We start from the raw sequence: 114,550 nt of genomic DNA, 5'->3' as shown, positions 1-114,550 counted from the left end.
ACAAGGAAGTTGTCCCGTACCTTTTGGATCTTGATTTTGGGGATGCTTGCCATTGGTGCGGAGACCTTGTTTGAGTATCCCTTTGCCAAGGGTGCTGATTCATCGAACATTTTCAGGGGATCCTCGATGCCCGCCAGCGGCGTGGTGGTCAAGGTGCTCGACGGAGATACGGTAATTCTGGAAGGCGGTCTTAAGGTGCGCTACATGGGTATTGACACCCCGGAAATGGATCATGAAACGGGACGTCATGATTGCTATGCTGTGGAGGCTCATCAACGCAACCAGACATTGGTTCTGGGGCGTTCGGTTCGATTATCGTATGACGTCGTGAAAAAAGACAATCATGGAAGAATCTTGGCCTACGTGACGACATCTGACGGCGTGTGCGTGAATGGTGAGCTGCTTCGTGGCGGTTTCGGGTATGTGTCACGAGGACCTGAAGGTTTTTCCAGGTTTGAGGAATTTCTCGGCTTGCAACGTCAAGCGGTCTTAGAACGCCGAGGTCTTCACGGAAATTGTTTGGTTCGCGAAGACTCTTCTTACTTAGGCAACACCCGGTCCTATATCTTTCACAGGCTCAGTTGCCTTTATGGCACAAAGACTCATCCTCAAAGCCGAATTTCCTTTTCTTCTCGATGGGAGGCCCTTCTTAAGGGGTATCGGCCGTGTCGGCAATGCCAGCCGTGAGGTTTCGGAGCTAGGTTTCATGAGCCATCGAAAATATCCGGATCGGCCCTTGGTGGGTGTGGGAGCGGTGATCTTTTTCGAGGGAAAAGTTTTGCTCGTTCGCCGCGGCCGAGAGCCGGCCTATGGGTTGTGGTCTCTGCCCGGAGGTTTGGTCAAATTGGGAGAAAGCCTTAAAGCGGCGGTGGAACGCGAGGTGTTGGAAGAAACGGGTCTTCGCGTTAAGGCTTTGGATGTGGTGGCCTGCCTGGATCGGGTCATCAAGGACACCTCCGGGCGCATCGCTTACCATTACGTTCTTGTGGATTTTTTGTGTGAAGTGCTCGGCGGCCGTCTTCGGCCGGCAAGCGATGTTTTGGATTGCGCCTATTTCGGCCCAGAAACGCTTCAAGACCTAAATCTCACTCAAGGTACCGCCGAAGTTATTAACAAAGCGACCCAGGCCCGTTCCTTTCACGGTTTCTGTATCTACGATCCGTCCCTTTAAAATTTCTGTGAGCCTTTCTTTCAGCTTGACACACATGATCTGGATCGTTAAGACGGACCGGTCCGTCACAAAATGCCGGGACAGGGGTCGAGAAGGGTATGACAAAGCCGCAGTCTACGTGGGCAACCCTTTTAAAAGACGTTGCCATCAGGAAAAACCCTCAGGAACTGGCTCGGGTTTTTTCCGGGTTTTTTCGAGGAAGCCAAGATGGACACACGAGCGATCAGCTGGTTCAGGCTTTTGAAGCGGTTCTTGTGGAATGGAGTCATCTTCCCGTCGCTTCCCGCCCTGCGGCCTCGGTTCTCGTGCGTGCGTTTCGTCATGCGGCAGCCGAATGGGGTTTATCGGAACCGGATCTTTTGGAAAAGCTTTTGGCCGTCCTGGTGGAACAGTCCAGTGGCGAAAGGGCTTCACGTCATGCCGAAGGGCGCAACACGCGGGAACGGATTCTTATCGCGGCACAGGAAGTCTTTTCTCATAAAGGTTTTCACCAGGCGACCATGGATGAAATCGCCGAAAGGGCCGAGGTGGGCAAGGGAACCATTTATCGACATTTTCCCAGTAAGGAAAACCTCTTTCACCAATTGGTTCAGATTCGCCTGAAGGAACTGGAAGCAGAAGCGGAGCGGGTTTTGGACAGTGAAGACGATGTGCTGTCCATGATTGAAAAGTACCTCTACATCTACTTTGCGTTCTTTGACAAAAACCAGGGGCTTTACAGGGTCATGGTCCACGAGCATCCGGATCTGGATGAGCGACTTCAAGATCTTTACGTAGAAAAAATCATGCGCCGGATACCTCGCCTCAAGCGCAAAATCCGTCAAGCCCGCCTCCAGAATGTACTCAAAGATGTCAATTTTTACACCGTGTTTCATGGCAGTATGGGTTTTATTCACGGCGTGATTCAACGCTGGCTGGCCCAAGACTGCTCCTATTCTTTGGTCAAAGAACTGCCGACGGTACGGGAAGTGCTTTTCTATGGATTCGTCAATAAGCCTAAAAAAAGAGAGGAGGACATGTCATGGACATCAACGCAATGAAGGCCAAAGTGGTGGACATCATCGCCAACCAGCTAGGTGTGGAAAAAGACGCCATCACACCCCAGGCTCATGTCATCGACGACCTTGGAGCTGATTCTCTGGATGTAGTGGAACTGATCATGGCCTTGGAAGAAGCTTTTGATGTGGAAATCCCCGACGAGGAAGCGGAAAAGATTCGAACAGTTCAAGACATATATGACTATATCGAAAAGTTACAGGCTGCTTGAATGTCTTAACGCTTTTTGTTCTTGACCTGCAGCCGCCGGCACACCGCTTTGAGGGGGAAGTCGGCGGTTTTTTTATCCCTGTGCAACATGTGAAGACGGTGCTCGGAACTTGTCTTGGAAGGCGGATTAGGTCTCTTCAGTGGTTTCCAGCAATGCGGTACCCAAAGCCGAAGCCCTTGAATCCACAAGTGTATTCTTGACAGCCCAAAAGACAGATCGAAAAGTGCCTTCAAAATTGGTGGGAGACACTCTGCCCAGTTCGATGAATTTGATGACAATTTCCTTGGCAATCTTGAGGATCATCTCGTCGTCGGCGTTCATACTTTACCCCCGTTTTGGTAATGTAGTTGTGTGAAAAAAAAAGCCTCTGCTGGTTGGAGGGAAGGCCGGACGGGCTTAGCAGAGGCTTTTTAGGTCTAAGGGACATACCCCGGAAGGCATTTCCCAGACCCGAAGTGTCATTAACATGATTGGTGGGGCGAAGGCAAGGGTGTAGCATACAGCAGGTCAAGAAGAGGGAAGCACTTTTATGGCAAAAGACATGGTGATCTTAGTCCTTCTTTTGGGTTTTTCGGCTTTTTTTTCAGGATCCGAGACGGCCTACATGGCCGTGGATCGCATGCGGCTGCGCCAGAGAGCCCGATTCGACAGGCGGGCGCGCTTGGCACGAGGAATCCTCAAGGACCCGGAAAAACTCATCTCCACTTTGCTCTTCTATAACAACCTGGTGAACGTAGCCGTTTCGGCCCTGGCAACGGCCTTGGCCATCCATTTTCTGGGCGACAAGGGAGTGTGGGTGGCCACCGCCACTATCACCGTGTGTCTTCTTGTCTTTGCCGAAATAACGCCCAAGACCATAGGCGTCTATTATGCCGAAAACATTGTCGTGACTGTGGCTCCGGTTCTTCTCTGGTGCATTCGCCTCTGCTATCCCGTGGTGCATCTCTTGTCCCTGGCAGCCAAAGGCTTGATTCGTCTCTTCGGCCTTCAAAAACCCATACGCCCTGTTCGATGGACCGAAGAAGAAATCGCTATGGTCATTAAAGCTGGGACCGAGGAAGGTATTCTGGATGAGGAAAAGAAAGAGATGCTTCTGGGAATTTTGGCCATGGAAAAGGTGCAGGTGGGGGACATCGCCGTCCCCCTTCGCGACGTGGTAAGTGTGCGTTTGGATGCGACCTACGAAGAAATTTACCGGACCATCGAAACACATAAATATGCGCGCTATCCCGTCTACAGAGAAGATCCCAGCAATATCGTTGGCTTTATTCACGAACGGGACTTTTTCCTGCAACCTCGAGGGGCTTCTTTTCATTTGAGAAGCATTGTGAGACCTCCAAACTTTGTTCCTGAACTTCGAAGCCTTCGGCAGCAGTTGCTCAATTTCAAAAAGGAACGAGCCCATCTCAGCATTGTCGTCGATGAATATGGAGAGGTTACGGGCATTGTGACCATGGAAGATGTGCTGGAAGAAATTGTCGGGGAGATTCAGGATGAACATGACCCGCAGCCACGTTGGGTGCGAAAAGTTGGAGAGGCGACTTACATGGTCGAAGGGCGGCTTCTGGTGCGGGATTTGAATCGATGGCTTCATTTGAATCTTCCTGAAGAAGGAGTCAAAACCCTTGGCGGACTGGTCCAAAAAGCCCTGGGACGCATTCCTCAACCGGGCGACCAAGTGGTTTTGGAGCCTTATCGACTTCAAGTCTTGGAAATGCGGGGGAAGAGTGTGAAAAAAATACGCTTGGAGGTGCTTGCACCGCCGAAAGTGTTCTAGGAGCTTGTTCGATCACTTAGAATGAACGATGTCAGGCCAAGACGTAGAGGCGAGGCGCCGCCTCGCCCCTACCTTGATATGCCATGAAACACCTCGGTATGGCGAGTTCTCGGACAGCCTCCTATGTGTCCGCCCCATGACCAGCGACTCTCGAGGACGAACCCAAGGGTCTGTGCCGTTTCAACCTTTCCGGGAAGACAGCGAAACGGCTTTCAGGTTTCAACGCTCTCGGGGGAAGGAATGGGATGTCCGCCCGCCCCCGCACGTCTTGTGACCGGTTAGGATTCTCAACCCTTTTCCAAAAGCTTCCAGCATCCAGTAACCTATCAAAGTCACTGAAAGTTTCATGCCTCTCTTTTTCTATAAAAATTTTTCCCTTTACCGCTTCGTCGCACCTCTTTGCGTTTGACATGGAAAACATGTGGTGCTAGATGTGCTCCAGGTGGGGAAAAGTGGTGAAAAAGGGGGAAAAAGTGGGGCTCCTCAAGACGCCGCGGTTTCGAGGTCAATTTGTGGTGCGCTTGGATGACAAGGGGCGCCTTCGGATTCCCACCAAGCTGCGAGAAACATTACAGCAAAACTACACGGACGGTCTCATTTTGGCCGCCGGTCCTCGATGGCTGGATGCCTATCCTCCCGAAGTCTGGGAAATCCTAGAAGAAAAAATCATGGCCAAGGCTGGCCTGCACGAGGACTATCGGGCTCTGATCCGTTATTACATTGCCAGCGGTGTGGAGTCTGAAATCGACAAACAGGGGCGCATTTTGATTCCATCCCTGCATCGGGAGCGGGCGAGTATTCAGCAAGAGGTTTTGGTGGTGGGTAGTTTGGACCACATTGAGATTTGGGATATGAGCCAGTGGCGCGAATATGACAAATGGGCTGCGGACAATTTTGAGCGTCTCAGTAAGGAGGCCTACTCCTGATGGGGACGTTTCTTTCTAGGCAGTGGACAGGCTGAATGACGTGAAGCCGACTTGTCCCTCGTCGAGCCGCCATGCTCCGGTTCTGCTGAAGGAAGTTATCGGTTTGCTCAAGTGTCGCTCCGGGGGTCGATACGTGGATGCCACCGTGGGGGGTGGAAGTTATGCCGAGGCAATACTGGAAGCTTCGGCCCCGGACGGCCTTCTTCTCGGTGTGGATTGGGATCGAGAGGCTGTGGATCGCGTACGGAGCCGTTTAGCCTCTTATGGATTGCGAGTGGTCCTGGAATGGTCTCCTTTCGACAAGTTGCTTGATGTTTTGACCTGGCATGGATGGCCTGCCGTGGACGGTTTGGTGGCCGATTTGGGAGTCTCGTCCGATCAGTTGGACGATCCTCGACGGGGCTTCAGTTTTTTTCAGGAGGGGCCGTTGGACATGAGGATGAATCGAGCGGAGGGAGTCACGGCGGCCCATTTGGTCAACACCCTGCCTGAAGAAGATCTGGCGCGTCTGATTCGGGATTTGGGGGAAGAGCGGTTCGCGCGTCGCATTGCCGCGGCCGTGTGCGCTCGTCGGCAGTTTCGACCCTTTGAAACCACGACGGACCTTGCCGAAATTATAACGGCGGTTGTTCCCAAGAGCGCCGATACACGGCGTCTTCATCCGGCGACACGGACCTTTCTTGCCCTTCGCATGGCTGTCAATCGGGAATTGGAGGTTCTGGAGCGATTCTTAAATTCTGCGTTGCACATGTTGAAGCCTGGAGGACGTTTTGTGGTGGTGAGCTTTCATTCCTTGGAGGATCGGCTGGTGAAGCGCTTTTTTCAAGAATGGGCCAAATCATGCCGGTGTCCTCGGGATGTTCCGGTATGTCGTTGTGAAGGCCGTCCTCTGGTGAAACTCGTGACTCGAAAACCGATTCGACCTCAAGCAGAAGAAGTGGCGAGGAATCCTCGCGCTCGAAGTGCCAGGTTGCGGGCTGTCGAAAAGCAGCCCTGATGGGCGAAGTAGCTCAAGGAAAAAGAAGCGATGCGTGTGTTGCTGATTCTTTTGGGGGTGATCGGAATCGGGCTGGCTGCATCCTATATGTGGCTTCAAACCCGGCAGGTGAGTGACAGTTATCGTCTTATGCAGCTACAGCAGGAATATGGCAAATGGTTTGAGGTGAAGCGCCGAGTGGAACTGGAATGGGGAAGGCTGCAGGCTCCCGATTCCATGCGGTCTTTGGCTCACAGTCAATTTCGGTTGCGGGAGCCTCGGGAGACGGAGCGGTGGTATGTTCCTGAGCCCTGACGGCCGGAGATGTGAAGGATTTTTGGGCCAAAGCACGATGTGAATTAAAGGGTGCGTTATGCAAGGGGAAGAGCAACGAACCGGAAAGAAGAGGCCGGGCTTTCGGTTTTGGTTTTCGTGTCGTTTGCTCCAAGGGTTTGGTTTTCTCATTTGCGCAGCTATCTTGGCCCGTTCCTTTTATCTTCAGGTTTTGGACCATGCGAAATGGAAGGAGATTCAAGTCGGACAGGCCCAGAGTGTGGTCGATGTTCCCGTTTACCGAGGAAAGATTCTGGACCGGCGAGGATTGGACCTTGCCCTGTCCCTGAAATCTCCATGCTTATTCGCTGATGGTGGGCTCATCCAGGACCCGAAGTCAACGGCCGTCCAATTGGCGCGCATCGTAGGAGAGCCGGCCGACAAGCTGGAACAGAAGTTGCGTCAAAACAAAAGGTTTATTCGGCTTCGGCGCGGGCTTTCCATGGAAGAAGCCATGCAGGTTGAAGCTTTGAAACTTCCTGGGATTGGGATTCTTCCTGAGTGGCGGCGGTATTATCCTTTCAAAAATGCGGGAGGTCATGTTGTAGGTTTTGTGGGCCTTGACGGGGTCGGTCTGGAAGGCATCGAGAAGGTTTACGACGGCCTTTTGCGGCAATCACCGCGGACAACGACGGCTTTTCGAGATGGAGGACGTCGCAAGATCTGGCTTCGGGAGACTCCGCCTCCGGTTCCCGAAGAACGTTACGGATTACAGCTGGCGCTGGATGGGTATCTGCAGTCGGTGAGCGAGCAGGCTTTGGCAAAGGCCGTTGAAAAGCATCAAGCTGCGGCTGGCCAAGTGATCCTCATGGATGCCCATACTTTTGAGATCATGGCTTTGGCGGTGTGGCCGGGTTTTGATCCCAATAATTACGGCAGCCACCAGCCTGCAGAATGGCGTAACAGAGCCATCACCGATACCTTTGAACCGGGAAGTTCTTTCAAAACTTTTCTTTTGGCCGCCGTGTTGGACGTAAAAGCGGCCAAACCGGAAGATCGCATCTTCTGTGAAAACGGAAGGATCCAAGTGGCGAGCCACATCATTCGCGATGTTCATCCCCACGGTTGGTTGACCGTTGCGGAAGTGCTGAAATTTTCCAGCAACATCGGAGCGCTCAAATTGGCGGACGCTCTTGGGGCTGAACGGTTTTACAGGTACTTGGATCAATTCGGCTTCGGCAAAAAGACCGGTGTGGACTTACACGGAGAGGTGTCCGGGACTCTTCGCCCTCTCGCGTCCTGGCGTCCCATTGACTTGGCGGTGACGGCTTTTGGCCAGGGCGTCACCGTGACAGGCTTGCAGCTGACCTGTGCCGTGGCGGCCATTGCCAATGGAGGTGTTTTAAAGACGCCGAGGGTGGCGAAAGCCGTCATCAATGCGCAGGGGCAACTTGTTAAGGTTCTTGGCCAGGATGAAGAACGTCGTGTGCTCGGTCCGGCAACGGCGGCAAAACTTCGAGAATTGATGCAGGGCGTGGTGGAACCGGGAGGAACGGGAACCAAGGCGGCTCTGGCTCAATACACCACCGCCGGTAAGACAGGCACGGCGCAGGTGGTGGAACCTGGAACACGTCGGTATTCTGCGGACAAGTATACTTCCGTTTTCGTGGGTTTTGCCCCGGCAACCCGTCCTCGTTTGGTCTTGACGGTGGTCATTCATGAACCCCAGCCGGAACACTATGGCGGTGTGGTTGCGGCGCCCGTGTTTCGGGAGGTAATGGAAAAGGCCTTGCCATACCTGGGAGTGTTGCCTGACAAAAAACCGGAAGAGGTGCCGCAAGTGGTGAAAATGGTTTCCACCACACGCAGTGAAGCCGTGGCGGAAGGCTCCTCTATGACTTCCCTGGAAGACGGCAAGGTCATGGTTCCCAATGTTCAAGGGTTGTCATTGAAAGCGGCGGTTATGGTGCTTAAAGAATCGGGTTTTAGTGTACGGCATGAAGGTCGAGGACGGGTAGTTCGACAGCGTCCTGAAGCCGGCGTCTGGGTGCCCAAAGGTGCCGCCGTGCAGATTCAGTTGGAAGAGGTGCCGTGAGTTCCCAAGGAAGCCGAGAGAACCCCGTCAAGCCATTGGAGGCTTTGTTTGAGCATGTGCCGAGCGCATGCATTCTGGGTCCGCGCCGTGTGCAGGTAAACGGTTTGTGTACGGACAGCCGTCGAGTTCTCCCGGGCGATCTTTTCGTGGCCATGAGCGGGTCGCGTGTGGATGGCCATGATTTTGTGGAGGATGCGGTGCGTCGCGGCGCCTGCGCCGTTCTGGTGGAAAAACTTCCCCATGTTCCGCTTTCAGTGCCTGTGGTGATGGTGGACGATACGCGCAAGGCCATGGCTGCGGTTGCCGCCGCCTTTTTTGATCATCCGGTGCGTTCATTGACCCTAGTGGGTATTACAGGGACAAACGGCAAGACCACCACATCCCTTCTGGTGGAAAGCATTTTGGTGCATGCCGGCTACCGAGTGGGGGTCATAGGCACTCTGGGGTATCGATGGGGAACGGTGACGGAAAAAGCGGACATGACCACACCGGATGCCGCTCATTTGCAGCGTCTTTTTTACCGAATGAAAAAGGACGGTGTGAGTCATGTGGTCATGGAAGTTTCCTCCCATGCCTTGGAGCTGAAACGAGTGGATGGGGTTTTTTACGATGTCGGTGTTTTCACGAATCTGTCCCAGGATCACCTGGATTTTCACCAATCCATGGACCGTTATTTTGCTGCCAAAAGACGTCTTTTTGCTGAACACATGAAATCTCATGACCCTCAGACCCTGGTCATAAACAGCGATGACTCCTACGGCAGAAGGCTCGCTCAGGATTTCCCTACAGCCGCCTGCACCTTTTCCGCGGAAAACAGGCGGGCTGCCGTACATCCCTTGTGGTACCGACTTGGGGGGCGGGGCATCGAAGCATCGGTCCAGAGCCCGGGAGGGTTGGTTTCCGTTTCGTCGCCTCTTATGGGTCGTCTTAACCTTTACAATATCTTGGCTGCCATTGGTGCCGTGCAATCCCTGAGCGTTCCTCCCCACTTGGTAGCTTCGGGAATTCAAGCGCTTGCCGCTGTGGACGGTCGACTCCAGCGTATCGATAATGACTGCGGCTTTGATGTGGTGGTGGATTTCGCTCACACACCTGACGCCATGGAGAAGGCTTTGGAATGCCTTCGAGAATTGGCCAGAGGGCGTCTGTGGGTGGTTTTTGGGTGTGGCGGGGACAGGGATCGAACCAAGCGGCCCCTTATGGGTGCCGTAGCCGGCCGCTTTGGAGATCTGGTGATCATCACCAGTGACAACCCTCGAACAGAAGACCCGAACGCCATCGTGAAAGAGATTGAACCCGGCGTACAATCCACGGGGAAATCCTGGTTTTCTTTGAATGATAAGTTTCTTCCCCCATGTGGTTACACCATCGAAGTGGATCGCCGCCAAGCGATTCAGAAGGCCATCATGAGAGCGGAACCTGAGGATCTTGTGTTTATCGGGGGCAAGGGGCACGAAACCTATCAAATTGTGGGCACCGAGGTTCGTCCTTTTGACGATCGTTCGGTGGCTAGAGAAGCTTTGGCCCAAAGGCGTGAAAGGATGTCCTTGAGTCTTGCTGCTGGAGGGGGTTCATGATGTGGACCCTTGAGCGCATGGCCGAAGCTGTCCATGGCCTCCTTATGGGGGAATCCCGGGAAGTTTCTCCGACTCGAGTGGTTACAGACACGAGAATCCTAAAAGCCAACGATATTTTCGTGGCCTTACGAGGCGAGCGATTTGACGGTCATGATTTTGTCGAGGAAGCCGTGCGCAGAGGTGCTGTGGCCGTCGTGGTCGAAGGACGGCAATCGGCGCAAAGGGTTTTGGACCGGGCGGCCGTCATCGTGGTTCAGGACACTCTGCAGGCTCTGGGCGATTTGGCGCGATCCGTTCGAGCGTGTTTCTCTTTACCCGTTATCGGTATCACGGGCAGCAACGGCAAGACCAGCACCAAAGAGATGACGGCCTGTATTCTTTCCAGGCGTCTCAACATCTTAAAAAACCCAGGAAATTTCAACAACCTTATCGGCGTTCCTTTGACGCTCCTTCAGCTGACGGCCGCTCATGAAGCGGCCGTTATTGAGATGGGCATCAATATGGTGGGCGAGATGGATCGCCTGGTTGCAATGGTCCAACCGACGGTTGGGATCATCACGAACATTCATCCCACCCATTTGGAAGGTTTGGAATCTCTAAACACGGTGCTTTCAGAAAAGGGAAAGCTTTGGGCGTTCTTGCCGGAAAACGCTACAGCGATTGTCAATGGGGATGATGCTTTACTTCAAGATTTCTCTGAGACCATCAAAGCTCAACGTGTTCTCTGTTCCCTGGAGAGAACTTCGGCAGATTTTTGTGTGGAAGGATCGGTTACCGTCCTTCCCGGAGAGAGCCGATTTCGGCTTGTGACCCCATCGGGAAAGGTACCGGTTCGCCTTGCGGCCATGGGAGAGCATCACGTTCGAAATGCCTTGATGGCGGCGGCCGCTGCTCAGGTTCTCGGATTTTCTCTTGATGACATTAAGGCGGGTTTGGAGAGCCATCAGCCGGTCAAGCAGCGGATGGCGATTGTAGAGCTGCAGGATGGAATGGTTCTTGTGGATGACACTTACAATGCCAATCCCATGTCCATGAAGGCCGCTTTTCGTGCGGTGAAAGCCGCCGCTCGGGGAAATCCGGTGGCTTTGGTGTTGGGAGAGATGAGGGAATTGGGGGAATCGGCCGCCCAATGGCACCGATGGGTAGGGGAACAAGCGGTGGAGTCGGCACCAACCCTGCTTATAGCCATGGGAATGCATGGGAAAGATATGCTTGACGGGGCTCAAAGCGCCGGGTATGCGCCGGAACGCTGTTACCTGGCTTCAAGCCATGAGGAAGCAGCCCAGATTCTTTTGGCACATGTGCAACCCAAACTCTGGATTTTGGTCAAGGGTTCTCGAGGTATGACCATGGAACGGGTCGTAGAAAAGGTAATCGAAAGTAAAGGCCTGAAGTAGCTTTCTCCTTCAGGGTGAAAAAAGCCACAAGATCCTCATGGTTTGAAAGCACGAGTCGTGCAAATTTTACAAGCGTCAAAATGAACGAATGGAACTCAGAAACCGATGACTTCCTGTCTTCCTGCTGAAAAATCTATTGAAAAACCCCTCCTTGTGGTGGTGGGACTTGGTGTTTCCGGGCAGGCCGCCTGTCGATGGGGTCTTCGGCAAGGGTATCGCGTGCTTGGCATGGATCTGTCCCAGGAACCGCATCTTCGTTCCGTAGCCTCAACTCTTGAAATGGAAGGGGTTCGAGTCCTTTTGGGGACTCATCGTTTGGAAGATTTTGAAGGTGCTGACCTGGTGGTGGTGAGTCCCGGAGTACCCCTGGAAGTGGAGCCTTTCAGAACGGTTCAAGATCAAGGGATTCCTGTGATCGGCGAACTGGAATGGGCCTGGAGGTTCGTGAAGGTTCCCACTATTGCCGTTACGGGTACAAACGGGAAGACCACGACTACGGAACTGGTAGGCACCCTTTTAAAGACGGCCGGCCTAAAGGTTTTTGTCGGCGGCAATATCGGCACTCCCCTTTCCGGCTGGCTTGCAGATCATTGCAAAGACCTTGGTACCGAAATCTCGGGAAGCCGGCTTCTGGACTGGTGCGTTCTAGAGGTGAGTAGCTTTCAGCTGGATACGGCTCCCACCTTTGCGGCTGACATCGGCATCGTTTTGAACGTGACCAAAGACCATCTGGATCGGTATCCAAGTTTTGACGCCTATGCGGCCTCCAAGTTTTCCCTTTTCAAAAAACGATCCGGACTTGTGCCTTCGGCCGTGATCAACAAAGACGATCCTGTATGCCGTCGTTGGGCTTCCGGAATAAACGCCGACATTCTGTTCTTTTCTCGCTTAGACCCATCCGCGGAGGCTTATACGGACGGACGACTCCTTTGGGCGATGGATCTTCACGGAGTTCGCCGTGAATTTCGTTTGAGCCGATGGGCTCTGAGGGGATGGCATAACCTGGAAAACCTCATGGCGGCTTCGCTGGCGGTGCTTCGTTGCGGAATCGATCCCGAAATCGTTCAGGAAGTGATCAACACCTTTCGACCTTCTCCCCATCGCATGGAATGGCTGGGAACCGTAAACGGTGTGGGTTTTATCAACGATTCCAAGGGGACCAACGTGGGCGCTGTGATGAAAGCTTTGGAAAGCTGCGAGCAGCCGGTGGTTCTCTTGTTGGGAGGGCGTTCCAAAAAGACCGATTTTCGAGAGCTGGCTCCTTTGTGCGCAAAAAAAGTGCGGGCGGTTGTGGGTTTTGGAGAAACGGGGCCTCAAGCGGCCGAGGAACTTTCAGGGAGCGTGCCCACAATGGCCGTCAAGGACTTGGAAGAGGCTTTTCACGAGGCCGTGCTACGGGCTCAGCCCGGAGATGTGGTCCTCTTGTCGCCCGCATGCGCTTCCTTTGATCAATACACCAATTACGCAGCTCGCGGAGACCATTTTCGTGCGCTGTTTGAGCGTTACAAGAACAAGACCGAAGGCGTTGTTCGGTAAAGGGCTGACGATGGCAAGAGGCATGGATGGCCCGGTGGCGACGACAAACATGATGGCCTATGGGGCTCCGGAGAGAGACGATGAGCCGGCAACGGCGGGGCTGTGGAGTCCCTCCGGACAGATTTGGGCCGTCGTGTTGATCCTTATCGCCTTTGGCATACTGATGATTTGGAGCGCCAGTGTTTCTTCCGGGTTGGGACAAAGCCGCTCCTTCGGCGGCCTGCCTTCTTATCCCGTAAAGCAGGCTGTTTTTGCCCTCGTCGGTATTGCCTTGATTGTGTTTTTTGAGCGTTTTCCGTACCGGATTTATCAGCCCTTATCAAAATTAATCCTTTTGGGATTGATCGTTTCTCTGGCTCTTGTGTTGATTCCTGGAATCGGGGTGGAAATCAATCGAGCGCGCCGATGGTTCGGTATCGGATCGTTCCTTTTGCAACCATCGGAGTTCGCGAAGGTGGGCTGGGTGGTCTACCTCAGCAGCTATCTCAGTCGAAAAAAAGATAACCTCAATCGATTTCTTTTCGGCATCGGCCCCTCCTTGGGCGTTCTTGGTGTGGTGTGCTTTCTCCTGCTCATGGAGCCGGATTTCGGATCCTGCGCTATTTTGATTGCGGTCAGTTTCGTTTTATGGACAGCCGGCGGCGTGCCTTGGAGACATTTGTTCCTTTTTATTCCCGTTGCAGGGTTTGGGCTGACTGCCCTGGTGATCCATTCTCCTTACCGACTTGCCCGTCTCATGGCTTTTCTGAATCCCTGGACCGATCCCCAAGACACCGGCTACAACCTGATTCAGTCCCTCATCGCTGTAGGATCGGGTGGGCTCTGGGGCAAAGGACTCGGCGCCGGCCACCAGAAGCTCTTTTACCTGCCTGAAACTTTTACGGATTTCATCGTAGCCGTGATGGCCGAAGAATTAGGATTTTTGGGGATCCTGTTTTTAACAGCCACGGTCATGTTTTTCTTTTGGAGAGGCCTCAGTGTGGCTCTCAAAGCCGCAGACGATTTTGGAGGTTTGCTCGCTTTGGGACTGACCTTTCTTATCGTTTTTCAGGCGTGGTTCAATATCGGAGTGGTTTTGGGACTGTTTCCCACCAAGGGGCTTACCTGTCCTTTCATCTCCTATGGGGGCAGCTCCTTGACCGCCAATTGTATCGCAGTGGGCATCATTTTGAGTGTGGCCCGGCGGGCCCGCATATGAGGCTGTAACGTGTACAAACGGTACCAGCACATTCACTTTGTAGGCATCGGCGGCATCGGCATGAGCGGCATTGCCGAACTGCTGCTTAACCTAGGATATCGTGTGAGTGGCTCAGATCTTCGAGAAACCGAGATCACTCGAAGGCTTCGTGAATTGGGAGCCGAGATTCATATTGGTCATCATGAAAGTCATGTGCAGGGTGTCGACGTGGTGGTGCTCTCCTCGGCTGTGACAGAAAACAATGCCGAGGTCATGGCCGCGAAAAAACTGGGCAAGGTCCCGGTCATTCGTCGAGCGGAAATGCTTGCCGAGTTGATGCGGCTCAAATACGCCGTTTTGGTCGCGGGCGCTCATGGAAAAACCACGACCACTTCCATGGTCGCCACCGTGCTCGCTCGAGGAGGTCTGGATCCCACGGTGGTCATCGGTGGCAAACTGAATGCGTGGGGCACCAACGCCAAATTGGGAGCCGGTGATTTCGTGGTGGCTGAGGCGGACGAAAGTGACGGAACCTTCCTCCTCCTTTCTCCCACCATCGCCGTTGTGACCAACATCGACTGGGAGCACGTGGATTTCTACAGGGATCTGGAACACATTCGAGAGACCTTTTTGCAATTCATCAACAAGGTTCCCTTTTATGGCCAAGCCGTCTTATGTCTGGAAGACGAGAACATTCAACAGATCTTGCCTCGAATTCAAAAACGTTTTGTCACCTATGGATTTTCCTCCCAAGCTGATTTTCAAGCTCGTGAAGTCACCGTGGACGGCCTGGGAACCAGGTGCCGCGTCTATCATAAAGACTGCGAATTGGGGGAGATGGTGCTTCCCCTACCAGGGCGACACAATGTTCTCAATTCCTTGGCTGCCGTTGCCGTGGGTGTGGAACTGGAATTGGACTGGGATGCCATTCGGCTGGGGATTCAGGACATGACCGGAGTCCAACGCCGATTTCAGATCAAGGGAGAGCGTTGTGGTGTTCTGGTTTTGGACGATTACGGTCATCATCCCACGGAAATTCGAGCCGTTTTAAAGGCCTTGACGGAAAGCTACCCGCATCGGCGAAAGATCGTGGTGTTTCAGCCGCATCGCTACACTCGAACACGCGGCCTTATGGACCAGTTTGCCACCTGTTTTTACCAATCGGACATGCTGCTCATCACGGAGATTTACGCCGCCAGTGAACCACCCATTGAAGGGGTAACGGGCCGACGCCTTGCGGACGAAGTCGCCAAGTACGGCCATCACGACATTACCTTTTGCCCGACCTTGGAGGATGCCGCGAAAGTCCTTCTGGAGCGAATCCAACCCGGTGATGTGGTGATGACGCTCGGAGCGGGAAACGTGTGGCAGGTCGGGGAATGGATCTTGGAGCGATTAGAAGGGGATTTTTCACCTGCGGTGCCTGGAGAACGCTGCTGATGGACTGGACGCATCAGCTGAAAAACCTGGGCGACGATGTGGAGATTCAATGGAATGTTCCGGCTTCCACACTTAACACGTTTCGTGTGGGCGGGACGGTTCAGTGTGTCGTGCGTCCGAGAACGGAGACATCCTTAAAAAGAGTGTTGCAAACGTTGCAGGCCAAAGGTGTGCCTTGGATCATTCTCGGAAAAGGCAGCAACGTTCTTTTTCCCGATGGCCTTTGGCATCGGGTGGTGGTTCTTCTCGACCTCTGTTGTGCTCAATTTCAATGGTTGCCTGGGGACGACCGCTTTGGGACCGTCAAGGCGGGTGCAGGAATGCTTCTCTCCCGGTTACTGAAACAATGTGTCCGTTATGGATGGAGCGGATTGGAATTCCTTGCAGGCATTCCGGCGACGGTCGGCGGTGCGGTGGTCATGAATGCGGGGACTCGAGCGGGTTCCATCGGAAACGTGCTGCAACAAGTGCGACTTCTTGACAGAGACCTTCAAGAACAGACGTTGCCCCGTACGGCTCTGACCATGGGATACCGAAACGGAGGACTGCCTGCTGGCGCCGTGGTCTTAGAAGCGGATTTTCAAGTGACGTCGGCGACGCCCCATGAGGTGGCCCAAAGAATAGCTGAAATGTTGCGACACCGACGTGCCAGTCAGCCGCGCCGATGGCCTTCCGCGGGTTGTGTTTTCAAGAATCCTGGGAACCAGTCGGCCGGAGCGCTTATCGATCAGGCGGGATTGAAGGGATTTCGTGTCGGGGATGCGGAAGTATCGACGGTGCATGCCAATTGGATCGTCAATCGAGGGCGAGCCACGCGCTCCGAGGTGCTTCAGGTCATTGAGGCTGTTCGCCGAGGCGTTCGAGAGCGTTTTGGTGTGGAGCTGGAACTGGAAGTGAAGGTTTTGGAATGATTCGTCCCAAAAGAAACAGATACCGAAAAGATCCGCGTCGAGTGGGAGGCCCGATCCATTGGCTTCTGGTCCTTTTGGCTTTGGGAGTCATGGTGGGGACCGCCATAGGCATGAGCTGCCTTTTTTCCCGAGCCTATGCAGCTCTTTTGGACGCGCCGCTTCTTTCGGTAGAAAGCATTGAAATACGTGGGGCGGTCAAACTGGATCAAAAAACCGTTCTCAATGCGCTCGGCGTGCCCAAGGGCATCAACCTGCTCAGGCTCCAACTGGATGTCTTGGCGCAGAGGCTGGAAAGACTTCCTTGGGTCAAATCGGCTCAAGTGGCCCTAGAGCCTAACGGCCGGCTGCTTGTCATTGTCGACGAGCGAAAACCTCTTGCGGTGGTCATGGGTGCGAGTCCCCTGCTCATGGACGAAGACGGCTTCCTTTTTCTCGAAGTTAACCCGGAATCTCACGTGGAACTGCCCTATGTCACCAAGGTGGGGGACAGAAGGCCGGTTCTGGGGGAGCGCGTTCCAAAAGACTTTCTTGAGGCCTTTCGGGAGCTCATGAAAGCTTTGGGAGGCGCTTCTGGCTTGGATCCGCGATTTGTGTCGGAAATCCTGTGGGATCCTTTGGAAGGTGTCTCGATCCTTGCCAATCCCAAAGGGACTCGAATCCATCTGGGGGACGGGGATTTTGCCCACAAGATCCAGCGCATGCGGTTGGTTTTTAAAGAAGTGGAACGCCGTATGGGCACCGACGGCCTTGGTGCCATACAGAGTGTGGATTTGTCTTATCCCGATCGAGCCTACGTTCGGGGGTTCTTTCAGAAACCGCAGGGAGTGTGAACGCATGTCCACCTTAGGCGCAATGTGAACCCTGGGGGTCAAGAGGGGATCATGGCGAAAAAAGATGACCTGATCGTCGGCTTGGATCTGGGCACCACGAAGGTGTGTGTCGTAGTCGGGGAAATGACACCCGAAGGGATCGATATTGTCGGCGTGGGAACAACCCCCTCGGTAGGCATGCGAGGCGGCGTGGTGGTGAATATCGACCAAACGGTCAACGCCATTCGCAAAGCTGTGAGCGAAGCGGAGAGAATGGCCGGATGCCAGATATCTTCAGTGTACGCCAGCGTCGGTGGCACGCATATTACAAGCCTCAACAGCCATGGCGTCATTGCTATTAAGAGCCGCGAGGTGACACCGACGGATGTGCAACGGGTTCTGGAAGCGGCCAGGGCCATTGCCATGCCCTTTGACCGTCGTGTTTTGCACGTGCTGCCTCAGCAGTTCATTGTGGACGATCAGGAAGGCATTCAAGACCCTTTGGGTATGTCCGGTGTGCGGCTGGAAGCCAAAGTGCATATCGTCACCGGGGTTTCCAGCGCCTTGCAAAACATTGTCAAGTGCTGTGAGAGGGCCGGATTGCATGTGCTCGACATCGTGATGGAATCCTTAGCCTCCAGCGAATCCGTTTTGGATCCCGATGAAAAACATCTGGGGGTGGCTCTTGTGGACATGGGAGGAGGTACCACCGACGTGGCGGTATTTCGAGAGCAGGCCATACGGTATTCCTCGGTGATCGGCCTGGGCGGTAACCATATCACATCGGATATTTCCGTGGGACTTCGAACGGCTATCGATGAAGCGGAAAAGATCAAGCGCCAATATGGCTGCGCTTTGATTGACCGCGTGGATCCTCAGGAGGTGATCGCCGTAGGGTCTGTCGGCGGCCAAAAACCTCGAGAACTGGCTCGATCCATCTTGGCGGAAATTATCGAAGCACGTGTGGAAGAAATCTTAAAGGTGACAGAGCTGGAACTCATTCGTTCCGGCTACATGGAATTTCTTCATGCAGGTGTGGTGCTCACGGGGGGAGTGTCCCTGTTGCCGGGGATTCGAGATTTAGCGGAGCGGGTTTTTGATCTTCCGGTGCGGATCGGCATTCCTTATCGGTTTGGCGGTTTAGGGGATGTGGTGAAAAACCCGGTCTATGCGACAGCGACAGGGCTATTGCTTTATGGACGACACCATGGCCCAAGGCCGCGTGTGAGGTCATCGGATGGTTCCATATGGCGCCGAGGCATTGAGTTTCTCAAAAAGATCTTTAAGGAATTTTAACCCTTAGGCTTCGAATGTCACGTTTTTGAGTAACAAAGGATCTGGGAACCGGTTGAAAGTGTTCCGCCTGAACAGGGTGGAACTGGACGGGGCAAGGTCAACAACACCATGAGGGGGAGTCGCTATGGAGAGCAAACAGGTGAATGGAGCAAAGATCAAGGTTCTGGGTATCGGGGGTGGGGGTGGCAATGCCGTCAACAACATGATCGATGCCGGCATGGAAGGTGTTGAGTTCATTGCGGCAAACACGGACTTTCAGGTTTTGGAAAGGAATAAGGCTCCAGTACGCATTCAGCTGGGCACCAACCTGACCAAAGGTTTGGGCGCGGGGGGAGACCCGGAAAAAGGAGCCAAGGCCACCGAAGAAGATTTGGACAAGGTTCGAGAAGCCCTTGAGGGCAGTGATATGGTGTTCATCACAGCGGGTCTCGGCGGAGGGACCGGAACCGGAGGTGCTCCTATCATTGCCAAGGTGTGCAAGGAATTAGGAGCCTTGACAGTGGCCGTCGTGACCAAACCCTTTAGTTTTGAAGGTAAAGTTCGACAACGAAATGCCGAACAAGGCCTGAAGGCTTTGGGAGAAGTGGTGGATACCCTGATCAGTATTCCCAACAACCGACTGAGCAGCCTGGCAGATCGCCGCGCCACGCTACTTGAAATGTTCCGAAAGGCCGATGATGTGTTGCTTCATGCCGTCAAGGGCATTTCAGACCTCATTATGAATCCCGGCTTGATCAATGTGGACTTTGCCGATGTCAAGACGGTCATGAGTGAGATGGGCCTGGCCATGATGGGCACCGGCGTGGCCAAAGGTGAAAACCGAGCTGCCCAGGCCGCTCAAATGGCCATTTCCAGCCCGCTTTTGGAAGACATTTCCATTCACGGAGCGCGAGCGGCTCTCATCAACATTTGTGCGGGTCCGGATCTGGCCATGTACGAGTTTGAAGAAGCTTCCACGATCATTTATAACGAAGTGGACAGTGAGGCTCAGATCATTCTGGGCACCACCATCGACGAAACCATGGGCGACGAGTTGCGGGTCACCGTGATCGCTACGGGGATTGGCCAACCCAAGCAACAGGCCAAGCGTGACGTGTCACGCATAAGCAAGTTAAGGCCGGAGCTGGCGACGGAGCCTATTGTGCGTCCAATGCCGGAGCCGACGATATTGCCTGTTGCCGCCTCGGCTCCTATTCGAGATGACTTGATCCTCGAGGAGCGTCCCAAGAAAAGAAGTTTCTTCAAGAGATTGACAGGAGGAGCGGTCGACGAGGAAGACTGGAACATTCCCACGTTCATTCGCAAACAAGCCGACTGAGTTTTTGCGTTTTTCCATGGTTCGACTCCCCGTCCTGCGGCTATGAGGGAGCGGGATCGGAATCTCCAAAAGGTTTCGTCCCGTTCCTCAAACACATGCCAAACGAGGCCAAGTCGTTCGGGATAGGGGAAACTGGTTTCCGGCTTACGTGCGCGAGCGAGGGGAGTGTTCCCTCTGGAGCCGTTGACCTCGCACGCTGATGAGTTGGAAACAAAGACATCGAGCTCAGCTTCGCTTATCCAAAGAGAAAACCATCATCTCCCGAAATCCGGGAGGCTTCCTTCATATCGCCCTTGCCTTTCCCAACACCTACCATGTGGGTATGTCCAACCTGGGTTTTCAGACCGTGTACCGTCTTTTTAACCAAATACCTCAGGTGACATGCGAAAGGGTTTTTTATCCGGACCCTGAAGTGGTTTCAGAGTTTCGCTCAGGCAGAGAACATCTGGTGTCCATGGAATCCGCTCGTCCCCTGACGGATTTTCACCTCATTGCCTTCTCCATCTCTTTTGAAAACGATTATCCAGCCGTGCTCGAGATGCTTCTCTGGGCAGGGCTTTCCGTTCGAAGTGCCGATCGACAGGAACGAGACCCTTTGGTTGCGGCGGGAGGGGTCGCCGTTCTTTTGAATCCTGAACCTCTGGCGAACTTCATGGATTTTTTCTTCATCGGTGAAGCCGAAGGCCTTGCGGAGACTTTCGTGCACACCTGGAGCGAAGCCGCTGGAATCAGGACGTCGCGCCAGGAGTTATTGGAGCATTTTTCGGAGCAATGTTCCGGTATTTATGTGCCTCGGCTTTACAAGCCCATTTATGCTGCAACCGGGGTTTTGCAGGACATAGAGCCACGAGGAAAGGCCCCTTTAAAAGTTTCAGCTGCCAAGGCAGATCCACGTTCCGGCAAGCCTGCCCATTCTGTTATCGTCACTCAAGAAACAGAATTTTCCGACACGGCGTTGATCGAGATCGGTCGCGGATGTGGGAGAGGGTGTCGTTTTTGTGCCGCTGGGTTTATCTATAGACCTCCCCGGTTTCACTCGCCCGAAGTCATCACTTCCATCGTGCAAGAGTGGATGCCTTACACATCCCGCATCGGTCTCGTCAGTCCGGCTGTATCCGATTATCCGGATATGAATCTTCTCTGCCGCCAGCTTGTGGCATGGGGACTTCAGGTACATTTTTCCTCACTTCGAGCGGACAGGGTATCTTCAGACCTGTTAATGGCTTTGGGAGAGAACACCTTAAAGGCAGTGGCCATCGCGCCCGAAGCGGGTTCCCAAAGGCTGCGCACCGTCATCGGCAAAAACCTCACGGACGAGGATGTGCTTATGGCGGCTGAGCGTCTTACGGACTGTGGTGTTCAACACCTGAAACTTTATTTTATGATCGGATTACCTTCGGAAACTCGGGACGATTTGGCGGCTGTGGTGGATTTGGTCAAAAAAGTCAAGCATCGCGTGCTCGAGCAGGGTCGAGGTCGAAAAAAGGTGGGGATTATCACTTTGAGTGTCCATTCCTTTGTGCCAAAACCTTTTACCCCGTTGCAGTGGGCCCCTTTTGAAGGTGTAGGGGGGTTAAGGGGAAAGGCGAAATGGCTCCAACAGGCTTTGGGGAAGGTGGCCAATGTACGTGTTCATTTTGATATGCCCAAATGGGCTTACGTCCAAGCGCTCCTGAGTCGAGGAGATCGAAGAGTGGGCGATCTATTGGAAAAGGTGGTGGTGAAAAACATCAGTTGGAGCCAGGTGGCAAGAGAGTCGGTGCTCAATCCTGATTTTTGGGTTATGCGGGAAAGGGAGCTGGATGAACGATTTCCGTGGGAGATTGTGGATCATGGAATCAGGCGATCCTTTTTACGTTCCCAATACGAAAAGGCTTTGCAGGCCCATCCCTCGGAACCGTGCGCTCAAGAGCCAAGCTGTCGAAGCTGCGGCGTATGCGGAAGCATCTCCGCCAAGGCGTGATTTTGACCATAAAGCTATCGGTGCGATTGAAGCGCGGGCCTTTGCATGCTCTAAATGGACGTAAACCTTGCGACGATTTCTCTCTCCCTTTTCGGCTCATGTGGTAATATTTAGAAGTTGCAAAAAATCTTCCAGAATCCTGGAAGGGTTCGGCTGCAGAGTTTCAGAAATTTTTTGTGGAAGGAAATCACTATGAATTCAAGCCATAACGACTATTACACCATCCTAGGGGTTTCATCGGACGCCTCGGCGGAGGAGATCAAGCGGGCCTTTCGAAAACTGGCTCTGGAAACCCATCCGGATCGTAATCCAGGAGATCCAAAGGCGGAAGAGCGGTTCAAGAAAATCAATGAAGCCTATGGGGTGTTATCGGATCCTCAAAAGAGGGCCGAATATGACCGGTACCGTGCCATGGGTTATCAGCCCGGTGGACCGTACGGAGTTGGGGGCGGCTTTGGTTACAGTCAGGAAGACATCTTTCGCGATTTCTTCACAAGCCGACAGGCTCAGGAAATATTTTCGGAAATGCGTCGAGAATTCGAGCGCATGGGGTTCCGTTTTGACGATAGCTTTTTGAACAACATTTTCTTTGGGGGTAGAACCTTTATTTTTCGAACCACCATGTGGGGAGGACCGGAAGGGGTTCGAATGTATCATTACTCGCGAGGGCCTGCTGCGGATTCCGCAACCCATCGCCATCAAAGTTTTTCTCAGCCGCCGTCCAAATCTTCGTTCATTCTTCCCGTATTGAAAATGGGAGCCTCACTTCTTTACCAGGCTGGAAAGAACTTGGGCAAGCGTATGGTGCGTAAGGCCTTGGAATGGGTAGGGCTCGCAGATAAAACACATGGGGAAGGGGGACATGGGGAAGGCGACGCCGATGTGGTGTATCGGCTGACCATTGATTTGGAGGAAGCCATGCATGGGACGGTGATGGAGGTGGCCTTACCCCATTTGGACAATAAGCGTGTGGCGGTGCGAATTCCTCCGGGGGTTTCCAACGGCACGAGGTTACGATTGAAAAACCTTGGAAAGAAAACCCGGCATCACGGCTTACAGGTGCAGGGGGACACCTATATTGAACTACGGGTAGAAGGTTTGTGATCTGTCGCGATTGGGCCTTTGATTCCCACGCATCGCTGAACCTTAAAATGAAAAGGAGCGGAAGCCATGTTGGAGCTCATCAGAAAAGGGCTTCTAGCGAGTCTGGGCGCTGTGGTGATGACCAAGGAGCGGGTGGAAAAAGCCACCAAAACCCTGGTTGAAGAGGGAAAGCTTTCTCGAGAGGAAGCCGACAATCTGGCAGAGGAGCTCATTCGCAGTGGGGAGCGACAATGGGAAGAGATTCAGCAATCGCTCAGTGAAAACATTAAAAAAGCTGTGGAGCGCGTGGATGTGGCACGACGCAGCGAGGTGGAAGGGATCAAAGATCGACTGGAAAACCTTGAAAAGCGGGTCTCCATGCTGGAAGAACGTTTGAGCAAGGGCTAAGGGCCAAGGGCCCGTCACATGCCTCTGGACATGAGGGGGCCGCGTGGATTTTAAAACAATCATGCACCTGGGGCGATTCAAAGACATCGCCGTGATCCTTTTTCGATATGGTTTTGACGATGTCTTGAACCGCTTGGGGTTTCCCACCCGCCGTCTTCCGGGTAGTCGCCATTCCCTGGACCCAGAAACGAGCACGTTTGAGAGAATCCGCCGGGCTTTGGAAGACTTGGGTCCGACCTTTGTCAAATTCGGCCAGATGATGAGTCTCCGGCCGGATCTTCTCCCGTACCCTCTTATTCAAGAATTGAGAAAGCTTCGAGAAGACGTCGCACCGGTGCCCTTTTCTCAAATCCGCACCGTCGTCGAAAAATCCCTGGGAAAGCCTCTGAAGGAAGTTTTCTCCCAGTTTGAGGAGGAACCTTTGGCCTCGGCGTCCATGGCTCAAGTCCATCGGGCCGTGCTGGCTCCATCGGGACACCCTGCAGCCGTTAAAGTGCAGCGTCCTGCCATCGCTCAAATCATCAAAAAAGATCTTTATATTTTGGAAATCGTTGCGCACGAAATTCACGAGAGACTGGAAGATTTTCGTGTCTATGAACTTCCTCATCTGGCAAGAGAACTTCGGCGCACTATGATGCGCGAGTTGGACTTCACGCTTGAAGCAAGAAATATACGAATTTTTCGAACCAATTTTCATGGCTTTGAGCACTGTTTTGCGCCTCGGGTTTTCGATTCCTACGTCAGCCGGCATGTGCTCACCATGGAACTCATCGAAGGTCGACGACTCTCGGAAGTCATGGTCGAGGCCGAATCAGAAGAGAAATTTCAATTGGCCCGGCTTGGCTTGAAGGCCATGGTCAAGCAAATTCTCGAAGACGGTTTTTTCCATGCCGATCCACATCCGGGAAACATTTTGGTCACGGAGACGGGAGCCATCTGCCTGCTGGATTGGGGTATGGTGGGTCGCCTAAGTCGTGAGATGCGCTATGAGATTATTGACCTCATTCATGCTATTGTGGAAAAGGACAGCGACAGAGTCTTGGAAATTGTTCTGGAATTTGCCCGCGGTGGACCCAGTGCTCAAGACCGTGTCCTCATTCACCGTGAAATTCTGGACCTCCTGGACGCCTACCACGGGATTCCTTTGGAACAAATCGATCTGGGATCCCTTCTTATGGAGATCGCAACGCTGCTTCGGGACTACAAGCTGCATTTGCCATCGGATCTCGCCATGATGATTCGAGCCCTTATCACCGCTGAAGGGACAGCGAGAGAATTGGCGCCGAATCTCAACGCGGTTGAGGAAGCCGAGGATTTGGTGAAGCGCTTGTCCATGGAGCGATGGAAAATTCAAGAACTGTTGCGAAATTTTCGGCGCAGTTTGCGCCACTTAGGTCAAATGCAAAAGGAGGTGCCGCCTCGAATCTTACAGATTCTGGACAAGATGCAACGAGGGGAATTCAATGTTCGATTTCAGCACGAAAACCTGGGCGATCTCAGACGCACTCTCGACAGCATGTCCAATCGGCTGACCTTGGGGCTCATTATCGCAGCCATGATCATTGGATCTTCCATGATCATTACAACCGGCGTTGAACCGTATCTGTTCGGATACCCGGCTTTGGGTATTGTAGGCTACATTGTCTCGGGGCTGTTGGGCCTCTGGCTGATTAGCACCATTATTCGTTCCCGCCGTTTTTAAATGGAGGTTGAGCCGAGGGTTTAGTCCTCGGGCATGGAAAGAGCACGAAAAAAGGGCTGCTGAAGCCCTTTTTTCGTCCACAATGCTTATGGAAGGCCGTTTTGGATTTTCAGCCGCACGAACCTCCACACGAAGTTCCGCAAGAACCGCCCCCGATGGAGACTTCAGGCAGGACACGGAACCCGGAAATCATGCCGTGATCCACAAAATCGATGGTAATTGACTTTGTGAGTTCCAGCAAATTACGGTTTACAACCAAAGTGAAACCATTGATCATGAAGACTGCGTCCGAGTTCGTAGGTTCATCCAGAACCATTGCCAGTGACGGACCGCTTCACCCGCCTTGCTGCAAAAATATTCGAATGGGATGAACTTCCTTGCCCTGGAAGTACTCCTTGAGGACCTCTTCCGCTTTTGGGGTCATGTGAACCATCGTATTCTCCTTCTCTCTTGAGTCTTTTCCTCTCTGTTAGGCATGGCCTTACACCGTGTCAACTTGAGCAGGGGCGCACCTTAGCAACAATTGATCGGTTTGAGAAGTGAGATGTGCAGTACGAGCTTTGAAGGGACAAAAGGAACTAGGTTGTTTCCGCGCAAGGATTCCGGCTAGGATAGGATGCATTTTACGGTTGATGTGGGTTGGTGAGATATCCTTTCGGAGGTCGGCGTGGAAGACGTCCACTGGCAGCGCACCTTGTGGATCATGTTCGTGGCTCAACTGATTTCGGCGGTTGGATTTTCCGTCATTTTTCCATTTCTTCCTTTGTATGTGCAGCAGCTTCCTTCTTCTTGGCACTTGGAAGCCAAGCTCTTAGCCGGCCTTGTTTTTTCCTCCCAGGCTCTCACCATGATGATTGCCTCACCCATCTGGGGTAGTTTGGGGGATCGTTTTGGACGAAAGCTCATGGTGAAGCGGTCCCTATTTGGAGGGGCCTTGGTTCTGGCGGCCATGGCTTATGTGCGTACTGCGGAAGAGTTGGTCGCGCTTCGTGCTTTCCAAGGTCTGGTAACCGGCGTCATTTCCTCGGCCAATGCGTTGGTGGCAGCTGCGGTTCCGAGGCATCGCATGGGCTATGCCATGGGCGTTATGCAACTGGGCCTTACAGCAGGGATCGCCGTAGGGCCTTTGCTTGGTGGCATTTTGGCCGACACGGTGGGCTATCGTGTCGCTTTTCTGATCACGGGAGCCCTGTTGGCCATGGCGGGCGTCCTGGTGACGGTGGGCGTGCGTGAAGTTTTTCAAGCTCCGGAAGGGGACAAGCCCCGTGGTTTTTCCTCAGGCTTGTGGAAATCTTGGCAAAGCGTGTTTCAGCATCCTGGGGTGGGCATGGCTTATGGACTACGCTTTTTCGCCTATCTTGGGCGCATGATGATTGTCCCCATTGCCCCTTTTTTCATTCAGACCCTTCTTGGACCCGAAGCTTCGGTCAACACCTTTACCGGGCTTGTCTTTGCCGTGGTGGCTTTTACGGGCGCCCTTTCCGCTGTGTTGTGGGGAAGACTTGGCGACAGGATCGGTCATGAGCGTGTTTTGGTCATGTGTGCTCTTCTGAGCGGGATAGCTTATGTGCCGCAAAGCTTCGTTCAGGAAGCCTGGCAACTGCTGGCCCTTCAAGCTGTGTGTGGGTTGGCCATGGGTGGCACACTGCCTTCCACCAGCGCTCTTCTTGCAGCCTATACGACCCCGGGAGAAGAGGGGGCCGTGTACGGCTTGGACAGTTCTGTGGTGTCTGGTTCCCGCGCGGTGGCCCCGTTGATTGGTGCGGCTGTTGCCCAGGGGTTCGGACTTCGAGCGACTTTTACCGCCACGGGGATTCTCTTTTTCCTAATGGCTCTGTTGGCCCTTCGAGCCCTTCCATCTTTACGTTACCGTTGTTCTTCCAAAGCTTCGCTTGGAAGTGACATGGGAGAGGCTGATTAAAAAATCTTTCAAAGAACCCCGACACATCATCCTTCATGCAATAATCCTGGAGCTTAAAAGCCTTTCTTCAGCCGGCCAGTCGGGTGAAGGCTTCCACGATGGTTTCTTCATCCCCGTCTCGAAGTGTTCGCAGATCCATAAGAAACCGTTCGGATTCAATCCGGCCGATAATAGGCGGGTTGTTGGCTCGAAGAAATTGTTCCAACTGGTTAGCGCTCCAGCGTTTTGAGGAGACGGCCACAACGTAGGTGGGCAGATTCCTTTCCGGCAAGGCACCTCCACCTACCTGGGAAAACCCTTCACTGACCTGGACGTTCCAGAGGGAACCATCGGTTCTTTCTTGAATTTTTTGGGCCAGACGAATGGCTGCGTCGCGGAGGATTTCCAAAGGCCGAGCGATCATTTCCAGCGTGGGGATACGGCGCCAAGCTGTAGGTTCATCGCGGTACAGGCGCAATGTGGCTTCCAGGGCGGCCAAGGTCATCTTGTCCACTCGAAGAGCGCGGGTCAGAGGATTTTTCTTGCACTGAGCGATGAGTTCTTTTCGTCCTAAGATGATCCCAGCCTGAGGGCCTCCCAGCAGTTTATCCCCGCTGAACGTGACGACATCCACACCGGCACGCAAGGCCTGCTGAGCTGTGGGTTCCTGAGGCAGCCCGACAGGGGAGACATCCACCAGGGAGCCGCTTCCAAGGTCTTCCACGACCAGAAGCTGATGACGATGGGCCAATTGAACGAGATCTTCCAGAGGAACTTCGGCGGTGAACCCCACCAGGCGATAATTGCTGCAGTGCACCTTCATCAAGAGCCGGGTTCGTTCTCCAATGGCGTTTTCATAATCATAGAGATGGGTTCGATTGGTGCATCCCACCTCGCGAAGAATGGCGCCACTTGCGGCCATGACATCAGGAATACGAAAAGAGCCCCCGATTTCCACCAATTGCCCTCGAGACACAATGACTTCCTGTCCTTTGGCAAGGGTATTGAGCACCAGTAGGACAGCAGCGGCGTTGTTGTTGACCACGAGCGCCGCTTCGGCTCCCGTAATTTCTCGAAGAATAGCTTCGGCATGCACGTAACGGGACCCACGGCGGCCGTGGACCAGATCATATTCCAGATTGGAATAAGAACGACAGACCACCTGCAGCCTCTCAAGAGCCTCTTCGGCCAGCAGGGAGCGTCCCAGATTGGTGTGAACCACGATGCCTGTGGCGTTGACGACGGGTTGAAGGGTGAAGGCATTTTTTTGCTCGCACAGAACCAAGGCCACTTGCACGAGTTCCGTGACGGACGGCACGGGGGGTAAGGGGTCTTCCCGGTGCGACAACAGATGCCGTCGAGCGGTTTCCAGAGCCTCTCGAAGACTTTCCACCACAAGTTTTCTGGGGACCCTGGCCAACAGCTCTTGAATGGTGGAATCCTTGAGAAGTTCGTCCACGCTGGGAAGTCTGCGCAGACAATCCTGAATCGTTCGCCTTTGGTCGTTCGACATCTTGGCTCTCCACGTGGACAGAGTCACAGGGGTATAAGCGTCCTGAACGTGACGGCGATTATACCGGATCCTTCACATCAAGAAAAATCCTCTCCACCGGCTTCTTGATAATCGAGAAATTTTTGATGACAAAATATTTGGAAGTGTGGAAAAGGCATCGTCTTTACGGCAAAACGGTTCAGGATTATGGTGCAATCAAAAAGTTGGGAGGTTTGGAAAAGCTTTGCACGCCCCATACGTTCAACCCATGGAAAAGCGACCTCTTAAAACTTTTGACGATGATGTTTCCCTTTCCGCCTCACACATGGCGGAACTGGTTCGAAAGGGCGTCAATCCCCTTTCTCTGTCCCACATGCCCTCCTCGGCTCTGGCCTTATGGGTGGCGCAACTTATCGACGTCGTGAAACGCCCTGTGGTGGTGATCACTTTTTCTGACCGAGAAGTGGGATACGTGGCCGACGAGATCCAGTTCTTTCTGGAATCCCATCGAAGCTCGGACCCGCTGGATCGAAAGCTCTTGAGGTTTCCTTCCCGATTCGGTCATCAGGCACAGGTTTTAGGCAAAATGGAATCCACAGCTCATCGGTTGAGAAGTCTGTGGAGCATGAAGAACCTGAACAGACCTTTTGTATTGGTTACATCCGCAGCCGCGATTCTTGAAAGAGTGATACCCCCTCAAGTGCTTACGGAAAGCACCGAATACCGCGTCGTGGGAGAAACGGTCGATGTGGAAGCCTTGGTGCGACGCTTGGTGGCTGGAGGTTACTACCCGACGACGCTCGTGGAGGAATACGGCGATTTCAGCCGCCGCGGTGGGATTTTGGATGTTTACGTTCCCTTGTACCCCTGGCCGGTTCGTATGGAATTTTCCGGGGATGTGCTGGAATCCATACGATTGTTTCACCCGGCGACCCAGCGTTCCCTGGCCGTATTGGAAGAAGTGGTGCTGATGCCGGCAAGTGAAGTGGTTCTTCATGACGAGGGGCGCCGGCGCGCACGGCGTCTTCTCATGGAAGACGTGCACACGGGACGGCTCAGCCCCTCCTTGGGCAATGTATGGCTCGAAAGGCTGGAAACAGAGCATCAGTCCTCGGCTTTTGAAGGGGTCCTCTCCGTCTTTTATGAAGAACTCGCTACCCTTTTTGATTACCTGCCTCAAGAGGTCGTGGTGCTGTGGTCCGATTATGCGGAATTGAAAAAAGAGTTGCATGAGATTTACGGCCGGCTTCTTTGGGAGTGGGGCCAGAAGGACGATCAGGAGGTGTGGCGCCGTCCCGCTCAAGAGCTTCTTCTTGCACCCGAGTCTGTAGAAGGCTTTTCCCGGCGTTTTCAAAACGTGTGGGTCAACGCCATGTCGGATCGAAAAGAAGCGGCCGTCCACTGTGATGTGGGCGTGCGCACACAGAGTGACTTGTGCTTGGCTTTGAAGTCTCATCCCAAGCGGGAAAGGCTCTTGGAGCCGGTCGTGCAGCAGGTTCGTTCGTGGCAAAAGCAAGGCTTCTGTGCCGTGATTGTCAGTGACCATCCAGAACAATCCAAGAGGCTCAGGGAACTGCTCACCCATTACGGCATGGAACCTGAGGGAACTCTTCGTGGTTCAGATCTCGTGCGTCCACGAAGGCCGGAGGAAAGGGCGCTGTATCTGGCGGTAGGGCCGATTCGAGCCGGTTTTATCTGGCCCGGTCATCACTTGGCTCTTGTGTCGGAAACAGAACTTTTTGGCAAACGGCGGGTGCGGCCTCAAAAAAAGAAAACCCTGGCCGGCTTGTTTCTCAGTTCCTTTGAGGATCTTCATGAAGGGGACCTGGTGGTGCACGTGGACCATGGCATCGGGGTCTACCGAGGACTAGTGCATCTGACAGTCGGCCAGATGGAGAGCGATTTTCTTCAGCTGGACTATCAGGACGGAGATCGACTCTATGTGCCGGTGGACAAGCTGCACAAGGTGCAAAAGTATCTGGGTATAGAAGGCGCCGATGTGCGCGTGGACAAGCTTGGAGGCAAGGCTTGGGAAACGGCCAAGAGGAAAGCCCGCGAATCGGCGGAAAGGGTGGCCCAGGAATTGCTCAAGATATACGCACTTCGTCAAATTCGCCAAGGCACAGCGTTTAGTCCGCCGGACAGTGTTTTTCGTGAGTTTGAGGCCACATTTGCCTTTGACGAAACGCCCGATCAGATTCGAGCCATCGAAGACGTTCTGCAGGATATGTGTTCACCCCGCCCCATGGATCGTCTTATCTGCGGCGACGTGGGCTACGGCAAGACGGAAGTGGCTTTGAGGGCGGCCTTTAAGGCGGCCATGGATGGCAAACAGGTGGCCATGCTGACCCCTACCACCGTGCTGGCTGAGCAGCACTTTGCAACATTTCAAGAACGCCTCAGGGATTTTCCTCTCACCGTGGATGTGCTCAGCCGATTTCGCACCCCTTCGGAACAGAAGCGGATTTTGGAACGGCTTCAGTCCGGCGCCTTGGATATTGTGATCGGCACCCACCGGCTTTTGCAAAAGGATGTGGTGTTCAGGGATTTGGGTTTGCTCATCATTGACGAGGAACAACGTTTCGGAGTGCGCCACAAAGAGCGTATCAAGGAACTTCGCGTTTCCGTGGATGTGTTGACCCTCACGGCAACCCCCATTCCAAGAACGTTGCATATGGCTTTGACAGGAATTCGGGATCTCAGCACCATCGAGACGGCTCCTCAGGATCGCAAGGCCGTGGAAACGGTGGTCTGTCCTTTTGATGAACTCACCATTCGAGAAGCCGTCACAAGAGAATTAAGGCGTGGTGGGCAGGTGTTCTTTGTGCACAATCATGTCCAGACCATACTGCGTATGGCCGACAAGATTCGATCCCTGGTGCCGGAAGCTCGAGTTGAAGTGGCTCACGGGCAAATGAAGGAGCGGGACCTCGAGAAAATCATGCTGGATTTCGTGCACAGAAAGGTGGATGTTTTGGTGTGCACGACCATCATTGAGTCAGGTTTGGACATTCCGGCGGCCAACACCATTCTTATCAACCGGGCGGACAAGATGGGATTGGCTCAAATTTACCAGCTTCGCGGCCGTGTGGGTCGTTCCGCCGAACAGGCCTATGCGTATTTGCTGATTCCCGGGGAACACCTGATCACCAGGGACGCTCAAAAGAGACTTCGTGCGCTCATGGATTTCAGTGAACTGGGGTCGGGATTTAAAATTGCTTTGAATGATCTTCAGATTCGCGGAGGTGGCACCATTTTGGGATCGGCCCAATCGGGACACATTGCCTCCGTCGGTTACGAACTCTATTTGGAACTCCTCGAAGAGACCATTCGAAAGATGAAAGGCGAAGAACTCGAAGAGGCTTTGCCCGATCCAGAAATCGCTTTGCCTGTAGCCGCTTATGTGCCGACCCCTTTCATGCCGTTTCCGGACCAGAGACTCGTGGCTTACAAACGCTTGTCCGGAGCGAAAACGCAGCAAGAAATCGATGATATTGCCAAGGAATGGCGAGACCGGTTCGGGCCCCTGCCCGATGAGGCCAAGTCCCTGCTGGTGCTCGCCCGATTACGTCTTTTGATGAAAACCCTCCGCATCACTCGCCTTGAAAGCACCGGCAGCGTCTTTACCTTCACCTTCATGGAACCGCCACATGTGGACTCTGTGTTAGAAAGCCTTGGTGATGCCAAATGCTCCATTACCATGCACGGGGAAAGGAAAATGAACGTGGATCTGGAAGCGCGCACGGCACTGGCGGCCCTGGTTCGACTCAAAAGAATCTTGCAAGCGCTTGTGGATCATGTTAGGGACCATAGTCAATTCAATAGGTTAGTTTCGACTCCTCCTTCCGGATAAAGCCTTTTTGGGCCTTGGAAAGGAGAGAGAGGGTTCCTTTTGACGAGAAAGGACGTGAGAGCCGATGATGTCCGTGGTTTTTCGAACAGTGGCGCTCGGTGTGTTGGTGGCGTGGAGTTTTGTTGGGACGCCGAAGGCGGGCCAGGCCAAGACGGTGGACTGGATTGTGGCTGTGGTTAACGACGACGTGATTCTCAACAGCGAACTGCAGCGCCGTGTGGAAGACGTCATCAAAGCGGCCGGTCAATTTCGAGACGCTCCGCCCATCGGATCTGTGGATTCTTTGCGTAAAGAAGTGTTGCACCAGATGATTCGGGATAGGCTGACCTGGCAGGAGGTTGCTCGACTCAAGATCACGGTGAGCGAGGCGGAAGTGGAGGAGGCCGTGGCATCCATCGAAAAGGCCAACAACATGACCCGGTGGCAATTGGAGGCCACGCTTCGCCAGGAAGGACGTACCTTTGAACAATTCAAGAAGATGATTCGTCAGGATATGGAAAAGGCCAGGCTTATTGAAAGGGTTTTGAAATCCAAAACGGTGATTACGGATGAACAGGTGCAGGCCGCATTACGCCGTGAAGTGCGAAGCCCGGAAGAAGAGCGGCACCTGGCGGTCATCTTTCTTTCAGCACCTTCAGCCCCTGAAGCCAGACAAACGGTGCGCCGAAAAGCTGAAGAAATTCTTCGTCGTATTCGACAAGGCGAGAATTTTGCCGACCTGGCCCGCGCCTACTCTCAGGGTCCCGAAGCTCAAAGCGGCGGGGACATCGGCACCATTAAAGCCAAAAACATGGCTCCTGCGTTGGAACAAGCCACTCGAAACCTGCAACCAGGCCAGGTAACCGATGTCCTGGAATCGGCCAATGGGTTTTATGTGGTTAAACTTCTGGACGTCAAAAGGCCTGGAGCCAGTGCCGTGGATGAGACTTTGAAGGAAAAGGTGCGTCAGGAACTGTTTCGCATGGAAGTCAACCGGAAGTACGATGAATGGATCCGTGAATTGGAGGCCAAGTCATTCATTAAGATTCATTTGGAGCCTCCTGCATCGGGATCCTAGAAGTCTGTTGGAGAACGAATGCCGCCCAGGAGACGCGGGCATCCCGCTCGCATCCATGGCGGGCCAGACCCACGCGGTCAGACAATAGCCCCGATTCAGGTTTGTAGGGGCGAGACGCCGCTTCGCCTCTACCTAAAACGGCATTCAGCGCAGCGGTTATTGTGTGTTCTTTGACAGGCTCCAAGAGGATGTTCAAGCTCGCAAAAGGCAGAAGCCATGAGACCAGAGGAACAAAGCGCGAGATGGCATGCTTCGCCAAATGTAGGGGCGGACACATGAGTCCCCTCTTGCACAGAGGATGCTGGCAGCTCTGAAAAATGGGGCCGCCCAGGCGGATCGATGCCGACGAGGTTGTGATGTCGGTCTCTCCTTATGGGTTGATGTTGGCAGTGCGGACATGCTACCGGTCGGCTTCTGGGGGTGCGGGAGACCAGTAGACGTGGAACCTCGCGACTTTTCGGCCGACTCTTTAAGGGATGGAATGAAACTGGCTGTTTGAGCTAGGGGAAGAGAATGTCCATGGACGCTCTCAAGGATATTGGAGCTTTTCTTGAAGGTGAGCGGAAAAGGCAAAAGATAAGCCTCGAGGAGCTATCCGAACATACTCGGATCAGTGTGCGGATGTTGCAGGCTTTGGAAGCCGGCGAATACGAGGTGATCGGAACCCCTCTGCTCATTCGAGGATTTCTCAAGGTGTACTGCCAAGCGTTGGGCGTGGATCCCCGACCTATTTTAGAAGAATATGGATCGGAGATTGGGCGTTACGATAACGAAGGTGAACGGCTGAGACGGTATCAAACATGGATGAGGGGAGTACGAAAGGAAAGTGGCACGTTTCTGGTGCTCTTTTTGGTCTTGGCCCTTGGGGTCACGGCGGCGGGTTTATGGGCCGTATGGTGGCCGAAATACCAAATGAAAAGGGCAGCTACATCCAAAGCCCCTTTTGAAGCCGTTTACCCACAGCAGGAACTGCCCGGGGATCTGGCACGAGTGCGGGGTGCTGAAGGTACCGGGGAAAGTTCCGGGACTGAGCGGGCAGGAGCCCATGGGGTTTTGCCGGAAGGAGAAAATCCTGTGCCGTTACCGGAATCGGGGCTCGGGGGTCCAGACGTCAGGGACTTCGAGGAGATTACCCAGCCCAAACAGGAAGGAGGCACCGGAGCAAATCTTGAACCGAAAACTTCTAGAACGCTCACGACTTCTTTACCGCATGAGACGGCCGCTTCGTCTGATGTGAAGACCTACAAAACGGCCATGGAGCCAGGCGAGATACCAGCAGCAACCCACACCTTACTCATTGTTGCCCTTGAAGAAGCGTGGATTCAGGTGCAGGTCGATGATGAAAAGCCACAGGGCCGCATCCTTAAGCCCGGAGAAAGCGCCCAGTGGATCCTTTCTCAATCCGCGCAGCTGTGGACGGGTAACGCCGGAGGTATTCACGTCTCGTGGGATGGAAAACCTCTCAAACCGCTTGGCAAAAAAGGTGAAGTGCTTCGGGTGAAGCTTCCTAACCCTCGTTACTTGGAAAATCCCTGAATCGCTTATGATTCCTGTTGAAACGGAAGCGGTGGTGTTGCACACGCAAGACTATGGCGAATCAGACCGTATCGTCGCTTTTTTCACTCTGACCTCTGGCCTTGTGCGAGCGATAGCCAAAGGGGCTCGACGCAGCCGGAAACGATTCGTTCATGCCTTTGAACCCAACAGTGTCGTCCATCTGACTTTTCGGCACCGAAAAGGGCTTGCATGGGTGGAGTCTTGTCGTTTGGTGGAGGTGAACCTGGCTTTGCGTGCCGACCCTGTGCGTTGGGCTTACGCCGGCCTGCTTGCGGAAACAACCCTGCGCCTTCACCCGGAAAATCTATCAAGTCCAGAATTCTACAAGCTTCTATGCCGCGGATTGGAACGCTTGGGGACGGAGCGTGATTCGGTCAATGTGGCGGCTTTGTTCCTGATGCGCGGCATTCATATTGTAGGGGCTTTGCCTTCCCTGGAATCCTGCAGTCGATGTGGGCGAAAGATGCGTGAGAGTTCGACCTGGTGTCTGTCTCTGAGTGCAGGGCTGTTTCTATGCGAAAGGCATAGCTTGGAAGATGTTCGGGCCTTAAAGTTGGACAAGGGAACGACGGCTCTGCTTCACGCCATGCTTCAAGTGCCTGTGGGAAAAATGTGGCGGTTTCGACTTCGCAAGGAGGTGGCTCACATGTTGGTGCAGGCGGCTGGAGCTTGGGTGGAAGAACAGAGCGGGCAACATCTTAAAAGCCGGCGGGTTCTGGACTCGGCAGCGAATTCCGCATGGGCCGAGCCATGCAGGCCATGACGGCAGCGGGGTAAGGTTCGGTGATGGAGAAAACATATCCGTGGACTGGATGCATGGTTTTGAAACCATAGCCGTAAATACGCCGTATTTGGGAGTGGCTTTGGCTTTTGTGGGCGGGGTGCTCGCCGGGTTCACACCCTGCACCTACCCCATGATTCCCATCACGATAGCCTTCATCGGAAGTCGTGCTCAAGGACGACGTCTCAAAGGTTTTTTCCTGTCCCTCATCTATGTCACCGGTATGGCTCTGGTCTATTCCGCCTTGGGACTGGTGGCAGCTCTTACTGGACGTCTGTTCGGTTCCCTCACCATGAACCCGTGGGTGTATGTGGCTATTGGCAACCTGTGTTTGGTCCTGGCGCTGATGATGCTGGAAGTCGTCCCCGTGCCTTCGTTCGGGTTTCTTCATCGGCTTCAAGTGAGGCCCATCGCGGGGCGGGACGGTTTGTCCAGTTTCCTTGTAGGTGGAGCTTCGGCCCTAGTGGTGGGCCCTTGCACAACCCCAATCCTGGGTGGCCTTTTGACTCTGGTCGCTACCGGACAAAAGCCCCTTTGGGGAGCCCTCATGCTTCTGGCCTTTGCCTACGGTATGGGGGTTTTGGTGATTTTGGTCGGAACCTTTACGGGCCTTTTGGCTTCCCTACCCCGTTCAGGGTTGTGGATGCGGCGCATTCAGCGGTTTTTTGCGATCCTTATGATCGGTGCAGCGGAATATTTCTTTATCAAGGCAGGAGAAATGTGGTTATGAAAAAGCGAATCCAGCAGCTCTTTTTATCTGTATCCATAGCGTTTTTTCTGTGTGGAGTGACACCTGTTTTTGCCGGTTCCATGATTGATAAGATTATGGGATTGGTAGGCAGTGCAACATTCGGAGGGGAAAAGGACTTTGATTTGCCGACCCTTAACGGTGAGCGCGTGCGTTTAAGCGAATACCGAGGCAAGAAGCCGGTTCTTCTGTATTTCTGGGCCATCTGGTGCCCTTCCTGCCAGGCCGCCAAACCGGAAGTGGCCAAATTAAGGCAAAAGACTCCGGAAGATCAGTTGGAAATTCTCGGCATCAACGTTGGATCCGGAGATTCCTTGGAGCGCGTGCAACGTTATCAGCAAGCACATCCCGTTCCTTTCAAGATTCTTTATGATGCCGACGGTTTAGCGACCAAGGCTTTCGATGTGCGAGGGATTCCGCTCTTCGTGGTGGTGGACAAGAACGGTGAGATTGTTTATCGTGACCATCAACTGCCTTCGAACATTCGGCGGTTTATCGAATGACCCGCATGGAAAGGTATTGTGCATGAAAGATGTTCTGACCATTATCATGGCGGGTGGACGCGGTGAAAGACTTATGCCCTTGACACGGGACCGCTGCAAGCCGGCTGTGCCTTTTGGGGGTATCTATAGGCTGATCGATATTCCTTTGAGCAATTGTGTGAATTCTCAACTCTATAAGATCCTGGTTTTCACCCAGTACAAGTCTCAATCTCTGGTGGATCATCTGGAAGACGGCTGGAACATCTTTTCGGGAGCTTTGGGGCATTATTTAAGAATTGTAGCGCCGCAACAAAGGCTTGGGGAAGATTGGTACCGAGGCACTGCGGATTCGGTGCGCCAAAATATGTATCTCATCGAAAAAGAACGTCCTCGTCATGTGCTCATTCTGTCCGGAGATCATGTCTATAAGATGGACTACACGTTATTTCGTCGGTTCCACGAGGAAAAAGATGCGGATGTGACGGTGAGCCTTTTGGAGGTGGAGCGGTCCATAGCGTCTTCTTTCGGCATCGCCGAGGTGGATGAGGATCTACGCATTTGCGGTTTTGAAGAAAAGCCCAAAGATCCCAAACCCATGCCCGATGATGCTTCCCGAAGTCTGGCTTCCATGGGCATTTACCTTTTCAAAAGGGATGTGCTTTTGCGGGTGCTGAAGGAAGGCGATGACGAAGATTTCGGCAAGGATATTATCCCTCGGCTGGTGCGCGAAGCCAACGTCTACGCTTACCCCTACAGACGGTATAATCTCATCAAGGATGAGGTTCCCGTTTATGATCCGCAAGAGGGATATCATTTCAAGACCCAATATCCGACAAGGGATTCCAGCTACTGGCGGGATGTGGGGAGTCTGGACGCTTATTGGAACGCCAATATGGACCTCACGGGGAGTGCCCCCTTTTTCAACCTTTACGGTCGCCGTTGGCCCATGAGAGGCCTTCAGAGACAGGTGCCTCCGGCCAAGTTTTTGGTTTCCACAGTCGATTCGGGTTCGCAGCGTACCGGCACGGCTCGAGATTCCGTGGTTCCTCATGGTTGCTTGATCAGTGGAGGCATTGTCCGTCATTCAGTGCTCTCCTACAACGTGATCGTAAACAACCATGCGCAAGTGGATGAATCGGTGATCATGGACAATGTGGAAATAGGGCACCATTGCCGCATCAAGAAAGCCATTATCGATAAGGATAACGTGATTCCCCCCTATACGGAAATCGGTGTTTCTCCTTTGGAGGATCGAACGCGTTTTGTGGTGACACCGCGAGGCATTACCGTGGTACCTCGAGGCGCCTTTCCTAGAACGTAAAAGCCGCTCCATACGATTGCGAATGCAAGGTCGCGATGCACCGTGGGCCCACCCTTGGAAATGCCAGGTCTAGAATGGTTCTCGTTCGGTCCTGAGTAAGCTTTAGGGGCTTGTCCAATCAAGATAAGTTTAAGGTCTTGCAAGTTATGAGACTATTCAAGGATGCGGGCGCAGAGGAGAGCTCTTTTCCAGACCGGCCAAGGTCACCTTCTTTCTCATGGTGCCTGTGTGAGGGTCTTCCACGGATTTTTCCACGAAGCGAACGGCCTGCACTCTTTCCATGGCTTTCCAGGAGGACTCGGTGGCGACGATCACTGTTCCTGCAGCCACTACGCCTTGAACGATGATCTCAGGCCGATCTTTTCTCATCTTGGCCCACTGCATAAGGGCTTGGGTTTCCTCTTGCAACTCGGCTAGATCTCGAGCGCACTGGGTTCTTCGATCGATCAGTCGCCCGAGCGAGGATTTGAGGGCGTCCTGCACTTGAAACAATTTCTCTACCTTTTGTTCAGCATTCGAGATGGCCTTTCTGAGATCCTTCAGATGCACGTGAACGGATTCGGCGCTGCCTTCGAGCGCTCCCTGTTCCTCAAGCCTACGAATTTCCAAAAGGGTTCGATCCTGAAATTGCACAACTTTTCCAATGGCCAGCTCAATGCCACTTAGGGCCTTTCTTTGTCGGCTTTCGGCGTTCTTAAATCGCAAAGCTCGATCTTTAAGGTATTGCATTCGATCTCGCAGCGAGCTCAGTTTTCTTTTCAAAATGGGGTCTTCACCCATAACAAGTCGACAGCTTTTGGATTTTTCCGAGCCTACATGAAGCAGGAGCATTTTTTCGAAAGCCGTCACTTGTGAGGACAGAATGGTGGCGCTTGGAGCGAGCAAAGACCCTGAGGTTTCGATAATGCTGTCCACAATGCTGGTGGCGATGGCCACATCACCGCAGGCCTCCACGGTGCTTCCCGCAACATGTCGTGCTTTGACCTGGCCTTGTGCGCGGATCGAGGCATTGATGACACCGCCTGAAATGCTCACGTTACCTTCAGCGATGATTTCACCGCCGTGAATCTCCGAAGCCGTCACCGAGGCCGCTTTGACCCGAAAACCTGCCGTAATGGTGCCACTGATTTTCACATCGCCGTCGAAGATCACATGGCCTGTTTTGAGGTCCACGTCTCCGGAGATTTCCAATTCCGAATGGACACTGATCTTGCCATCGGCAGTTATTTGGGGACGTCCGGTCCGTGCAGCATAAATGTGCGCGCCGTCTTCGGAACGAGTGGTTCCTTTGCCACAGCGCAAAAGGATATCCCGAGGCTTGGGCGGTTCAATCGAACGACCGAAAACGTCGATACCTGGGGTTCCGGGTACGGGTGGAATTTTCTCAGCCAAAAGATCGCCTTCTCGAACCAGGGGGATTTCCCCTCGGTCACGAAAGTCCACGGATCCTCCTTTTCTAAGTCGTCCGACCTTAAGTGGATCCGTGTCGAAATGGTACCGAACGGAAGCATCTCGGCCGGGCACCGGGGAATCACCGCGGGCGACCACAAGAGAGCCTTTAGAGCCTGGCTTGGAGACCCATTGCTGGACAAGGTCTGTAGGCAATGATCTTCCGTGGCAGATACCGTGCCTATCAAGAAGGGCGTGCAATTCTTCGACAGTAACATCGGAAGGAGGCTTCTTTGTCCAGGTTAGAGAAGCTTCGAGACAATCCGAAGACACGACGACGTCGAAAAACTCTTCAAGGAATTTGAGGCGTTCAGAAGAAACCCCTGAAGCCGTCTCGGAAGCTTGGGGCTCTATTGTACAGACGGTGGATTCGGTCTCAAGGCTCGGCGAGACGCTTGCCGCAAAGGATTCTTTCAAGGCTTGTATGGCGCTGAGGTTCAGAATGTTTTCTTCGTAAAGAACGTGTTCGATGGAATAGTATTTCCTTTCCAGTTTAAAAAGCTCCATCTGGCGAGCCAGCACACGTTTTTCGTCCCTTGGAAGCAAAAAGCCTTTAGAAACCGCGTGGGATAAAAGAGGTTTTTCCCGTTCTCGAAGCTGATAAAAGCGCTGCAACTTGAGAAGAGCCCTCATCTGAGCAGGGCTGATGACGCCCATCTCGACGAGAACTTCTCCTAGAAGTTTCTTTTCACCCGCTGATGCCAATTTTTTTTGGGTTTCCAAAGCCTTTTGAACGGTTTCCTTGGAAGCCAATCCGTAGCGAATGACCAGTTTGCCGAAAACGTGCTGGGCCTTGGCTTTTTGGGTCTTTTCCTCAAGGGCCATGGCAAGCCTTTCGCTGTGTGAGTGCAAGGGGCAGCGAGACGTTTTCTATTGCTACAGAAACGTCGCAGAATCGTCAAGCTATTGACACAACGAAAACGCTTGCTCACCGGGACCCTGAAGAGCTTAATCCCGAGCGATTATAACGAAACCGTGCGCCGTTCTTCTCGTGTGGCCTGTTCGAAATGGAAGGCTGCTCTGAGCACCACCGCTTCGCCCAAGTGCGGCCCGAGGATTTGCAGGCCGATGGGCAAGCCCTGGGAAGTGTAGCCACAGGGAATAGAAAGGCCGGGAATACCGGCCAAACTTGCCGGTAGAGTAAAGACGTCGTTGAGGTACATTTGAAGAGGGTTTTGAGTCTTTTCGCCCAAGATAAAGGCCGCGGTAGGCGATACGGGAGCCAACAGCACATCACAGCGCTCAAAGGCTTTGAGAAAATCTTGCCGAATCAGGCTACGCACCTGGGAAGCTTTACGGTAGTAGGCGTCATAGTAGCCGGAGGACAGGCAGTAGGTTCCTAACATAATGCGTCGTTTGACTTCCGCTCCGAACCCTCGGCTTCGAGACTCCTTGTACATGCTTAGAAGATCTCGAGCTTCGAAAAATCGATACCCGTATTTAACGCCGTCATAACGTGCCAAGTTGGAGCTGGCTTCCGCCGGAGCGATGATGTAATAGGCGGCGACACCGTATTCGGTGTGAGGAAGAGAGATATCCATGAGTTCCGCGCCAAGTTCTTTAAAAACTTGGCACGCTTTTTCGGTGGCTGAAGCCACTTCGGGGTCTATCCCCTCGTTGAAATACTCTTTTGGTAATCCCACACGAAGCCCACGAACGGGAAGCGCCAAGGCCGAAAGATAATCGTCGGCCGGTCGAGCGATGGATGTGGAATCTTTGGGGTCATGCCCTGCTAGTAGAGAAAGCAACAGAGCGGCATCTCGAACATCTTTGGTCATGGGTCCGATCTGATCGAGGGAAGAGGCAAAAGCCACTAACCCATAGCGGGACACGCGTCCATAGGTGGGTTTCAAACCGACAATGCCGCAGTAGGAAGCCGGCTGCCGAATGGACCCTCCAGTATCTGTTCCCAAAGCAGCGGCGCACAGGTCGGCGGCGACGGCCGCGGCGGACCCGCCGCTGGATCCTCCGGAGACATGGTTCATATTCCAGGGGTTTCTTACAGGACCGAAAGCCGAATTCTCATTGGACGAGCCCATGGCGAATTCGTCCATGTTTGTTTTCCCTAAAAGGATGGCTCCCGCAGATTTCAGCCTTTCGACGGCGGTGGCGTCGTAGGGTGGGTGAAAGTTTTCAAGAATCTTTGAGCCACACGTGGTGCGAATGCCCCGAGTGCACAGAACATCCTTGATGGCCAAAGGGATCCCTGCCAAAGGAAAGGCCGTGAGGCTTTTTCGGCCGGCATCGTAGTCTTGGGCGTCACTGAGGGCCTGTTCGGCGGTGACTGTGAGAAAACAATTGAGTTGAGGGTTCAGCGCTTCGATCCGGTCCAGATAGGCGCGAACCACTTCCGTCACACTGAATTCTTTTGCCAGCAGGGCTTTTCGAAGCTCGTGAATAGTCAAGTGCGTCACAGACACTTCTTTCTTTCCTTCACAAAATTCAGATCACTCGGGGGACCACAAAATTAGCGCCATCGCTCTGAGGAGCATTGGAAAGGGCTATGTCTCGATCTAAAGAGTTCTGAACCTGGTCCGGTCGAAACACGTTTTCCTGCTCTATGGCATGGGTCGTGGGAGGCACATGGGTCGTGTCCACTTCGCTAAGTTTGTCCATGTATTTCAGAATCATATTAAGATGCTTGGTCATGGCCAGCTCTTCCTCGGGACTGAGACTGAGCCGAGCCAACTCCGCCACATGTCGAACTTCCTCCACAGTGATCTTTTCCACTGGCCCATCCCCATGATGCATAACGTCATTTTTTACTGCCCATACCGCAAGAGCGATCGGAAGATTAACACAAATCGCCTCAGCCTCACAAGGATGGGTTGCAGTTCGATCTCTTTGCTTCTAAGATTTTCCCCTCTGATGGGAACCCCATGATGCAGAAAGGAAGACAAAGGACTATTCATGGACATCACACTCACACCGGCACAGCAGGAAGCTGTGGAATCTCTCGGGCGCCCTGTTTTGGTTGCGGCCGGCGCCGGAAGTGGCAAGACGCGAACTTTGACCGCCAAGATCGCCTATCTTGTGAACGTTCTGGGTTACGATCCCACGAGGATTCTAGCCATTACCTTCACCAACAAGGCTGCCGATGAGATGAAACGTCGTCTAGAGGCGATGACGGGGAAGCCTGCGCACGCCTTTCCCTGGGTTCGCACCTTTCACAGCGCCTGCTTTCAGATTCTCAAGGAACACTGTGATCTCTTGGGCTATACGCGCCCTTTGAGCATCCATTCCGAATACCAACAGCGGATGGACATGAAAAAGGCTTTGGCGGAACTGGACATTGATCACACGTACCTGAACGCTTATCGAGCCGCCGTTTCTCGGGCCAAGAACAGCGATGATCCTTGGTCGTATCTGGCAACAGGAAGCCGACTGTACCGTGTTCAAGAAGTGTACGAACTGTACAATCGCATTCTGGCTCAGCACAATGCCGTGGATTTCGATGATATTTTGGCCCTCACACGAGAGCTTCTCACCAAGAATGAATCCGTACGGCGCCGCTGCCAAGAGTTGTTCGATTATGTGTTGGTCGACGAGTTTCAAGACTCCAATGCCGTTCAGTGCCGCATCATGGATCTGCTGCTTCGAGACGGGAATCTGACGGTTGTGGGAGACGATTACCAAAGCATTTACCAATTCCGAGGGGCGGATCCATCCTTTTTTATTCATTTCCCAACAAATTATCCTCAAGCCAAAATCGTTCGCCTTGAAGAAAACTTTCGATCCACACGGCCGATCGTGGCAGCGGCGGAAGCCCTGATCGCCAAGAACGTTTCACGTATTGAAAAGAAGTGTTTCAGCCGTCGCGACGGCAAACCTGTCGAGCTGCGGCGGTTCCTTAGCGACGATGACGAGGCGCAATGGGTGGCGTTGCATTGCCGAGAACTGCACCTTTCACAAGGCATACCCTTTCGGGACATAGCGGTGCTTTATCGAACAAAATTCTGCTCCATGGTTTTGGAACGGGCCATGCGTCACAAAGGGGTGCCCTATACCATGATGGGGGGGCGAGGTTTTTTTGAACGCCGTGAGGTGCAGGACATTCATGCGTATCTGATGAGCGCTCTGAATCCTAGAGATGATGTGGCCTTTGAGCGCATTCTGAACGTGCCTCGAAGAGGCTTGGGAACGGCCACCCTGAAAAAGATTCTGGCCACAGGAGGCTCCGCGACTCCACTTCAGGAAAAATGTCGACGCGCTTTAGACCGCGGACTTCTCGGCAAAAAAGTTGCCACCGCTGTCGAAGAACTCTTGAACCTCCTGGAACACCTTCGAGGACTGAAGCCTCATGAAGCGATCGAAACCGTGGTGAAAACGTGCCGCTATGAAGATTACCTGAGGGACATCAGCGAAGGGGATGAAGATTTCGTATCACGCGTGGAAAACATCGAGCAGATGATCCATGCGGCACGTCAAGCCTCGGATATGGAATCGTATTTGGAATCTTGTGCCCTGATTCGTGAAGATCAAGACGACGCCGAAGCGGGCACCGGGGTTCGTCTGGCGACGTTTCATGCGGCCAAGGGTCTGGAGTTCCAAGTGGTTTTTGTGATCGGTGTAGAAGAAGGTCTATTGCCCCATTGGCGCTCGGTTCAGCCGGCCGCAGGCGGTCCCGTGACTGAAGAAAATCTTCAAGGTCTTGAAGAAGAACGGCGGCTCTTCTATGTGGCCATGACGCGTGCCGCCGGCGAGCTGTACGTTTCCCATGCCATGGTGAGAAAAGGGGATGTGGTGAGGCCGAGCCGGTTTTTATCTGAACTTCCGGAAGAATGTGTCGTGCGACGAAGTTGGTAGGCGAGGCGTAAAATGTTATGGAAGGCGGCGACATTCAACGTCAACGGTGTACGGGCGCGCCTGGACCTGCTGCTGGCCTGGATTTCCGAACAACAGCCTCATGTGTTGTGCCTACAGGAAACCAAATGCCAGGATGCAGCTTTTCCTCGACAAGCCTTTGAATCTCTGGGTTATCAGTGTCTTGTCAAGGGTGAAAAATCGTTTAACGGCGTTGCGATTCTGACTCGGGAAACTCCTGAGTCCGTGGTCATGGAAGCGGGTGATTCGGTGCTGGACCAGGAGGCACGTTTTCTGGCCGTATACCTCAATGGGTTTTGGATCATTAACACCTATGTGCCGCAGGGACGATCACCGGAAGATCCCGCTTTTCGCTACAAGCTGGATTTTTTGGATCGCACGGGCCGATGGATTCGGGATCGCTTTTCCCCTCAAAGTTCAGTCATGTGGACGGGTGACATCAATGTGGCCCCCGAACCCCTCGATGTCTACGACCCCAAACGGTTGGAGGGCGAAGTCGGCTTTCATCCTGAAGAGCGCGCCAAGCTGAAGGAACTCATGGCCTGGGGATTGGTTGATCTTTTTCGACGCCTGCATCCTCAGGACAAGCAATTTACCTTTTGGGACTATCGACTTCCCAAAAGTTTTGACCGTAACTTGGGGTGGCGTCTCGATCACATGCTGGTCACGGAACCCGTGGCGCGTCTCTGTGTGGATTGTTTCGTGGACATGACGCCACGGGCACAGGCGAAGCCCAGTGATCACACGCCCTTGGTGGCCGTCTTTGACGTGGCTCAAAGGCAACCGGAGGCTTAAGCAATGGTTCTTGGAATCTCTACGTCTTGGGCGGCGGGACAGCTCAGCCATGGGCGGGAGGTGGTGGAACGCTGCAAGGCCTTCGAAGTGACAGGGCTGGAATTGGACTACCGTTTACCCCCGCCCATGTTTCAGCAGCTGGCGGCGGCTCTTAAAGGGTCTGGGTTAAAACTTTTCAGTTTACATAATTTCTGCCCTGTTCCTGATCCGGTGCCTTGGGATCGCGTCAGCTCCGAGCCTTTTCTTTTAAGTCATCCAGATCGTGAGGAACGCCTTCGAGCCGTGCGATGGACCGTCAAGACAATGGAACATGCCCATGAGATGGAAGCTTCATCAGTGGTGCTGCACTGCGGTTACGTCGCCATGGACGCCGAGCTTGGAACCCTTGTGACACTGTGGGAAACCGCCGGAGCTCAAAGCTCGGTGTATCGTGCTTTTTTGGAGCGCAAGTTGGCCGAGCGTCGGGAACGGCGAAAACCGTTTCTTGACGCTTTGCTTTGGAGTCTAGACCGGCTGGCACGGGAGGCTGAAAGACTGGATGTTAAGCTCGTCTTGGAAAACAGAGCTCACTACCACGAAATGCCGAACATGGAGGAATACCAGATACTTTTCGACGAACTGGAAGGAGCTCCGCTGGCATATTGGCACGACACCGGACATGGGTATTTGATGCAGATTTTCGGTTGGGGAGATCCCATGGAAATGCTCCACACCTGGAGACATAAGCTGGCAGGGGTTCATATTCACGATGCCGACGGAAGAAACGATCATCTTTCCCCAGGATCTGGTCACATTGATTTGAAGCCCGTCGTCCACCTGGCATGCCGTGAGGGCCTCCCTTTGATTATGGAACTGAAACCTGGGACTCCGGAAAAAGATGTCAAAGCCGGGCTCCATCATGTGCGTGAGCTGATGAAGACTTCTCCTCAGGAAGCTCACTGAGAACGAACCGTTACCTGAAAGGTTGGCTGGCTTGCCCTCACAAATAGCGGGCCTAACCCTGTAATTCCTGGAGTGGACATAGTTTCAGCCTGTAGGGGCGAGGCGCCGCTTCGGCTTTAGTTGAAAACGGCCTTGGACGCACGGTCACTGTGTGTTCTCGGACAAGCTTCCAGGAGCTTTTTCGAGCATGTCGTCTTACGGAAATGTTCTCACGAGGTGGTCCAAAAACGAAATTCTCCGTGGGAGCGCAGGCCGCACGCCCGCACAAATGGTGGGCCAGGAGCCCAAGGTTCCAGGGCACGGGCCAATTTCCGGCTTTTAGGGGCGAGGCCTCACCTCGCTCCTACCATGAACACAATACGGCGGAGGGGTCATTGTGAGTTCTTGGGCACGCTTCTAAAAACCCGGGCCTCTGGCCTGATTCTCATTGGGGGTGAGACCAGCGCGCTTCCTGGAAAACGGCGTTTCTCAGACACCTGGTAAGCCATTGGAGGCTCATTATGAAAGAGCATCGACTTCCTGTCTTCACCCATGATCTTTTCCTGGAATCCTACACTCGAGATCCCGCCGCGGCTCCTGGACGCATAGAATGTATTCGTGATGCCATTGCTGATTTAAGTGAGTTCCGTGAGGCTCTTCCGGCTTCCTGGGAAGATATTCAAAGGGTTCACACGTCACGACATATCCAAGAAGTGATTCGTGAAGGGCTGGACCGTGTCGCTTCTTTGGCGGCCGGAGCCTCCGTGATGGCCGCCGTGGAAGGTTTGCAAAGGCCTTCTTTTGCCCTGGTACGGCCACCTGGACATCATGCATCCGCCGATAGTTCCTGGGGATTTTGTTATTACAACAATGTGGCCATCGCTGTGGAACATCTCAAACACCATGGCTACATCAACACGGCTTACGTTCTGGATTTCGACCTCCACTACGGAGACGGCACTGTTAACATTCTTGGCGAAAAAGGCTACGTCGCCATTTTGAACCCTCAAGCCGAGGATCGAAAAGAATTCCTTCGGCTTGTGGAAAAGGATCTCGGGGAAACCCAAGCCGACATCATCGCTGTTTCAGCGGGCTTTGATGCCCATCAGCAAGACTGGGGCGGTCTGCTTCTGACTGAAGATTATGCCTCCATGGGTGCTATGGTGCGGGCGGCTTGCGTACGATTAAATGCAGGATGTTTTGCCGTTCTAGAGGGAGGTTACAATCACGCCGTTCTGGGGAAAAACGTTCGAGCCTTTCTCATCGGGCTTCTTGGTCTGGAAGGATCCTTCCAAAAGAGTGCTTGAGGCTGCCTAAGAGCTTGTCTGAGAATAAATTTTTCCAGTGGGGCGCGGACGTTCCGCCCGCACAAACGAGGGGCTAGAAGTCAGCCCTCTGAGGAAAAGACACCGTTTTAGGTTTGTAGGGACGAGGCGCGGGTCGCCTCTGCAGATCCGAAACCAGGACATTTCAAGGGGGCACGGGCGTATCATCTGCCTAAGTATCAGGCTACAGATTCGCTATTGTGGGAGAAATCCGTTTTCAAACGTAGTCCAGGTTGAAGTGCCCTTCCAAAATCGGATCATTTTTCTTGATGTCGAGCTTTGGAATGGGGCTTTTTCATCAGCTCAGGCAATCACTCCGGAGATTCGGTCATGTTTTCGAAAAATCGCCTGCGATGGTTATGGTTCCCGTTTGTCCTTCTGGTCGCGCAGAAGGCTTTCGGTGGACTTCCGGAGACCATCGAATTGGTCCGTCGCTCCGTCGTGGCCGTGGGCACGTACGAGGCTTTGCGTCGGCCGCCTTCGGTTTTTCTGGGCACAGGATTTGTCGTGGCTCAGGGTGCGCATATCTTGACCAATGCCCACGTGCTTCCTGAAAAGCTTAACAAAGAGCACCGTGAAGTTCTGGCGGCATTCTTGGGTCGAGGTTCCCAGGTGCAGATAAGAGAACTGCAGGAAGTGGTTCGGGATGACGAACATGATGTAGTGCTCTTGCGCATGAAAGGAGAACCGCTGCCAGCTCTCGGTTTGGACCCCTCCCCGGTTAGGGAAGGTCAAGAAATCGCCTTTACGGGGTTTCCCATCGGTATGGTTCTTGGTCTATATCCGGTGACTCATCGAGGAATCATTTCGGCTGTAACTCCTATGATGATTCCGGTCAAATCCGGCCAAACCCTCACCCCGGATCTCGTGCAACGGCTCAGAAACGCCTTTGAAGTGTATCAATTGGACGCAACCGCTTATCCTGGAAATAGTGGAAGTCCACTGTTTCATCCGAACACGGGCCGAGTCCTCGGAATCGTGAACAAGGTTTTGGTCACTCAAGGCAAAGAAAAAGTCTTGGAAACCCCCAGCGGTATCACCTTCGCCGTTCCTATCATTCACGGGCTGAATTTGATGCGGAAAGTGGGGCTGTCCCCTTAGAAAGGGAACAGCCTACAGGGGGGTTACTCTGTGGATCGATAAAGAAAAACATAATCCAGATCATTGACGGCAATGGTGCAGTCCGCCCCACGAGACTGAGCATAGACAAGCCAGGCGGGCTTGGATGGCTCGCAGCATTCCACATTAGGCGAGAAAAGACCGCGTCGACGGTCGTACCAGGCAAGAAGCATAGGGTTTTTCGATCTTTTGGCCGCTTCATGGTCGGCCAGTCGGCGAGCTTCATCGAAACTCAAGGTTTCCGGTCGATCTGTAAGATTCACCACGTTTTCAAGCATAGATTTTTCCAAAGGGATACATGTCTTGCTGATTGGCACCATCATGGAACATCATCCTTTCTAGTGAAATGGAGGGAAGTGCAAGCTTTCATCTCACTTTTCGGACAGAGGCCATGGAATGATAGGGAAGACATGGGGTCATGAGACCAGGTCTTCGTTTTCAAACACGCGTGAAACTCCAGGGTCTGCTTTTTCCATTGCGTCGATCCATGCCTGAACCCGTTGGGCTCCGTAGGCGGCTTTCCATGCATCCAAAATGGTCTCTACGGGAATGTCCGCGTAGTCTCCGTGATAGGCTACGTACTCCATGAACTTTTGTTGTTGTTTATTGTAAGGATGAAACAAAGAGTCCTTTCGGCCGTCGAAGTGTAGAGGGTCTACGCCGTGTCGAAGGCACAGTTCCTTGTTGAAGGCCGGAGTCGCCTTGACCCAGCGCCCCTCGAGAAAAAGTTCCGTGTAGCCGTGAAAAACGAAGAGGTCGGAGCCCAGATAATCCAGAAGTTGCTTAGTGGCCAAATGATTCTTTACGGTGGCAAAACCGACTCGAGCGGGAATCCCCTGAGAGCGGGCCACGGCGCAAAGAAGACCTGCTTTGGGAATGCAAAAACTTCGGCCTCGCTTCAGCACTTGGCTTGCTTGGTAATGTTCCGGTCGATAAAAGGGTGCGTAAGGGTCATAGCGAATCCGATCGCGAACTGCTTCGTACAATCGAACGGCCTTTTCCACCGGATCCTTGGCATCCTCAACGGCTTCGTGCGCAAAAGCCAGGACCCGAGGATGGTTCCAGTCCAAAATGGCCGTGGGTTCCAGGTATTGTCGCATCATGAGCTTTTCCTCGCAGGATCCTTTCAGGGAAAAATCCCTCTGAGCCTTATTTCGATTCTTCCCTTTCTCGAAGCATTTCCACAAAAATTGCCACAAAGACATCTTTGCCGATCAAACCTTGGCGAAAAAATTGCCCGTTACCCACTCCGAATTCCAGACGGTCGATGATCGTCTGGGCTTCAAAACCAATGATTTCTTTTGACGCATCAAAGGGATGGGGTCGGGTGCCGAGGTATACGAAGGGTAAGTCCAAGGGCCGGCTTATGTTTTTGATGGTGAGCGTTCCTCGAGCGACAAACGTTTTTGAATCATTTCCAGGAACAATTTGAGAACTCATAAAAGTCATCACCGGGTACTTTTCGGCATCAAAAAAATCAGGAGACCGCAGGTGAGCGTCCCGTTTATCCACGCGCGTATTAATGGATCTTACGGGAATGGTGACGTGCACGGAACCCTTTTCAGGCTGTGCCGGATCAAAGACGACGTAGCCCTGAACATCATCGAACGTTCCTGCAACCTTTGCCAAAATATGCTGAATAGTGAAAGTGACGCTGGTGTGTGAAGGGTCAAAAGTCCAAATCTTCCCATACGCCGCCGTCGCGTTCCAGCTTGCGCTGAAGACCATCCACGCCAAAATCCAGGGGTTTGGTTTTTTCTTCATCGTGCACTCCTTCATGAGTGACCAAAAACCATGCGTGGTTTTCACAGGCACCTTGGAACGTGCATTCCAAGGATTCGTTGTTTTTATTCATTAAGTCCTCTTGTTGCTTGCGTCCAGAGCCGATTGACGCGTGGTTTTTCAGAGCCCCGAAATGCACATGACAGACTGAGACATAGATGCTAAAAAAGTGGTGAAAAAAGGTGCAAGGGTGCCGAAAACATTCCGACGAAAATGGGAAAAGTCAGAGAAGGGGAGCAAACGTTCATGACGACGGTAATGCCCGAAGGGGAAGCCATTCGCAAGGCCGTGAAGTGGGTGTCCTCCTGTGTGCAGGAAAGCCCGGACAAACCTGTTCAAAAAATTGTTCATGAGGCCATTTTGCGTTTCGACCTTTCCCCCATCGAGGCCCAGTTCCTGATAGACTTTTACAAAGCCAAAGGCAGAACCGAAACCTAGAAACCATCACAGGGATGGCCCTAGGGTTTCGTGCGACTTCGTTCAGGATCAGTCATTCCCAAAAGTCGGGTCTGTGAGCTCGGATCATCAACCACGCTTTCCACAAAAGGCCTGAAACTGGGTTTCCGCTGGGAGCGCAGGGATCCCGCGCTTATCCTGAGCGTGGCGTTCGGAACACAAGCGTGGTGGAAATCGAGCTTCCAGGAAAGCCATGGTCTTTTTTCTATGTCGCGCAAGCTGGTAGGGTGCTGCCGCTAGCCCATCTGTAGAGGGGCGGACCTGGTGTCCGCCTCAAAGGATTGTCGTGCTTGAACGGCCTAGGGGCGGCCACATCGGTCCGCCCCTATGGATCGTGCTTGATTCGGGCAGAGACATGGGTCCGTACATACCTGTAGGTTCTGCATAGAAACGGGTTCAGCGGTGCACCCTTGCAACGATGACCGAAAATTTGTCCTTCAGGGCGGGGACGTCCCGACCGCTTAAACGGCAAGTCAGAGGCCCGAGCTCCCGGGGAAACAATGATGTTGCAGCGCAGGGGCAAGGCGCCGCCATGCCCCAACAGACCCGAAACGGGGGTATTTCCACAGGACGCGCTTCCGGATCGCTCATTTTGCGGACGGGACGCCCGAGTTCCCAGGGAAAAATGTGTTTTCAGACGCGCTCCCGGGAAAAAGACGTCCTCGCAGAACCTTCTGGTCACCATTCAGCACACGTTGACTAAACCCACAGGACGTTGGGCGTAAATTTTTAGACGCCAGTGGTTATGGCAGCCGAGGTGGCAGACCACTTTGACTGTGACGAATTTTTGACGGCACGGAAACCATACTTCCTCACTGGCGACGGGTTTTCCACACACACGACAGAACCATTGATAACCGGCCACGTATCTATGGTGCGTGGGATCGAGGCTTAATCGGAATCTTTCAAAGAGTTGATCCCGATTGTCTCCGTGAGAAGCCATGGAATCCCCTTCTACGCAGGCGTTTTCCCTGCGGAAGAAATCATCCACAAACAGGTTTTCCGATGTTTCACAATGACAGCTTGTGCAGTTTTGGCAGGATCGTTTCATGTGAGACCTCCTTTGCGACACGGCATTGGAGGTGCTCCGCGAGTGCCCAAGCTCGGTAGATGGCGGTGAGAAAGGGTCCTTTGACGGCTTGCCAAAGGCCTTAAAAGGTCACTCAGGACGCGAGGGACGCTTTTCCACGGCGAGCCGTCTGGCCGCCCACACCGCCGCGGCGAATCCTAAAGTCCAGAGAAACAGGTAGCCAAACCAAGCAGAAACACCCATGGTCGCCTCCATGTCTTGTCTCCTTCATGCGCCCATGCGGGCGGTTCGTTTTAAGGCGTCAAAGGCTCGAAATCTGAAACCCACGGCTCTTTGTCAGTCTTTCCGGCGGACCCAAAGACCTTTTGGAACCGCAAAGGTTCCAGAACGGAACCCCTTTTCCAGTAAGGGTTTAACGCCTGTTGTTAGTCTTTACTACATGCAATTCCCTTGCCTTTCACTTCCTTTGATCGGCAAATGGAGAAAGAAACATGAATGAAAAAAACAGGGAAATGAGTTGTCAGAGGGCTTGGAATCTGCCATTTTGAGAAAGGGAAACCCTTTCATACCTTGAGGAAAACGGCAGGAACACCATGCGTGTCATGACCTTTAACCTGCGTTTTGAAAACGACAGGGATGGAGAAAACAGTTGGATTTACCGCCGTGATTTAGTGGTGAAAACGGTGCGTTACTACCGGCCTGACGTGCTGGGAACCCAGGAAGGTCGCTGGAGTATGCTTCAGTACTTGGACCGGGAACTTGAAGATTATGAAATCCATGCACCTCATCGCGTATTGGATGACACATGCCAATATCCCACCCTCTTTCTCCGCAAGGAGTGGGGCATAGTGGCGGACGGCGCCGAATTTTGGCTGTCTCGAACCCCGCATGTGCATCGAAGCAAAGACTGGGACAGTGCCTTTCCTCGAATGATGAGCTGGGCCAAAGTGGTGGAAAAGGCTACGGGAAAGGACCTGTGGATTTCCGTGACGCATCTGGATCATATAGGCGTTGAAGCCCGCGTGGAGCAGGCCAGGATTCTTGTCCGGTGGGTGACGGAACATCCCGGAGCCCACATCGTTATGGGGGATTTCAACGATGCGCCGGGATCCTTGGTGCACCGGATCTTGACCGATCCCTCTGTGGGCCTGCAGGACAGTTGGGGTGTTGCCGGCAAGGAGGAAGGGGAAACGGAAAAAACACACCACGGTTTTTCAGGTGTGCCGCAAAAAAGCCGCATGGACTGGATTCTGGTTTCTTTTCATTTTGGAGTTCAAGAAGCCTGCATTGTGAGAGACCATTTTGAAGGCCGGTATCCTTCGGACCATTTTCCGTATTACGCTGATCTCGTGTGGAGAGATACCTCTGCAATCGATGAAAACGCCTTGAAGGAGCGACCATGAAGGACACCATTCGTGTAGCGATGGTCCAGCCCAAGCCATACGCGGAATTCCATGATCCAAGAAACATCGCACACGGTCTGCATCTATTGGAAAGAATTCGAGGTCAACAACTGGATATCGTGTGTTTTCCCGAGTATTTCCCTTATGCCGGGGAGGAGGTGCTGGCCGAGGCCGCTCGGGATTTACGCACGTACATTGTGGCAGGCATAGTGGAAAAAGACGGTGAGCACCTTTACAACACGGCAACCCTGTTCGACCGTTCCGGCCGCCTTTTAGGTCGTCAGCGCAAGTTCAACGTGGGGGCTCTGGAGCGCGATCATCTGCACATTACCCCGGGCGACGGAGTCTTTCGCGCTTTTCCTGTGGATTTTGGAAAGATCGGTCTTCCCGTCTGTATTGATTTTTGGGGACAACCCGAAGCCTCCACGCAGCTGGTCAATCAGGGCGTGGAAATTGTTTTTAACATAAGCATCTTTCCTATTCTTCGAGGTCATTGGAAAACCGGGGCCTTAGTGCGAGCCTTTGACAATTTCTGTGCCGTGGTGGGTGTCAACACGGCCGATTACAATGCACTGATCGCCGATCGACGCTACCGGCAACACGGAGGTGGAAGCTTTGTTATTCAGCCGCCTCGCTTTGTGGATAAGGCGGCTTTTCGGCGCTGGTTTCGTAGCCTGGATACCATAGACGATTGGGTGACGGTGGAATTGGACGCTCTGGAACAGGTGCATGTGGCGGAGGTGCACCTGGGATCGGTGCGACGGTATCGACGGGAGTTTTGGAATCGGTTCGGTTTTCAGCGGGTTTAGAAAGAGGCGTCGCGCTTTTATGAAAAGAAAAATCTATTTGGAAATGCATACCCTTGCGGAAGCTCGGGAGAAATGGCGGCAGGCGGTTCAGGACCGACGAACGGAGGTTGAGCATCTACCCGTTCTTGAGGCTTTAGGCCGTGTGTTGGCTCAGCCCGTGACCGCACGTCTGTCGGTGCCCCATTACCATGGAGCCGCCATGGACGGTTACGCCGTGAAAGCATCGGAAACCTTCGGGGCCAGTGCTGTGCGTCCCAAACAGCTTACCATCGGCCGACAGACTTTTGCCGTCGACACCGGGGACCCTCTACCCGAAGGCACCGATGCTGTTCTCATGGTTGAACACGTGCATCCCGTGGATGATAAGACCATCGAGATTCGCACCGCAGCCTTTCCATGGCAACATGTGCGCAAGGTAGGGGAGGACATTGTGGCGGGCGAATTGCTCCTGCCTCAGCAACATCGCCTGCGACCTGCAGACCTTGGAGCTCTTCTGGCTGCGGGGGTTTCCACGGTCGCCGTTTATGCCAGGCCTCGCGTGTGGGTTCAGCCCACAGGTTCCGAACTGGTTTCGGCGGAAAAAGCCGCCACGGCGGCCCCCGGGCAGATTGTGGAATTCAACGGCGCGGTAATCTCCGCCATGGTGATTCAGGAAGGAGGTTGTGCCCTTCTCCAGCCGAGCATTCCAGACGACGTGACGACCCTGCGGTTTCACATGCAGCAGGCGGCGGGTTCCCAGGCCGACATGATTGTCTTCAATGCGGGGTCTTCCGCCGGCTCAGAAGATTACACGGCGTCATTGCTGCAGGAGCTGGGGACCTTACTAGTTCATGGGGTTACCATGATGCCGGGAAAACCCGTGCTTTTAGGAATCCTGGAAGGAAAGCCTTTTATTGGGCTTCCCGGCTATCCCGTGTCGGCCATTATGGCTTTTGAACAGTTTGTTCGTCCATTACTGTATTGGATGCAAGGTCTTGCCGAGCCAAGCTGGCATACCGTGGAAGCCGTCATGGGCCGAAAGATGCCCTCGAAACTGGGTTTGGAAGAGTTTCTTCGGGTCATTGTGGGCCGCGTCCAGGGCCGCCTGGTGGCTATGCCCCTTCAAAGAGGAGCGGGCGTGATCACATCCCTGGTGCGTGCGGACGGCTTGGTCCAGATTCCTCAAGAGTCTGAAGGCATTCAAGAAGGGGAATCGGTTCGAGTGCGTCTTTTACGCTCCGCAGAGGATCTGGATCACACGGTGGTCATGATCGGTAGTCATGACAACACAGTGGATGTGCTGGCGGCGGAACTCAAGCGTGCGGATTCGAGATTGCACCTTTCTTCCAGCAACGTGGGGAGTCTGGGAGGACTTCTGGCTTTGAAGCGAGGTCAGGCACACTGTGCGGGAGCCCATCTTTTGGATACGGCGTCGGGCGATTACAATCGTTCCTACGTGGAACGCTACCTCAAGGGAACTCCCGTGCGTCTTGTGCAGCTTGTCCGTCGCCGTCAGGGCTTGGTGGTGGCTTCGGGAAACCCGAAAAATATTCAAGGCGTAGAGGATCTCTTTCGAACGGATGTGCGTTTCGTGAACCGGCAAGCGGGGTCGGGTACGCGAATTCTTCTGGACTACGAATTGTCTAAAATTGGGCGCGGTCCCGAAGGGATTCAAGGTTACGATTGGGAAGAATACACCCACATGGCCGTGGCGGTGAACGTGTTGAGTGGCAGTGCCGACTGCGGCATGGCCATATACGCAGCGGCGAAAGCTCTCGGGTTGGACTTCATTCCCGTGTGTGAAGAACGCTACGACTTGGTGGTGCCTGAGGCGTGTTGGCACGATGCCAAAATGCAAACTCTCTTGAACGTCATCGTCTCGGAAAGATTCCGACGCCTTGTGGAAGCCATGGGCGGCTACGACCCTTCGCAGTCGGGAACTATTGTGGGAATTTGGACCGGAGAGGCTTGGGTAGAGGAAGGCGTTGGTAGAGAGGCCTGACTAAATCTTTGGCCCATCGCAATCCCAGGGTAAAAAAAGTCACGGTGAAGATCACGCCGGAAAGGGCCAACTGACACAGGGCCTGGAGAAGTTCGTTGGATAATAACCATCGAGACGGCCAGAGGAGCGGTAGGGTTGAAGGGATCCCGGCGGTAAGGGTCACAAGGGTGAGCCTGAGGGATGGGTTTAGGATGCCTTGAAAAGCTTGGGCGCCCATTCGGTGCTTCCACCACAAACAGAGGACCCCCGTATAGAGCGCAACAGAAAAGGCGCTCGCCCCCGCGACACCTCGAGCGCCTCCATGCACGGCCGCTACGTAATACAAGGGAATCACGGCCATAGTGCAAAGCGTACCGATGACGGCCGGTGTGATCGTATCCTGCCGTGCGTAGTAGGCGCGTCCTAAAATCTGTTGAATCCCCCAACAAAACACCACTATGAGAAAAAGTCGCAAGGCCCAGACGGTTTCCACGGTGTCCGTGACCCCGAAGCGCCCCTGTTGAAAGATGAGAATGATGATGGGCTTGGCGCACAATATCATCCAAAAAGAGACAGGAATTAGAATGGCTAGGGTATGACGAAAAGCAGTGTTCAGGGTTTCAAAAAACTTTGCCATATTCCCGCTGCTGTATGCTTCGGCAAGAAAGGGATAAGACGCAGTGCCGGCGGCTTGAGCCACAACACCAACGGGGACAAGCATGATGCGTCGGGCGTAATTGAGCCAGCTGATGGCGCCGACGGCGGCCAAGGATCCAAAAATGCGTACCAGTTGTTCGTCCAGCACCACGACCGATTGACCGATCATAAGTGGAAGGGCCAGTGCCAGGAATTTTTTCAGCCAAGGGTGCCATACGGTCCAACGCCACCGAAAACCGCCTCCATGGCGCACAGCTGTAACAGGCAGAAAAAAATTTCCCAAAAACGCTCCGACCAGCACTCCCCAACAGAAACCCGACATTCCCGATCGACGCATGAGAACGCCTATGGCGATAATGAAACCGTTGTAGATAAGCGGGGTCAGGGCCGGAGCCTGAAACTGTTTTCGCAGATATAAAATGGCACTGAAGCAGGAGCCGAGAAGAAAAAACACCTGGGCCGGAGCCACGATGCGAAGGAAGAAAGCGAGGCGTTTTGCCGCTTCAGGGCTTAAGCCTGGAGCCGCCCATCGAGCCAGTGGTTGGGCCCAGAAAACCACGGCGGCGCACAGGGCCGAACTCATGATGGCGGTCCAAAATGTCACGGCTGAAAAAAAACGCCACGCGTCTTCTTCGTCTTTTTGAAAGAGTTGGCTGAGAAGGGGAATAAGGGTGATGGAAAAATAGGCGCCTGCCAAAAGATAGTTGATGAAATCGGGAATGACGAAAGCCGCGAAATAAACGTCCGATTCTTCCGTCGCTCCGAAATAGTAGGAAATGACCTTGTCCCGAGCCAAACCCATGAACCGGGACACCAGGACACTGCCCCCCAGCAAGGCGGCAGCCCACCCCATGGCTTGTCGACGATCCCAGAAAGACATGGGGTCAGTCCAGCATGGTCAAAATGAGGTCTTTTCTGGCCGGGTCCAGGGACAGAATCTTTCGAGCTTCATTCGGGGAGGCGATGTCGCGTCCCGTTTCTCGAGCGATCCGCACAATTTTCTCCACAAGTTTTGGATTGGTGGCAGGGGATCCGTCCGGCATGAAAAGATTGTCTTCCAAACCGACGCGCACATGGCCTCCCATGACAATCGCGGCGGTGGCCAGCGGTATTTCCATTTTGCCGATGCCGGCAACGCTCCATGTCGATCCAGGTGGAATGCTTTCGGAGAGAAACAGAAGGTTCTTGACGGATCCGGGCATGGATCCTGGGGCCCCAAGAACGAAGTCAAAGTGCAGAGGCGGATGGATGAGGCCCTTACGCTGAAGATAGAGGGCATTGTTGATCATGCCCGCTTCAAAGACCTCGATTTCCGGCTTGACCCCTGTTTCCTTGAACACTCCTGCCAAAAAATCGATGAACTGAGGAGAATTTTCGTAGACAATGCCGGGCAGATTGTTGGACCCGGTGGTGAAAGACGCCATTTCCGGAAGGAGTCTGACAGGGTTGGCTCGAGCTTCCCAGTCCTTGCCGGCTCTAGCCCCCGTGGATAACTGAAGAATCACGTCAGGAGCAAGCTCCTTAATTCGCCGCACGTTTTCTTTGTAACGCTGCACATCCAAGGTGGGCTTAAGATGGTCATCTCGAGCGTGCACATGAAAAAGAACCGCACCGGCATCGGCACATCGGCGCACGTCTTGAGCGATCTCTTCCGGGGTCATGGGCACATGCGGGTTCATGTTTTTTGTGGGAACATTTCCGGTAAGGGCCACGGTGATGATTAGTTTTTCCATGGAAACCGTTCTTCCTCTTCCGATAAGCGCTTATGGGGTCGCCTGTTTAGGGCAGCGAAGTTTTTGAAGAAAAAAGATAAATCCAAAAAGCACCAAACCGAGGGCGTACGCCCAATAGCGACGGCTAAAATCGAGCCCGATCCATGAGGCTGTCAAATCAGGGCGCATCATGATCAGGGTCACTCCAAGAAGCAGAGGGACTTCATAGATACGATTGCGGGTGATGAGCCAACCTTGGGTGGCTGCGGCGAAGGCGAAGTTCCCGAGGCAGGCCATAACAAAGATAAGCAAGCCTTGCGACCAGCTGGTCACGCCGTAAAGGATGAGGTCGTGATTGAAGATAAACATAAAGGGAAGAATAGCGGTTCGAATGTCATACATGAAGCCCTGAAGTCCCGTGCGAATGGGGTCGGATTTGGCAATGGCCGAGGCTGCATAGGCTGCAAGACCCACGGGAGGTGTATCGTCGGCAAGAATGCCGAAAAAGAAGCAGAAAAGATGAGCTGCTATAAGGGGCACTTCAAAGCCGTAAGATCCGCCCACAGTGACGATGGCCGGTGCCGTTAACGAAGCCATGACAATATAAGTGGCGGTGGTGGGCAGTCCCATGCCGATGATAAGACTGGCAATAGCTGTGATGACCAGCAGAAGATAGATGTTGCCTCCTGAAAGTCCATCCACCACCTGGTTCACCAATCCTCCCAACCCCATGGCCACCACACCGACAATGATGCCGGCCGCAGCCGTGGCCATGGCCACACTGAGCATATTGCGAGCCCCAGCATCCAGTGCCGCAAGAATGTCGAGAAAACCCTTCTTTAGGCCGGCCCCCAGGGACTGCTTTTGTTTGATAGCGCGAAGGCACGGCTGCAAAAGCATTAGAATGGCAAGTACCCAAATGGCGTTAAAGGCTGACATTTGGGGAGTATGTCGAAGAACCACCAGTTCATAAATCAGCATGGTCAGAGGGATGAGGTATTGAAGCCCACCCAAAAGGGTTTTGAAAAAAGAGGGAAGTTCTTCACGGGGAAGCCCCTGCAGACCCAGCTTGGAAGCTTCAATATGGGAGATGAAAAGCAACGCGGCATAAGAGGCGAAAGCAGGAATAGCGGCTGCTTTAACCACTTCAATGTAAGGCACGTTCACATATTCGGCGATGATAAACGCGGCGGCACCCATGATTGGGGGAGCCAACTGACCGTCTGTGCTGGCGGCAACTTCGATCGCCGCCGCCTTAGTTGGAGGGTAACCCACGCGTTTCATAAGCGGGATCGTAAAGGTGCCTGTGGTGACCACATTGGCGATACTGGATCCTGAAACCATTCCCGTCAAGCCGCTGCTCAAAATGGCGGCTTTGGCGGGCCCTCCCTTGAATCCTCCGAGCAAACTCAGAGCCAACTGAATAAAAAATTGGCCGGCTCCGGCCTTATCCAGCATGGATCCAAAAAGAACAAAGAGAAAAACGATAGTGGCCGAAACGTCAAGCGGAATACCGTAAATGCCTTCCGTCGACATGGTCATTTGCCCGACGAATCGATTCAGGGAAACCCCTTTGAAGGCGATAACGTCCGGCATGTAGGGCCCGAAAAAGGCGTACAGTGTGAACACCGTGGCGATGACGGTCAAGGCCGGACCAATGGTGCGCCGAGAAGCTTCTAAAAGCAGCACCATCAAGGTGAAGCCCATGATGATATCGCGAGGAATGGGAGCGCCGTAACGGTTGATGATTCCTTGATAGTCTAGAATGACATAGAGAGCCGAAATGGCGGCAGCCGCAGCGAGGATCCAATCCAGCGCAGGCACTCGGTCCGTCGCGGCCCAGTACCGGATTCCAAGACGTGGCTTTCGAAACATAGGAAAACTGAGGTAGACGATAAAAATGGCGAAGGCCAAATGAATGGCTCTGACGTACCATGAGTCCAAAATAAGCCAACTGGCAATGGAGAGCTGAAAGAGTGACCAACAGATGGCCGCGGTAGAGATGACCCATTTTGCAAAGCCACGGCTAGCCCTGCTCGTGCCGGCTTCTTGATCGGCCAAATTTTTGGCCAATTCGAGACCCTGGTCCAGGTCCTTCGGTTCGGGTGTCATGCTGGATCCTTTGAAACGAAGACACTCCTAGTGGATCGAGGTGGGATGGCAAGGGAGACGGGAGTCGGCGGTGCGCCATGACGTGCCGCCGACTCCAAACCCGGCTCTACTTTAGAAGGCCCTTTTCCTTAAAATACTTTTCTGCACCCGAATGAAAGGGAGCTGACAAACCTTCAAGCATGTTGGACGGGGTCAAAACGGCATACGCCGGATGCAAGGATTTGAAACTTTCCAAATTATCAAAAATCTCCTTGACGATGGCGTAAACCACATCATCCGGAGTCTTTGCGGACGTGACAAAGGTGGCTTTGACACCTACTGTGGAAACATCCTCCTTGTTGCCGGCGCCTTCGTACAGTGAGATAGGAATAATAGCCTTGGCATAATATGGGTATTTCTGGATCAAGGCATCCACGGGAGCTCCCTCAATGGGCACGAAGCGCACTTTACGATGCCCGGCGGTCGCTTCCTTAATAGCGCCGCTCGGATGGCCGACGGTGTAGAAGAAAGCATCAATGCGTCCGTCTTGCAGAAGCCCCGGAGCTTCCGCCGCTTTGGCTTGTTCCGCCTTAATGTCTTTTTGCCAATCCATTCCGAAAGCGGTCAGAACATCGATGGAATTCTGCAGCTGGCCGGATCCTGGATTTCCGATGTTGACCCTTTTCCCCTTGAGGTCTGCAAGGGTCTTTATTCCGGCATCTTCCGCCGCCACCAATGTTACGGCTTCGGGATGCAGGCTGAACACGGCTCGAAGATCCTTTTGAGGCCCCTTATCCTTCCATTCCGCCTCACCCTTTACGGCCTGATACTGCCGGTCCGATTGGGCGATACCGAATTCCAGATCTCCGGCCAGAACCGCGTTGATGTTGAAAACCGACCCTCCGGTGGCTTCCACAGTGCAGCGGATGCCATAAGTGTCTCTTTTGTCATTGATCATCTTACAGATGGCACCCCCAGTGGGGTAGTACACTCCGGTGATGCCGCCTGTGCCGATGGTGACAAAAACCGTCTTGGCCTGACACGGAACAGAACCCATGGCAAACAAAACCGTTCCCAGCACAAAGACCATAGTAAGAAACAGTGCGCTCCGCTTCATCCTCATCCTCCTTCTCTGGTTAGCAAATGTTCATTCTCCAAATTTTCCGCCCTTCCCCCTGCTGCATCCCGGACTTTTTCAAGCCACAGGATGAAAGAGTGTTTTTCCGGTATCCTTCACCCAACATAAGAAAGCTCAAAAAGGTCACGTGCCTCTATGGCGACTTTCTACCGTTTGCCTCTCGGTAACAAAAAAACGGAAACCGTGCAACCCTGTTAGAACCGTTGGCGGCTTTGGAATGGTTCCCGTATAGGGCGCCATTTTCCTTGAACGATCCTAAAGCGTTTGTTATCTGTTACCGCTCGTTCTTTGCAACGTTTCAACACAAAGCGGGCGCTGAAGACGGCGCGGGCTCATGGATGGTGGGTTCGAAAGACCATGGATTTCATCGCGGTTCTCAAGGAAGGCCTTCCTTACGTTTTCAAGGGTACCTGGGTCACTCTTGTGGTGGTGGCGGGGGCTTTGTCATTCGGTTTGGCCATCGGCCTTCCTTTAGCCGTTGGACTGGTCTATGGTCCCAAGTGGCTTCGGCGGATCATTGGCATTTACGTTTGGTTTTTTCGAGGCGTTCCTTTGCTGGTGCTTCTGTTCCTTTTTTACTTCGGAATTTTTCCTTTTCTGGGCTTGGATCTCTCCGCTTTTGCCGTGGCCGTTATTGTCTTGGGGTGCATCAGCGGCGCGTATCAATCCCAGATTCTTAGAGGAGCCATTTTGTCCATACCCGAAGGCCAGATGCAGGCGGCGCGCGCTGTGGGTATGAGTGACCTGCAGGCCGTGGTTTTCATTGTTCTTCCTCAGGCTCTGCGTCTAGCGGTTCCCGGCTGGTCCAATGAGTATGCGATTCTGCTCAAGGATTCCGCGGTGACTTATGCCTTGGGTGTGGCAGAAATCATGGCGCGCGCTCACCATGTGGCTTCCCGCACCTATCAACATCTTCCCATCTACATCAGTGCGGGTCTTCTCTTCATGCTCCTTACCTTTGCGGGAACCCGCCTCCTGGGAGCCGTTCATAAAAGGGTCCGGATGAAGGGCTATGTTTAAGGAGTGTTTTTCGAAAAGATCATGGAAACCATTCTGGAAGTTCATAAGATTCGTAAGCATTACGGGGATAAGGAAATCGTCAAGGGGGTTTCCTTGGCGTTGCGCCGAGGCGAAATCAAAGTCCTTATAGGTCCGTCGGGAGCGGGTAAGAGCACCTTGTTGCAGATGATCAACTTCCTCGTCATGCCTGACGAAGGGAGCATTGTTCTGGAAGGACGGCGCATCGATCCCTGCCGTAAAAGGGAGCTTTACGCTTACCGGCAGCAGGTTGGCATGATTTTTCAGGAATTCAACCTCTTTGATCACCTTACGGCGCTGGGAAACGTGGAAATAGGTCTCCTTCGAGTGAAGAAAATGAATCGGAAAGAGGCGCATCAACGCGCCATGGCAGAATTGGAACGGGTAGGTCTGGCAGAGCATGCCGGCAAGTATCCTGCGGAACTCTCCGGCGGTCAAAAACAAAGGGTTTCCATCGCTCGAGCTTTGGCTCTGGATCCAAAAGTGATGCTTTTGGATGAACCGACCTCGGCCTTGGATCCGGAACTGATCGGGGAGGTGCATGCGGTGATTCGAGATCTGGGAGCCTCCGGCATGACCATGATCATGGCGACGCATCAAATCGGATTTGCCCGTGCTCTGGCTCACGAAATGATCTTCATGGAAGACGGTCAGATCGTGGAACAGGGACCTCCCAACGTCATCCTGGATGAGGCGAGATGCGCCCGCACCCGCGAGTTCTGTGCGAAGATCGATCAGTTAGGTGCTCGATTGTGATTTCGGAAGAATTGATTTTTCTCTCGAGAGAACTGATTCCTGCCTTGCTTCGAGGTGCCGCGGTTTCGGTGCGCCTGATTGTTCCTTCGGCTGTATTGGGCTTTGCCTGTGGTGTGCTGGCAGGCTCGTGCCGAGTCTATGCGGCGCCGCCTGTTCGCTGGCTGGCTGACGCCTATGTGGCGGTTTTCAGGGGTTTTCCGCTTCTGGTGCAGCTCTACATCTGGTATTTCGGAATGCCTCGCCTCGGACTGTACCTCACACCCTTTCAAGCCGCCGTTCTGGGCTTTACGCTCTGCAGTGGGGCCTATCATTCGGAGTACATTCGAGGGGCTTTGCTGGCCATCAAACGCGGTCAGATTTTGGCGGCTCAGGCCATCGGCATGAGCCGCTTGCAAACCATCGTGTATATCATTTTGCCTCAGGCCGTAAGGCGAGCCCTTCCTGGCTGCGGCAATGAATGGATTTATCTGATCAAGTATTCTTCATTGGCCTATATGGTGACGTGCATTGAACTTACAGGAGAAGGTAAAATCATCGCCTCCTCCACCTTCAAATACACCGAAGTTTTTGCCGCTGTAGGGTTTGTCTACCTCCTGTTTGTCACCCTTGCCACATGGATTCTCAAAGCTTTGGAAAAACGTTTGACCCTTCCTGGTTTTGAATTCCACAGGGTTTGAAAACCTTTTTCGGAACATCATTTGAAGTGTTGTAAAAAACCTGACGCAGAGAGCTTCTCCGAGAACTCGCAACACCAAGGTTTTTAATGGCATTTCAAGGTAGGAACGAGGCCCCGCCTCGCCCCTACAAAATGATACCGGACGAGGTCCTTAAAGCGCGAACACTTCGCCCGCATCATAAGCGGGCCAAAGCCCCGCACTTCAAGGAAATGATGGTTTTCGATTGGGTTTTAGGGGCAGCGGCGTTTGAGGGGTCGAGATCAAGAAAGAGGGGCACGCCTCGACGTGCCCAGTAAAGAATCGAGCCACGATTGCAGACAAGGTCTTGAAAGTCTCGAGGGGTTCAGAGAACCTGGGACGACACGGCGCCCAAGGCATCGTCAAGTATACGTGTCATGTGGGCGATGCCTTCCTCATCGATGATAAATGGCGGAGCCAGCAGAAGATGATCTCCATGGATACCATCCGCGCCTCCGGATCCTGGATACGTGATCAGGCCTCGTTCAAAGGCTTCCTGGGCCACTCGAGCATTCACTTTAAGGGTTGGAGGAAAAGTCTGCTTGGTGTTTCGATCTTGAACCAGTTCGATGCCCGCAAACAGGCCGAGGCCGCGTACATCGCCAACAATGGCATGTTTTCGAAGGGATTGAAGGTGTTCCAGAAGCACCTTGCCCATGGCGGCCGATCGTTCGACAAGCTTGTGTTCTTCGATGTAACGCAACACCGCTGCTCCAATGGCGACAGATAGGGGATTCTGGCAGTAGGTGTGGCCGTGGACGAAGGCCCCTGTCCCTTGCTTGATGGCTTCGTGGATTTCCTCTTTCACCACCACGGCTCCCAAAGGCGTATACCCTGAACTCAGGCCCTTTGCGGCGACGATGACATCCGGCACGACTCCCCAATGATCCAGGGCAAATCGTCGTCCTGTTCGCCCAACACCGGTCATGACCTCGTCGGCGATGAGTTTCACTTCATAAGCATTACAAATTTCACGGATACGTTGCCAGTAACCGTCCTTGGGAACCAAGGCCCCTGCCGTGGCTCCCACTACGGGCTCGGCAATAAAGGCGGCGACGGCGTCCGGGCCTTCATATTTGATGGTGCGTTCCAGTTGGTCGGCGCATTCCAAATGACATGTTTCGGGCTCCCGTCCAAAGGGGCATCGGTAACAGTACGCCGGTTCAATATGCGGTGTATGAAGGAAGAGAGGAAGATAATGGCGGCGACGACCAGTGTGACCTCCTAGAGCCAGTGCCCCTGTGGTGTTTCCGTGGAAGCTGGTCCAACGGCTGATTACCTTGTATTTATCCGGCTTTCCTACTTCTCTCCAATATTGACGCACGACCTTGACGGCCGTTTCCACCGCCTCGGATCCTCCGGAAAGAAAATAGACGCGATTGAGGGAAGGGTCAGGAGCCATGCGGGTTAAAAGGTCGGCGCATTCCAGGGCGGCTTCACTGGTGAAGTGGCTGCTATGAGCAAAGCAGATACGCTGCGCCTGAGCTTTCATGGCTTCCAGAATCTCCGGCACTCCATGGCCGATGCTGACCACGCACGCACCACCGGAACCGTCGATGTAACGACGGCCTTCCTTATCCCATATGAAAATCCCTTCACCACGATCCACGACGGGGTAGGTCTTGCGAAGGTTTCGGTAAAAGACGCGCTCTGAGCTTTGATGTGTTGTCATGTCAAAATTTCCTCTTCCCGTTTTCTTTATGAACACACCGGTATCATTGCCGCTCAACACAAGGCCTCTTTATGCCAATCCATGCCTTTTGTGAAGGCTCATGTGCGAGTTCCCTGAAGCGAGGGAAAAACCTTGACAGGATCCAGGAAGGCCATTTATAAGACCCCGTTACGTCGCTTCTGGAAGGAGCCCGCATGGTATGCGACTGCGAAGCCCTTGTCTGGATTGTGACAAAAAGGACCAGGACAAAAACAAGTGCCTGGAAGATTGTGAGAAACTGAAAGAGTTTCAGGAAATGCTCACACGGAAAGGCACATACGCTCGAAGATGACAAAGCACTCCGTGCGCCTGTCACCGAGCGGCCGCGGGCCGCTTTTTTTGTCGTGTCAGGAACAAAGCGGAGAGGCTCATGCAGCAAAAAGGCGGAGGACGAGCCGATGTACGCGATCGTGGAATGTGGGGGAAAACAGTACAAAGCCGAACCCGGTGCGTTGCTCAAAGTGGAAAAGCTTCCCGGAGAAGCCGGAGAAGAGATCCTTTTGGATCGTGTGCTTCTGGTGGCTGATGGAGAAGAGATTCATGTGGGACGTCCTCTCGTTGAGGGCAAGGTGGTGCGAGCTCGCATTGTGGAGCACGGCCGGGGTGACAAGATCGTTATTTTTAAGTACAAGCGGCGTAAGGATTCCCGCAAAAAGCAAGGGCACCGACAGGCCTATACGGCGGTGAAAATCGAGGGGATCGAGGATCGATTGCCCATCACCTCGCAACAGACCGTCTCGGAGGTCAAGGCGGCCGGGAATGAGGAGGCATAAGCCATGGCACACAAGAAAGCAGGCGGCAGCTCAAGGAACGGTCGAGACAGCGCCGGGCAACGGCGTGGCGTTAAGAAATACGGGGGTGAGTTTGTCCGTGCCGGCAACATTTTGGTCCGGCAGCTGGGTACCAAATTTCATCCTGGAAAAAATGTGGGGATCGGTAAGGACTACACCTTGTTTGCTCTGATCGACGGGGTGGTGGCCTTTGAATACAAGGATAAGCAGCGCCAAAAGATCAGCGTCTACCCGGTGGCGGCACAGACCACCTAGATCATCGTCGTTGAGAAAAGCATCCGTGCGTGTGAAGCGGGGGGGCGAAGCTCCCCCGTTGTATTTTTTCGGGAGCCCCTCATGCGTTTCGTGGATGAAGTTCGAATAGAAGTGCATGCCGGACGCGGCGGCAACGGATGCGTGAGCTTCCGCCGGGAAAAGTATGTGCCTCGAGGCGGGCCCGATGGAGGGGACGGCGGCAAAGGCGGGGACGTGGTTTTGGAAGCGACGGAACGCAAGCAAACTCTGCTGGATTTTCGATATAAGCGTTGCTACCGGGCTCAAAGAGGCCGGCACGGCCAGGGAAAAGATAAACACGGTCGCAGTGGGGAAGACTTGGTCTTGTTGGTCCCCGTGGGCACTCTAGTCAAAGATGCTCACACGGGACAAGTTCTTGTGGACCTCAACAAGCCGGGAATGCGATGGACGGCGGCTCGAGGCGGCCTCGGAGGACGCGGGAACGCTCGGTTTGTGACCTCCACACGACAAGCTCCACGCATGGCCGAAGAAGGCAAAGAAGGAGAATCCCGCGAACTCATTCTGGAGCTTAAGCTTCTCGCGGACGTGGGCCTTGTGGGATTTCCCAACGCCGGGAAATCCACACTGATTGCCGCCGTTTCCGCAGCACGCCCCAAAATCGCCGATTATCCCTTTACCACTCTTGTGCCTAATCTGGGTGTGGTGGCTTACGGGGACGCTCCCCCTTTTGTGATGGCGGACATTCCAGGTCTTATAGAAGGCGCTCATCAAGGAGCCGGCCTGGGCATTCGTTTTCTGCGGCATATCGAAAGAACCCGCATTCTGGTCCATGTGGTGGACGCGGCGGCCGTGCCTCGTGCAAATCCTTTGGAACCTTATAGAATCATCGAAAATGAACTGGGGCAGTACTCTGAAAAATTAATGCTTAAACCTCGCCTGGTTGCGCTCAACAAAATGGATCTGATTGCTAATCCTGAAGATCGACAACATTTGCTGGAGTTCTACAAAGGATTAGGGCATCCTACGGTGGCCATTTCCGCCTTGACTCGGCAAGGACTCGACAGTTTCCTTCAAACCGTTGTGCATATCTTGGAACATACATCTCGGGAACCAGAAGAACCATCCGTTGCGGAGCCCTCAGAAAGCCCTTGCGAAGACAGGCCTCCGTGGATTTCCCAATGATTCGAGCACGAAATCTCTAAATAAAGGAAAAGCCTTTCATTATCGTCACGAGTCTTCGCCGGGCAGGTCGCTCAGAGGAATAATGCGGCGGGGACGCTCAAGATTTTCTTGAAGCCGGCATGCTTCTTCATGGCTTGGCACAAAAGCCCACCAGGTTTCGGGGTCCAACTCATCCAAAAAAAGATCTGCAGGCAGCCTCCATTCCCTTTCTCTTTTCCATGAAATGCGGCCGGGCTGATGCAATTGAAATCGGAAACGGTCCTTTGCCGAAATCTTCGCATAATCCTCTTCACGGGCATAAATGACGGGTTTGGCTCCAAGTTCTTGCAAAACTTGCTTTGTGACAGCGATCCCGTAAGGTTCAAAGGTCCATCGAATCAAGGCGGGATTCCACCGTATAAGCTTAGACAGATCCCCTGGGGCGACGCGTGTCCAGGACACCACGGGGATTCCGTGGCGAATCAACCGTCCACTGGCTCTCACGCGTCCCTCAGAAAGGATATGCCACAGGGTGTCCAAGGCTGTGTGGTCGGCCCACGGCTTGGCCTTCAACAGATCTTCAGCCCAGGCACATCGGCTTTGTCCAGGCCACGGTCCGGGACACGATCTCGTGTAATGGAAAAGCAAGGCTTCCTTTTGGAGGCTCGAAGGTTTTGACAAGGAGCGCCTCGTTATGGGGGTGTGCATGGGTTTTGGGGTTGAAACGCCGGATTTGCTCGGTTGAGGCCATGCTTGGGTACAATGGGGAAAGGAGTCGAGAATTTTTCGGTTTCCTTCCGTTTCCGAGGACACCTTGGAACATGGGAAAACCCAGGTGTGTTTAGGGTGGAATGACAACTCATCCCAGAGAACTTCAGCCAGATTGCCTTGAGCGCGGACGGCAAGCACAAAGAAATGCTGAGCTATGGCCGCCACAAGGCGGTCTCGACAAACCACGTACCGGGACGGCGAACAGGCGGCGCGGCCCGGAAGACAAGAAAGGACCCATGAGGGCTTAAGGTCTGGAAAATAAGAAATCCATTCCTGAAAAACGGGTCGAGTGCGGGAAGGCACAGCCACAAGCACAAGGGGTTTACGGTAAAGTTGCGCCCAGCATGAGGTCAAATCGTAGACGGGTGTTTGATAGCTGCTCACCCATCCCACGGGATGTTTCGCCATGTGTTCAAAGACCTGACGCAAAGCGAGCACCCAAGGATCTTGGCCATGGGTGTTTTTCCCTTTGCGTGAATTGAAAGCCGCACAGAGGGTGATGTTCGGTTCCGGCGGGGTTCCCCACGCAAAGAGATATTTTGGACAGGATTCCATAGGATGTCCGGGAGGAAACCGGCACCTGAGAACTTTCGTTCCCAGGGCCATCCACTGGTGGGTCAGGGTCTTTGATTTTTCAAGAATTTTTGGAAGCCTCGGCGATCCGGTTGACACCCGCTGCGCCTTCCTGGAAGACTCCCATGCGGGTTCCAGCTTTGCGTCGGGGCTCCATGTTCGAATCAATGCCTCCAACTGTTCATGTCGCAACGGACCGCTCAGAGTCCCTTCCGCTTCCATCACGGCGGCAGCCCGGAGCAACGCATTGCTCAAGTTCCTTGAAAGATGTATGAAAGAAACACGCTTTTCCATAATCACCATTATGCAAAGAAGTGCTTGGAACGGCAAGATTAAGGGGAAGGCACATGAAACTGGGCATTGTTGGTCTAAGCAGATCTGGAAAAACCACCGTCTTTAATGCGTTGACCCAACGCACCGGTGAATCCGCAGCCGTTTCCGGGCAAGTTGTGCCGGTTTTGGGTGTGGTACCGGTTCCCGATACCCGTCTTGAGTGGTTGTTCAGCTTGTATCAACCTCGAAAAAAGACGCCGGCGCAAGTGACTTACACGGATCTTCAGGGAATAGCGGGAGTTGCTGAAAAGAAAAAGGATTACATGGCCTTGCTTCTGACGCACATGCGCCCGGTGGAAGCTTTCCTCGTCGTGGTGCGCAATTTTTCGGATCCCGCTCTCGGCCTTCCTCATCCGGCACGAGACCTTCGGGAACTGGAAGAAGAATTCCTTTTAGCGGATTTGGCGACGGTGGAGAAACGCCTGGAACGCATCGAGGCGGAACTCAAAAAAGGTCGAAAAACCGCCGCCGTGGAACTGGAACTTCTGCAACGGTGCGCCGAACTTCTCAACCAAGAAAAACCTTTACGAACCGAACCGAGTCTGGCAACGGCTCCGGAACTCAAAGGGTATACTTTTCTGTCGGCCAAGCCCATCCTTGTGGTTGTCAACAATGACGACGATAATCCACATGTTCCCGAGGACTTGAAGGGTCTAGAGGATGTTTTGGTCATTCGAGGAAGGCTCGAAATGGAAATGGCGCAGCTTAGTGAAGCCGATGCGGCTGTTTTTCGAGAGGATTACGGCATTACGGATTCGGCCATGGACCGTGTGATTCGACGTTCTTTTCAGCTCCTGGGGCTTGGGAGCTTTTTCACGGTTGGAGAGGACGAGGTCAAAGCCTGGACGATTCCTTGTGGACTGCCTGCGGTGGAAGCGGCCGGCGTGGTCCATTCAGACATGAAAAAAGGCTTTATTCGGGCGGAAGTGGTGGCCTATGAGGATCTGCGCCGAGCCGGAGACTATGCCGCAGCTCGAAAACAGGGTCTTGTTCGTCTGGAAGGTCGAGATTACCCTGTGAAAGACGGAGACATCGTGCATTTTCGTTTTAATGTGTAGCCACGTGTTCGAGGACTCAAAATGGACCACCCGAGGAAAAGGTATTGCAAGGAGCAAGGGTACGGCGCTCCGTGCCCGTATAGATGAAACCGTCATGTCCCCGAGAGCGTGTTCTTCCCGATGGCTTCTCGTCTGGGCGGGAGGCCGGCGCATGCAGGAAAGGAGAAAGTTTCAGGCTTGCGGGGGTGGGACAAACCTTGACCCTGCTTTGAAATGGCCTCAGAGACATCGGGATCGCGAGTTCTTGGACAGGCTTCAGCAAGCGTTCTGAAGCCCCGAATCTGGAATCTAAGGGCAAAAACCTCAGGGGGTGAGAGAAAGTGTTCTTTTTCATCGGAGGCATTCAGCCCAAAACCAAGACCTTGGATGAAACGCCGCGTTTATGCCCGGCTTGTGGACTGGCTCAAGCACGCCTCAGACGCATCGACCACTACCTCAGCCTTTTCTTCATTCCACTTTTTCCGGTCAAAAAAGGTGAACCTCTGCTCATGTGCGATCGATGCGGTTATGCGGCGCCACCGGATGAAGTTTTTCAAGGAAGACCTTCTCCTTCGCCACCTTTAACTGTTACAAATCGATGTCCATCGTGTGGCAGGGCCTTGGAACCCTCTTTTGTGTATTGCCCTTCTTGCGGAAGAAAGGTATAAGCGGGGAACCCATAAGGGGCCATGTTCACATCTTATGAGGTCGGTGCGGAGTATCGATGAAAAACGAAGCCAACGCCAAAGGGAACATCATCTCCTTTCCGATGGTGGCCAAGCCCAACATAGAGGACATCTTTGCCGAATTTCTCTCGGACCAGAAAAAACGTCTGAAACCTCAGACTTTTCGACGCTACGAGGAGGTTATCTCTCTTTTTCACACCTCCTTGAATCTTTACGGTTACCAAGAGCTGCCCACGGCCGGAGAAAACACCCTGTACCGGCGCTTGGTGGATTACAAGGATCAAACATTTTGCGCCATTTTTGGTCCGGAAAAGATTCCTTCTGGAGTGTCCACATTTCTGACATTTTTTATGATTCGCAAGGTCATGGCTTCGGAATCGCTTCTACGAGCGGCAGGAACGGTCACCAAAGCTCTCATGAAATGGCTGGTTGCCAAAAGCTACGCCCCAAAGGAAGAAGCTCGCAAAGCCATGGACTTAGCGGCGGAAGCCTCTAGGGAGCTTCCAGCCGCCGAACGCCTTGCTCGGTTGCTCTACGATTTTTCCCAAACCCATCCTCCCCGGACCTGGGACGACGAACTGGATGACTATTTTGTCGTTGAGGACATTCGGCCGGGTGTTCTCATCCTTTCCGGCGTGACCATGGACACCGGACTTCTGGAAGTCAAGGTTCCCAAAGTGATCACCGACCATTGTAAAGTGGGCTGGCAGATCAACTTGCTGTTGGGAGAGACACGAAGCGGTTGGAGAATCCTCGAGTCAGGAAATGTTTATCCGCTCTGAGAGGCCAAGAGCGATCGGTCCGCCTCATTGAAGTCTTTGACGTTTATAAGTGTAAAACTTCTCCACAGGCTAAGGCTTGCAACAGGATTTCTGCCATGGAAGCCCTTGATCTCACGATCCTATTCCACTCAGGTTTTTTTTTAAGGCGGACATGGAAGTCCGCCTCAAAAACCACCTTGAAAGAAATTCCCTGTCATCGAGATCCTTGAAAACCGAACTCTTTGTTTCTTTCCAACGCCTGACAACCGACTTCTAGCGATAGTCGAAAATACTCCAAGAATGATCCCGGCGCTGGATCGGCCTTATGACGCCATGCGCTGAAGGGCCATCATCTTATACAGGTCAAAGGGATGAGCCGGAGGAGTCTTTTTTTGATCCTCCGGCTTGGGTTCCAAGGCGATCGCTTCTTGCGGGCAAGTAGGGACGCACACGCCGCAGCCGATGCATCGTTTGGAATCCACGTGGGCAATGCCTTCTGCCATGGCCATGGCATCCATCTGACAGCGTTCCACGCAGGTTTCACATCCGACACAGTCCTCTTCTCGAACTCGAGCCAGATAATTGCTGACGACAAAATCAGCAGGTGTAGGAAGCTTTTTGAGATTCTTTAAGATTTGGCAGCAGCATCCGCAGCACAGACAGATGTTCATCACTTTCTGGGCGTTGGACGGTTGCAAAACCAGGGCATGCTCTTCGGCCATCTCCAGAATCTTATGGGCTTCTTCCTGATCGATGGGGCGTCCTAATCCATTTTCTTCATAGTATTGGGCTCCCGAGCCGAAAACGAGGCAGGTTTCCAATGGACGATCACAGCCCTTTCCCACCATTGCGTGTTCTTTGCGGCAGATACACGGAGCCACAACGATTTTATCCTGTTCCGCAAGGATGCGGCGGGCTTCTTCGTAAGGCATAACGCTTTGTTCCGGCGTGATGGAACGGGGTAGAGGAATGGTACGCAACTGAGGCGTTTTTAAAGCCAAACTTTTTTCAAAAAAAACAGGAATGTATTCATTGACCAAGGCGATGAGTTCTTCGTCCAAAGCATTCACATGGTATTCCCAGATACCAATAACGAATTGAGCCGCCATGTAACGGGTTTCAGATCCCTTCCGCAGGCGAAAAATCAACCCCTTTTTGGCCATTGCTTCCAATTTGGTAGCCAGCTCTTGGGAGGGTAATCCGGCTCGTTCCGCAATGCTTTCCACAGGTTCCGGCTTCAAGGAAAGAAGAACTGCCAGGTGGGCCTCTTCCGGGGTAAAGAGTTTTTCAAGGATTTTCAATTCCACGCCGGATTCCGTGCGAGGAAAACCTGCGGGCAATCGGTCGAGATGTCGTGCAAGCCTTTCGTAGGCGTCGAGTTCGTTCATGGATCTATCTCCTTTTCGGTTGGCCTTTACCGGCAAAAATGCAGGAGCGACTTTTTTCTGGTGTCTTATCAACCAAGCAGGCTGGCAATAGAAGGCGCATCGACGCCTGTCAAGCCTTTTTGGAGGGGTGCGGAAAGGGGCATTGAAAAGCTGGAGAGATTCTGCTAGCAGAGCAGAGCTTTGCAGACAGAAAGTGGCGGTGAAAGAAGCAGAGGGGTGTTTTCATGACGTTAAATGAAAGTTTCGAAGGTCTGCTCCATGAAGGGGGCATCACCGAGCGGTGGGAAGCGTTGCAGCAGACTTTGGAAAGTATGCACCCGGCCGATGCCGCCCTGCATCTGGCTCAATACAAACCCGAGGATATCGCTCGCATTGTGGAGGTGCTTGGGCCGGAAAAGGTTCTCACTATTTTTGAGTTTCTACCTTTTGAGACACAAAAAGAAACACTGCCTTTTCTTAGCCGGAATACGGTGGTGAGGCTTATCACCTTGATGCGTCCCGATGATAGGGCCGACCTGGTGGAAGAACTGGACGAGGATTTTCAGGATAAGCTTTTATCGTTGCTGATCAAAGCGGAACGACAAAATCTGCTGAAGCTTCTCACGTACCCCGAAGAAAGTGCCGGGGCCTACATGACCACCGACTACGCCTCCCTTATAGCCACGCAAACCGTTCGGGAGGCCTTGGATGACCTGCGCCTGCAGGCTCCCAAAAAGGAAACCATATATTACGCCTATGTGGTGGATGAAAGGCGTCATCTTGTCGGGATTGTGTCTTTGCGGGACCTCATCATGGCCCGCCCGGAAAGTTTGATAGAACGCATCATGTCCCGGCAGGTGATTTCTGTCCCGGTGGACATGGACATCGAGCTGGTGGCCAAAGAAATGAGGCATTACGACTTCTTGGCCATGCCTGTGGTGGACGGCGAAAAACGCCTGGTGGGGATCATCACCTACGATGACATCTTTGATGTCATCACAGAAGAAGCTACAGAGGACATGTATCTGTTGGCCAGCTTGGATACGGACGAAAGAATTTCGTCGCCTGTCATCAGATCCGTCAAGCTTCGATCTCCCTGGCTTTTGGTGAACCTGGGAACGGCGCTCATCGCCTCCTATACGGTCAGTCTCTTTTCGGAAACCATCGCGCATTTCGTCGTCCTGGCATCCCTCATGCCTCTCGTAGCCGGCCTCGGAGGTAATGCGGGCACGCAGTCCCTCACGGTGGTCGTACGTGCCCTTGCTTTAGGGGAAATTCTGGACAAAGGCACGTGGCGGGTCGTCTTGCGTCAGATGACCGTGGGGTTGTGCAACGGAGCTCTGTGCGGTGCGGTTCTTGCCGTCATCACACTGGCCTGGCACCACAATCCGTGGCTTGCCCTCATCATGTGGCTGGCTATGATTTTTAACATGATCGTGGCAGGATGCTTGGGAGCGCTCGTTCCCATCGTGTTGCGAAAGCTTAAATTGGATCCCGCGTTGGGATCGAGCATCTTTGTGACGGCTGCTACGGATACAGGAGGCTTTTTCTTTTTTCTGGGCTTGGCAACCCTCTTCATGAATCGCATAACGGCGAGCGGCGCTTGAAACCAGCCAAGAGACTTGGCGTTTTCAAGGCCCGCTTGACGGGGCGAGCATCTCTTCATACAAGGAAACATAAGCCCGAGCCGCTCGATCCCAGCTAAAGTCTTCTCGCATGGCCCTTTGCTGCAAGCCACGCCATTTTTCCGAGTCCTGAAAAGTGTCCAGAGCCTCCTTTAAAGCAGCCAAAAAGGCCTCCTTGGTGTGCACGTAAAACTTGAAACCGTTTCCTGTTTCGGGAAATTGGGCGGCATCTACAACGGAATCATCCAAACCTCCCGTGGCGGCGACAATGGGAATGGTCCCGTAACGCATGCTGTACATTTGATTAAGCCCGCAGGGTTCGTATCGAGAGGGCATGAGAAAGATGTCGCCTCCGGCTTCTAACCGATGAGCCAATCCCTCATCAAAAGCCAGCACCACACGCACGCGCTCGGAATGACACGATTGCGCCTGCAAGAGGAGCCGTTCTAAATGAGGATCACCCGTCCCAAGGACGGCCAGGGATACGGAAAGATTCATCATCTCGTCTAGGGCTTCCAGAATAAGGTCGATTCCTTTCTGATGCACCAGTCGGCTGACCACCACGCATAAGGGGTTTTGTCGAACCACGTCAGGAAATCCCAGCTCCTCTAGAACCTTTTCTTTGCATACCTTTTTGCCTTCCAGGCGATCGGCGTCAAAAGGGGCTGGAATGAAAGGATCTTCGGCAGGGTTCCATTGCACGGTGTCAATCCCGTTCAGGATTCCCACAAGAGCGTTTTGACGGCGGCGCAAGATACCGTCCAAGCCGAAACCTTGTTTAGGCTCAAGAATTTCCCTCGCATACCTGGGACTTACCGTAGAAATGCGGTCACTGTAGGCGATGCCCGCTTTGAGGAAATTGCACTGGCCGTAAAATTCCATCCCCTCGATGGTGTAAGCTTCCGTGGGCAGGCCCGTAAGGCTGAAGTAGCTTTCGGGAAAGAGCCCCTGATGGGCCAGGTTGTGTATGGTCAGCAGGGTTCGAACCCGGGCGAAGGCCTGATCATATCGCCAGTGAAAGAAGTGACAGGCAGCGGCGAGTGCCGTTTGCCAATCGTGGAGATGCACGATGTCGGGAATCCAATCCAGATGTTTGCAAAGGGGATAAAGAGCTCTTGAAAAGGTGACGAAACGCTCCGCATTGTCTTCGTAATCGCCGCGAAGAGGGTGCACATATAGGTGGGGGCGATCAAAGAATTCGTCTTTTTCCATGAAATAGACAGGGTACGACGACGGCCGCATCCATTGCCAGAAATGCACATGGTATGTGTGCACGCCGACATGGATGGGGATCCATTCGGCGAGGATTTTGACCGTGTCCCCGTTCCGTTCCACGGCGGGGTAAAGCGGCACGAAAAGCCGCACGTCATGCCCCAAGTTGGCCAAAGCTTCGGGAAGAGCCGCGGTCACATCGGCAAGGCCACCCGTTTTGGCAAAAGGAACGGCTTCCGAAGCACAGAAAAGGATTTTCAACGGCATGAAAGTCTCCCAAGCGAGAAAGGTTTTGGCTTTAACCGCTCAAAATGTTTATCATGAGAAGGCACGGATGCCAAACTGACTTTTGCAGGCCCCATATTTCGAGCGAAGAAAGGGACTTCTTTGGACAGTATCGATCGTCGGCTGCTGGACCACATTCAGCGCTCTTTTCCCATCGAGTCGAAGCCTTACGCCGTGCTGGGGGAAAGGCTCGGCCTTGAAGAACAAGAGGTCCTCTCTCGTATCCAAAACTTAAAGGCCGGGCGCTTGGTTCGCCAGATCAGTGCCATCTTTAACACCGGTGCTTTGGGGTATCAAAGCAGCTTGGTGGCCATGGCGGTCCCGGAAGCTTACACGGAGCAAGCGGCTCGCGTGGTGAATGCTTACCCTGGGGTCAGCCATAACTATCTTCGGCCGGCTTCCTTTAACCTATGGTTTACCATTGCCGTACCACCCGGCAGGAGCCTTGATGACGTGGTGACCAGGCTGTCCCGGGAAGCTGGAGGATGGCCCACGCTCATTTTACCCGCTCTAAAAAAGTATAAACTCGCCGTCGTGCTGGATGTGCTGGAAGATTCGGAAGCCGACACTTCCGCGGGAGGATTGCCGGAAGCTTCTTTGGAATCTTTGGAACGTTTTCACGCCTCGGAGCATAACGTGAAACTGGTTCGATGCCTTCAAGAAGATTTACCTTTGGTTCCTCGTCCCTTTGCTGCATGGGGTCGGTCTTTGGGCATGAATGATGAGGATCTCATGGGCGTTATTCGCCAATGGTTGGCTTGGAGCTGGATTCGACGCTTTGCGGCCGTGCTCAACCACCGACAGGCGGGATTTGGAGCCAACGGTATGGTTGTTTGGCAATGTGACCCATCACGCATCGACGCTTCAGGCATGGCTCTGGCCGCTTTCCCGGAAGTCAGCCACTGTTACCAGAGACCTCTTCATGCGCAGTGGCCTTACAATCTCTATGCCATGATCCATGCCAAAACGGAAAATGAATGCCGAAAGATCGCTAAAAGGCTTTCCGAAGCCGTTGGGCTTGATGAATACCGAATTCTTTTCAGCACTCGAGAATTTAAAAAAATCAGGCTCAAACTTTTTTGGAATGAACCGTAACAGGAGTTTGGCTCGTGGAAGACCGCCAGGAATACGAACGTCGTAAGAAAGCTATTTTTGATCAGATGTCCAAAAGAGGGCAACAGCGCATTCTGAAAATGGGCTACGAAAACTGGGATCCTTTTCAGGAACCCAAAGACCCTCGAGAACAGATCCGCAGTGCGACAGCTTTACAAGCCGGGATGATTCTTGCCGAGTTTTACCAAAGCCAAGGGCATGATGAACGACTGCGAAGCCATCACAAGGAACTGGTGGATCTATGCCGGGGGTTGCTGCGCCAAGACAACAGAGCCATGGCTGTGTATGCGTTCTGCCGCTGGTTCGAACGCACCCAAGGGGAAAAGGCCTGAGACCTTCCTTTCAATAAAGCGGGATCGGTCCTGGCTGCAGAATCCGCTCATCCCGAAACCTAAACGTCCGCACGCCATTTCGTTCCACCGGTTTTCGCTTGTTTGTTCCATCGATTCCTTAAAGCGCCCCCGTATTCGCCCATGGACCCGACCCTGTAGGGGCGGACCGAAGTGTCCGCCCGCAGGCTTTCGGGTGGGATCAGGCCCCCGTGCGTTTGGTGTGCGAACCTTTCACGGTCTGTGCCGAAGACTCAAAATTTTCGCTATCTTCAGAAAACTTTCGGCACCATGGACGTCACGACGCCCCTTGACACGGGCGGAGCTCGACCAGTTCTTCGGGGGTCAAATCTCGAACTTTAAGGATATTCACATGATAGTAAAGATCGTGTCCGGCCAGAGGATGATTGAAATCCAAAACCACCCCTTCGTCGTCTTTCGACTGAACATAATAGCTATACCGTGCGCCCGTGCGGTCGTTGGAGGCGAGAACCCATTTCCCGGGCTGGAGATCACGGCCCTGAGGAAAGTCTTCAAAAGAGCGACGCTTTACCTGGCGGGGATCATAGGGCCCGAAAGCCTCGTCGGCGGGAATCACAAACTGTAGTGTTTCCCCTTCCTTGTGTCCCAAAAGGCGGGCTTCCAGCGCAGGAAGAACCTGACCGTAGCCTACGGCGAAATTCATGGCCGCCGGCTCGTCTCCTCCAAGGATCACAGAGCCGTCTTCAAGGGTGACGGTATATTCCAGTACGACAAGGCGGTCTTTGAGCACTTCCAAAGGAGCTTCTTCGTCCACTAACACGATGTTTTCTCCAGGTGAAGGGAACTTTACTTTTTCTTTAAAGACCTAAAGGAGCTTAGTCATCCAGAGGATAGCCTAGGGCTTGGGCCCGTTGTCTGTGTTTGGCGGCATTTTCCTCGTCCCCCAAGGCTTCATAGGCCACATAGAGATTGAAATGGGCCGGAGCAAAATCCGGTTTGATTTCCAAAGCTCGAAGAGAGGCTGCAATGCTTTCCTGCCATTCCCTCCTTTGAATGTGGGCGATGGCCAGGTTGTTATAGGCTTGTAAAAGATTCGGCATCAGCTCAACCGCTTTTTGACAGGCGGCGACGGCGGCCTGCGGGTCTCCCTTTTGAAGGTACGCAAAACCTAAATTGCTATAGGCCATGGCAAGGGTCGGATCCAGTTCCAGAGCTTTTCGGTTGGCCTCGATGCACTTGTCCAAGTCGCCTTCCTGAAAAAGAAGCCCTCCTAAATTCACATAGGCTTGGGCCATGGAAGGATCACAGGCGATGGCCTGACGAAATTCCGCAATGGCTTCCGCGCGCAGGCCCTTACGTGCGTAGGCCAAGCCTAGGTTGTAGTGAAACACGGGCGAGTCAGGTTCGAAGAAAATCCGCTCACGTAGGTAGCGAATATATTGATTGAGATCCGACTCAAGCTGTTTTGCCTCTTTGGAAGAATCGGTCATGGTCGTCCTCGCACCAAAGATTTGTCCGTCCTGGAACGGGGGTGGCGGCGTCCCCCAATGAGGGAATTTCCACCCGCTTTCGAAATTGCCTCGGGAACCTAACAAGGGCACGAGGCACTGTCAAGAAAAGGTCAAACGAGGGGAAGATTGGGCATTTGTGCCACTCCATCCACCTCGGCAAAACGAACGGTGACACTGGAAGCCTTTCCGAGAACGCATCATGACCGTTGCATGGAATGTCATTTCAAAGAAGAGGCGAAGCACGCCTCGCCCTTACAAGCCTGAACCAGGTTTTTTCCCCGGGTAAAGCAAGTTTCCAGCCCGTTCCTCTTGAGGGCGGGACACCAGCACAAAGACCGGGCCCAAGGCCCGCACCACCAGGAAACAGCCAGGTTTAGCCTTTGCAGGGGCGAGACGCCGCCTTGCCCCTACGCCGCAAGACGTTTGTTTTCCTGCGAGCTCGTGCCTCTGACCTGCCGTTTATGTATGCGGGACTTCTCCGTTCCCAAAGATAAATTCTCGGTCACCCTCGTAGGGGCGGACCCATGTGTCCGCCCCTAGGGCGTTCAGGCACGACAATCCTTTGGGGTGGACACACAGGTCCGCCTCTACAGATGGGGTACCGGCAGAAACCTACCAGCTTGCGCGACATTGAAAAAAGAGCATACCTTTTCCGGAAAATCGATTCCCAGCACACACATGATGCGAGCGCCACGCTCCTAATGCGTGCGGGACGCCCACGCTCCCATGAAACGGCGAGAGACCTTGGTACTGTGAGTTCTCAGACAGGCTCCTACACGTGATGACTCAAGAAATAGTCAGAGGTACTTCCAAGTATTGGAAGAGGATTTTGGAAGGCAAACGGATGTCCCCGCCCTCCAAACGATACGAAACCTTTTCGCCTTGAGTCCTCTCGAGGGAGGTGATTCTCTGTTTTTGAGCCTGACGTTCTTTTCCGTATGTCACGGCAGGGCGGGTATGACATTGAAACCCCAAAGGATCGGCGCTTTGCCACGCGCCGTCATCGGCCGGGTTTTTTGTTGACAAAGCTTGAAACCCAAGTTTATAGAGGTGTGGGCTGCGAGTGAATAGATTCACTTTCTCATTTACCAGTAGCGAATGGATCGGCGGGAGCGCAAAGGCTTCCGATGTTGCTGTTTTTCTATCACAAAGGAGAGGACCATGAGTGAAGAGGCCAAGGCAAAAATTCTTGAGTACATGAAAACTCAGAAAAAAACCAAGCTTTACTTCAACGACCTTTGCAAGGCCGTGCCTGAGCTCAAGATGCGTGAAGCAAAAAAGATCATCAACGAGCTTGTGGAAGAAGGCAAGGTCAAGTATTGGTCGAGCGGCAGCACGACCCTTTACATGCTGCCCGGCGTGGACGATGTGGCGGCTGAAGAAGAAAAAATGAAATAGTTTTAGGGGTGTTCGCCCAAAGAAGCAGGTTCTGGCTCAAGGTGTAAGCTGGATCAAAGGCTGCCGGGACCGAACGCTTTTTGGGGCGTCGGTGTGTGTAAGCGGGTTTTCTCATTCTCTTAAGGAGGTAGAAGGATGGCTTTAAAGCATGCGACCCCAATGCTTGATGAACTGGAAAAGGGTCCATGGCCGAGCTTCGTGACCGACATCAAGCGCGTGGCGGCCAGAAAACCCATGTGCGAAGACCTTCTGGGGCTCTTGGAAATGTCCTATGAGCACAAAGAGGGGCACTGGAAGCACGGCGGCATCGTGGGCGTTTTCGGTTACGGAGGCGGCGTGATCGGGCGGTACTGTGACCGGCCGGATCTCTTCCCCAACGTGGCCCATTTCCACACCATGCGTGTCAATCAGCCGGCAAGCAAGTTCTACACATCCGAAGTGCTCCGCAAGCTGTGCGACATTTGGGAAGAACACGGCAGCGGCTTGACCAACATGCATGGCTCCACCGGCGACGTGATTTTGCTTGGGACCACTACGGATCAGTTGGAGCCCATCTTTTACCGGCTGACCCATGAGCTGGGCATGGACCTGGGCGGTTCCGGATCCAACATGCGGACTCCGGAAGGCTGTGTGGGCAAAGCCCGTTGCGAATGGTCTTGTCTGGACACCCAAGACATCATTTATGACATCACGATGCGGTATCAGGACGAGCTTCATCGTCCCATGTTCCCCTACAAGTTTAAGTTTAAGGCTTCTGGATGCCCCAACGACTGCGTGGCGGCCATTGCCCGGGCCGATTGCTCTATCATCGGAACCTGGAGGGACAAAATCCGCATTGATCAGGAAGCCGTGCGCGCGTATGTGGGTGGCGAACTGGTTCCCAACGGGGGATCCCACGGGTTTGAAAAACGTAAACTGGACATTCAAAAGGAAGTCATCGACCTCTGTCCTACCCGCTGCATGGAATGGGACGGCAAGAACCTGAAAATTTGGGATGAAGACTGTACGCGCTGCATGCATTGCATCAACGTGATGCCTCGTGCCTTGCGGCCGGGTACCGACGTGGGCGCTACCATTTTGTGCGGCGCCAAAGCCCCCATTTTGGAGGGTGCCCAGCTTTCCAGCGTCATCATTCCTTTCATGAAGATGGAACCGCCTTACGAAGAATTTCACTCTTTCGTGGAAAAGATGTGGGATTGGTGGATGGAAAACGGCAAGAACCGCGAGCGTTTGGGTGAACTCATTCAGCGGCTCGGCTTGAGGGAATTCCTGAAGGCCGTGGAGGTGGAACCCGATCCGCGCATGATCAATACGCCTCGCTTTAATCCTTACATCTTTTACGATCCTGCGGACGTCCCTGGCGGCTGGGAACGCGATGGGAAGGCTTACCGCGAACGGCATCATGCATAGGAGGAGACACCATGCCATTCGATCCTAGTGACATCATGAAAGATCGTCTTACCGATATCGGTCCCCCGAAATACGACAAGTTCTTCCCTCCATTTATCAAGGAAAACTACGGTAAATGGAAATACCATGAAATTTTGGAGCCGGGTGTTCTGGTCCACGTCTCCGAAACCGGCGCCGAAGTCTACACGGTACGCGTGGGTGCGGCTCGTCTCCTTTCGGTGGACTTGATTCGAGAGGTCTGCGATATCGCCGACAAGCACTGCGGCGGCTATGTGCGCTGGACGACTCGAAACAACATCGAATTCATGGTCGATGACAAAGCCAAGCTCAAACCTCTGATCGACGATCTGAAGAGCCGTGGCAACTGGTTCCCCATCGGCGGTACTGGTGCCAGCGTAACCAACGTCGTTCATACCCAAGGTTGGGTCCATTGCCATACTCCGGCCATCGATGCTTCAGGTATCGTCAAGGCGGTCATGGACGAACTGTTTGAGTATTTCGGTTCGCATAAGCTGCCGGCCCAGGTGCGTATCTCTCTGGCCTGCTGCTTGAACATGTGCGGCGCCGTCCATTGTTCGGATATCGCGATTCTGGGTGTGCACCGTAAACCGCCCATCATCGAGCACGAACGTGTCCAGAACGTTTGCGAAATTCCGTTGGTCATCGCGGCGTGTCCGACGGCCGCCATCAAGCCGAAAAAGGTCGGGGACTACAAGAGCGTCGAGATCAACGAAAACCGCTGTATGTTCTGCGGGAACTGCTACACCATGTGTCCGGCCCTGCCCTTGGCGGACGGCGAAGGTGACGGTATCGCTCTGTGGGTGGGTGGCAAAGTGTCCAACTCCCGTGTGCCGCCTAAGTTCTCCAAGCTGGCCGTGCCCTATATTCCCAACGAACCGCCGCGTTGGCCGACAACGGTTCAAACGATCAAGAAGATGCTGGAAACCTACGCTTCCGATGCACGTCGCTATGAGCGTGTCGGGGAGTGGATCGAACGCATCGGGTGGGAACGGTTCTTTGAAAAGACAGGAATCGAATTCCGCCATGAGCACATTGACGACTACAGGCTCGCCATGATGACCTGGCGGACCACAACGCAGTTCAAGTTCTAAAAAGGCAGGTGCCGCCGGCCCTGCAAAAGGCTGGCGGCACCGCTGGTGAACCGACGATGCTGCACAACACTCCGCGTCTGTTGATCGCAGCCTTGCGGGGAGGAGCCGGCAAGACGCTGGTGTCCACCGGCCTCGCCGCCGCTCTGACTCGAGGAAAGGGGCTGCGTGTCGTGCCTTTCAAGAAAGGCCCGGACTACATTGACGCGGGATGGCTCAGTTGTGCGGCCTCCTCACCCTGCTACAACCTCGATCCTTACTTGATGACCCCAAAGAAAATCCTGCAATCCCTCGTGCATCGGGCTCGAGGGGCGGATGTGGCTCTCATCGAGGGAAACCGAGGGCTTTACGACGGGGTGGATGCTCGAGGAACCTGTTCTTCGGCCGAACTGGCCAAGCTTCTCAAAGCCCCCGTGGTCCTTGTCTTGGATGTCACCAAGGTGACGCGAACCGCCGCCGCTATGGTTCTGGGATGCCAGCGCCTGGATACCCAAGTGAACGTGGCGGGAGTGGTGCTCAATCGCGTTGCCGGATCCCGCCATGAAAGGGTTGTTGCAGAATCCATTCGCAGGGATTGCGGCGTTCCTGTTCTCGGGGTGCTTCCCAAAGATGTGGGGATTATGTTTCCCGAACGTCACATGGGGCTATTGCCGGTTCAGGAACACCTGTGTTTGCAGGACACCTTGGAGAGGCTCTCCGAATGCATGCTGCGGTATGTGGATGTGGATGGCATTCTCGATGTGGCACGTACCGCGGAGCCACTGGGGCAGCCTGCTGAGGCGCTCCCACAGGGCTTGAGCCGTGGTTTTTTTGAGCCCGTTCGTATCGGCGTGATTCAAGATCGGGTTTTTCAGTTCTATTATCCGGACAATTTGGAAGCCCTTCAAGTAGCGGGTGCGCAGTTGGTGTTCATGGACAGCACGACGACACCCGTCTTGCCTGACGTGGATGCGCTTTATATAGGTGGAGGGTTTCCTGAAACGCACCTTTCCCTTCTCGTGGCCAATGTGACCTTTAGAAAATCCGTTCAAGAGGCTGTCGAAAATGGGCTTCCCGTTTATGCGGAATGCGGGGGTCTGATGTATCTTTCCCAAGGTATTCAGACGGCTCAGGGACTTTATCCCATGGTAGGAATTTTTCCCTTTTCCGTGCTCATGGGCACGAAGCCTCAGGGACACGGCTACACGGTGTTGGAATCGATTCGAGAAACACCGTTTTTTCCTGAAGGGATTGAGCTTAAAGGGCACGAATTCCATTATTCACGAGTGGTCGATGTGCATGGACTTGTGGAATGCGCTTTTCGTGTGAAAAAGGGATTCGGGGTCTTGGAAGGTCGCGATGGAGTATGCTATAAAAACGTGCTGGCAACTTATAGCCACCTGCATGCCTTGGGCTGTGAAGCCTGGGCCCAAGGGATGGTCCAAGCTGCCAGGCGATACCGGGCAAGCCGGGAAGGGGGGGTGATGCAAGACTGTTTGGCAAGATCCCTCATAGGACAGAGCCCCGTATGACGGTTGTCTACGGAAGATTCCAAAACAAAGGAGGTTGCTTCCATGGCACAAGTTGAGTACAAAGGGAAAGTGTTCAACCTTGACGAAGATGGCTTCATCGACAGCTTTGACAACTGGTGCCCGGAATGGGTCGAGTACGTCAAGGAATCGGAAGGCATTCAAGAGCTGACGGAAGAACACTGGAAAATCATCCATGTGCTTCAGGACTACTACCGTAAGCACGGGATCGCTCCCATGGTCCGGATCCTCACCAAGGTGACCGGTTACAAGCTTAAATACATCTACGAGCTCTTTCCGAGCGGACCGGGAAAGGGTGCATGTAAGATGGCCGGCCTGCCGAAACCTACGGGCTGCGTGTAAGCAGAGAGAGCGCTTCCCCGAAGGGTTTTTCTTCAGCCCTTCGGGGGGCTTTTCAAGACGTTAGACATAGCCCGAAAAGAAAGACGGCAGGCCTTTTTGGTCTTGGGGCATGAGAAAAGAATCACGAACGGGACCCGAGGAAGGGAACCTAATTTTTCTTGACTTTGCCCGGCCAGGTCAGTAAAGGCCATGACGGCATGAGCCAAACCGTACGGGCGGAGGGACGGCCTGCCGCCGAGTTTTCACAAGATCACACGAGGAGGACGATGTATCATGTTTAAAGTGACGGTAGACAAGAGCAAGTGCACCGGCGACGGCGAGTGCGTGGATGTGTGTCCCGTGGACGTCTACGAGCTCGTGGACGGCAAGGCCGAGCCCGTCAATGAGGACGAATGCCTCGGCTGCGAAAGCTGTGTGGAGGTGTGCGAAAGCGACGCCATCACGGTCGAAGAAGTCTAAAGGCCGCTGAGGCCTTAAAGGCGACAGAAAAAGGCCCGGAAGATGCTCCCATCTTCCGGGCCTTTTTGCGTCCATATTTTTCATAAGCCAACGTTTCATGAAGAAAAAACCCTCTCCGCCTTTGGAATCAAGGGGGAGAGGGTTTAAAGCATGTGGACCTTTTGAAGGCTCTTTAGCTTTGACCTTCCTTTTTCGGATGGCACTGGACGCAGGTCGTGGGAGCTGTGCTCTGGGGGTTTTGAGCCTTCAGTTTCTTGTGGCATTCTTGGCAATTGCCATGCATGGCCAGCTTGAGATTCAGCTTTTGCTGCTCCGGGGGAAGCTTCTTTTCGCCTTCAATGGTCGGTTCATTGTGGCATTCCTGGCATTTTTGGACAGGATCTCCCTGCTTCCAGACATTCTTGCCACCCTCGTACACGTGATGGCATTCGGCACATGCGATCTTGTAATCTTCGGCATGCTTCTTGTGAGTGAACTGCACATTGCTCTTGGTATGGCTGGGCCACAAGGTGGAGTTCATGGTGATTACATCCGGAGCGTCCGCCGCCACGGCGACGAGAGCTCCCACAAACAGAGCCACGGCAAGACAAACCGACGGAACAAACCAAGCCTTTCCTTTCACTGTGTCACCTCCTTTCTCGTCACATGTTCTCTTTGTGATTCTGTTCACGGGCTCGATTATAGTGACCTTGTCAGGATAGCGTCAAGATCTTTCGGGAGTGAAATCGTTTCTTGACACCTTCCGAGCCCGTTGGAGTATATAGATCAAAAAGGTTAGCAGGCAGGGGCTCACACAAGGAGGCGCGTTATGCTCTTTATGGCCATTTTTAGTTACGCTCCCGAAGATCGAGATCGTGTCATTCAGCGCACGGAACAACTGCCCGAGGTGCCCGGAACAGTAATGAAAGGGGAGTGGTTTGATGTGACAGGGCATCGAGTGTTTCGGCTTTTTGAGGCGGAAGATGAGGCCCATTTAGCGGCTGCGGTGTTTCAATGGACGGACTTGGGAGTCGCAGAGGTGGTGCCTGTGATGGAAACCAAAAAGGCCCTGAAACTCCTGCGTCGAACATCTAAAAAGCCGTAGTAAATGAACCAAAAAAAGGTGAGCTCGGCGGTCGCCTCATTTTTGTAAAGCGGTAAGGGCGAGCCTCGTGAAGCTATTGGAGGGGGCGGCCTTCGAGTGTCCACCGCTGCCACGGGGAAAGGGGGGATCAGGCTCACTTTTTGAGCGCTTCAGCATCATGGTTTCTGGTCCTACGTGGTGCCCCGGAAAATAAGGGGAGAATAGGGAAGGCGGTGCAAGACCGTCGCGCTGGGCCGGCGCTGTAAGCGGGGATGCCTTCGAAGGAAAGCCACTGCTTCCATTTGGGAAGCGGGAAGGTTCGAAGAGTCAGAAGATCCGCGAGCCAGAAGACCTGCCACGGGGAAAGCAAACAGGCCGAATGTTTACCTGTGCCTGAGGGTAAGCCTTCGAGGTCTTGGGACCTCGAAGGCTTTTTTTATGGAACCGTTGGATAATGCCGATGGAGGTTCAACTGCATGGAAAAAGAACTGAAAAACATTTTGGAAAGCCTTGAGCCTTCGGACCCTCATTGGGAAGCTCAAGCCTGGGAAAGGCTTCGGTCTCAAATACGGCCTAGAGGTTCCTTAGGGCGTCTGGAAGAGATGGCTGCTCGGCTGGGGGGAATTTCGAGGAGCTTGTCTCCGGATGTTTCCAAGAAAATCATCTTCACCATGGCCGGGGATCATGGGGTTGTGGAAGAAGGTGTGAGCGCTTATCCGCAGGAGGTCACTGCCCAGATGGTTTACAGTTTTCTCAAGGGGTGGGCCTCCATCAACGTTTTGGCGGACCATGTGGGAGCGGATGTGCGTGTGGTGGATTTTGGAGTGGCTTCGGATCTTCCCGAGGACTGGGCCGTAATCCGGCGGAAAATAGGTAAAGGCACTCGCAACATCACCCATGGGCCGGCCATGGAGCGACCCGAGGCCGTTCGCGGCCTTGTGGAAGGGGCTCGTCTTGTCTTGGCGGCTGTTCGTGAAGAAGGTTATGGTCTTATCGGCACGGGAGATATGGGTATTGGAAACACGACACCCTCTACGGCCATTGCGGCCGTTTTCACCGGAAAGCCTGTCAAGGAACTTACGGGTCGTGGGACCGGCATTGATGATGCGGCCTGGGAACGCAAGGTGCGTGCCGTGGAAAAGGCCCTAGAGGTCAACCGACCCAACAGGCTGGATCCTGTGGACGTGTTGGCAAAAGTGGGCGGCTATGAAATCGCCGGGCTTGCCGGCGCGGTTCTGGGTGCCGCCGCGGCGCAGGTGCCCGTGGTGTGTGACGGTTTTATTGCGACGGCTGGAGCCCTTATCGCCTGCCAGATAGCTCCCCGCGCCAAGGACTATCTTTTCGTGTCGCATCGCAGTCAGGAAGTGGGCCATGGCGCCATGATCGAGCTGCTAGGAATTCCTCCCTTGCTGGATCTGTCCATGCGGCTGGGAGAAGGCACCGGAGCGGCCTTGGCCATGAGCCTGGTGGAGGTTTCAGCGCGCGTTCTTCGGGACATCAAGACTTTCGCGGAGGCCGGTGTCACAGACACCGGCCATTGATCCTGAGGCGGCTGATCCGTGGATTCTGCGGCCGTGCTCTATCGGTCCACACGAACCACGGTGCCGCCCTTGATTTGGAGGATGGGATACTGACGTTCCATATGGCCGTCAGGGGCAAACCGCATGGGTCCCAAGGGACCGTTGGGCAATTCCACTCGCAGCAGCCATTGTCGAAAGTGCATGCGGTCCGGTTGTCCTTCCTTGAGGACCTGTTCTCGAGCGGCCAGAGTAAGCAAGGCCGCCGTGTAAGCCTGAGCGGCCAGAAAGTCGGGCTCTTCCCCGTAAGTTTCACGATAGTCTCTGGCAAAGGCGTCCTGAACCGGATCTGAGATGCCGGAACCATCCCCCCGAAAAGCGGATGGGAACAGGGCGCCTTCCAGATAAGCTCCGCCCGCAGACAAAAGGGATTTTTCTTCCCAGAGATTCGTCCCCAGAAGTGTGATCCCCACCACATTGTAGTAGGGGAGTTGTGGAGCAATGAGGGCAACGGTTTCGGCAGCGTCGGGAATGAATAAGGCATCCAAAGGGGTTTCCGAAATTTCGGCGCCTGATCCTTTGGGTGCATGTTGAGCGACAACTTGCAGTGGGCCCTTAAAATCCGTCATGCCCGAAGGATAAGACGTATCCACCACCACTTTTGCCCCAAGTTCTTTAACCTTGCGAACAAAAATTTCTCTTAAAGCGCGGCCATAGGGTTCTTCCGGATAGAGCACGCCAAAATTATTAAACTTCATGGTGTTTCGACAATAAGTGAGCAAAGCGCCGACCATGTCCTGATGATCAAGAAAAGCGTGGAAGAGAAAAGGTGTCTGCTGGGTTATTTGTCGTTTTTCTGTAAAACTGACAACAGGAATACCTTTTTCATTGACCATGGGCAGGATCACTTCCACGCTCTTCGGGCTCAGGGGGCCCAGCACCGCCAAAACTCGTTCTTCTTGAACCAGCTGGTTCAGAGTGCTGAATGCCACATCGGGGTTGGCCTGAGTATCCGCTAGGACCAACCTGGCCGGTGATCCATGAAAGAGCTTTTCCCAATGTCTCAGAGCCAAGGCCACGCCTTTGACCAATCGTCTTCCGTGCGTGCTGTGCGGTCCGCTTAAAGGGACCATGCATCCCAGCTTTTGGGGGTCAGGGGCCGGCAGGGGTGCCAAGGCACCTCGAAGTTCTTCGTCGACGGCGAGCGTGACCGGGTGGTCGGGGTATTGAGCCATCAGTTTCAGGAGAGCGTCCCGACGACGTTCAGGGGGACTCCATTGAATGCGGCGGTAAAGCAAAAAGGGCACAAGGCGTTGGGAACTGTAAGTCTGAAGCGCCCGTTCCACCGTTTGTCCATCGAGGGTCAAAATCAAGGACAATGCTTCATGATCCAGCAGTTTTTGGTCTTCGGGGGAAGGTTGAGCGGCATAGCCTTTGTCCAGCCAGAAGAGGGCCCTGTCCACGTTTCCTGCATCGCGGTTAAGGCCCGCCAATAGGCGAATGAGCCTCTGTCTCCAGGCTGGCTGGGGTGCCGTGGCTTCCCACAAGGCCTGGGCCTCTTCAATAAGTTTTTTACGATTTTCTCCCTCATGCCATCGTGCCTCAAGGATTCCTACGCGTGCTGTGACGGCATCGCGCCATTGGGGAAATTCCTTGAGGGCCGTTTCGTAGGCTTGGCGAGCCGCTTTAGGGTTTTGAACTTGAAGCCAGATGTCCCCTTGGGCCGTGATGGCTGCAGGAGCAATAGCGTTGGAGGGGAAGAAATAGGCGATGCGTTGAAAGGCAGCCAGGGCGGCATCCAGACGACCGGCTTCTCGAGCCGCCACGGCCTCTTTCCAAAGCGCTTGAGCTTCCGCAGGGGGTGGCTCATGGAACACAGATTCAGGAATAAGGACGCGCACCTGCTGACGCGGTGCGCAGCTCAAGACAAAGGTCATCAGCAAAAGCATGCAGGCAAGAAGCCGTGGAGCTTTTTTAGCGGTCATATTCTTCCTTCAAGCGAAAAGATGCGCCATGAGGCAGAAACCAATGCCGGATTCCTCCGATCAACCATCCTGGATGACACAAGGGGCACGTGTGATGATCACGTGCCCCTTGCATCTTCGGCTGCCTATCAAAAATCGGTGGAGACCGCAAGACTTTGCGGTTCAGCTCCGTTCTTTTTACTTGTCCTTGACCTCCTCAAAATCAGCGTCCACCACATCGTCGTCGCTTTTGCGACCCGAAGAAGACGCTCCAGCGGAAGCTCCCTGTGAGCCTGCCTGAGCCTGCTGTTCGGCTGTTCTCTTGTACATTTCTTCGGCAAGCTTGTGGGAAACCTGGGTCAGTTGTTCCATTTCCTTTTCGATGGCTCGTTTGTCGTCCCCTTCCATGGCTTTGCGAAGTTTTTCAATCTGGGCGTCAATCTGGCTTCGAGTGGCCGCATCCACTTTGTCGCCCAAATCCCTCAGCGTCTTTTCGGTGCTGTAAATAAGGGCGTCCGCCTGATTGCGCGTATCCACCAATTCTCGACGCCTTCTGTCCTCTTCAGCGTGCATTTCGGCTTCTTTGACCAGCCTTTCAATTTCATCCTGAGACAGACCGCTGGAGGCGGTGATCTTAATGGATTGTTCCTTTCCGGTGGCTAAGTCTTTCGCCGATACATGCACAATACCGTTGGCGTCGATATCAAAAGTCACCTCGATCTGCGGGACCCCGCGAGGAGCCGGCGGAATGCCGACTAGATCGAAGCGTCCGAGGGTTTTGTTGTCCGCGGCCATGGGCCGTTCCCCTTGCAAGACATGGATGGACACCGCTGTTTGGTTGTCCGTGGCCGTGGAAAAGATCTGGCTCTTTCGGGTTGGAATGGTGGTGTTGCGTTCGATAAGTTTGGTCATGACACCGCCCAAGGTTTCGATACCCAGTGACAGCGGGGTCACATCCAACAAAAGCACATCTTTGACTTCGCCGGAAAGCACCGCCGCCTGAATCGCGGCTCCTACGGCCACCACTTCATCGGGGTTAACCCCCTTGTGGGGTTCCTTGCCGAAGAATTCTCGAACCTTTTGTTGCACGCGAGGCATGCGTGTCATGCCACCGACTAGGATCACCTCATTGATATCCGCGGCTGTAAGCCCTGCATCCTGCAACGCTTGACGCATAGGTGGAACGAGCTTTTCGATCAAGTCTTCTGTGAGAGCTTCCAGTTTGGCTCGAGTCAGTTTCATGTTGAGGTGCTTGGGGCCGGTGGCATCCGCCGTGATAAAGGGTAGATTGATGTCCGTTTCCGTGGTGGACGAAAGTTCGATCTTGGCCTTTTCCGCAGCTTCTTTGAGACGCTGCAAAGCCATTTTGTCGTTACGAAGATCGATTCCCTGATCTTTCTTAAACTCGTCCGCCAACCAGTCAATGATGCGTTGGTCGAAATCCTCACCGCCGAGATGAGTATCCCCGTTGGTGGATTTCACCTCAAAGACACCGTCTCCGATTTCCAAAATGGAAATATCGTAAGTGCCGCCGCCCAGATCAAAGACGGCGATTTTTTCATCTTTCTTTTTATCCAACCCATAAGCCAGGGCGGCCGCCGTGGGTTCATTGATGATGCGAAGCACATTGAGCCCTGCGATCTTACCCGCGTCTTTGGTGGCCTGCCTTTGACTATCATTGAAGTAGGCGGGAACGGTGATCACCGCATCCGTGACCTTTTCTCCCAGATAGTCTTCCGCGGTCTGCTTCATTTTCATGAGGATGTAGGCGGAAATTTCCGTAGGACTGTATTGCCTTCCCCGAATGAGAATATGGGCGTCCCCGTTGGCGGCTTCCACGATCTTGTAAGGCAAGATTTCCAGGTCCCGTTGAACTTCTTGTGATTTGAACTTACGGCCGATGAGCCGTTTGACGGCAAAGACCGTATTTTCCGGATTGGTAATGGCTTGTCTTTTCGCCACTTGGCCCACAAGCCGCTCTCCACTGTCCGTAAAGGCCACCATGGAAGGCGTCGTTCGGCCTCCTTCGGAATTGGTCAAAACCTTGGGGTCTTTCCCTTCCATGACGGCGACAACCGAGTTGGTTGTGCCCAAATCAATGCCGATCACTTTTGCCATTGTCTATGCCTCCTTAAAGGAAGATCGAAGTAAAAAAGAGAACATCTTAAAATAGCTGTGTCCTCTAAGCCACCCCGTCCCGAACCTCAACAAGGTCAACCGGGACTTTCCGATTCGTGGGAAGAGGATGCAGTGCGCGACCCACGGCTCACAGCCACCAAAGCCGGCCTGAGAAGCCGATCATGCAGGGTGTAGCCCCTCTGAAATTCCTGAATCACCGTGTTGGGTGGATAGTGCTGTGAATCCTGCTGCAAAATAGCCTCATGAAAGCAGGGGTCAAATTCCTTGCCTTCAGATTCAAATGGCCTACAGCCAAAGCGCGCCAAGGTGTCCAGGAAATGCTTATGGGTCATCTTGACCCCTTCCAAGAGGGTCTGATTGTCACTATTTTGCTCTGCATGCTGAATGGCCCGTTCCAAATTGTCCACCACGGACAAGAGTTCCCGAATGAGGCTTTCATTGGCGTACGCAATGGCCTCGGTCCGATCCCGTTCCAAACGCTTTCGCGTGTTTTCCATGTCCGCCGCTTGACGGAGCAGCTTGTCTTTCAGAGATTGTATTTCGGCTTCTTTTTCTTCCAAAAGAGCCTTCAGGTCGCCACCGAAAGGGGCCTCTTCGCCCGTTTCCGCATCGATGGAGGCGGGAGCGTCACTGCTTGCATCCACCATGGGTTCTTCGTTGGTCCCCGGCTTGCTTTCTTCGTTCATGAGTTGAAGTCCTCCATATCCCCTACCGTTTCCCTGGCTTGCCTTGTCTAATCATTCCCACGGCCTTTGTCAGCGTGTACCGTGGCGACTGTTCAAGTTTTTTATGAAGAGTCGCTTTGTTGCGAAAGGGAGGCTTCTTCCGGTTCCTCCAGGAAGTGACTCAGAAGTGAAGCCGTAAAGGTCACAACGGGAATGATGCGTGAATAGTCCATGCGTGTTGGCCCTATGACGCCAAGCACTCCTAAAATGGTTTCGCCTCGACCATAAGGCGAAGAAACCACGCTCATTTCACGCAATTCGCTGATATCGCTTTCGGTTCCCAGAATAATTTGCACCTGTCGAGAAGGGTCCAAAGCTCGGTCCAACAATCGAACGATGCGCGATTTGTCTTCAAAAGCTTCCAGGATACGCCGCATGCGTTCCACATCGGCAAACTCGGGGTTGCTCAACAGATGCTTATGCCCTTCAATATGCACATCGGTACTTTCCATAGCCTCCTGCAAGGCGCGCCGGCTCAGCTCCAGAGCTCGAGTGAACAGCTGATCAAAAAGAGCCTTTTCCCCCTCCATTTCCTGAAGGATACGTTCCTTGACGCGGCTTAGAGGAATGTCCTGAAGAACCTCGTTGAGGTACCGAGAATATTTGTCCAAATTGTCCTGAGGAATGTCCTCGTCCCATTCCACCAGAGTGTGTTGCACCAGCCCAGAGGCGGTGATCAAAATGACCAATATCTGACGGGGCCGCAACCGCACAAATTCAATGTGTTTGAACCGTGTGGCACTCAACCTGGGCCATAAAACGATACCTGCCTGTCGACAAAACCGCGAAAGCACCTGGCTTGTGCGACGCAGAAGCTCTTCGATGTCCACGCGTCCTGAAGTAAAGGCCTTGCGAATCAGAGCTTGCTGTCTCTTTTCCAGCTCTCGAATTTTGAGCATGGAATCCAGATACAATCGAAGACCCTTGTCCGTCGGAACCCGTCCGGCCGATGTATGCGGCTGATGCAAAAGGCCCATCTCCTCGAGATCGGCCATGATATTTCGAATCGTGGCCGAACTGACATTCAATCCGTAATGCTTGGAGACGGTGCGGGATCCTACAGGTTCCCCACTGCGAATGTAGCCGCACACAACCGCTTCCAGGACCTTTTGATTTCTTTCGCTCAGCTTCATAGGGTTCGCCCGGTTTAAAATTAGCACTCCACGTCGATGAGTGCTAAGCGAACATAGTGTTATTGTGTGATTTTGTCAAGGTAAGATCACAGATTGGAGGTCAGGAAAGAGCAGGGGACTTGGAAACGAACGCACGGGTTGTCACCGAACCTCAAGGCGCCTTTCAAGTCATTTCCGCGAAGCCTGTCCTTGTTTTGAACACAAAACCACACCGCAGCACGATTCGGTGCTTGGGGAAGGGACGTCTCCGCGGAAAGGACGCATCAAGCGGGTTCCGAAGCGGCTCTCTTGGCGGTCACTGTCTCACCATATCGAAATCTTGAAACAGATGAATAAAGTCTTCCTGAAGTTTGAAGCAACTCATCTTGATTCCGGCTTCAGATTGGTTGTGAAAGGTGAGAATGATTTTTCCTGGGGTGGAGGGATCCTTTTCGATGCGGCCGATTTCCTCCAGATCTCGAAGGACCCTTTTCTCATCGCAATCGGGCTTCAATTGAATCCACATCTTTTTCATAAGAACCTCCTTTGGGGGCCGATCTAAGCGGTGTCGGGCGCCTCTTGACCGTGAAGGGTTTCTTCCTTTCGCACCTTTTCGAGACATTTGGAGACGCACCCCAAGCAATCCGGGAAATCTTCGGCCTTTTGGCAATAATCGGCAAAAGCTTGGAGCCAGTCCTGGCCGGCTCGAGGGCAGGTTTTGAGAAACTCCAAAAACTGCACGAGCCGTTCAAAAGCCGCGGGGCCGATGGCGTGTTCGATACGGCAGGCATTGGCTTCGGCCTGTTCAGGTTCAAGACGCAAAGCCGTTGTAAAAAAATCTTTTAGAATTTGATGACGTCGAATGATCTGCTTGGCCACGTGACGCCCTTTAGCGGTCAGCGTCACATTGCTGTACGGGCTGTAGTTGATAAGCCCCCGACCCGCCAAAGCGCGCAAGGCCCCTGTAACCGAAGCGCGTTGCACGCTCATTTGATCCGCGATGTCTTTGGCTCGAGCGGCTTGATGGGCGTTTTCCAAATGGAAAATCACCTCCAGGTAGTCTTCCAAGCTCGCCGAGAGCCCTTCCACGGTATCGTTGGACATGGTTTCTTGTTCCTCAACCTGGGTTTTTGGCCGAAAATACCGTGCCGAGACGTTCAGGTCAAGAAAGGCAAAAGCATGAAAATCACTTTTGCGCCGTCCAAATCCACAAAGCGGCGCACAGCCCCCACACGGCATTGTAGGAAAAAACCACGAGAGGCGTAAGCGACCCTAAGGTGAGGCCGAACCAGCCCTTATGCAGCACAATCGGGAAAAAATAGAGAAGTTGTACTGCGCTGGGGACCAGACTCCATAGGATCCCTCGGCTGAAAACCCCCACGAGAAATCCGCCTCGCAGCAGAGGCAAAAGAAAGAGAAACCCCCATAGCCCACCCCAGACGATTCGTGGGTACACGGAGGACTTGCTCCAAACAGGAGCTATGGCCACGCCCAGTTTTTGGGGAATACCGGCTTGGCCCAGATAACAGGCCAGCCATGAACTGACCAGACCTCCCAGGCATCCTCCGGCGAAAACCACACTGAGCTTTTGCAGGGTGGACTTCATGAGCTTTCCCTCGATCCTAAGCTTGGCCGGCTCACGGCCGGGACAGATTCTTTTTTTAAAACGCACTTTTTTGGCACCTCAAGAGGACCTTATCAAGACTTTGTCCTTGAGATGCTTTTTCACTTCACGTTGTTTGATTCCATCGCCGTCATTGCCGGACCTGAAAAACATTGAAAGGTTGATATCACAAGGCACAGGAATTATAAAGGGGAGCCAATTCAGAGAAGGAAGGAGATTTTATGAAGATCAAGTGTTCTGTCTGCGACTACATGGGTGAGGCAACGCTCCTGCAAAAGGGATCACGTTCCAAAGAAATCGCTTTGTGGTGTTGTCTTTTTCTTCCTGGGCTTCTTTACACCTTATGGCGGCAGTCCAGCGACGGGCGTTACATGGGATGCCCTCAATGCAAAAGTGCCCAGTTTCGTCCCATCACACGTCGAGAATGGAAGGATCTGGAACGCCAAGGTGCGCTGAAGGTTTAAATTTTTCAAGGACAGGCGTGGTCATGCAGGATTTTCCCATTTATTTGGATTACAATGCCACTACCCCCATTGATCCAAGGGTTGCGGAAGCCATGCGGCCCTGTTGGGAGTCTGTCTTTGGGAACCCGTCCAGCGCCCATGTGTACGGAAGAAAAGCCAAGGCGTTGCTGGAAGATGCGCGCACGCACGTGGCCGCTTTGATCCACGCAAGCCCCGAGGAGATTGTCTTTACCAGTGGCGGCACCGAATCCAACAATATGGCGCTGTGCGGTGTGGCTCGAGCCCTCAGGTCAAAAGGCCGCCATATTGTCACCAGTCGCATCGAGCACCCGGCGGTCCTGGAACCCTGTCTGGCTCTCCTGGAAGAGGGCTTTGATGTCACCTTTGTGGGTGTGGACACCCATGGCATGGTGGATCCCGAAGCGGTGACGGCCGCCTTTCGTTCGGATACCATTCTGGTGAGTATCATGCATTCCAACAATGAGGTGGGGACGCTTCAGCCCGTCAAAGCCATTGCCCAGGCTGCCAAGGAGCGGGGCCTTGTTGTCCATACGGATGCGGCGCAAAGTGTGGGCAAGGTGGTTGTGGACGTCGAAGACTTAGGCGTGGACCTTCTCACCGTTGCGGGCCATAAACTTTACGCCCCCAAAGGTGTAGGCGCTCTTTACGTGCGTCGCGGAACACCTGTGCAAAGGATCCTTTATGGGGCCGGACAGGAACGCGGGCTTCGTCCAGGCACGGAAAATGTTCTGGAGATCGTCGGCTTAGGGGCCGCCGCCGCCGTGGCTCAAGAGGAACTTTCGCGGGAAATTCCGCGCCTAAAGGCCTTGCGCGATCGTCTGCAAGATCGTTTGCTTGAATCCTTTCCCGATGCTCGCCTCAACGGGCACCCAGATCAAAGGTTACCCAACACTTTAAGTATTTCATTTCCAGGGTACACAGCCGATACCCTCTTGAACGCCATGCCCGACGTGGCGGCATCGGCGGGCGCCGCCTGTCACAGCGACCAGGTGCGCATTTCCCATGTGTTGGAAGCCATGAGAGTTCCCAAGGAAGTGGCCATGGGGACCTTGCGGTTTTCTGTGGGGAGATTCACCCAAGAAGACCACGTGGAGAAAGCCGCCACCCTTATCATAGAGGCCGTAAGGCGCCTCAAAGACTCCGCATAAGAGGGCTTTCATGAAACTTCCAAACCTGCCATGGGCTGATACGGAAGGCATGCGCCGAAGACTTCAGGAAAAAATCCTGGAACAGGCTTTTCAAGTGTCGGACACGCCGAGTTTCAGACTCGTTTCCGGGGCTGTGAGCCGTTTCTATTTCAACTGCAAACGGGTGACCCTGGACCCTGAAGGTCTGGTGCTCATCGGTCATCTTATTTTTGAACGCATCAAAAACCTTTCTGTTCGCGGTATCGGAGGCCTGACACTTGGCGCCGATCCCATTGCTAATGCGGTGGCTTACACGTCATGGCTCTACGGGCATCCCGTTCAGGCTTTCGTGGTGCGTAAAGCCCAAAAGGAACACGGCATTCCGGCTCGTATCGAAGGAAATCTTCGGGAAGGTGATCGAGTGGTGGTGGTGGATGATGTCATCACCACGGGCGGGTCCACGATTCAGGCCATTCGAGCCTGTAAGGAAGCGGGGTACGAGGTGGTGCGAGCGGTGGTGCTTGTGGATCGTCAGGAAATGAACGGGCGTGAAAATATCCTTCAGGAAGTGCCGCACGTGGACGCTTTGATTCTTCGAGACGAAATCATGGCCCTGCATGAAGAGCGGAAACGTCAAAGCCTTTGAAAGGGGAACCCATGAACGTCCTCGTTACGGGAGGTGCCGGCTATATCGGTTCCCACACCGCCAAAACGCTTCGAAAACATGGCCATACACCGATTGTGTTCGACAACTTAAGCCGTGGGTGGGCGGAATGGGTTCGGTTCGGTCCCTTTGTCTATGGGGACGTTCGCCACGAGGAAGCCCTTTATCAGGCCATGCGGGCTTTCAAAGTGGAGGCGGTGATTCACTTTGCGGCGCTGGCTCTCGTGGAGGAATCAATGCGAGATCCGGCGGCCTATTTCGAACACAACGTGGGAGGAACCATTGCCTTGGTGCGGGCCATGGCCCGTGCGGGTGTCAAGCGTTTGGTGTTTTCCAGTTCCGCCGCTGTCTACGGGAAAGCGAAAACAAGCCCCATTCACGAAGATCATCCCAAGGAACCCTCCAATCCTTACGGTTTGTCCAAGTGGCAGTGTGAGCAAATTCTAGAAACGGTCACACCTGTTGTGGGTATCCGTCTCGCCATGCTTCGATATTTTAACGTGGTGGGCAATGATCCGGATGGAGAAATCTACGAAAAACACGAACCGGAAACCCACGTGCTTCCGAACCTCATGAGAGCTGCTTTCACTGGGGCTCCATTTTATCTTTACGGCACCGACCATGAGACGCCGGATGGAACAGCCGTAAGGGATTACGTTTATGTTTTGGATTTGGCCGAAGCTCATGTGGCGGCTCTGGGCGTCTTGGAAGCTCGAGAACGATTGGTATCCAACGTGGGCCGTGGGGCAGGAGTTTCCGTACGGGAAGTGGTTTTGGCGGTAGAAAAAAGCCTGGGCCGAAAAGTCACCGTGGTGGAAAAACCCAAACGGCCTGGTGATCCGCCGGAATTGGTGGCGGACAATCGCTTTTTAAAAACTTGGTTTACCCATCCCTTTAAGACCTTGTCGGAAGTCATCGAGGACATGGCTCGTCAGCGTGTATTTCTTCAAACAGCATAGGATCCAGCGAACCAAAGGAATGCACTTGATCAAATCGAGCCGGGTTCCAGCGCGGATGATTGTCCTTGTCGATGAGACGCGCTCGAACACCTTCCCAGAAATCGTGATGCCCGATGATCCATGCGGCGGCCTTTTCGTCCCTGGCAAAAACGGTCTCTAGGGGCCGCCCTTTCTGCACTTTGAGAAGCGCTAATGTCAGTCCAACCGCCGTAGGGGATCGTTCGGAAAGACGTCGAAACACCCCTTCACACAAACGACTCTGAATCTGGCATTTGGAAAGATTCTCCAGAAGAGTCGGCACAGAGGAAACGCCGTCAAAGTAGTCCCGAACCCATGCGTCCATATCAGGATCTTCGGGAAGGGGATGATGGCTTTGAAATGCTGCGACTAGTTTGCCAAGAAAAGCGGCCGCCCCTTTTCGATTCCCAGGAAGCGACGGGGAGGCTTCTTCCAAAGCGTCAATCAGGCTCTGCTGTTGAGAAGAATCCACAAAATGCGTGGCCAAACCCACACGGACCGTGTGAGCTCCCAGAAGATCGTCTCCCGTGAGTGCCAGGTATTCGGGATACCCTGGAGGGCATTTCACAAAGAGCCATCCCGTAGCGCCCACGTCCGGAAAGAAGCCGATGCGTGTTTCCGGCATGGCCATGTGAGTGGTTTCTGTGGCAATGACAATGTCGGCCGCTGCTGCCAGCCCGAGCCCACCCCCCATGGTGACCCCATGAGCCACAACGACCACAGGTTTTGGGTATCGATGTAAGGACAAATCCAAAGCGTACTCCTCACGAAAAAAAGCCTCTGCATCGGCTCGGTTTCCTGCTCGCACCTGCAAAGCCACCCATTTGATATCGCCTCCCGCACAGAACGCCTTAGGGCCGCTGCCGGTAAAAAGAAGACAACGCACCTGCGAATCCTTTTCGGCGGCATTCAGCACCTGGGCCACACGGCGTATCATGGGGAGGGAAAGGCTGTTTAGGGCTTCAGGCCGGTTGAGCTCAATGTGAAGCAAACATTTCTTGGCCCGAACACGAACGTGACTGTTTTCATCCGTTAACCTTGCATGCATGGTGGATTGTCTCCTCGTCCGTCTTGAGGTGAAGCGGTGTCGGCGAACTCATAACTGTTTTTAAGCATCCCGAGTACCTCGGTCATTTGTGCGATCGAGACGCGCTGAATTTTTTCCAGGAAGGTCATTTTTCTTGCGCCTTTTCTGGGCCGTTGCTATGGTTCAAACACCGCCGAGTGACGGTCCCTATGGTTCGGTGCCTCCTTCTGAACATTCTGCGCTCCTTTTTCACGGTTTCGCACTCGTTTCCTGAGGCTCCATGCCTTGTCCATGTCAGCAAGAAGTTGTCCCGGAATTTCGGCCGATCCGTCATCGGCGTTGTGGGATGAAGACCTTGTGGAGACATGGTGATGATGGGGAGGGAGCGTATGCGACTGATTGTCATTGGACAGGCCCCTTTTGGGCGCGACTGCTTGCAGGCATTGTTGGATCAAGGAGAGGACGTCGTGGGAGCCATGACAATCCCCGATGTGCCGGGAGCCAAGAAGCCGAACCCATTCAAAGAATTGGCCGTGGAACGAGGGCTTCCGCTGTTGCAGCCGCGGACCCTCAAAGGGCAGGATGTTCTGGAGTGGGTTCGGGACAAGAAACCGGATTTGTTTGTTCTCGTCTTTGTAACGCAATACATGGGCAAGGATGTCATCGAAGCCGCCTCCCTTGGAGGCATTAACTACCATCCCTCATTGCTTCCCAAATATCGAGGCGGCAGTGCCATTGCTTGGGCGATCATTCATGGGGAGCTCCAAACAGGTGTGACCATCCATTACATTGACGACGGCGTGGATACAGGGGATATCGTGCTTCAGGAATCCGTTCCGATCGCTTCGGATGACACCACGGCCAGTCTCTATTTTAACAAGCTTTATCCTTTGGGAGTGAAATTGGTTCCGAAGGCTGTACGCCTCATTCGGGAAGGGAAAGCGCCCAGAATTCCCCAAGATCCTCGTTTGGCCTCCTTTCAGCCGGCCCTTAAGCCGGAACACACGCAGATCGATTGGCGCCAGGGAGTAGAAAACATTTACAATCTTATTCGAGGCGCTTTTCCGGTGCCGGGAGCCGGCACGCGTTGGCAAGGCAAAGCTTTGAACATTCTCGAAGCGGCTCCTCAACCGGCTTCGGTGTGGGAAAAGCCTAGGCACCTGCCCGGAGAAATCCTGGAAGTGACAGAAGACGGCTTGACCGTGCAGACGGGCTTGGGGCTTCTGCTCGTGAAAAAGGTTCAGAGCAAAGAAACCGGGAAGGTGAGTGCCGCCGAATTTGCCAAAGCTGAAGGACTTCGTGCCGGAAATGTTTTTGAAACTTGAGCCCTAAGCCACATTGCGCCTAGGCGCAGAACGCCCTTTATAGCGGCTCTTCCTTGACCTTGGGGAGATCCTTTCGCATTGATGAAACAGGGGTGAGGGCGAGGGCCTGAAGTCATCACGCATCGCTCAGCCCCTTTGGAGGGATCCTTAAAGTAATCCCTTGATGGCCTCGAGAACCGGATTCCTTTCTCGGGGCTTTTGGATCTCCGTGGGCTTGAGGCTTGCCGGAGCCCTACGGACACAATCGGACTGTTCCCATCCTTTGATTTGAGAACTCAGATCCACCTGGCGCCACTTAGGGTGGCCGTTTTTCATCAGCCAATCCAGGTTCTCGCCTAGAATGCGGGCAAAACGACCTATATCTTCACATAACGCGGCACGGTAATCAAAGGTGATGAGCGCCGCCTTCACGGTCACCGTGCGGACCGCTTCTGGCTGCCAACTGTAAGTACCTCCAGGAATGGTCGTTTGAGGATAAAATTGCAACACAGTTTTGTTTTCGATAGGGATAAGTTTTAAATTATCGGCGATGGTGACATCTTCGGCGAAGAACTTCACAGGATACCCTGCGACGCAGAACATGGCGTCTAAGGAACCTTCTTTAATCTTCTGCAACGCTTCTTCCATTCCCACGGGCACCGTATTTGCCGGCTTGATCTGAGAAACTTCAAGAAGGAGTTTTGCAGTAAGATAAGTGCCGCTACCCTCTTCCCCGACGGCCACTCTTTTCCCTTGCAGGGCATCAAAGTCGGCTATGTCTTTTCGGCCGACAAGATGGATCTCCTCATCATAAAGAGGGAAGACAATCTTAAGCTTTTGAGCCATACGCTTTAGGGTCGGATTGGTCTGCACCTTGGCCACAAAGGCTAGCACATCGGACTGGACGATGCCCAACTGCACGTCAGAGCGCTTGAAGACGGCGTAGATATTATCCACAGATCCTTTGGACTCGTGGACTTTTAACTCGATGCCCTGATGGCGCATCAGTTCCTGAAGATTCATGCCGATCTGATAATAGGTCCCTTTGGGACTACCCGTCACGATTCCCAGTTCCACCGCTTCAAGGCTCGAGATAATTCCGAGCACAGAAAACATCAGGGCCGCCATCATAACGCAGGGTTTCGTTCTCACCTTTCTCCTTCCTACTTACCTTCTCACATTTCAAAAGACGGCAAAGGACTCCATTCAATTTTTCGAAAAAGCAAATCTCTCAGGCGTGATGCCATACGGTGGTGCACGCATGAGTCTACGAGTATCAAAGCGTTTGTTTGCTTTTTTACCAAAGGCGCCGTCTTGTGGCAAAGTTTTTGAGATCGGTCAAAAATCGGAGTCGGTCTTCTCTCCATTTCGGTCGCGTTCGGTGAGATGGCCTTGGTTCCAAAAGGTGGCTAGGGACTTGGGGTGGCTTCGCTGGGTGCATTGGGGCATGTTGCATATGGGACAGTTGGGATCCCGGCAAGGATCCACGTGCACAAAAACTTCGGCGGCCCCCTTGAAATGAGTGCGAAACAGTTCTTCCAGTTCCGCCACTTCCCTATGAGCGTCCACCAAGGGAAGATAGCGGGGCAGAATAAGATGAAAATCCACGTAGAGATGACGACCGGAACGCCACGCACGCAGTTTGTGGATGTCGATCCAGATGGTTTTTCGATGCTGACTGAGAAGTTCTGAGATTTCTTTGAGCAGAAGAGGATCTGAGGCGTCCATAAGGCCGGCGAAGGATTCTCTGAGGAGCGATCGTCCGGAAGCAAGAATATGCAAACCAACCAGAGCGGCGACGGCACCGTCGATCCAGTAATAGCCTGTGAGTTTGACCAGAACGAGACCGATAACGACGGCGATGGAAGAAAGAGCATCCGTCATGACGTGCTTGCCGTCGGCGACCAACGCCAGGGAGTGGGTGCGTCGTCCTATGGTCACAAGAATGACGCCAAGGGCCCCGTTGATACCGCTTGTGCTGAGAACCAACCACAGGCCCATGTCCAGGTTGGGCAAAGGATGCGGCCGACTGATTTGTTGCCATGCGCTCCAGAAGATCCCTGCAGCGGCAACCACGATTAAAGCCCCTTCAAATCCTGCGGAAAAATATTCCACTTTGCCATGGCCGTAAGGGTGTTCGGGATCAGGAGGTTTTGCGGCAAGGTGGATACTCCAAAGGGCGAAAGCGCCGGCAATGACATTCACGATGGATTCCAAAGCATCGGAGAGTACAGCTGCTGAATGGGTCAAAGAATAGATGTAGAACTTGAAAGCCATCAAAAGGCAGCTAAGAGTCAAAGAAAGGGCGATGGCTTGAAGGCGGATGCGTTGGGATTGATCTTTCATAGGCGTGTGCCTGAATTTTTTCGGTGACAAGGATTGGGCGAATCCTGGCCCCTGTTTTCAAACCTCGATCACATTAGCACGAATATCTTCCCTTCCCAAGGCCAAGTCAAAATCTGACCATCTGGCCTTGGGGGCCATGCTTGTGTGCCCTTCTAGAGTTTTCCGGGTAGTGTCAAGCATTTTGTGTAAAATTTCTGCCTTCGAGCCGTTGCCATATTGCAAGTTTTTTCGTACTTTTTCCAGAGGGTTAGAGCTCCAGTGGACTTCCATTTTTAAGGCAATGAAAGCAAGCAGAGTGTAGCAGGACCGTTCTCCTGCCAGGATCTCCATGGGTCTTGTTCTCCATCGAAATTCCTTGTTGAGCCTTTCGATGATGTTGGTCGTTCTCAGCGAAATCCATTCTTCTTCAGGAAAGTTGAAGAAAGTCAGGCAGGATTCCAGGCCCTTTTCCAAACAGGCGACGGCGGAGGGTAGATCTTTTTCCCACTGTGTTTTGAATTCCAGGAAAAGCTCACCGGCCTTGTCTTTCGAAGAAGCGTAGAAGATGGAGCGCATGGGGTCAGCCACAGCTTTGCTTCATGTACCCTACGGGTTGGGTCGAGAGGGTGGCTAAGGGGTTGGGTGGAACGGATGGTGCATTACGCTTCGCTTCATGCGCCCTACGAGGTATGGGGTTGAGTTTGATGGTGGGGGATACCATTGTAGGGCGGATGGAGCGAAGCGAAATCCGCCATCCCGAGATCATCCACGCGCAGCGGATGGAGCGAAGCGAAATCCGCGGTCATACACAGCGAAGCAAAATCGCACGTCATAGGCCCGCCATACACAACGAACCGGAATCCGCTGCCGCTTACCCTAAAAATCGCAGCGTCCCCATGAGCGCTGCCATAAGGCCGAAACCCAAGCCAATGGTCCATTGAAGCTGGAAGAACCGCTTGTCCATAGCCTCAAAACGAGCATTGGTTTCACGTTGCATGGCCTCAAAACGCTTATCCGTGGCTTCAAAACGCTTATCGACAGCCTCAAACCGGGCGATCATTTCACGCTGCAGCGACTCAAAGCGCTTATCCATGGCTTCAAAACGCTTATCGACAGCCTCAAACCGGGCGATCATTTCACGCTGCAGCGACTCAAAGCGCTTGTCCATGGCTTCAAAGCGCTTTTCCGAAGCCTGAAAATGAACAATCTGGATTTCCTTCAGGGCCCGCAGCTCTTCCTCGACTCGAACCACCCTTTCCATCAGGGAAAGTTCCCGAGCGCGCTGTTCGTTTTCCTTGACAAACGCGGTGAGCCTTTCCGAGAGAAGCTCATCCAGCTTTTCTCGAAAAAGGTGTTCCACGCTTTGCGCGATCCAATCCTTCACTTGCCTTTCGCTCAGAGATGATTCGGCAAAGTTCATGCGCCCAGCTCCCTCTTTCGGCGAGTTTTTTTGGAACTCTACCACCCCTGGATGCCGCTATCAAGATCGGCTAACGCGTAGGGCGGATGAAGCGAAGCGGAATCCGCCATCACCACCCCATGACCCACCCACATCCCGTAGGGCGCATGAAGGCGAAGGCGCAATGCGCCATCATTAAAAGCGAAGCCGTAATCCGTCATCTTTAAAGGCAACGCCCAAATTGGCCATCATTCAAGACAAAGCCGTAATTGGTCATCTTTAAAGGCAACTCCGTAATCCGCTACCATGAAATATGGCGCGTCATTCGCCAAGACCACTCCCTCACCACCGTATCCCCCAATCGCCACCCAATCACCTTGTGCCTTAAAACATGATACAATGAGCGCACCCTGAATTGGGGGATTCCGGTGGGTCGGTTGGGGTGGTGATTCGTTGCGGTGGAAGTTGTAAGGTGTAGTTTGTGTGGGCTAGTTTGTATGGTGTAGTTGGTATGGCGTGGTTCATATGGCGTGGTTGGTAAGGTGTATTTTGGTCGGCGTGGTTTGTACGGCGCATTTCGCTTCGCTCCATGCGCCCTACGGTTTAATAGGATGGACGATGGCGTTGCCGAAAGAAGGCCATTCCCTGTCCCATTCACAGACGGTTGGTTTTTTAGAGAAGCTTTTGAGAAAAGGAATCGGTCGAGGCCTGGCCGCAAGACAAGTAGGTTATCGGCTTAGCTTTGTCATGTTTTTTTGGGGTCACACAAAGTGGGCTGCCATGGCTGATGCACTCCTAGTCGATCCCTCCCTGAACATGGTCGAGGTGGAAAAGGCTTTGCCAGACCATCTTCATGTGGTTTTCTCCGCTTTGCATATGAAGTCAGCCATGTGCAGCTGTACCAGCATATAAAAATGGCACTTTCACGCCGTAGGGCGTATCGATGTGCCTGCCCCAAGTTGTCTTTTCGACAACCGCCAAACTTGACCCTGTTTCTGCCCTATGTTAAGTGCCCTACGTTTCAAGGAAAGGTTTTAGCGCTCACGGTACCTGTCTTTGCAAAGTCGGCGTGTTCAAAAAGGATCCAGCGCGTGCACGAAATGGCCATTGCTCAAAGTGTTCTCGACATTGTTCTCGATGAATGCCGACGCCACCACATGGAAACGGTGGATCGTATCCATTTACAGGTTGGAGCCTTGGCGGCCGTCGTGCCGGAAGCTTTGACTTTTTGTTTTCAAGTGGTGGCCCAGGGCACACCCGCCGAAAGGGCCGTGCTGGACATCGAAACGGTTCCGGTGGTTGTGCGTTGTCCTTTGTGTGGGGATCTTTATGAGATGGAAGATCGTTTGGATATGTGCCCTCGATGCGGCCCCGTGGTTTCAGGGCTTTCTTTGATCAGCGGTCGCGAAATGACGGTCATGTCCATCGAAGGGCGCAGCAAAAACGAAGGAGCATGAAATCCATGGTGGAAATAAAAGTTCCCGTGGTTCGAAATATTTTGGAAGTCAATGAACGACTCGCCCAGGAAAATCGAAAAATCTTTGATGAGAAAAAGATTCTCGTCCTAAATCTCATGAGTTCCCCCGGGGCCGGCAAGACCTCCGTGCTGGAACGCACGGCTGAAGCCTTGCAAGGCCGTTACACCATTGCGGTTATCGAAGGCGACATTCAGTCTTCGTTAGACGCGGAGCGCTTGCAGCGCAAAGGGGTGCAGGCGGTCCAGATCAACACCGATGGAGCCTGTCACCTGGACAGCAACATGGTTCGCATCGCTTTGGAAAGTCTACAGTTGGATTTCGTGGATCTGCTCGTCATTGAAAATGTGGGCAATCTTGTCTGCCCCGCGGAATTCAATCTTGGAGAACACCACAAGGTGACCATTTTGAGTGTGGCCGAAGGGGATGACAAACCCGCCAAATACCCTCTCATGTTCCAGATTTCGTCGGTTCTTTTGGTGAATAAGATCGATCTTTTGCCCTACCTGGACTGTGACCTCGATGTCATTCACCAAAGAGCCAAAGAACTCAACCCCTTGCAGCACATCTTTGATATTTCCTGCCGCACGGGAGAAGGTTTAGAAGCGTGGACGGCATGGCTGGAAGCCCAAATTCAGGAGAAAAAAAACCTGCCTTGATGGTGCAGTCCCGTGTGTTTCGCCGGGTCGGCATTCGCGTGGAAGGGATCGTCCAAGGGGTGGGATTCCGCCCCTTTGTGTTCCAGACGGCGCATCAGTGGGGCTTGAACGGATGGGTTCGAAACGATGCCACGGGCGTAGAAATCGAACTGGAAGGTCCTGGAGAAGCGGTGGAAGGTTTCCTAAAAAGCTTGCATCAGGAAGCCCCGCCGCTTGCCTCTATTCGATCCGTCACGGTGCACGACAAGCCCTGTGAAGGTCTTGCCGGATTTCACATCATCTCCAGTGAGAACTCCAGCCTGCGCACGGCCCTGATTTCGCCCGATACGGCCATATGCCCGGACTGCTTGCGGGAACTGCTGGACCCTCAAGACCGGCGTTATCATTATCCTTTTATCAACTGCACCAACTGCGGCCCGCGGTATACGATTATTCAGGACATTCCTTACGATAGGCACAAAACCACCATGGCTGGGTTTCTCATGTGTGACGCGTGCCGTGCCGAATACGAGGATCCTTCCAACCGGCGCTTCCATGCCCAACCCAATGCCTGCCCTCAATGCGGACCTCAGGTTTGGCTGGAAGACAACCAAGGGCGAGTTTTGGCCGAAAGGGATCATGCCGTCCGCCAAGCCGTGCATTTTCTCGAAAGGGGATACATTGTTGCCGTCAAGGGTTTGGGAGGATTTCACCTGGCCGTTTTAGCCAAGGACGAAGCGGCGGTCTCTCGATTACGGCACCGAAAGATTCGCGAAGAGAAACCCTTTGCCGTCATGTTTAAAAACCTGAAGGCCGTTGAGTCGGTATGCTTCGTCACTCCGGAGGAAGAGCGACTTCTGATTTCCAAAGAACGGCCCATTGTGCTGCTACGCAAACGGTCCGATTCCTCGTCTTTGGCCGTCGGAATGGCCCCGTCGGTCGCTCCGGGGAATGCTTACCTGGGAGCCTTTCTTCCCTACACACCGCTGCATGTGTTGCTCTTTGAGGAATCTTCCTACGACGCTTTGGTCATGACCAGCGGCAATCAAAGTGATGAGCCTATAGTTACAGAAAATGATGAAGCTCGAGCTCGCCTTCGAGGTATCGCCGATGTTTTTCTCATGCATAATCGCGACATCTACATCCGTTGTGACGATTCGGTCGTGCGAATGCTTCCCGGCGGCATGATGCCGATTCGGCGTGCACGAGGCTATGTGCCCGTGCCGGTACGGCTTTCGCGTTCCGGACCCGTGGTCTTGGGAACAGGTTCCGAATTGAAAAACACCGTGTGCCTCACTCGCGACCAAGACGCTTTTCTCAGTCAACATATCGGTGATCTGGAAAACCTGGAAACTCTTCGAGCCTTTGAAAATACGATCGAGCATCTGCAGAAAATTTTGGATGTTCGCCCCACATGGATTGTTCATGATCTTCATCCCGATTACCTTAGCACCCAATGGGCTGAAACCCACGCGGACCCCTGTCCGTATTGGAACGCTGAGAATCGTGGCATAAAAACACCGCAAGAGGATCGTCCCTATCGGATCGCGGTCCAACACCATCACGCTCATATCGCTTCGGTACTGGCGGAAAAACAATTTGACGGTCCTGTGTTGGGAGTGGCTTTGGATGGGACAGGCTATGGGCCCGATGGAACGATATGGGGTGGTGAGTTTCTTTATGTTCATCAAGAAACCTGGCGTCGATTGGGGCGTTTTTATCATCTTCCACTGCCTGGAGGGGATCGGGCCGTTAAAGAACCTTGGCGAACGGCTCTAGGAGCCCTATGGATTTTGGCAGGCGATTCCGTGGAAGAACGCTATGCTTTCTTTACAGAACGTTGGCCTGAAAAGGAACGGCGTCTTGTGCTGCGAATGCTTCAGCGCAAAATCAATACCCCTCTCACCTCTTCCTGTGGGCGTCTTTTTGATGTGATCGCGTCTTTGTGTGGTGTACGGGATCGAATTAGTTATGAAGGTCAAGCAGCCGTGGAATTGGAACAATCCATTCAGGAAGACTCTAATACCTACGATGCAGCGTTATACGAAGAGGATGGACTTTGGGTACTTGACAGTCGTCCCCTCATCGCGCAAGTCGCTGAGGATCTTCAGCAACACGTGCCATCGAGTGTGGTTGCCTGTCGATTTCACAGAGGGCTCGTGGTGGCAATCGAAAAGCTCTTGGAAGAACTTTCCCATGAAACGGGTTTGCGCACGGTGGCGCTGAGCGGCGGTGTTTTTCAAAATGTTTTCGTACACACCAACCTTCAGCGCCGGTTACAGAAAAGCGGTTGGCATGTTCTGGTGCATGAGCAGGTGCCGCCCAATGACGCTTGTATTTCCCTAGGACAAGTTTACATCGGGCGGTGCCTGGCGGCAAAATGGGACTTGAACGTTCCGGAAGGCACCTGTGGGGATGGTTTCTAAAAACAGTTCGCGTGGCGTGAGGCAACCAATGTCGCTTAAGTACATGGATGAATTTCGAGATGGTGGATTAGCCCGAAGAATCTTGACGAAGCTTAAAAAGCAGTGCTCAGGACGAGCGCCTATGCGTTTTATGGAAATCTGCGGCACACATACAGTGGCCGTTTTTCGATCCGGGCTGCGCCCCCTTTTACCTTCCTCGTTGGAACTGATCAGTGGTCCCGGCTGCCCTGTGTGTGTGACGGCTTCCGAAGACATTGATAAAGCCATCTGGTTCGCTTCCCAGCCCCACGTCCTGGTGGCCACCTTTGGAGACTTGCTTCGAGTTCCCGGATCCCGCGCTTCGTTAGCCCAGGAAAGGGCTCAAGGAGCGGATGTGCGCATGGTTTACAGCGCCATGGATGCTGTGGAGCTGGCTCAGGAAAACCATGACAAAGAAGTGGTCTTCATCGGGATCGGCTTTGAGACGACGGCTCCCACCGTCGCGGCGGCCGTGACCCACGCGGAACGCTTGGGACTTAAGAATTTTTCTGTCTTTTCGGTACACAAGGTTCTTCCACCCGCCATGGAAGCCCTTTTATCGTCCGGAGACCTTCGCCTGGACGGGTTTCTCTGCCCCGGCCATGTGACAACGGTCATTGGCGCGAAAGCTTATGAAGCCCTGGCTGCCCGTTACCATATGCCTTGTGTGATCACGGGGTTTGAGCCCCTGGACATTCTGCATGGCCTCTGGATGCTGATCCAACAGCGATTTTCCGGTACAGCTCGTGTCGAAATTCAGTACCGACGCGGCGTCACCTGGGAAGGAAATGTGGCCGCTCAGAGACTCATGGCACAAGTGTTTCGTCCTGCGGATGCCGTTTGGCGTGGTCTCGGGCGCATTCCTCTTTCCGGCCTGGCTTTTCGGGACGAATGGGTCCGCTTTGATGCCACCCAAAAATTCCAAGTACCACAACTGGACTCGCGAGAAGATCCAGGGTGTCGATGCGGCGATGTGCTGCGTGGCGTTCTTTCACCACCACAATGTCCTTTGTTTCGAAAGGTGTGCACGCCGCAGAGCCCCAAGGGACCGTGTATGGTATCCAGTGAAGGCACATGCGGTGCCTATTTCAAATATGCTTACGACGGGCCCAATCTTGAGGAAGAGGAAAAATACTGAGGCAAAAACTTACCTGGTGGAAAGACGCTTCAGCGAGCTTAACACTGAACCAAATGAGATCGAGAGAGGAAGAACGCGTGAAGGAAACGCACGTGTTGTTGGATCATGGCAGTGGAGGTCGAGCGACCCACGAACTGGTGCAACATGTGTTTGCCCGGTTTTTGAGCAATCCTTACCTGGACGCCATGAACGACAGCGCTGTGATGCATGTTCCGGGACATCGACTGGCTTTTACCACTGATGCCTACGTCGTTGATCCCATCATTTTCCCAGGCGGAAACATCGGGTCTTTGGCCGTTCATGGAACGATCAACGATTTGGCCATGAGCGGTGCTCAACCGATCTATCTAACAGCCGCTTTCATTTTAGAAGAAGGGCTTGAAATCTTACTTCTGGAAACCATCGTGCAATCCATGGCCGAAGCGGCTCGAGATGCCGGAGTAGCTGTTGTCGCTGGAGATACCAAGGTTGTGCCCAAAGGAAAAGGGGACAAGATTTTTATCACAACCTCAGGGGTGGGCATCGTGGCTCCGGGTGTCTCTGTCCAGGGTCAAAATGCAAGGCCCGGAGACATGGTGCTCATCAATGGAACCATCGGCGATCACGGAACGGCTATCCTCTGCACGCGAGAGGGCCTCTCCATGGAAGGGGACATAAGAAGCGATTCTGCAGCGCTGCACACTCTCACAGCCGCTGTTTTGAGCCGGTGTCCTCAGGTACACGTGTTCCGGGACCCCACAAGGGGTGGTGTGGCGACCACACTGAACGAAATTGCACGTCAATCCCGGGTGGGAATTCGTCTTTTTGAGGAAGCCCTGCCCATTGAAGAAGATGTGGCAGGAGCCTGTGAAATTTTAGGACTGGACCCACTTTACATGGCCAACGAAGGGAAGGTTTTAGTGGTGCTTCCTCGAGAAGAAGCCGAAAAGGCTCTGCAAACCATGCGAAGCCATCCCCTTGGGCGAAAAGCGGCTTTGATCGGTGAAGTCATTGAAGACCATCCCGGCCGTGTAGTGCTCCAAACCCGAATCGGTGGCAACCGCATTCTGGATATGCTGCGAGGGGAACCTTTACCGCGTATCTGTTAGGATCGTGCGTAAGGGTTTCTGGACATGGGGCAAAGTTTCGGCCATGACCAAGGTCCCGTCGGGGCGGACCCATGTGTCCGCCCATCATGTCCACCCTTGGGGTTGAGCCTGCCCCGTAGGCCATGGGGCATCCCGAAGGTTTGTAGGGGCGGACCCACGTGTCCGCCCCAAAACACGGCGGCGCGAGCCGGCTTAGGGGTGCACACGCCGGTGCGCCCCTACAGGGTTTTGCCGTTTCTGTGTGAATTTACCCTGCCGGGATAGTGGCTTTGTTTGGGAATGGTGCCAAGACGTTATGGGGACGGAGCCATGCATCTGCCTATGGCCTCCAGCCCTGGGGATAAGCTAGCCTCCTAGGCCAACTGGCATCACGAAGGCTTGTAGGGACGGACTCCCGTGTCCGCCCCTTTTACCTCTTGGCTTTCCAAGGCGGCCTGGGTGTGACGCATGGTGCAAAAGAGAGCGCCGCCCTTGTCGGCCTTTGAACTCGTGGGCTAGACTCCCAAAGAAGGCAAAGCACGCAGCGAGGGAGGAATTTCCGTGTCATGGGAAATCTTTTTTCCTGTTCACGGAAAACATGAAGGGAAAAGGATGCGGAACACGGAAATCTCTACAGGACAGGGATCCCTCTGGGGTACTCAAAGACACGAGACACACTTGAATGCCAGGAGGGAAAAGCCGTGGGGCTGCATTGGTTGACCGGCGGATTGCGAGGGTTTCGTTGCAGCATCTGTGGTCAGCACGTGGATGGAGCGGGTTCCGGGATCGGCGTGTGCGTCCGTTGCATCGTCCATGATTGGGATCGAGCGCGACCTGTGGTGGAAGCCGTACATCGGAAATCGCGCCTTCGTTTTCACTTGCCTGAGGAAGTCCCTAAAGCTCGCATTGGAGTCGAATGCCGCCTATGTCACCATCGATGCCGCATGGCGCCGAGTGAAGCGGGCTATTGCGGCATTCGCACAGGGGACATGGAAAGTATGCGCCGTGATGGGCGTCTTATGGCTTCCGTTTCTTACTACCATGATCCTCTTCCTACAAACTGCGTGGCGGATTGGGTATGTGCCGGGGGCACAGGGGTGGGTTATCCCCGGTTTAGCACGGCCAAAGGACCGGAAGTGGGCTGCTACAATCTGGCTGTCTTTTTTGAAGCCTGCAATTTTAATTGCCTCTATTGCCAAAACTGGACGTTTAAAAGGAATACATGCCAGGATAGGCCCTGGTTGGCCGTTGAAGAGATGCTTTCGGCCGTAACGGAACGAACCTCCTGCATTTGCTTTTTCGGAGGCGATCCGGTGCCTCAGTTGCCGTTTGCGCTGCGCTTTGCTCGAGAAGCCGTCAAAGCTCGATCGGGACGCATCCTGCGGGTATGTTGGGAAACCAACGGAAGCATGCATGCCAGCTGGCTGCGTTCCATGGCGCAGATATCCTTGGAATCCGGCGGCTGTGTCAAAGTGGACCTTAAAGCCTGGGACCCCAACATTCACTGGGCTTTATGCGGATCAGACAACCGACAAGTGCTGGAAAATTTCGCTAAACTCTCCCAATGGGTCCCTTTGCGTCCCGATCCCCCTTTACTCATCGCCAGCACACTCCTTGTGCCCGGCTATGTGGGTGAAGCCGAAGTCTCACGCATCGCTCGATTCATCGCGGGCCTTAATCCCGATATACCCTATGCGCTTCTGGGATTTGCCCCTCAGTTTGTTCTCAACGATTTTCCTACCACGTCACGAGTGGAAGCCGAAGCGTGTCTGGAAGCCGCACACCGAGCCGGCCTGCGCCGAGTGCGACTGGCTAATCGACATCTGCTGTGTTAATGGAAGGCTCGTGACAGATCGAGATCGAAAAATGGCTCGTTAAGAAAATTGTCTGTGAAGACACATTGCGGAGGTCGAAATGCGCTATGAGGAAGGGCGGCTGGGACGCATTTTTGTCATCCGTTTGGAGTCCGGGGAGCGGATTCCTGATGTGATCGAAAAATTTGCCCGGGAAAAAGGTGTGCAGAGGGCCATGGCCATCTTGCTGGGGGGCGTCGATGACGGCAGCCGTATGGTTGTGGGTCCGAAAGCCGGGCTAGGCGAAGAAATCGTGCCTCTGGTTCACACCCTGGCCGGGATTCAAGAAATTTTGGGTGTCGGCACATTGTTTCCGGATGAAGAGGGAAATCCTGTGCTCCATTTGCATGGCGCTTCCGGGCGTGAAGGCGGAGCGTCCGTAGGGTGCACGCGGGCGGGGATGAGCGTATGGCTTGTGGGCGAAGTGATCCTTTTGGAAATCGTCGGCAGCTATGCCGTTCGTAAAAAAGACCCCCAGAGCGGCTTGAAACTGCTTCATGT

The 114,550-nt window shown here is 53.6% G+C and carries 105 protein-coding genes, 1 pseudogene and 1 riboswitch (2 of these 107 only partly in view); of the genes and pseudogenes, 72 read left to right on the top strand and 34 right to left on the bottom strand.

The window, feature by feature from the left end:
* The 4 genes from WHS46_06525 to acpP form a co-directional block, all read left to right on the top strand.
* Nucleotides 1-687, top strand: partial view of a thermonuclease family protein gene (locus WHS46_06525; GenBank protein ID MEJ5348326.1) — the 3' portion only. The gene continues 36 nt to the left of window position 1, outside the view; 687 of the gene's 723 nt are visible here — the last part of the coding sequence; its start codon lies beyond the left edge, outside the window; its stop codon occupies nt 685-687.
* A gap of 19 nt (nt 688-706) precedes the next feature.
* The gene (locus WHS46_06520) at nt 707-1,171 is read left to right on the top strand and encodes an NUDIX hydrolase (GenBank protein MEJ5348325.1); all 465 of its coding nucleotides are present in this window, start codon (nt 707-709) and stop codon (nt 1,169-1,171) included.
* 98 nt (nt 1,172-1,269) lie between these two features.
* Nucleotides 1,270-2,211 (top strand): TetR/AcrR family transcriptional regulator, encoded by a 942-nt coding sequence (locus WHS46_06515; GenBank protein MEJ5348324.1) that lies wholly within the window; start codon nt 1,270-1,272, stop codon nt 2,209-2,211.
* On the top strand, nt 2,193-2,438 hold the full coding sequence (acpP, locus tag WHS46_06510) for an acyl carrier protein (protein ID MEJ5348323.1): 246 nt from the start codon (nt 2,193-2,195) through the stop codon (nt 2,436-2,438). Before WHS46_06515 ends, acpP begins: the two co-directional genes overlap by 19 nt.
* 126 nt (nt 2,439-2,564) lie before the next feature.
* On the opposite strand, the gene WHS46_06505 is transcribed toward acpP, so the two are convergent.
* On the bottom strand, nt 2,565-2,759 hold the full coding sequence (locus tag WHS46_06505) for a hypothetical protein (protein MEJ5348322.1): 195 nt from the start codon (nt 2,757-2,759) through the stop codon (nt 2,565-2,567).
* A gap of 208 nt (nt 2,760-2,967) precedes the next feature.
* Between WHS46_06505 and WHS46_06500 the strand changes: the two genes are divergently transcribed.
* The 18 genes and pseudogenes from WHS46_06500 (at nt 2,968) to WHS46_06415 (ending at nt 25,102) form a co-directional block, all read left to right on the top strand.
* On the top strand, nt 2,968-4,215 hold the full coding sequence (locus tag WHS46_06500; GenBank protein MEJ5348321.1) for a CNNM domain-containing protein: 1,248 nt from the start codon (nt 2,968-2,970) through the stop codon (nt 4,213-4,215).
* A gap of 473 nt (nt 4,216-4,688) precedes the next feature.
* Nucleotides 4,689-5,141: a division/cell wall cluster transcriptional repressor MraZ gene (gene mraZ, locus WHS46_06495; GenBank protein MEJ5348320.1), complete on the top strand. Its 453-nt coding sequence runs from the start codon at nt 4,689-4,691 to the stop codon at nt 5,139-5,141.
* 22 nt (nt 5,142-5,163) lie between these two features.
* On the top strand, nt 5,164-6,138 hold the full coding sequence (gene rsmH, locus WHS46_06490; protein ID MEJ5348319.1) for a 16S rRNA (cytosine(1402)-N(4))-methyltransferase RsmH: 975 nt from the start codon (nt 5,164-5,166) through the stop codon (nt 6,136-6,138).
* A 30-nt stretch (nt 6,139-6,168) separates the two neighbouring features.
* Nucleotides 6,169-6,432 (top strand): hypothetical protein, encoded by a 264-nt coding sequence (locus tag WHS46_06485; protein ID MEJ5348318.1) that lies wholly within the window; start codon nt 6,169-6,171, stop codon nt 6,430-6,432.
* Between the two features lie 58 nt (nt 6,433-6,490).
* Nucleotides 6,491-8,485: a penicillin-binding protein gene (locus WHS46_06480; GenBank protein MEJ5348317.1), complete on the top strand. Its 1,995-nt coding sequence runs from the start codon at nt 6,491-6,493 to the stop codon at nt 8,483-8,485.
* On the top strand, nt 8,482-10,062 hold the full coding sequence (locus WHS46_06475; protein MEJ5348316.1) for a UDP-N-acetylmuramoyl-L-alanyl-D-glutamate--2,6-diaminopimelate ligase: 1,581 nt from the start codon (nt 8,482-8,484) through the stop codon (nt 10,060-10,062). Before WHS46_06480 ends, WHS46_06475 begins: the two co-directional genes overlap by 4 nt.
* On the top strand, nt 10,059-11,459 hold the full coding sequence (gene murF, locus WHS46_06470; protein ID MEJ5348315.1) for a UDP-N-acetylmuramoyl-tripeptide--D-alanyl-D-alanine ligase: 1,401 nt from the start codon (nt 10,059-10,061) through the stop codon (nt 11,457-11,459). Before WHS46_06475 ends, murF begins: the two co-directional genes overlap by 4 nt.
* 105 nt (nt 11,460-11,564) lie before the next feature.
* On the top strand, nt 11,565-12,995 hold the full coding sequence (gene murD, locus WHS46_06465; GenBank protein MEJ5348314.1) for a UDP-N-acetylmuramoyl-L-alanine--D-glutamate ligase: 1,431 nt from the start codon (nt 11,565-11,567) through the stop codon (nt 12,993-12,995).
* A gap of 34 nt (nt 12,996-13,029) precedes the next feature.
* The gene (gene ftsW / locus WHS46_06460) at nt 13,030-14,193 is read left to right on the top strand and encodes a putative lipid II flippase FtsW (GenBank protein ID MEJ5348313.1); all 1,164 of its coding nucleotides are present in this window, start codon (nt 13,030-13,032) and stop codon (nt 14,191-14,193) included.
* A gap of 9 nt (nt 14,194-14,202) precedes the next feature.
* On the top strand, nt 14,203-15,612 hold the full coding sequence (gene murC, locus WHS46_06455) for a UDP-N-acetylmuramate--L-alanine ligase (protein MEJ5348312.1): 1,410 nt from the start codon (nt 14,203-14,205) through the stop codon (nt 15,610-15,612).
* On the top strand, nt 15,612-16,523 hold the full coding sequence (gene murB / locus WHS46_06450) for a UDP-N-acetylmuramate dehydrogenase (protein ID MEJ5348311.1): 912 nt from the start codon (nt 15,612-15,614) through the stop codon (nt 16,521-16,523). The genes murC and murB overlap by 1 nt, the downstream gene beginning before the upstream one ends.
* The gene (locus WHS46_06445) at nt 16,520-17,353 is read left to right on the top strand and encodes an FtsQ-type POTRA domain-containing protein (protein ID MEJ5348310.1); all 834 of its coding nucleotides are present in this window, start codon (nt 16,520-16,522) and stop codon (nt 17,351-17,353) included. Before murB ends, WHS46_06445 begins: the two co-directional genes overlap by 4 nt.
* A 51-nt stretch (nt 17,354-17,404) precedes the next feature.
* Nucleotides 17,405-18,628 carry a cell division protein FtsA gene (gene ftsA / locus WHS46_06440; protein MEJ5348309.1) on the top strand — a complete coding sequence of 408 codons (1,224 nt, stop codon included), beginning with the start codon at nt 17,405-17,407 and terminating at the stop codon, nt 18,626-18,628.
* A 124-nt stretch (nt 18,629-18,752) separates the two neighbouring features.
* Nucleotides 18,753-19,946 carry a cell division protein FtsZ gene (ftsZ, locus tag WHS46_06435; GenBank protein ID MEJ5348308.1) on the top strand — a complete coding sequence of 398 codons (1,194 nt, stop codon included), beginning with the start codon at nt 18,753-18,755 and terminating at the stop codon, nt 19,944-19,946.
* 199 nt (nt 19,947-20,145) lie between these two features.
* A complete protein-coding gene (locus WHS46_06430; protein MEJ5348307.1) occupies nt 20,146-21,909 on the top strand; it encodes a radical SAM protein in 1,764 nt (587 codons plus the stop codon).
* Between the two features lie 192 nt (nt 21,910-22,101).
* Nucleotides 22,102-22,989 (top strand): annotated as a pseudogene (locus WHS46_06425) (DnaJ domain-containing protein).
* 90 nt (nt 22,990-23,079) lie between these two features.
* Nucleotides 23,080-23,400, top strand: coding sequence for a phasin family protein (locus tag WHS46_06420; GenBank protein ID MEJ5348306.1), 321 nt, complete (start codon nt 23,080-23,082; stop codon nt 23,398-23,400).
* 43 nt (nt 23,401-23,443) lie between these two features.
* Entirely contained in the window at nt 23,444-25,102 is a 1,659-nt protein-coding gene (locus tag WHS46_06415; protein MEJ5348305.1) for an AarF/UbiB family protein, read from the top strand.
* A gap of 109 nt (nt 25,103-25,211) precedes the next feature.
* On the opposite strand, the gene WHS46_06410 is transcribed toward WHS46_06415, so the two are convergent.
* A complete protein-coding gene (locus WHS46_06410) occupies nt 25,212-25,535 on the bottom strand; it encodes an IscA/HesB family protein (protein ID MEJ5348304.1) in 324 nt (107 codons plus the stop codon).
* 234 nt (nt 25,536-25,769) lie between these two features.
* Here WHS46_06410 and WHS46_06405 point away from each other — a divergent pair, with 234 nt between their 5' ends.
* Complete coding sequence (locus WHS46_06405; protein MEJ5348303.1) at nt 25,770-27,023, top strand: MFS transporter; 1,254 nt, start codon at nt 25,770-25,772, stop codon at nt 27,021-27,023.
* 67 nt (nt 27,024-27,090) lie between these two features.
* On the opposite strand, the gene selA is transcribed toward WHS46_06405, so the two are convergent.
* Nucleotides 27,091-28,515: an L-seryl-tRNA(Sec) selenium transferase gene (gene selA / locus WHS46_06400; protein ID MEJ5348302.1), complete on the bottom strand. Its 1,425-nt coding sequence runs from the start codon at nt 28,513-28,515 to the stop codon at nt 27,091-27,093.
* A gap of 247 nt (nt 28,516-28,762) precedes the next feature.
* Between selA and mfd the strand changes: the two genes are divergently transcribed.
* The 7 genes from mfd (at nt 28,763) to glgC (ending at nt 38,293) form a co-directional block, all read left to right on the top strand.
* A complete protein-coding gene (gene mfd, locus WHS46_06395) occupies nt 28,763-32,347 on the top strand; it encodes a transcription-repair coupling factor (GenBank protein ID MEJ5348301.1) in 3,585 nt (1,194 codons plus the stop codon).
* Nucleotides 32,348-32,411: 64 nt separating this feature from the next.
* A complete protein-coding gene (locus WHS46_06390; GenBank protein MEJ5348300.1) occupies nt 32,412-33,404 on the top strand; it encodes a peptidylprolyl isomerase in 993 nt (330 codons plus the stop codon).
* A gap of 519 nt (nt 33,405-33,923) precedes the next feature.
* On the top strand, nt 33,924-34,940 hold the full coding sequence (locus WHS46_06385; GenBank protein ID MEJ5348299.1) for a RodZ domain-containing protein: 1,017 nt from the start codon (nt 33,924-33,926) through the stop codon (nt 34,938-34,940).
* A 7-nt stretch (nt 34,941-34,947) separates the two neighbouring features.
* Nucleotides 34,948-35,724 (top strand): DNA repair protein RecO, encoded by a 777-nt coding sequence (gene recO, locus WHS46_06380; GenBank protein ID MEJ5348298.1) that lies wholly within the window; start codon nt 34,948-34,950, stop codon nt 35,722-35,724.
* 49 nt (nt 35,725-35,773) lie between these two features.
* Entirely contained in the window at nt 35,774-36,472 is a 699-nt protein-coding gene (locus WHS46_06375) for a cytochrome c biogenesis protein CcdA (GenBank protein ID MEJ5348297.1), read from the top strand.
* Nucleotides 36,469-36,993 (top strand): TlpA disulfide reductase family protein, encoded by a 525-nt coding sequence (locus WHS46_06370; GenBank protein ID MEJ5348296.1) that lies wholly within the window; start codon nt 36,469-36,471, stop codon nt 36,991-36,993. The genes WHS46_06375 and WHS46_06370 overlap by 4 nt, the downstream gene beginning before the upstream one ends.
* Nucleotides 36,994-37,015: 22 nt before the next feature.
* Nucleotides 37,016-38,293, top strand: a complete 1,278-nt coding sequence (glgC, locus tag WHS46_06365) for a glucose-1-phosphate adenylyltransferase (protein ID MEJ5348295.1) — start codon at nt 37,016-37,018, stop codon at nt 38,291-38,293.
* A 156-nt stretch (nt 38,294-38,449) separates the two neighbouring features.
* Here glgC and WHS46_06360 read toward each other — a convergent pair whose 3' ends face one another.
* The 3 genes from WHS46_06360 to gatC all read right to left on the bottom strand — a co-directional run bounded on the left by WHS46_06360 (nt 38,450) and on the right by gatC (nt 42,472).
* Nucleotides 38,450-40,567, bottom strand: a complete 2,118-nt coding sequence (locus tag WHS46_06360; protein ID MEJ5348294.1) for a FapA family protein — start codon at nt 40,565-40,567, stop codon at nt 38,450-38,452.
* 137 nt (nt 40,568-40,704) lie between these two features.
* Nucleotides 40,705-42,162: an Asp-tRNA(Asn)/Glu-tRNA(Gln) amidotransferase subunit GatA gene (gatA, locus tag WHS46_06355; GenBank protein ID MEJ5348293.1), complete on the bottom strand. Its 1,458-nt coding sequence runs from the start codon at nt 42,160-42,162 to the stop codon at nt 40,705-40,707.
* Nucleotides 42,163-42,184: 22 nt separating this feature from the next.
* Nucleotides 42,185-42,472 carry an Asp-tRNA(Asn)/Glu-tRNA(Gln) amidotransferase subunit GatC gene (gene gatC, locus WHS46_06350; GenBank protein ID MEJ5348292.1) on the bottom strand — a complete coding sequence of 96 codons (288 nt, stop codon included), beginning with the start codon at nt 42,470-42,472 and terminating at the stop codon, nt 42,185-42,187.
* 180 nt (nt 42,473-42,652) lie between these two features.
* On the opposite strand from gatC, the gene WHS46_06345 reads away from it, so the two are divergent.
* The 5 genes from WHS46_06345 (at nt 42,653) to WHS46_06325 (ending at nt 48,708) form a co-directional block, all read left to right on the top strand.
* Nucleotides 42,653-44,548 (top strand): ATP-dependent helicase, encoded by a 1,896-nt coding sequence (locus WHS46_06345; GenBank protein MEJ5348291.1) that lies wholly within the window; start codon nt 42,653-42,655, stop codon nt 44,546-44,548.
* 12 nt (nt 44,549-44,560) lie between these two features.
* Nucleotides 44,561-45,361: an exodeoxyribonuclease III gene (xth, locus tag WHS46_06340; GenBank protein MEJ5348290.1), complete on the top strand. Its 801-nt coding sequence runs from the start codon at nt 44,561-44,563 to the stop codon at nt 45,359-45,361.
* A 3-nt stretch (nt 45,362-45,364) separates the two neighbouring features.
* Nucleotides 45,365-46,303: a sugar phosphate isomerase/epimerase gene (locus WHS46_06335; protein ID MEJ5348289.1), complete on the top strand. Its 939-nt coding sequence runs from the start codon at nt 45,365-45,367 to the stop codon at nt 46,301-46,303.
* A 500-nt stretch (nt 46,304-46,803) separates the two neighbouring features.
* Nucleotides 46,804-47,589: a histone deacetylase family protein gene (locus tag WHS46_06330; GenBank protein ID MEJ5348288.1), complete on the top strand. Its 786-nt coding sequence runs from the start codon at nt 46,804-46,806 to the stop codon at nt 47,587-47,589.
* 348 nt (nt 47,590-47,937) lie between these two features.
* Nucleotides 47,938-48,708 (top strand): serine protease, encoded by a 771-nt coding sequence (locus WHS46_06325; protein ID MEJ5348287.1) that lies wholly within the window; start codon nt 47,938-47,940, stop codon nt 48,706-48,708.
* 23 nt (nt 48,709-48,731) lie between these two features.
* On the opposite strand, the gene WHS46_06320 is transcribed toward WHS46_06325, so the two are convergent.
* The 3 genes from WHS46_06320 to WHS46_06310 all read right to left on the bottom strand — a co-directional run bounded on the left by WHS46_06320 (nt 48,732) and on the right by WHS46_06310 (nt 50,490).
* Nucleotides 48,732-49,049 carry an AF1514 family protein gene (locus tag WHS46_06320; GenBank protein MEJ5348286.1) on the bottom strand — a complete coding sequence of 106 codons (318 nt, stop codon included), beginning with the start codon at nt 49,047-49,049 and terminating at the stop codon, nt 48,732-48,734.
* Nucleotides 49,050-49,142: 93 nt separating this feature from the next.
* A complete protein-coding gene (locus tag WHS46_06315) occupies nt 49,143-49,829 on the bottom strand; it encodes a transglutaminase-like domain-containing protein (protein ID MEJ5348285.1) in 687 nt (228 codons plus the stop codon).
* Nucleotides 49,830-49,875: 46 nt separating this feature from the next.
* A complete protein-coding gene (locus WHS46_06310) occupies nt 49,876-50,490 on the bottom strand; it encodes a YceI family protein (protein ID MEJ5348284.1) in 615 nt (204 codons plus the stop codon).
* A gap of 264 nt (nt 50,491-50,754) precedes the next feature.
* Here WHS46_06310 and WHS46_06305 point away from each other — a divergent pair, with 264 nt between their 5' ends.
* Nucleotides 50,755-50,946, top strand: a complete 192-nt coding sequence (locus tag WHS46_06305; GenBank protein ID MEJ5348283.1) for a hypothetical protein — start codon at nt 50,755-50,757, stop codon at nt 50,944-50,946.
* A gap of 703 nt (nt 50,947-51,649) precedes the next feature.
* On the opposite strand, the gene WHS46_06300 is transcribed toward WHS46_06305, so the two are convergent.
* Together WHS46_06300 and WHS46_06295 are read right to left on the bottom strand one after the other, a co-directional pair.
* Complete coding sequence (locus WHS46_06300) at nt 51,650-52,015, bottom strand: hypothetical protein (GenBank protein ID MEJ5348282.1); 366 nt, start codon at nt 52,013-52,015, stop codon at nt 51,650-51,652.
* A 108-nt stretch (nt 52,016-52,123) separates the two neighbouring features.
* Nucleotides 52,124-52,249, bottom strand: a complete 126-nt coding sequence (locus WHS46_06295) for a hypothetical protein (protein MEJ5348281.1) — start codon at nt 52,247-52,249, stop codon at nt 52,124-52,126.
* Between the two features lie 338 nt (nt 52,250-52,587).
* Here WHS46_06295 and WHS46_06290 point away from each other — a divergent pair, with 338 nt between their 5' ends.
* From WHS46_06290 to WHS46_06280, 3 genes are read left to right on the top strand one after another with little or no spacing between them, the layout of a single operon-like run.
* Nucleotides 52,588-53,397, top strand: a complete 810-nt coding sequence (locus tag WHS46_06290) for an endonuclease/exonuclease/phosphatase family protein (GenBank protein MEJ5348280.1) — start codon at nt 52,588-52,590, stop codon at nt 53,395-53,397.
* The gene (locus WHS46_06285; GenBank protein MEJ5348279.1) at nt 53,394-54,206 is read left to right on the top strand and encodes a carbon-nitrogen hydrolase family protein; all 813 of its coding nucleotides are present in this window, start codon (nt 53,394-53,396) and stop codon (nt 54,204-54,206) included. Before WHS46_06290 ends, WHS46_06285 begins: the two co-directional genes overlap by 4 nt.
* A 19-nt stretch (nt 54,207-54,225) precedes the next feature.
* Nucleotides 54,226-56,187, top strand: a complete 1,962-nt coding sequence (locus tag WHS46_06280) for a molybdopterin biosynthesis protein (protein MEJ5348278.1) — start codon at nt 54,226-54,228, stop codon at nt 56,185-56,187.
* Here the strand turns inward: WHS46_06280 and murJ are convergent.
* From murJ to WHS46_06260, 4 genes are all read right to left on the bottom strand, one after another.
* Nucleotides 56,126-57,703: a murein biosynthesis integral membrane protein MurJ gene (gene murJ, locus WHS46_06275; GenBank protein ID MEJ5348277.1), complete on the bottom strand. Its 1,578-nt coding sequence runs from the start codon at nt 57,701-57,703 to the stop codon at nt 56,126-56,128. The genes WHS46_06280 and murJ overlap by 62 nt on opposite strands.
* Before the next feature lie 4 nt (nt 57,704-57,707).
* Nucleotides 57,708-58,556, bottom strand: a complete 849-nt coding sequence (locus WHS46_06270; protein ID MEJ5348276.1) for a 3-keto-5-aminohexanoate cleavage protein — start codon at nt 58,554-58,556, stop codon at nt 57,708-57,710.
* A gap of 30 nt (nt 58,557-58,586) precedes the next feature.
* A complete protein-coding gene (locus WHS46_06265; protein ID MEJ5348275.1) occupies nt 58,587-60,647 on the bottom strand; it encodes a TRAP transporter permease in 2,061 nt (686 codons plus the stop codon).
* A gap of 106 nt (nt 60,648-60,753) precedes the next feature.
* The gene (locus WHS46_06260) at nt 60,754-61,743 is read right to left on the bottom strand and encodes a TAXI family TRAP transporter solute-binding subunit (GenBank protein ID MEJ5348274.1); all 990 of its coding nucleotides are present in this window, start codon (nt 61,741-61,743) and stop codon (nt 60,754-60,756) included.
* Nucleotides 61,744-62,028: 285 nt separating this feature from the next.
* Here WHS46_06260 and WHS46_06255 point away from each other — a divergent pair, with 285 nt between their 5' ends.
* From WHS46_06255 to WHS46_06245, 3 genes are read left to right on the top strand one after another with little or no spacing between them, the layout of a single operon-like run.
* A complete protein-coding gene (locus tag WHS46_06255) occupies nt 62,029-62,784 on the top strand; it encodes an amino acid ABC transporter permease (GenBank protein MEJ5348273.1) in 756 nt (251 codons plus the stop codon).
* Between the two features lie 21 nt (nt 62,785-62,805).
* Nucleotides 62,806-63,558 (top strand): amino acid ABC transporter ATP-binding protein, encoded by a 753-nt coding sequence (locus WHS46_06250; GenBank protein ID MEJ5348272.1) that lies wholly within the window; start codon nt 62,806-62,808, stop codon nt 63,556-63,558.
* On the top strand, nt 63,555-64,235 hold the full coding sequence (locus WHS46_06245) for an amino acid ABC transporter permease (GenBank protein MEJ5348271.1): 681 nt from the start codon (nt 63,555-63,557) through the stop codon (nt 64,233-64,235). Before WHS46_06250 ends, WHS46_06245 begins: the two co-directional genes overlap by 4 nt.
* Before the next feature lie 343 nt (nt 64,236-64,578).
* Here the strand turns inward: WHS46_06245 and WHS46_06240 are convergent, their stop codons facing one another.
* Nucleotides 64,579-65,925, bottom strand: coding sequence for an aspartate aminotransferase family protein (locus tag WHS46_06240; GenBank protein ID MEJ5348270.1), 1,347 nt, complete (start codon nt 65,923-65,925; stop codon nt 64,579-64,581).
* 199 nt (nt 65,926-66,124) lie between these two features.
* On the opposite strand from WHS46_06240, the gene WHS46_06235 reads away from it, so the two are divergent.
* The 4 genes from WHS46_06235 to obgE all read left to right on the top strand — a co-directional run bounded on the left by WHS46_06235 (nt 66,125) and on the right by obgE (nt 68,171).
* On the top strand, nt 66,125-66,256 hold the full coding sequence (locus WHS46_06235) for a hypothetical protein (protein MEJ5348269.1): 132 nt from the start codon (nt 66,125-66,127) through the stop codon (nt 66,254-66,256).
* 106 nt (nt 66,257-66,362) lie between these two features.
* Nucleotides 66,363-66,737, top strand: a complete 375-nt coding sequence (gene rplU / locus WHS46_06230; protein MEJ5348268.1) for a 50S ribosomal protein L21 — start codon at nt 66,363-66,365, stop codon at nt 66,735-66,737.
* A gap of 3 nt (nt 66,738-66,740) precedes the next feature.
* Nucleotides 66,741-67,010 (top strand): 50S ribosomal protein L27, encoded by a 270-nt coding sequence (gene rpmA, locus WHS46_06225; protein MEJ5348267.1) that lies wholly within the window; start codon nt 66,741-66,743, stop codon nt 67,008-67,010.
* Nucleotides 67,011-67,091: 81 nt separating this feature from the next.
* Nucleotides 67,092-68,171 carry a GTPase ObgE gene (gene obgE / locus WHS46_06220; GenBank protein MEJ5348266.1) on the top strand — a complete coding sequence of 360 codons (1,080 nt, stop codon included), beginning with the start codon at nt 67,092-67,094 and terminating at the stop codon, nt 68,169-68,171.
* 45 nt (nt 68,172-68,216) lie between these two features.
* Here obgE and WHS46_06215 read toward each other — a convergent pair whose 3' ends face one another.
* Nucleotides 68,217-69,476, bottom strand: coding sequence for a hypothetical protein (locus tag WHS46_06215; protein ID MEJ5348265.1), 1,260 nt, complete (start codon nt 69,474-69,476; stop codon nt 68,217-68,219).
* Nucleotides 69,477-69,841: 365 nt separating this feature from the next.
* Between WHS46_06215 and WHS46_06210 the strand changes: the two genes are divergently transcribed.
* Nucleotides 69,842-70,885 (top strand): DUF933 domain-containing protein, encoded by a 1,044-nt coding sequence (locus WHS46_06210; protein ID MEJ5348264.1) that lies wholly within the window; start codon nt 69,842-69,844, stop codon nt 70,883-70,885.
* 703 nt (nt 70,886-71,588) lie between these two features.
* Nucleotides 71,589-72,332, top strand: a complete 744-nt coding sequence (locus WHS46_06205; protein MEJ5348263.1) for a hypothetical protein — start codon at nt 71,589-71,591, stop codon at nt 72,330-72,332.
* A gap of 302 nt (nt 72,333-72,634) precedes the next feature.
* Here WHS46_06205 and WHS46_06200 read toward each other — a convergent pair whose 3' ends face one another.
* Complete coding sequence (locus tag WHS46_06200; GenBank protein ID MEJ5348262.1) at nt 72,635-73,699, bottom strand: 4Fe-4S dicluster-binding protein; 1,065 nt, start codon at nt 73,697-73,699, stop codon at nt 72,635-72,637.
* Between the two features lie 224 nt (nt 73,700-73,923).
* On the opposite strand from WHS46_06200, the gene mgtE reads away from it, so the two are divergent.
* Nucleotides 73,924-75,285 (top strand): magnesium transporter, encoded by a 1,362-nt coding sequence (gene mgtE, locus WHS46_06195; protein ID MEJ5348261.1) that lies wholly within the window; start codon nt 73,924-73,926, stop codon nt 75,283-75,285.
* A gap of 24 nt (nt 75,286-75,309) precedes the next feature.
* On the opposite strand, the gene glgA is transcribed toward mgtE, so the two are convergent.
* Complete coding sequence (gene glgA, locus WHS46_06190) at nt 75,310-76,782, bottom strand: glycogen synthase GlgA (protein MEJ5348260.1); 1,473 nt, start codon at nt 76,780-76,782, stop codon at nt 75,310-75,312.
* Between the two features lie 120 nt (nt 76,783-76,902).
* On the opposite strand from glgA, the gene WHS46_06185 reads away from it, so the two are divergent.
* Both WHS46_06185 and WHS46_06180 read left to right on the top strand, forming a co-directional pair.
* Nucleotides 76,903-77,895 (top strand): AsnC family transcriptional regulator, encoded by a 993-nt coding sequence (locus tag WHS46_06185; protein MEJ5348259.1) that lies wholly within the window; start codon nt 76,903-76,905, stop codon nt 77,893-77,895.
* A 14-nt stretch (nt 77,896-77,909) separates the two neighbouring features.
* Nucleotides 77,910-78,245 (top strand): hypothetical protein, encoded by a 336-nt coding sequence (locus tag WHS46_06180; protein MEJ5348258.1) that lies wholly within the window; start codon nt 77,910-77,912, stop codon nt 78,243-78,245.
* Between the two features lie 295 nt (nt 78,246-78,540).
* Here the strand turns inward: WHS46_06180 and WHS46_06175 are convergent, their stop codons facing one another.
* Nucleotides 78,541-79,044: an FKBP-type peptidyl-prolyl cis-trans isomerase gene (locus WHS46_06175; protein ID MEJ5348257.1), complete on the bottom strand. Its 504-nt coding sequence runs from the start codon at nt 79,042-79,044 to the stop codon at nt 78,541-78,543.
* 55 nt (nt 79,045-79,099) lie between these two features.
* The gene (locus WHS46_06170) at nt 79,100-79,714 is read right to left on the bottom strand and encodes a tetratricopeptide repeat protein (protein MEJ5348256.1); all 615 of its coding nucleotides are present in this window, start codon (nt 79,712-79,714) and stop codon (nt 79,100-79,102) included.
* Nucleotides 79,715-80,896: 1,182 nt separating this feature from the next.
* On the opposite strand from WHS46_06170, the gene WHS46_06165 reads away from it, so the two are divergent.
* From WHS46_06165 to WHS46_06140, 6 genes are all read left to right on the top strand, one after another.
* Nucleotides 80,897-81,133 (top strand): dissimilatory sulfite reductase D family protein, encoded by a 237-nt coding sequence (locus WHS46_06165; GenBank protein MEJ5348255.1) that lies wholly within the window; start codon nt 80,897-80,899, stop codon nt 81,131-81,133.
* Between the two features lie 135 nt (nt 81,134-81,268).
* Nucleotides 81,269-82,543, top strand: coding sequence for a dissimilatory-type sulfite reductase subunit alpha (gene dsrA / locus WHS46_06160; protein MEJ5348254.1), 1,275 nt, complete (start codon nt 81,269-81,271; stop codon nt 82,541-82,543).
* Between the two features lie 11 nt (nt 82,544-82,554).
* Entirely contained in the window at nt 82,555-83,655 is a 1,101-nt protein-coding gene (gene dsrB, locus WHS46_06155; GenBank protein ID MEJ5348253.1) for a dissimilatory-type sulfite reductase subunit beta, read from the top strand.
* A gap of 56 nt (nt 83,656-83,711) precedes the next feature.
* Nucleotides 83,712-85,163: a cobyrinate a,c-diamide synthase gene (locus tag WHS46_06150; protein ID MEJ5348252.1), complete on the top strand. Its 1,452-nt coding sequence runs from the start codon at nt 83,712-83,714 to the stop codon at nt 85,161-85,163.
* A gap of 42 nt (nt 85,164-85,205) precedes the next feature.
* On the top strand, nt 85,206-85,523 hold the full coding sequence (locus WHS46_06145; protein ID MEJ5348251.1) for a TusE/DsrC/DsvC family sulfur relay protein: 318 nt from the start codon (nt 85,206-85,208) through the stop codon (nt 85,521-85,523).
* Nucleotides 85,524-85,796: 273 nt separating this feature from the next.
* Entirely contained in the window at nt 85,797-85,982 is a 186-nt protein-coding gene (locus tag WHS46_06140) for a ferredoxin (protein ID MEJ5348250.1), read from the top strand.
* 172 nt (nt 85,983-86,154) lie between these two features.
* Here the strand turns inward: WHS46_06140 and WHS46_06135 are convergent, their stop codons facing one another.
* Nucleotides 86,155-86,604 carry a cytochrome c3 family protein gene (locus WHS46_06135; GenBank protein MEJ5348249.1) on the bottom strand — a complete coding sequence of 150 codons (450 nt, stop codon included), beginning with the start codon at nt 86,602-86,604 and terminating at the stop codon, nt 86,155-86,157.
* A gap of 186 nt (nt 86,605-86,790) precedes the next feature.
* Between WHS46_06135 and WHS46_06130 the strand changes: the two genes are divergently transcribed.
* Nucleotides 86,791-87,066 carry a DUF3303 family protein gene (locus WHS46_06130; protein MEJ5348248.1) on the top strand — a complete coding sequence of 92 codons (276 nt, stop codon included), beginning with the start codon at nt 86,791-86,793 and terminating at the stop codon, nt 87,064-87,066.
* A gap of 158 nt (nt 87,067-87,224) precedes the next feature.
* Nucleotides 87,225-87,420, top strand: a riboswitch (cobalamin riboswitch).
* Nucleotides 87,421-87,521: 101 nt separating this feature from the next.
* On the top strand, nt 87,522-88,586 hold the full coding sequence (cobT, locus tag WHS46_06125) for a nicotinate-nucleotide--dimethylbenzimidazole phosphoribosyltransferase (GenBank protein MEJ5348247.1): 1,065 nt from the start codon (nt 87,522-87,524) through the stop codon (nt 88,584-88,586).
* A gap of 38 nt (nt 88,587-88,624) precedes the next feature.
* Here the strand turns inward: cobT and WHS46_06120 are convergent, their stop codons facing one another.
* From WHS46_06120 to WHS46_06090, 7 genes are all read right to left on the bottom strand, one after another.
* Nucleotides 88,625-90,547, bottom strand: coding sequence for an ABC transporter substrate-binding protein (locus WHS46_06120; GenBank protein MEJ5348246.1), 1,923 nt, complete (start codon nt 90,545-90,547; stop codon nt 88,625-88,627).
* Between the two features lie 177 nt (nt 90,548-90,724).
* The gene (gene dnaK, locus WHS46_06115) at nt 90,725-92,644 is read right to left on the bottom strand and encodes a molecular chaperone DnaK (protein ID MEJ5348245.1); all 1,920 of its coding nucleotides are present in this window, start codon (nt 92,642-92,644) and stop codon (nt 90,725-90,727) included.
* A 95-nt stretch (nt 92,645-92,739) separates the two neighbouring features.
* Complete coding sequence (gene grpE / locus WHS46_06110; GenBank protein ID MEJ5348244.1) at nt 92,740-93,351, bottom strand: nucleotide exchange factor GrpE; 612 nt, start codon at nt 93,349-93,351, stop codon at nt 92,740-92,742.
* A 101-nt stretch (nt 93,352-93,452) separates the two neighbouring features.
* Complete coding sequence (gene hrcA, locus WHS46_06105; protein ID MEJ5348243.1) at nt 93,453-94,523, bottom strand: heat-inducible transcriptional repressor HrcA; 1,071 nt, start codon at nt 94,521-94,523, stop codon at nt 93,453-93,455.
* A 295-nt stretch (nt 94,524-94,818) separates the two neighbouring features.
* Nucleotides 94,819-95,037, bottom strand: a complete 219-nt coding sequence (locus WHS46_06100; GenBank protein MEJ5348242.1) for a hypothetical protein — start codon at nt 95,035-95,037, stop codon at nt 94,819-94,821.
* Nucleotides 95,038-95,060: 23 nt separating this feature from the next.
* The gene (locus tag WHS46_06095; protein MEJ5348241.1) at nt 95,061-95,606 is read right to left on the bottom strand and encodes a metal-dependent transcriptional regulator; all 546 of its coding nucleotides are present in this window, start codon (nt 95,604-95,606) and stop codon (nt 95,061-95,063) included.
* 82 nt (nt 95,607-95,688) lie between these two features.
* Nucleotides 95,689-96,108 carry a hypothetical protein gene (locus WHS46_06090; protein ID MEJ5348240.1) on the bottom strand — a complete coding sequence of 140 codons (420 nt, stop codon included), beginning with the start codon at nt 96,106-96,108 and terminating at the stop codon, nt 95,689-95,691.
* Between the two features lie 239 nt (nt 96,109-96,347).
* On the opposite strand from WHS46_06090, the gene WHS46_06085 reads away from it, so the two are divergent.
* Genes WHS46_06085 through galE form a run of 4 tightly spaced genes read left to right on the top strand, consistent with a single transcriptional unit; the run spans nt 96,348 to nt 99,361 of the window.
* Nucleotides 96,348-96,590, top strand: coding sequence for a hypothetical protein (locus WHS46_06085; GenBank protein ID MEJ5348239.1), 243 nt, complete (start codon nt 96,348-96,350; stop codon nt 96,588-96,590).
* A gap of 23 nt (nt 96,591-96,613) precedes the next feature.
* The gene (locus tag WHS46_06080; protein ID MEJ5348238.1) at nt 96,614-97,759 is read left to right on the top strand and encodes a cysteine desulfurase family protein; all 1,146 of its coding nucleotides are present in this window, start codon (nt 96,614-96,616) and stop codon (nt 97,757-97,759) included.
* Between the two features lie 10 nt (nt 97,760-97,769).
* On the top strand, nt 97,770-98,384 hold the full coding sequence (gene pyrE / locus WHS46_06075) for an orotate phosphoribosyltransferase (GenBank protein ID MEJ5348237.1): 615 nt from the start codon (nt 97,770-97,772) through the stop codon (nt 98,382-98,384).
* Nucleotides 98,385-98,395: 11 nt separating this feature from the next.
* Nucleotides 98,396-99,361, top strand: coding sequence for a UDP-glucose 4-epimerase GalE (galE, locus tag WHS46_06070; protein ID MEJ5348236.1), 966 nt, complete (start codon nt 98,396-98,398; stop codon nt 99,359-99,361).
* On the opposite strand, the gene WHS46_06065 is transcribed toward galE, so the two are convergent.
* Nucleotides 99,315-100,427, bottom strand: a complete 1,113-nt coding sequence (locus WHS46_06065; GenBank protein ID MEJ5348235.1) for an enoyl-CoA hydratase/isomerase family protein — start codon at nt 100,425-100,427, stop codon at nt 99,315-99,317. The two genes, galE and WHS46_06065, sit on opposite strands and share 47 nt — an antisense overlap.
* A 344-nt stretch (nt 100,428-100,771) precedes the next feature.
* On the opposite strand from WHS46_06065, the gene WHS46_06060 reads away from it, so the two are divergent.
* Nucleotides 100,772-101,731 (top strand): methionyl-tRNA formyltransferase, encoded by a 960-nt coding sequence (locus tag WHS46_06060; GenBank protein MEJ5348234.1) that lies wholly within the window; start codon nt 100,772-100,774, stop codon nt 101,729-101,731.
* 147 nt (nt 101,732-101,878) lie between these two features.
* Here WHS46_06060 and WHS46_06055 read toward each other — a convergent pair whose 3' ends face one another.
* The 4 genes from WHS46_06055 to WHS46_06040 form a co-directional block, all read right to left on the bottom strand.
* A complete protein-coding gene (locus WHS46_06055) occupies nt 101,879-102,862 on the bottom strand; it encodes a TAXI family TRAP transporter solute-binding subunit (protein MEJ5348233.1) in 984 nt (327 codons plus the stop codon).
* Between the two features lie 186 nt (nt 102,863-103,048).
* The gene (locus WHS46_06050; protein ID MEJ5348232.1) at nt 103,049-104,056 is read right to left on the bottom strand and encodes a cation diffusion facilitator family transporter; all 1,008 of its coding nucleotides are present in this window, start codon (nt 104,054-104,056) and stop codon (nt 103,049-103,051) included.
* 57 nt (nt 104,057-104,113) lie between these two features.
* Complete coding sequence (locus WHS46_06045; GenBank protein ID MEJ5348231.1) at nt 104,114-104,623, bottom strand: transposase; 510 nt, start codon at nt 104,621-104,623, stop codon at nt 104,114-104,116.
* A 283-nt stretch (nt 104,624-104,906) separates the two neighbouring features.
* Complete coding sequence (locus WHS46_06040; protein MEJ5348230.1) at nt 104,907-105,455, bottom strand: hypothetical protein; 549 nt, start codon at nt 105,453-105,455, stop codon at nt 104,907-104,909.
* Nucleotides 105,456-105,959: 504 nt separating this feature from the next.
* On the opposite strand from WHS46_06040, the gene WHS46_06035 reads away from it, so the two are divergent.
* The 8 genes from WHS46_06035 to WHS46_06000 all read left to right on the top strand — a co-directional run.
* The gene (locus WHS46_06035; GenBank protein ID MEJ5348229.1) at nt 105,960-106,346 is read left to right on the top strand and encodes a hypothetical protein; all 387 of its coding nucleotides are present in this window, start codon (nt 105,960-105,962) and stop codon (nt 106,344-106,346) included.
* A gap of 188 nt (nt 106,347-106,534) precedes the next feature.
* Nucleotides 106,535-106,891 carry a hydrogenase maturation nickel metallochaperone HypA gene (locus tag WHS46_06030; GenBank protein ID MEJ5348228.1) on the top strand — a complete coding sequence of 119 codons (357 nt, stop codon included), beginning with the start codon at nt 106,535-106,537 and terminating at the stop codon, nt 106,889-106,891.
* Between the two features lie 5 nt (nt 106,892-106,896).
* Nucleotides 106,897-107,568 carry a hydrogenase nickel incorporation protein HypB gene (gene hypB / locus WHS46_06025; protein MEJ5348227.1) on the top strand — a complete coding sequence of 224 codons (672 nt, stop codon included), beginning with the start codon at nt 106,897-106,899 and terminating at the stop codon, nt 107,566-107,568.
* The gene (gene hypF, locus WHS46_06020; GenBank protein MEJ5348226.1) at nt 107,568-109,973 is read left to right on the top strand and encodes a carbamoyltransferase HypF; all 2,406 of its coding nucleotides are present in this window, start codon (nt 107,568-107,570) and stop codon (nt 109,971-109,973) included. Before hypB ends, hypF begins: the two co-directional genes overlap by 1 nt.
* Entirely contained in the window at nt 109,963-111,129 is a 1,167-nt protein-coding gene (hypD, locus tag WHS46_06015; protein ID MEJ5348225.1) for a hydrogenase formation protein HypD, read from the top strand. The genes hypF and hypD overlap by 11 nt, the downstream gene beginning before the upstream one ends.
* Nucleotides 111,130-111,206: 77 nt before the next feature.
* Nucleotides 111,207-112,217: a hydrogenase expression/formation protein HypE gene (hypE, locus tag WHS46_06010; protein ID MEJ5348224.1), complete on the top strand. Its 1,011-nt coding sequence runs from the start codon at nt 111,207-111,209 to the stop codon at nt 112,215-112,217.
* 680 nt (nt 112,218-112,897) lie between these two features.
* A complete protein-coding gene (locus WHS46_06005) occupies nt 112,898-114,031 on the top strand; it encodes a radical SAM protein (protein ID MEJ5348223.1) in 1,134 nt (377 codons plus the stop codon).
* 79 nt (nt 114,032-114,110) lie between these two features.
* Nucleotides 114,111-114,550 carry the 5' portion of a DUF296 domain-containing protein gene (locus WHS46_06000; GenBank protein MEJ5348222.1) on the top strand. Its footprint extends 4 nt past the window's final position, so the window shows 440 of its 444 coding nt (coding positions 1-440); it begins with the start codon at nt 114,111-114,113; its stop codon lies beyond the right edge, outside the window.

Origin of the sequence: Desulfosoma sp., assembly GCA_037481875.1 — a bacterium.
In the GTDB taxonomy this organism is placed as follows: Bacteria; Desulfobacterota; Syntrophobacteria; order Syntrophobacterales; family DSM-9756; genus Desulfosoma.
The sequence above is the reverse complement of the archived record's forward strand: the minus strand, read 5'-3'. Positions and strand labels throughout refer to the sequence as shown.

What these genes read in the sequence shown, in the direction of transcription:
- WHS46_06100 (MEJ5348242.1), bottom strand. Translation starts at nt 95,037, where the DNA reads ATGAAAAAGATGTGGATTCAATTGAAGCCCGATTGCGATGAGAAAAGG.
- selA (MEJ5348302.1), bottom strand. Translation starts at nt 28,515, where the DNA reads ATGTCGAACGACCAAAGGCGAACGATTCAGGATTGTCTGCGCAGACTT.
- WHS46_06285 (MEJ5348279.1), top strand. Translation starts at nt 53,394, where the DNA reads ATGAAGGACACCATTCGTGTAGCGATGGTCCAGCCCAAGCCATACGCG.
- xth (MEJ5348290.1), top strand. Translation starts at nt 44,561, where the DNA reads ATGTTATGGAAGGCGGCGACATTCAACGTCAACGGTGTACGGGCGCGC.
- WHS46_06050 (MEJ5348232.1), bottom strand. Translation starts at nt 104,056, where the DNA reads ATGAAAGATCAATCCCAACGCATCCGCCTTCAAGCCATCGCCCTTTCT.
- WHS46_06500 (MEJ5348321.1), top strand. Translation starts at nt 2,968, where the DNA reads ATGGCAAAAGACATGGTGATCTTAGTCCTTCTTTTGGGTTTTTCGGCT.
- WHS46_06235 (MEJ5348269.1), top strand. Translation starts at nt 66,125, where the DNA reads ATGCGACTGCGAAGCCCTTGTCTGGATTGTGACAAAAAGGACCAGGAC.
- WHS46_06120 (MEJ5348246.1), bottom strand. Translation starts at nt 90,547, where the DNA reads ATGACCGCTAAAAAAGCTCCACGGCTTCTTGCCTGCATGCTTTTGCTG.
- obgE (MEJ5348266.1), top strand. Translation starts at nt 67,092, where the DNA reads ATGCGTTTCGTGGATGAAGTTCGAATAGAAGTGCATGCCGGACGCGGC.
- WHS46_06360 (MEJ5348294.1), bottom strand. Translation starts at nt 40,567, where the DNA reads ATGGCCCTTGAGGAAAAGACCCAAAAAGCCAAGGCCCAGCACGTTTTC.
- WHS46_06290 (MEJ5348280.1), top strand. Translation starts at nt 52,588, where the DNA reads ATGCGTGTCATGACCTTTAACCTGCGTTTTGAAAACGACAGGGATGGA.
- dsrA (MEJ5348254.1), top strand. Translation starts at nt 81,269, where the DNA reads ATGGCTTTAAAGCATGCGACCCCAATGCTTGATGAACTGGAAAAGGGT.
- WHS46_06385 (MEJ5348299.1), top strand. Translation starts at nt 33,924, where the DNA reads ATGGACGCTCTCAAGGATATTGGAGCTTTTCTTGAAGGTGAGCGGAAA.
- rpmA (MEJ5348267.1), top strand. Translation starts at nt 66,741, where the DNA reads ATGGCACACAAGAAAGCAGGCGGCAGCTCAAGGAACGGTCGAGACAGC.
- WHS46_06295 (MEJ5348281.1), bottom strand. Translation starts at nt 52,249, where the DNA reads ATGGAGGCGACCATGGGTGTTTCTGCTTGGTTTGGCTACCTGTTTCTC.
- WHS46_06080 (MEJ5348238.1), top strand. Translation starts at nt 96,614, where the DNA reads ATGCAGGATTTTCCCATTTATTTGGATTACAATGCCACTACCCCCATT.
- murF (MEJ5348315.1), top strand. Translation starts at nt 10,059, where the DNA reads ATGATGTGGACCCTTGAGCGCATGGCCGAAGCTGTCCATGGCCTCCTT.
- WHS46_06480 (MEJ5348317.1), top strand. Translation starts at nt 6,491, where the DNA reads ATGCAAGGGGAAGAGCAACGAACCGGAAAGAAGAGGCCGGGCTTTCGG.
- ftsZ (MEJ5348308.1), top strand. Translation starts at nt 18,753, where the DNA reads ATGGAGAGCAAACAGGTGAATGGAGCAAAGATCAAGGTTCTGGGTATC.
- hypD (MEJ5348225.1), top strand. Translation starts at nt 109,963, where the DNA reads ATGGTTTCTAAAAACAGTTCGCGTGGCGTGAGGCAACCAATGTCGCTT.
- WHS46_06300 (MEJ5348282.1), bottom strand. Translation starts at nt 52,015, where the DNA reads ATGAAACGATCCTGCCAAAACTGCACAAGCTGTCATTGTGAAACATCG.
- WHS46_06430 (MEJ5348307.1), top strand. Translation starts at nt 20,146, where the DNA reads ATGAGTTGGAAACAAAGACATCGAGCTCAGCTTCGCTTATCCAAAGAG.
- WHS46_06335 (MEJ5348289.1), top strand. Translation starts at nt 45,365, where the DNA reads ATGGTTCTTGGAATCTCTACGTCTTGGGCGGCGGGACAGCTCAGCCAT.
- WHS46_06370 (MEJ5348296.1), top strand. Translation starts at nt 36,469, where the DNA reads ATGAAAAAGCGAATCCAGCAGCTCTTTTTATCTGTATCCATAGCGTTT.
- pyrE (MEJ5348237.1), top strand. Translation starts at nt 97,770, where the DNA reads ATGAAACTTCCAAACCTGCCATGGGCTGATACGGAAGGCATGCGCCGA.
- WHS46_06145 (MEJ5348251.1), top strand. Translation starts at nt 85,206, where the DNA reads ATGGCACAAGTTGAGTACAAAGGGAAAGTGTTCAACCTTGACGAAGAT.
- WHS46_06375 (MEJ5348297.1), top strand. Translation starts at nt 35,774, where the DNA reads ATGCATGGTTTTGAAACCATAGCCGTAAATACGCCGTATTTGGGAGTG.
- WHS46_06200 (MEJ5348262.1), bottom strand. Translation starts at nt 73,699, where the DNA reads ATGAACGAACTCGACGCCTACGAAAGGCTTGCACGACATCTCGACCGA.
- WHS46_06040 (MEJ5348230.1), bottom strand. Translation starts at nt 105,455, where the DNA reads ATGAACTTTGCCGAATCATCTCTGAGCGAAAGGCAAGTGAAGGATTGG.
- WHS46_06205 (MEJ5348263.1), top strand. Translation starts at nt 71,589, where the DNA reads ATGAAAAACGAAGCCAACGCCAAAGGGAACATCATCTCCTTTCCGATG.
- WHS46_06310 (MEJ5348284.1), bottom strand. Translation starts at nt 50,490, where the DNA reads ATGAAGAAAAAACCAAACCCCTGGATTTTGGCGTGGATGGTCTTCAGC.
- WHS46_06270 (MEJ5348276.1), bottom strand. Translation starts at nt 58,556, where the DNA reads ATGGAAAAACTAATCATCACCGTGGCCCTTACCGGAAATGTTCCCACA.
- WHS46_06420 (MEJ5348306.1), top strand. Translation starts at nt 23,080, where the DNA reads ATGTTGGAGCTCATCAGAAAAGGGCTTCTAGCGAGTCTGGGCGCTGTG.
- mgtE (MEJ5348261.1), top strand. Translation starts at nt 73,924, where the DNA reads ATGACGTTAAATGAAAGTTTCGAAGGTCTGCTCCATGAAGGGGGCATC.
- grpE (MEJ5348244.1), bottom strand. Translation starts at nt 93,351, where the DNA reads ATGAACGAAGAAAGCAAGCCGGGGACCAACGAAGAACCCATGGTGGAT.
- hypF (MEJ5348226.1), top strand. Translation starts at nt 107,568, where the DNA reads ATGGTGCAGTCCCGTGTGTTTCGCCGGGTCGGCATTCGCGTGGAAGGG.
- murD (MEJ5348314.1), top strand. Translation starts at nt 11,565, where the DNA reads ATGACTTCCTGTCTTCCTGCTGAAAAATCTATTGAAAAACCCCTCCTT.
- WHS46_06250 (MEJ5348272.1), top strand. Translation starts at nt 62,806, where the DNA reads ATGGAAACCATTCTGGAAGTTCATAAGATTCGTAAGCATTACGGGGAT.
- murJ (MEJ5348277.1), bottom strand. Translation starts at nt 57,703, where the DNA reads ATGTCTTTCTGGGATCGTCGACAAGCCATGGGGTGGGCTGCCGCCTTG.
- WHS46_06035 (MEJ5348229.1), top strand. Translation starts at nt 105,960, where the DNA reads ATGGCGTGGTTGGTAAGGTGTATTTTGGTCGGCGTGGTTTGTACGGCG.
- recO (MEJ5348298.1), top strand. Translation starts at nt 34,948, where the DNA reads ATGATTCCTGTTGAAACGGAAGCGGTGGTGTTGCACACGCAAGACTAT.
- murB (MEJ5348311.1), top strand. Translation starts at nt 15,612, where the DNA reads ATGGACTGGACGCATCAGCTGAAAAACCTGGGCGACGATGTGGAGATT.
- WHS46_06445 (MEJ5348310.1), top strand. Translation starts at nt 16,520, where the DNA reads ATGATTCGTCCCAAAAGAAACAGATACCGAAAAGATCCGCGTCGAGTG.
- WHS46_06330 (MEJ5348288.1), top strand. Translation starts at nt 46,804, where the DNA reads ATGAAAGAGCATCGACTTCCTGTCTTCACCCATGATCTTTTCCTGGAA.
- WHS46_06240 (MEJ5348270.1), bottom strand. Translation starts at nt 65,925, where the DNA reads ATGACAACACATCAAAGCTCAGAGCGCGTCTTTTACCGAAACCTTCGC.
- WHS46_06065 (MEJ5348235.1), bottom strand. Translation starts at nt 100,427, where the DNA reads ATGCATGCAAGGTTAACGGATGAAAACAGTCACGTTCGTGTTCGGGCC.
- WHS46_06095 (MEJ5348241.1), bottom strand. Translation starts at nt 95,606, where the DNA reads ATGTCCAACGATACCGTGGAAGGGCTCTCGGCGAGCTTGGAAGACTAC.
- cobT (MEJ5348247.1), top strand. Translation starts at nt 87,522, where the DNA reads ATGGAAAAAGAACTGAAAAACATTTTGGAAAGCCTTGAGCCTTCGGAC.
- glgA (MEJ5348260.1), bottom strand. Translation starts at nt 76,782, where the DNA reads ATGCCGTTGAAAATCCTTTTCTGTGCTTCGGAAGCCGTTCCTTTTGCC.
- dnaK (MEJ5348245.1), bottom strand. Translation starts at nt 92,644, where the DNA reads ATGGCAAAAGTGATCGGCATTGATTTGGGCACAACCAACTCGGTTGTC.
- WHS46_06090 (MEJ5348240.1), bottom strand. Translation starts at nt 96,108, where the DNA reads ATGAAGTCCACCCTGCAAAAGCTCAGTGTGGTTTTCGCCGGAGGATGC.
- WHS46_06265 (MEJ5348275.1), bottom strand. Translation starts at nt 60,647, where the DNA reads ATGACACCCGAACCGAAGGACCTGGACCAGGGTCTCGAATTGGCCAAA.
- WHS46_06280 (MEJ5348278.1), top strand. Translation starts at nt 54,226, where the DNA reads ATGAAAAGAAAAATCTATTTGGAAATGCATACCCTTGCGGAAGCTCGG.
- hypB (MEJ5348227.1), top strand. Translation starts at nt 106,897, where the DNA reads ATGGTGGAAATAAAAGTTCCCGTGGTTCGAAATATTTTGGAAGTCAAT.
- WHS46_06520 (MEJ5348325.1), top strand. Translation starts at nt 707, where the DNA reads ATGAGCCATCGAAAATATCCGGATCGGCCCTTGGTGGGTGTGGGAGCG.
- WHS46_06150 (MEJ5348252.1), top strand. Translation starts at nt 83,712, where the DNA reads ATGCTGCACAACACTCCGCGTCTGTTGATCGCAGCCTTGCGGGGAGGA.
- rplU (MEJ5348268.1), top strand. Translation starts at nt 66,363, where the DNA reads ATGTACGCGATCGTGGAATGTGGGGGAAAACAGTACAAAGCCGAACCC.
- WHS46_06215 (MEJ5348265.1), bottom strand. Translation starts at nt 69,476, where the DNA reads ATGGAATCCTGTCCAAAATATCTCTTTGCGTGGGGAACCCCGCCGGAA.
- WHS46_06030 (MEJ5348228.1), top strand. Translation starts at nt 106,535, where the DNA reads ATGGCCATTGCTCAAAGTGTTCTCGACATTGTTCTCGATGAATGCCGA.
- WHS46_06305 (MEJ5348283.1), top strand. Translation starts at nt 50,755, where the DNA reads ATGACGACGGTAATGCCCGAAGGGGAAGCCATTCGCAAGGCCGTGAAG.
- WHS46_06130 (MEJ5348248.1), top strand. Translation starts at nt 86,791, where the DNA reads ATGCTCTTTATGGCCATTTTTAGTTACGCTCCCGAAGATCGAGATCGT.
- WHS46_06170 (MEJ5348256.1), bottom strand. Translation starts at nt 79,714, where the DNA reads ATGACCGATTCTTCCAAAGAGGCAAAACAGCTTGAGTCGGATCTCAAT.
- mfd (MEJ5348301.1), top strand. Translation starts at nt 28,763, where the DNA reads ATGGAAAAGCGACCTCTTAAAACTTTTGACGATGATGTTTCCCTTTCC.
- acpP (MEJ5348323.1), top strand. Translation starts at nt 2,193, where the DNA reads ATGGACATCAACGCAATGAAGGCCAAAGTGGTGGACATCATCGCCAAC.
- glgC (MEJ5348295.1), top strand. Translation starts at nt 37,016, where the DNA reads ATGAAAGATGTTCTGACCATTATCATGGCGGGTGGACGCGGTGAAAGA.
- WHS46_06260 (MEJ5348274.1), bottom strand. Translation starts at nt 61,743, where the DNA reads ATGAAGCGGAGCGCACTGTTTCTTACTATGGTCTTTGTGCTGGGAACG.
- hrcA (MEJ5348243.1), bottom strand. Translation starts at nt 94,523, where the DNA reads ATGAAGCTGAGCGAAAGAAATCAAAAGGTCCTGGAAGCGGTTGTGTGC.
- WHS46_06505 (MEJ5348322.1), bottom strand. Translation starts at nt 2,759, where the DNA reads ATGAACGCCGACGACGAGATGATCCTCAAGATTGCCAAGGAAATTGTC.
- WHS46_06085 (MEJ5348239.1), top strand. Translation starts at nt 96,348, where the DNA reads ATGAAGATCAAGTGTTCTGTCTGCGACTACATGGGTGAGGCAACGCTC.
- WHS46_06515 (MEJ5348324.1), top strand. Translation starts at nt 1,270, where the DNA reads ATGACAAAGCCGCAGTCTACGTGGGCAACCCTTTTAAAAGACGTTGCC.
- ftsA (MEJ5348309.1), top strand. Translation starts at nt 17,405, where the DNA reads ATGGCGAAAAAAGATGACCTGATCGTCGGCTTGGATCTGGGCACCACG.
- galE (MEJ5348236.1), top strand. Translation starts at nt 98,396, where the DNA reads ATGAACGTCCTCGTTACGGGAGGTGCCGGCTATATCGGTTCCCACACC.
- WHS46_06060 (MEJ5348234.1), top strand. Translation starts at nt 100,772, where the DNA reads ATGGTGATGATGGGGAGGGAGCGTATGCGACTGATTGTCATTGGACAG.
- WHS46_06390 (MEJ5348300.1), top strand. Translation starts at nt 32,412, where the DNA reads ATGATGTCCGTGGTTTTTCGAACAGTGGCGCTCGGTGTGTTGGTGGCG.
- WHS46_06345 (MEJ5348291.1), top strand. Translation starts at nt 42,653, where the DNA reads ATGGACATCACACTCACACCGGCACAGCAGGAAGCTGTGGAATCTCTC.
- dsrB (MEJ5348253.1), top strand. Translation starts at nt 82,555, where the DNA reads ATGCCATTCGATCCTAGTGACATCATGAAAGATCGTCTTACCGATATC.
- WHS46_06315 (MEJ5348285.1), bottom strand. Translation starts at nt 49,829, where the DNA reads ATGATGCGACAATACCTGGAACCCACGGCCATTTTGGACTGGAACCAT.
- WHS46_06165 (MEJ5348255.1), top strand. Translation starts at nt 80,897, where the DNA reads ATGAGTGAAGAGGCCAAGGCAAAAATTCTTGAGTACATGAAAACTCAG.
- WHS46_06320 (MEJ5348286.1), bottom strand. Translation starts at nt 49,049, where the DNA reads ATGATGGTGCCAATCAGCAAGACATGTATCCCTTTGGAAAAATCTATG.
- WHS46_06210 (MEJ5348264.1), top strand. Translation starts at nt 69,842, where the DNA reads ATGAAACTGGGCATTGTTGGTCTAAGCAGATCTGGAAAAACCACCGTC.
- WHS46_06325 (MEJ5348287.1), top strand. Translation starts at nt 47,938, where the DNA reads ATGTTTTCGAAAAATCGCCTGCGATGGTTATGGTTCCCGTTTGTCCTT.
- WHS46_06485 (MEJ5348318.1), top strand. Translation starts at nt 6,169, where the DNA reads ATGCGTGTGTTGCTGATTCTTTTGGGGGTGATCGGAATCGGGCTGGCT.
- WHS46_06140 (MEJ5348250.1), top strand. Translation starts at nt 85,797, where the DNA reads ATGTTTAAAGTGACGGTAGACAAGAGCAAGTGCACCGGCGACGGCGAG.